The organism is Vibrio sp. DNB22_10_4 (assembly GCF_052879755.1).
The window spans coordinates 173,015-267,566 of the sequence record NZ_JBNNXW010000004.1 but is presented as its reverse complement, the minus strand read 5'-3'; the positions used below and the strand labels follow the sequence as shown (position 1 = coordinate 267,566).

The window sequence follows — 94,552 nt, the reverse complement described above, 5'->3', positions numbered from 1 at the left end:
GGGACGGATTCGAACCATCGAAGGCAGTGCCGGCAGATTTACAGTCTGCTCCCTTTGGCCACTCGGGAACCCCCCCAGGGGTTTTATACTTGGTCGATGTTTTCCCAACGCGTCGATTCAAGTTGGTTAGCTGACATCATCAACTAACAAAATGTGGTGGGGGGGGACGGATTCGAACCATCGAAGGCAGTGCCGGCAGATTTACAGTCTGCTCCCTTTGGCCACTCGGGAACCCCCCCAGGGTTTTATACTTGTTTGATGTTTTCCCAACACATCCCTCAAGTTCGGAGCGCATCATAACAAACTGCGTATGGCTGTAAACTCTTTTTTGCTGATTTTGAACTGAATGGTGCCTTTTTGGGCAGAGACGGCTAAAAAGCGTGTTTTTAGTCATTATTATTTAAACAGCAGGGAGTTATAGTGGTTATACGTGATGATAAGAAGGAGAGATTACGCTTAAATGTAAATGAACTCCTATGGATAGATTTACACTTCTTGACGTTACGCGGCGTATAACTCGTTAAAATAACCTAAGTTTTTACACGATAAGACATCTACAATGAAAAATAAAACCATAACGGGCTTGCTCGCACTGTCTATTCTATGTGCCTCTCCAGCAAGTTTTGCCAAAAGGAGTTTTGGCGCTAAGGCAGTGTCGGTGGTTACCGAACCTGTTGCTATCCACCAAGTCTCGCAATCGCTTTCACTAGTCGGCAAGCTTGAAGCTGACGAATCTGTCATTATTGCGTCTGAGGTGAACGGCATTGTTGATAGCATTCAAGTGACAGCCAATCAAACCGTAGAAAAGGGTCAGTTGCTGGTTCAGCTTAACGATGACAAAGCATTAGCCGCTGTCGCAGAAGCTAAAGCTTATGTTCGTGACCAAAAGCGTATTCTTGCCGAATTTGAACGCTTAGTGGACCGCAACGCGATAACGAAAACCGAGATTGATGCCCAAAAAACGGTGGTTGAGATTGGTAACGCCCGTTTAGATGCAGCGAATGCCAATCTAAATGACCTATATATAGAAGCGCCATTTTCTGGCACCGTTGGTTTGATTGATTTCAGCCGAGGCAAACTGGTGAATGTAGGTACTGAACTTCTCACGCTCGATGATCTGTCTGTGATGCAGTTAGATTTACAAGTTCCAGAAAGCTACTTGCCAATGCTTGAAAAGGGCATGGCTGTCACAGCGCGCACTTCTGCGTGGGGAACTCGCGTATTTACCGGCAAAGTGATCGCTATTGATACTCGAGTCAATCAAGAAACGCTTAACCTGCGCGTTCGTATCCATTTCGACAACGAAGAAGCGCGCCTCAAACCAGGTATGCTAGCTCAAGCGCGCATGGAATTCCCACCTATTGAAGCGCCAATCATTCCTGTTCAAGCGTTGGAGTACTCAGGCACTAAGCGTTATGTCTACGTGGTTGATGAAAATAACAAAGCGCACCGCACAGAAGTGTTCCTAGGTGCCCGTGTTGGTAACCAGGTAGTCATCGAAGAAGGTTTAGAAATCGGTAAGCGTATCGTTGTTCAAGGTATTGTGAACATGCGTGATGGCGTGTCCGTTTCGGAAGTAGACGCAAGCGGCAGACCCGTCGGCGGTAAAGGCGGCAAACCTGAAGGCGCGACTAAGCCAGCAGAGAAGGAAACCAACTAATGTTGTTATCTGATGTTTCTGTAAAACGTCCGGTAGCCGCGATCGTACTAAGCTTATTGCTTTGCGTATTTGGTCTGGTTTCTTTTAGCAAACTAGCCGTACGTGAAATGCCGGACATCGAAAACCCTGTGGTGTCGATCTCTACTCGCTACGACGGTGCATCCGCGACCATTATTGAAAGCCAAATTACTTCGGTGATTGAAGACCAATTATCGGGTATTAGTGGCATCGATGAGATTGAATCGACCACGCGCAACGGCAGCTCTCGTATCACTGTCACCTTTGAGCTTGGTTATGATTTGAATTCTGGCGTAAGTGACGTTCGTGATGCGGTAGCAAGAGCCCAGCGCGCATTACCAGATGAAGCAGACGACCCACTGGTATTTAAAAATAACGGCAGCGGACAAGCTTCTCTCTATATTAACCTAAGCTCCTCTGAAATGGATCGAACTCAGCTTACTGATTACGTAAACCGTGTGTTGGTTGACCGATTTAGTTTGATTTCCGGTGTGAGCTCGGTGGATGTTTCTGGTGGTTTGTATCAGGTCATGTACGTCAAGCTTAAGCCTGCCTATATGGCAGGGCGCGGCGTGACGGCATCGGATATTACGGTAGCGCTGCGAAGTGAAAACTTAGAAAGCCCAGGCGGCGAAGTTCGAAATGATGCAACAGTGATGTCGGTACGTACTGCGCGTGCCTACAACACGCCGATTGATTTTGAGTATCTAGTTGTTAAGCGTGCTAGTGACAACACGCCTATTTACCTAAAAGATGTGGCTGATGTTTACGTAGGCGCAGAGAACGAAAACTCGACGTTTAAAAGCGATGGTGTCGTGAATGTGAGTATGGGTATCGTGCCACAATCAGATGCGAACCCACTCGAAGTGGCGGACTTGGTTCACAAAGAAGTTGAACGTCTGCAGCAGTTCCTTCCTGATGGAACACGGCTGGCGATCGACTACGACTCTACCGTGTTCATCGACCGCTCGATTTCAGAGGTGTACAACACCCTGTTTATCACCGGTGGCCTAGTAATCTTAGTGTTGTACATCTTTATTGGACAGGCGAGAGCGACGCTCATTCCAGCCGTAACGGTACCTGTATCACTAATTTCATCGTTTATCGCGGCGTATTTCTTTGGTTTTTCTATCAACCTCATCACGCTAATGGCACTGATCTTATCGATTGGTCTGGTGGTGGACGATGCTATCGTTGTGGTTGAGAATATTTTCCACCATATTGAGCGTGGTGAATCGCCGCTACTCGCGGCGTATAAAGGCGCCCGCGAAGTTGGTTTTGCGGTTGTTGCAACAACACTGGTCCTAGTCATGGTATTTCTGCCGATCTCCTTTATGGATGGCATGATTGGCCTACTGTTTACTGAGTTCTCAGTGTTACTGGCGATGTCGGTGATCTTCTCCTCGCTAATAGCACTCACGCTGACCCCAGTACTTGGTAGCACCATCTTGCGTGCGAACGTTAAGCCGAATCGATTTACTCAGTTCATTGACCGTGGATTTAAGAGGCTAGAGGGTGGCTATAAGTCACTGCTTGCGAAAGCGCTAAAATGGCGTTGGCTTGCGCCGGTCGTGATTACGGCGTGTGTCGGCGGAAGCTTCCAGTTGATGCAGCAAGTGCCTGCGCAGCTAACTCCTTCAGAAGACCGTGGTGTGATCTTTGCCTTTGTTCGTGGCGCGGATGCGACCAGCTATAACCGTATGGCAGCGAACATGGACTTGGTAGAAGAGCGATTGATGCCATTGCTTGGTCAAGGTTTCTTGAAATCGTTTAGCATCCAGTCGCCAGCGTTTGGTGGTCAGGCGGGTGACCAAACCGGTTTTGTCATTATGATCCTTGAAGACTGGAATGATCGAAATGTCACGGCTCAGGAAGCGCTAGGTGAAGCAAGAAAAGCACTTGCTGGTATTGCCGATGTGCGTGTGTTCCCGTTTATGCCAGGCTTTAGAGGCGGTTCGAGCGAACCTGTGCAGTTTGTTATTGGTGGCTCCGACTATTCAGAGCTGCAAACATGGGCAGATAAACTAGAGCAAGCCGCAGAGCAATCACCTTATATGGAAGGCGCAAGCACCAACTACTCAGAAAAAACGCCTGAGCTAGTGGTAAGCATCGACCGTGAACGTGCTGCAGAGCTTGGGATCAGCGTTTCGGATATTTCAGATACGCTGGAAATCATGCTTGGCGGTAAAACTGAGACTACGTATGTCGATCGCGGTGAAGAGTATGACGTTTACTTACGCGGCGATGAAAACAGCTTTAATAACGCCAATGACTTAAGTCAAATCTACATGCGTACTAAGTCTGGTGAGCTGGTTACCCTTGATGCGGTAACCAAGATTGAAGAGGTGGCATCATCAATTCGTTTGTCTCACTACAACAAGCAAAAAGCTATTACGATTACCGCTAACCTTACTGATGGTTACACTTTGGGCGAAGCGCTGGAGTTTATGGACAGTCAAGCTATCGAGATGTTGCCGGGTGATATTTCGGTGAGCTACGCGGGTGAGTCAAAAGACTTCAAAGAGAACCAGTCGAGTATCCTTGTGGTGTTTGGTTTGGCGCTCTTGGTGGCTTACTTAGTATTGGCGGCGCAGTTTGAGAGCTTTGTGAACCCATTAGTGGTGATGTTTACCGTACCTATGGGCGTATTTGGTGGCTTCTTGGGGATGGTTATCATGCAGCAAGGTCTAAACATCTACAGTCAGATCGGCATGATCATGCTTATCGGTATGGTCACCAAAAACGGCATCTTGATTGTTGAGTTTGCAAACCAGCTTCGCGACAAAGGCATCGAGTTTGAAAAAGCCATCATCGACGCTTCGGCAAGACGTTTACGCCCAATCATGATGACGGCCTTTACCACGCTAGCAGGTGCCATCCCGCTTATCCTGTCAACAGGGGCGGGCTATGAGAGCCGCGTAGCGGTAGGTACGGTCATCTTCTTCGGTATGGCGTTTGCGACCTTGGTTACCTTGTTCGTTATCCCAGCGATGTACCGCTTGATATCGGCGCGCACTCAATCGCCAGGTCACGTTGAGGCCGAGCTAAATAAAGCGCTTAGCCACGATGTGAAAGCGCGAACCAGTCATGGTGAGTTAAACGACGTATAGGTCATAAATGCCCAGTTTCGACTGGGCATTTTTTTGTTTGTTGGTTAGGATGGAGGAAGAAAAACCAACAATAAAAGGAAAGTAGAGTGGCTGATTTCAAATATAAAGATCTACCTCAAGAGCAACAAGATAAGCTCGACGCTGCGGTATTTCGTCGCCTTCTAGAGCACCTAGACAGCAATAAAGATGTGCAAAACATCGACCTTATGATTTTGGCAGGGTTTTGCCGTAACTGTTTTAGCAAGTGGTATAAAGCCGAAGCAGAAACCGCTGGATTGGACTTAGACATTGATGACGCTCGCGAACGTGTCTACGGTATGACTTACGATGAATGGAAAACCAACCATCAACCAAAGGCAACGCCAGAACAGCTAGCAGCGTTTGAAGCAAGACAAGCAAAGAAATAGTCTTGGATTCATCAAGATACTAAAAAGGCTTGGTCAGTGACCAAGCCTTTTTACGTTACGTCATTCCTGCGTAGGCAGGAATCTACTCAAAGCGAATGACTACAGCACCATCGCCGCAATCCAACCAAATACAATCAGTGGGATGTTGTAGTGGACAAAGGTCGGTACCACGGTTTCCCAAATGTGTTCGTGCTGACCATCTGCGTTTAGGCCAGATGTTGGACCTAAGGTTGAGTCAGAAGCTGGTGAACCGGCGTCACCGAGTGCAGCTGCAGTACCAACAAGGGCTACTGTTGCCATTGGCGAGAAGCCAAATGCAAGTGCTAGAGGCACGTAAATCGTTGCAATGATTGGAATCGTCGAGAACGAAGAACCGATACCCATAGTGACCAGAAGACCAACAATAAGCATTAGCAGTGCTGCAAGTGGCTTGTTGTCACCGATGCTTGTTGATAGTGCCTCAACCAGCGTTTCAACGCCGCCAGTTTGTTTCATTACTGCAGCAAAGCCTGCTGCTGAAATCATGATAAAGCCGATCATCGCCATCATGTGTACACCTTTAGTGAACACATCTTGCGTCTCTTTCCATGCGATCACGCCGCCGAAAGTGAACACCATGAAACCAGCCAGTGCACCAATGATCATTGAGCCAGAGGTTAGCTGAACAGCGAGAGCCGCAACGATACCTGCAATGGCAATAACAATGTTCTTTTTGTTGATGTGCGAAGGCTCTTCATCAATTTGTGTTAGCTCGGTTTCTGCGTATTCGCGAGGCTTACGGTAGCTAACTAACACAGCCACTAGAAGACCGGTGATCATGCCGGCAGCTGGCAACAACATCGCCATTGGTACTTGTGACGCTGTTATTGACTCAAGGCCATTGTCGTGCAGGTTTTTAAGCAGAATGTTGTTTAGGAAGATACCACCAAAGCCAATAGGCAATACCATATAAGGCGTCACTAGACCAAAGGTCAGCACACACGCTACTAGACGACGGTCCAGCTTAAGTTTTGCAAATACGCCTAACAAAGGTGGGATCAAAATTGGGATAAAGGCGATATGAACTGGAATAATGTTCTGAGACGACATAGTCACTAAGATAAGCGCAACAAGAACCGCATATTTAAGACCCGTTGTGCCTGCTGAACTCTCTTTGCCATGGATGCGTTTAATAACGCTCTGTGCAAGTAGATCAGTAATACCAGATTTCGAAATTGCGACAGCAAAGGTACCTAGCATCGCATAGCTAAGTGCGATAGTGGCACCACCGCCGAGGCCGCCTTCAAAGGCACTAACAGCGTCAGTCAAAGACATACCAGATACGACACCACCAACAATGGCACTGAATGTTAACGCAACGACAACGTTAACGCGCATCAGTGCGAGCAGCAGCATGATGCAAACGGAAATAACGACAGGATTCATAATAATCTCTAAAAAATGTGTGTTTGTTTATTCTTGGTTGTCGTCAACAATCGGCCAGCCACCAAGAGCCTTCCATTTGTTGACGATTCGGCAAAACAGCTCAGCCGTCTTTTGAGTGTCGTAAAGAGCCGAGTGGGCTTCCTTGTTATCGAACTCCATTCCTGCGACTTTACAAGCTTTTGCCAATACCGTTTGACCAAAGGCGAGACCGCTCAAAGTGGCAGTATCAAAGGTAGCAAACGGATGGAACGGAACGCGCTTAAGTTTGGCACGTTCATTCGCCGCACTCACAAAACTGTGATCGAAGTTCGCATTGTGCGCCACCATGATGGCGCGATTGCAATCGTGTTGCTTTTGCTCTTTTCGAATCACTTTGTAGATCTCTTTTAACGCTTCTTGCTCCGACACCGCACCACGAAGTGGGCTGAATGGGTCGCGAATACCGTTAAATTCCAGCGCTTCCTTTTCTAAGTTCGCGCCTTCGAATGGTTCAATGTGATAGTGCATCACAGTGGCAGGTTCAAGGTTACCTTCTTCGTCCATCTTTAAAGTGATGGCACAAATTTCCAGTAACGCATCAGTGCTAGCATTAAAACCTGCTGTTTCCACGTCGACAACAACGGGAAAGTAACCACGGAATCGCTTTTTTAGGGTAAGTGCTTCGTTTTCTACAGACATGTTTGAGTTTTCAAGTGTGACGAAGCGGGCATTATTGCAGATTATGTCAGCATAAAAAACTAAACCGGGCATTTAATTTGCCTTCTATACGGCTATTGATAGCAAGTACTCATGGCTTTGGTTCAATAACTAAGGTTCGTCTAAGATATTGGTTGAACAAAGTCGGTACAAAAAGTAGTCAGAGTCTATCTTGTCTGAGATGCGCAATCACGAAACGAGCGCTTTGTTTTTTATAAGCGCTATGTTGGCGGGGAAATTGCAATAACCTATACGGAGATCCATCTAAATGCTTTGGCGGCAAGGACATGCCGCTAATGCAAATGCTATCGAGTTATCTATCTGTATGAAATTAAAAGCTTTACTTACAACATTACTCCTGCCAACGCTGGCAATCCCAATGGCGGATGCGGCAATGGAAAAGCGCTATGTGGCAACGCCCACTCAGTCGCAGTGGGAAATGGTAAGTAACACACCGCTTGAGTGCCGCCTTGTACATCCGATCCCAAACTTTGGCGATGCGGAATTCGTCGCTCGCGCTAGCAAAAAGAAGAACCTCGATTTTGAACTTAAAATGCGCCGCTCGATGGGGGAAACGCGCAATGTAAGTTTAGTGTCGATGCCACCACCATGGCGTCCAGGCGACAGCGCTGACCGCATCACCAACTTGCAGTTCTTTAAACAGTTCGACGGTTACGTAGGTGGGCAAGCCGCTTGGAGCATCCTGAGTGAGCTTGAAAAAGGTCGCTATCCAACGTTTAGCTACCAAGATTGGCAAAGCCGAGACGAGCGCATCGAAGTGTCGTTATCTTCTGTGCTGTTTCAAGTCAAATACAATGTGTTTAGTGATTGTGTCGCTAACTTGCTTCCGTACAGCTTTGAAGATATTTCTTTCACTATCTTGCACTATGACCGCAATAGTGAGCAGCTCAATAAGACCTCGCAACATCGTTTACAGCAGATTGCTGAGTACGTGCGCTACAACCAAGACATCGATTTAGTCTTAGTGTCGACCTTTACTGATTCTTCAGAATCGAAGAGTGAAAGCCAGCAGTTATCGGAAAAACGTGCGACGATTTTACAGGACTACTTCCACTCTTTAGGGTTGCCGAAAGACCGCATTCAGGTGCAGGGTTATGGTAAGCGCAGGCCTATCGCGAGTAATGCATCGCCAGTGGGTAAAGCGAAGAACCAAAGGGTGGTAATTTCGTTTGGGCGGACTGAGGTTTAGGGGGTGTTTGACGTTGGAGTTTTGGAAACCAGTAGTTGTGAGGCTGCTGGTTTTTTTGTTTTTTGGAGTGGTGTTAAGAGGTGACCTGCTCGCTGCCTTGAGCTTGGGGCTCGATGGTCTCGACAATGCAGGTTTCAAATTTGTCGTCATTCCGCACTTGATGCGGAATCTACCTAACGCGCGTGCTGAAAGTCAAAAGGTGCGCTGTTAGTTACTTATTTAGGTTTAAATTACTTTTGGACAGAAGTTATTTAGAGTTGGAGTCCACTACCATCTCTGAATTTTATGATTATGGCTGGGTGCCATCAGTGAAGAGATCGAAAATCGATTTGCCTATTTCGACTATTGCCAGATTGCGCTGATCCATTGAAGCATCAGTCTGACTAACATAAATGCTAACAATGAGCGGAGATTGTTTGTCTCGCCAAACTACAGCAGTAATACTCCTTGCACCGAAACCGCCAGCACCTGAACGGTCTCCAATTTCCCAGCCAGAAGGTAATGCAGAACGCAGTAAGTTGCCTGTCACTTCATTTCTCTTCATCCAATCGACTAATTGCACACGACTGTCTTGAGAAAGTACCGTCCCGAATAGCAGCTCACTTAAGGTTTTTGTCATAGATATAGGTGTTGTCGTATCCCTTAGGTCGCCTGGTAATGCTTCGTTCAGTTCGGGTTCAACACGATCTAAACGAGTATTCATATCGCCGATATCTCGTAAAAAACTTGTAATACTTTCTGTACCGCCGACTGACTCAATAACAATATTTGCTGCTGTGTTGTCACTTGTTAGCATCGTGGCTTGGCAAGAATCACCTAGTGTAATCTCCTTTTCGACGTATGCTTCTAATATTGGAGAATAAGTAACAAGGTCATCGCTGATAACCTCAACAGTATTGCTTAGTTCATTTCTTTTGTGATCAACATCATAGAGTAATTTTGCACAGGCAATAGATTTAAACGTGCTAGTCAATGGAAAGCGTTCGTCACCTCTAAAACTATATAGTGCTCCGTTTTCAACATTCAAAACAGCAACACCAATACGAGCGGAGAGGGTTTCTTCTTGCATCTTTATCGCCTTTTCGGCTGAAGCAAAATCTATGGTGGCAGCAAACGAAATAGAAGGAACGAGAAGATAGAGCGCTAAAAGCAGGATTATTGATTTTTCCATTTTTGGTCATTCATTAGAACTATTGCGGGCGATTCTAGTTGAAGCAATGTCGGATCGCTACACCTCCCGAATAGTTATTAGATAATCTATCTAAAAACCGTGGATAGTGGTTGATGATGGTTGCTTTCACCAACACAGAATGGGGCAATAGTGAGTTAGCGCAAAGTAGATATCAGAGTCTAAAGATACAAAAATTACTCGAGCATAGACGACCAATACCCCCTCTAACTCCCCCTATGTTGAGTTTCTCAGCATGGCAATGGGCTATGGTGTTCAGGGGGAGAACGTTCTTTGGTGCTGGAAGTATTTGCGGCGTCTAATGGTCAGAGAGTTTGGATAGCGGACATAAAAAAGCCAGTGGTCATTCCCACTGGCTTTGTTGTTTCAGCTTGATGATATTATCACTTAACCTTCAAGGCCCGCACTAGCTTGCTTGTTCTGAATCAATTCGATCATGTAGCCGTCTGGGTCTTTGACGAAGGCAATTTGAGTGCTACCGCCTTTAACAGGACCTGGTTCACGGGTAACATTGCCACCTGCAGCTTTGATGGCGTCGCATGTAGTGTAGATGTCGTCTACGCCGATAGCGATGTGACCATATGCGCTACCTAGGTCGTATTCGGTGACGCCCCAGTTGTACGTTAACTCAATGACTGCACCTTCAGACTCATCGCCAAAGCCTAAGAAAGCTAGGGTGTATTTGTATTCGGTGTTTTCATTTTTGCGCAGCAAGTTCATACCAATGACGTCGGTGTAGAACGAGATAGATTTATCTAGGTCACCTACACGTAGCATAGTGTGAAGGATACGGCCGTTAGACATAACATTGCTCCTTAATATTAATTGTCTGGATAGACTTTTTCTTTGAATTCGCAGAGATCTTCAATAATGCAGCTGCCGCAGCGCGGTTTGCGGGCGACACAGGTGTAGCGTCCGTGAAGGATCAACCAGTGATGCACATCAAGCTTAAATTCTTTTGGAACGACTTTGAGTAATTTCTCTTCCACATCGTCGACGGTTTTGCCCATCGCGAATTTAGTGCGGTTTGAGACGCGGTAGATATGGGTGTCTACGGCGATGGTTGGCCAACCAAAGGCGGTGTTGAGTACCACGTTGGCGGTTTTACGTCCCACACCAGGTAGCGCTTCCAATGCTTCACGGTTTTCTGGGACTTCGCTGCCGTGTTTTTCGATAAGGATCTTACAGGTCTTGATGACGTTCTCGGCTTTGGAGTTAAACAGACCAATAGTCTTGATGTACTCTTTCACGCCATCAACACCAAGCGCTAGCATGGCTTCTGGTGTATTCGCAACCGGATAGAGTTTATCAGTGGCTTTGTTCACACTGACATCGGTTGCTTGCGCCGAGAGTAGAACCGCGATCAGCAGTTCGAATGGCGAGCTCCAGTTGAGCTCAGTCTCTGGTTTGGGGTTGTTTTCGCGAAGCCGCTCTAGAATCTCTTTTCTTTTGGTGTTGTTCATTTGCTGACTAATTCTTCCGCTGATTGCTTGTACTCAGTGTCTGAGTATCCAGTGTGTTTTTATTATAAAAATGCCCGAAAATCTCGGGCATGAAAAGCTTTAGTTGGTAACGCGAGCGCGTTCAATCTCTGGTTTTTCTTGTTTTGGTTGGCGCTGTTCGATTTGCTTATCGATGACGTTCTTGAGAGCAATCAGGAAGCCAACGCCGATAAACGCCCCTGGTGGCAACAATGCCAACAAGAACTGGCTATCAAACTGGAACACTTCAATACGAAGGGCTGCCGCCCAGTCACCTAGTAGCAGGTCGGCACCATCAAACAGGGTACCGTTACCAATTAACTCTCGCATCGCACCAAGCACAACCAGCGCAGAGGTCATACCCATGCCCATCCAAAAACCATCGAGAGCAGCAGGACCAACCGCGTTTTTAGAGGCGAACGCTTCTGCACGGCCGATGATGATACAGTTGGTCACGATAAGCGGGATAAAAATACCCAATGATAAGTAAAGGCCATAGGCGTATGCGTTCATCAATAGCTGAACACAGGTTACTAACGCTGCAATGATCATTACGAACACCGGAATACGCACCTCTTTTGGCACGTAGTCACGAACTAAAGAGACTGTCACGTTGGAGCCAACCAATACCAATAGTGTTGCGAGTCCTAAGCCTAAGGCGTTGGTTACGGTGGATGAAACCGCAAGCAGAGGACACAGACCAAGCAACTGTACTAAAGCTGGATTGTTATCCCACATGCCATTTTTAAGAAGTTCTTTTGAGGTTGTCATTACTCACCTCCACAGTTACGTGGCTGGTTTAAAATGGAGTCGCGATTGTTGTTCACGTATTCCACGGTATTTTTGACCGCATTGACCACCGCTCTTGGCGTGATAGTTGCGCCAGTGAACGAGTCGAACTGGCCGCCGTCTTTGCGGACTGCCCACTCATTCATGTTGTCTTCGGTCACTTGCTTGCCCGAGAAACCCAAGATCCAATCGGTGATTCGAAGGTCGATTTTATCGCCCAGTCCTGGCGTTTCTTGGTGTGCCAATACACGTGTACCCAAGATAGTTCCGTCAACATCAACGCCAATGATGAGCTTGATTGCGCCGCTGTAACCATCCGGTGCGATGGTTTCAATGGCAAGAGCTTTTGGCTCATTGTTGATGGTCGCAATGTAAGTAGGCTGCGCTGCCGTGGTGCCAAGTGCCGGATCGCTGACCAAGGTGCAAGCGGCGTATAGTTCGTTGTCATGCAGTTCATGAGGGATGACCTCATTCAGCGTTGCTTGCAGCTGTGCGCGTTCTTGGCGCAAGATCTGATCTTTGGTCAGATATTGGGTGACGGCAACGACACCGGTTGATGCACAAGCAAAGATAGCCAGTGTTAAGCCGTTTTTTCTAATTGCGTTCAACATAATATCAGTGCCCGTAAGTTCTTGGTTTGGTGTAGTAATCGATAAGCGGTACGCACATATTGGCAAGCAGGACGCCAAAGGCGACGCCATCTGGGAAACCGCCCCAAGTACGGATGATGAAAACCATCAAGCCAACGAAGGCACCAAAAATCAAACGACCTTTTACTGTGGTCGATGCAGAAACCGGATCGGTCGCAATAAAGAACGCACCAAGCATAGTCGCACCCGACAACAGGTGCAGCAAAGGTGAGCCTGTTTCGCCAGGCCATATCATGGCGAAGAAGCCGCTGACTACAGTCAGAGACACTAACATCGCCACCGGTATGTGCCATTGGATAATGCGTAACTTGAGAAGTGCCAAACCGCCGAGCAGATAGGCTAGGTTTACCCATTCCCAACCAATGCCAGCGAGGCTGCCAAAGATGGGCTGGCTTAGAACTTCACCCATGGTGTTGCCATTACTGATGCCTGTTTTGAATGCATCAAGCGGCGTTGCCATTGTAATGCCATCAATGCCAGTACGGATCTGCTGTAGTGAGTAGCCATCCATATCAAAGCCACCGAAAATCAGCGAGAAAGCGTCAGCAAAACCAACGGGTTCGTTTGAGATAGAGATTGGCGTGATCCAGCTTGTCATCTCTACAGGGAAAGAGATAAGTAACACAACATAGGCCACCATTGCTGGGTTAAATGGATTCTGACCCAGACCACCATAAAGGTGTTTCGCGATGACGATAGCGAATAGTAGACCAATGACTACTACCCACCATGGAGACAATGGTGGGATGGCAATAGCAAGAAGCCAAGCGGTAACCAAAGCACTGTAATCACGAAGCGCTAGAGCAGGGGAGCGTTTGCGAAGCAGCATGACCGCAGCTTCAAGTCCCAGCCCAACAACAATCGCCAGCGCGAGTTGGATAATCGTGCCCCAACCAAAGAAATAGGTCTGAGCGACAAGGCCTGGCAGCGCACACAGCGCCACACCTTTCATCAGATCCGGCGTACGTTTACGACTATGAGCATGTGGAGAGCTAGCAATAAAGAACGACACTAGTTGTTCTCCTTATTTTGTTCTTGTTGGCGTTTTCTAGCTTTTGCGCGAGCAATCGCGGCAGCGACTGCGGCTTTTTTCGGATCGTCTGATTCCGACGTTGTCGTCTCAGTAGCCACTTCTTTAGGTTGTTCAGCTTGTGCTGATTCTACTTTTTCAGGTTCAGTTTGAGCCGCTTGCTTGCGAGCTTTAGCGCGTGCAACCGCCGCAGCAACAGCAGCTTTCTTCGGATCTTCCGCTTCAGAAGATGGCGTTTCGCTTGCCATTTCTTCAGTTTCAGCTTGAGCGGCTTGTTTACGGGCTTTAGCGCGCGCAATAGCAGCAGCTACTGCGGCTTTCTTCGGATCATCTGTTTCAGAAGCTGGCGTTTCGCTTTTCGCTTCTTCCGGCTCAACCTGAGCAGCTTGTTTACGAGCTTTAGCGCGCGCAATAGCAGCAGCTACTGCGGCTTTCTTCGGATCATCTGTTTCAGACGCTGGCGTTTCGCTTTTCGCTTCTTCCGGCTCAACCTGAGCAGCTTGTTTACGAGCTTTAGCGCGCGCGATAGCGGCAGCAACTGCAGCTTTCTTAGGAGCGTCTGCCTCAGACGCTGGCGCTTCGTCTTTCGCTTCTTCTGACTCAGCTTTACCGGCTTGTTTGCGAGCTTTGGCACGAGCAATTGCAGCAGCGACTGCTGCCTTTTTTGAATCGTCTGACTCAGAAGTTGGTGTTTCGCTTTCTGATTCTGACGGATCAGTTTGAGTTGCTTGTTTGCGTGCTTTCGCACGGGCAATCGCGGCGGCCACTGCCTCTTTTTTCGCTTCTTGGCTGCCTGAATCAGAAGGCGCATCTTGCTGCTGCGCAGCTTTCTTGGCTTTCGCACGAGCTAGGGCTGCAGCAATCGCAGCTTTCTTCGGATCGACATCTGCGCTGGTTTCTGCAGTCGCGTTTTCTGGCGCTGACGCTTTGTCAGCTTTACGCTCTCTGGCTTGACGCTTACGCTCTTCGCGCAGTTTAGCCATTTCTGAATTGTCTGGCTCTGCTTGACCTTGTTTAGCGGCTTCCGCCTGCTTAGCTTTAGCGCGGGCAATCGCTGCAGCGACCGCTGGTTTCACTTCACTAGTGGTTTCAGTTTTGGCTTTCTGCGCTTTAACGCGCTCAATGGCAGCAGCGATAGCGTCGTCGCCATCAGATTTACTCATCTGTTTGCGGCGATCATCGGCGGCTTTCTTGAATCGATTTTCACGTTCTGCTTTGTCACGCTCCATGCGTGCTTTTTTCTCTTCAAAACGGACTTTCGCGCGTTCAGCTGCATCGGCATCTTGTTTACGAATGCGGATTTCGGCTTTGGCCTGGCGATAGTATTGAACCAGCGGGATTTCGCTTGGGCAAACAAACGCACACGCACCGCATTCGATACAGTCTTTAAGGTTCAGCTCTTCACATTTGTCGTATTCTTGCGATTTTGCGTACCACTGTAATTGCTGTGGAAGCAAAGATGCGGGGCAGGCTTCGGCGCACTGACTACAACGAATACAGGCGATCTCGTGAGAGCGAGGATCAATCTCGCGAAACATTGGGGCTAAAATACAGTTCGCCGTTTTAGTGATAGGGACACTGGCATGCGGCAGGGTAAAGCCCATCATTGGACCACCCATAATAAGACGTTGTGATTTCTTATCTGCTTTGTAACCAAACTCATCAAGCAGCGCTTGAACTGGCGTACCAATGCGCGTCCAAACATTACGTGGTTGTTTGAAGGTTTTACCTGTGAGGGTAACGACACGTTCAATGAGTGGCTCACCTTGGCAAACGGCTCGTTTGATTGCGAACGCAGAACCGATGTTTTGTACCATAAGGCCAATATCGGCAGGAATGCCACCCACTGGCACTTCAAGATTGGTTAAGATCTTGATGAGCTGTTTTTCACCACCAGAAGGGTATTTGGTTGGGATCACACGGATCACAATGTCTTCGTTCTCAGCGGCTTTCTCTAATGCTTTTATTGCTTCAGGCTTGTTATCTTCAATACCGATGATGGTCAGCTTTGGCTTAAGCATGTGCTTGAGGATATTGATACCTTCAATTACTTCATCGGCGCAGTCTTGCATTAAGCGGTCATCTGCCGTGATGTAAGGCTCACACTCAGCGGCGTTGAGGATCAAGATTTCAGTGCGCTGTAAACCCGATTGAATTTTCTTCGCTGTTGGGAAGCCTGCGCCGCCCATACCTGAGATACCGGCAAGACGAATGGTCTCGATGAGCGCGTCTGGCTCAAGTGCGCGGTAGTCTTCGACAGGAGAAAGCTCAGTCCAGGTGTCTTCGCCATCCGCTTCAATCACAATGCATAGATCATTCAAACCCGATGGGTGAGCAATAGTGCGAGGTTCAATCGCTTTGATGGTGCCGGACGTTGGCGCATGAACAGGCAACATGAAGGCCGCGTTGACTTGGCTTAGCGGCTGACCTTTAAGTACTTTATCGCCAACGTTAACCAATAGGTCGCCTGGCTTACCAATGTGCTGTTTTAGAGGAATGACGAGTTCGCTCGGTACAGCAGCACGCACTATCTCATTGCGGTTAGACTGTGTCTTATTTTCTTGCGGGTGCACACCGCCAGGGAAGTCCCAAAGGGAGCCTGATTTAATTTGTTCGATGAGTGATAACATAATGCTCCCTACTTACCGCTTAGTTCTGTCGTTGGTTCGGTAATGTTGACGACAGGGATAGCATCCATTTGCCATTTCCATGTATCCGCGGTGGTTTCTACCGGGATCATTTCAATACAATCAGTTGGACACGGCGCAACGCAAAGGTCACAGCCGGTACACTCATCCTTGATAACCGTGTGCAGTGCTTTAGTGCCACCGACAATGGCGTCTACCGGGCACGCTTGAATACATTTTGTGCAGCCAATGCACATGTCTTCGTGGATAAAAGCGACTTTTTTAATCGATTTTTCGGCATCGTGCGCAGAGTCTTCGACTTCGACACCCATTAAGTCTGCAAGCTTTTCAATCGTCGGTTGACCACCCGGAGGGCACTTGTTGATCGCATCGCCATTAGCAATCGCTTCAGCGTAAGGGCGACAACCAGGGTAACCACACTGACCGCACTGAGTTTGCGGCAGAATGCTGTCGATTTGATCGACAATAGGGTCAGCTTCAACTTTGAATTTAATAGAGGCAAAGCCTAGAACGGCGCCAAACAGACCCGCTAGGATAACAACAGCAACGATGGCAATAAGGATGGTACTCATTATAGTTTCACCAACCCTGTAAAGCCCATGAACGCAAGAGACATGAGTCCTGCGGTAATCATTGCGATAGAGGCACCTTTGAATGGCGCTGGTACATCGGCGGCGGCAATACGCTCACGCATTGAAGCAAACAGGATCAGTACCAAAGAGAAACCAACGGCTGCGCCGAATCCATAGATGATAGATTCTATGAAGTTGTGGTTTTCATTGATGTTGAGCAGCGCGACACCCAGCACAGCACAGTTGGTCGTGATCAGCGGCAAGAAGATACCGAGTAGCCTGTATAGGGTAGGGCTGGTTTTGTGAACCACCATCTCAGTGAACTGCACCACCACGGCGATAACGAGAATAAAACTCATCGTTCGCAGGTATTGGATACCCAGAGGCACAAGAACATAGGTTTCAACAAGGTAGGCGCATACCGAGGCTAAAGTCAGTACGAATGTTGTCGCAAGACCCATGCCGATGGCCGTCTCAAGTTTTTTAGATACGCCCATAAATGGACATAATCCAAGGAATTTAACCAGTACGAAATTGTTGACGAGTACTGTGCCCACCAACAACAAAAGATATTCGGTCATAATAAAAAGTGTAAAGAGCTCCGATCCCGATATTATCCAGTTTTGAGCGGTGAATAACAACCTGTGAAATCTATGGTTTTGCTCGTTTGTACGAAAAGTATAGGCATTCGGGCTAAAAACAAAAAAAGACGTACAGAATTGGGGGAGTGGGAGCAGACAAAAAGGCTGTTATTTGGAAGGAGTTTGTGAGACTCAGATACGAAAAAGCCGCGTCTTACGACACGGCTTAATCTAAATTTGGCTCCCCCTGCGGGACTGGAACGTGGTCGACCGGATTCGGGCGGCGAGCTCTGCGGCATAGAATCCTGTAGGGATTTCTGTCGCTTAGAAACGAATAAGCCGCGTCTTACGACACGGCTTATTCTAAATTTGGCTCCCCCTGCGGGACTCGTACGCGGGCGGCGAGCTCTGCGGCATAAAATCCTGTAGGGATTTCTGTCGCTTAGAAACGAAAAAGCCGCGTCTTACGACACGGCTTATTCTAAATTTGGCTCCCCCTGCGGGACTCGAACCTGCGACATACGGATTAACAGTCCGCCGTTCTACCAACTGAACTAAGGGGGAATTGCTTAAAGCGGGGCGAATCTTAGCTACCCTGGATGTATGAGTCAATGGTTTTTATGAAAAATCACTGCAAAAAAAACTTCAAAAAAAACTTTACTTTCCTGAGAGCCTTATTGCTCATAAGGTTGTTTTACTTATCCACCAAAATTGTGGATAAATGTGTTAATTGCGCTGTAGAGAATGTTGAATTGAGTAATTACTCATTTGATGGGGTGTGAATAACTGAATAAATTGTCAATTATGTGATTGAAATATAATGACTTTTAAAAGCTGGGGTTTGGAGTATCAAAAATGAGAATATTATTATTAACAGCTAAGCTAGGATTGATTGGGGAAAAACCGTGGATGGTTTGAAACGCTGGGTGTAGACGTGGGTTTTGCTTGGGTGCACACAATAGCAAATTGCACGTATAAAGGCGAGCTTTAGGTTGCAAATTGATAGCGCTAGCGCTCAAATAGTAGGGTTGCAGATAAGGGATACAAATAGATGGCAAAACACTTCGAATTGGTTTCTGATTACAAACCTTCAGGAGATCAACCTACCGCGATTACGCAGTTAGTCGATGGCTTGGATTCAGGTCTCGCCCACCAAACTTTGCTAGGGGTAACCGGATCCGGTAAAACCTTCACGTTAGCGAACGTCATTGCCCAAGCGCAAAGACCCGCTATTTTGTTGGCACCAAACAAAACCCTCGCCGCACAGCTTTATGGTGAGATGAAAGCCTTCTTCCCGAACAATGCGGTTGAGTACTTCGTTTCTTACTATGATTATTACCAGCCAGAGGCGTATGTACCGACCACAGATACGTTTATTGAAAAAGACGCGTCAGTGAACGCTCACATCGAGCAAATGCGTTTGTCGGCGACCAAAGCTCTGCTTGAGCGCAAAGATGCGATTATTGTCGCTTCAGTATCTGCCATTTATGGCCTAGGCGATCCCGATTCGTATTTAAAAATGATGCTTCACGTGACTCGCGGTGCGGTGATCGACCAACGTGATATCTTACTTCGACTCGCAGAGCTGCAATATTCCCGTAACGACGTTGCGTTTGAACGTGGCCAATTTCGCGTACGTGGCGAAGTTATCGATATCTTTCCTGCTGAATCGGATCAAGAAGCGGTACGCCTTGAAATGTTCGATGATGAAATTGATTGCATCAGTCTTTTCGACCCGTTAACGGGTGTGATTACCCAACGCGATATCGCGCGTTACACCATCTATCCGAAAACCCACTATGTAACGCCGCGAGAACGTATTCTAGATGCGATAGAAGAGATCAAAAAAGAACTTACCAGCCGTGCAACTTATCTAAAAGAAAACAATAAGCTACTTGAAGAGCAGCGTATTTCTCAGCGTACCCAATTTGATATTGAGATGATGAACGAACTTGGCTTTTGTTCAGGCATCGAGAACTACTCTCGTTACTTGAGTGGTCGCAAAGAGGGTGAGCCGCCTCCGACACTATTCGATTATTTGCCAGCAGACGGGTTGCTCATTATTGATGAGTCACACGTGACCGTGCCACAAATTGGCGCAATGTATAAAGGTGACCGCTCTCGAAAAGAAACGCTAGTGGAGTTTGGTTTTCGTTTGCCTTCGGCGTTGGACAATCGTCCAATGAAGTTTGAAGAATTTGAGATGATTTCGCCGCAAACCATTTTTGTCTCTGCAACACCAAGTGTTTATGAGCTAGAGAAATCTAACGGTGACGTAGCCGATCAGGTGGTGCGTCCGACGGGTCTCTTGGATCCAGAAATTGAAGTACGTCCTGTTGCGACTCAGGTAGATGATTTGCTCTCCGAAGCGAGAGCTCGCGCTGCGATCGATGAGCGTGTGTTGGTGACGACTCTTACCAAACGCATGGCAGAGGATTTGACTGAATACCTCAGTGAGCACGGCGTTAAGGTTCGTTACTTGCACTCAGATATCGATACTGTTGAACGTACCGAGATCATTCGCGATTTACGTTTGGGTGAATTTGATGTGCTGGTGGGGATCAACTTGCTTCGAGAGGGTTTGGATATGCCAGAGGTGTCGCTGGTGGCGATCCTTGATGCTGACAAGGAAGGTTTCCTGCGCTCAGAACGCTCTTTGATTCAGACCATAGGCCGCGCCGCGCGTAATATCAAAGGCAAAGCGATTTTGTATGGCGACCGTATCACCAAGTCGATGCAAAAAGCCATCGATGAGACTTCGCGCCGCCGTGAAAAGCAGCATGCTTACAATGAAAAAATGGGGCTGGTACCCACTGCGCTTAAGCGCAACATCAAAGACATTATGGAAATTGGTGGTGCAGTCAAAGGTGGTAAGCCGAAGAAAGGCAAACAGGTACCACTTTCTAAGGTCGCAGAGCCTTCTCAAGCGTATGTGGCGCTATCCTCACAAGATCTCGAAAAACAAATTCTCAAGCTCGAAGGAGAAATGTATCAACACGCTCAGAACTTAGAATTTGAACTAGCTGCAGAAAAACGTGATGAAATAGAAAAACTTAGACAACACTTCATCGCTAACAGTTAACAAGCTTTGAGCAGTCTGGTAGGCTGCTCAAGCTTTAAGCAGTAAAATAAAAATGGTTTTTCTTAATCAATAATTGCAAAATGCGAATATGCTTATAGAGTAACCAGATAAAGCAAACATAATAAAACAACAGTTAGCTAGGATTTATGCAACCTTTATTCGACGAGCCGAAGTCTCGCTACTTACTGATGGTAGAAGATACGGCCTCCGTTGCAGCTTTATATCGCTCGTATCTTTCTCCATTGGGGATTGATATCAATATCGTAGGCAATGGCCGCGATGCGATTCAAAGCTTACAGCATCGGACACCCGATCTGATACTTCTTGATCTGCGTCTTCCCGATATGACGGGGATGGATGTTTTGGACGCAGTGAAACAATCTCATCCAGACGTGCCTATCATCTTTATGACGGCGCACGGTTCTATTGATATCGCCGTCGATGCGATGCAGCACGGTGCCCAAGACTTTTTGATTAAGCCTTGTGAAGCTGACCGTCTGCGCGTAACAGTAACCAATGCGATTCGCAAAGCGTCTAAACTGCGCGATGAAATCAACGATACGGGTAGCCCAAGCTATCAAGGTTTTATCGGCAGTAGCCAGCCGATGCAAGCCGTATATCGCACTATCGATTCCGCCGCATCCAGTAAAGCCAGTATTTTTATTACGGGTGAGAGTGGTACCGGTAAAGAGGTATGTGCCGAAGCCATTCACGCTGCGAGTAAACGCGGTGATAAACCATTTATCGCAATTAATTGTGCGGCTATCCCGAAAGATCTGATTGAAAGTGAGTTGTTTGGTCACGTCAAAGGCGCCTTTACTGGCGCAGCGGTTGATAGACAAGGTGCGGCTGAGCTTGCTGATGGCGGTACATTGTTTCTTGATGAGCTGTGCGAGATGGATCTCGAACTGCAAACCAAACTGCTGCGCTTTATCCAAACCGGTACTTTCCAAAAAGTGGGCTCTTCGCGCATGAAGAAAGTGGACGTGCGCTTTGTGTGTGCGACCAACCGCGACCCTTGGAAAGAGGTACAAGAAGGGCGGTTTAGGGAAGACTTGTACTACCGTTTGTACGTGATCCCATTGCACCTGCCACCGCTTCGTGATCGTGAAGAAGACGTCATTGAAATTGCCTACTCGTTATTGGGTTTCATGTCGCATGAGGAAGGGAAGAGCTTTGTGCGCTTTTCTCAAGATGTGATTGAACGCTTCATCCACTACGAGTGGCCAGGTAACGTGCGTCAATTGCAAAATGTGTTGCGCAATGTCGTGGTACTTAACCACGGTAAAGAAATCACGTTAGATATGCTGCCGCCACCGTTGAATGAGCCTTTGATCGTCATGAAACCAACCGCATCATCGATCACGGTCTCGTCATTTGGTCCACAAGATATTGTGCCGCTGTGGCAAACTGAGCGACGTACCATTGAACAGGCCATTGAGGCTTGTGATGGCAACATCCCACAGGCGGCAAAGTACCTGGACGTAAGTCCATCGACCATTTATAGAAAAATCCAAGCATGGAATGCGAGTGAGACCAAAGCATGACGTTTATGAATCAAGACCGAGTTGAGCAGCTTACTAACGAAATTGGCGTGAGTAATATTCCTATTTTACTTGGAATATTCACTGGTGAGTTGGTGACGTATCAAAGTCAGCTTAGTGAAGGCGTACTTAGCGACAAAATGGAGTTGCTGGCGGAAATATGCCACGCACTCAAGAGCAGCGCTGCCAGTTTTGGTGCTGAGCCTTTATGCCAACTTGCGATCCAAATAGATGCGAAATCGAAGCAAAACGAACTGGTGGAAGATCAAGCTCTGATTGACCAAGTGCTTGCGCTGCTTGCTAACACACATACCACTTATATTAGCTACCTCGAGACGATAGAAGCCTAGCGCATCAAAGGTACCAAACGTAAAATGCAGCCTTAGAGGCTGCATTTTTTATGTTAGCTCGTTAAAGCAGCGCTCTATAGATACAATTTTCTAAGTTCTTTTTTATCAACTTTACCAACGCTGGTCTTAGCAATGGTATCGACAAACTTAATCTTCATTAGTAGCGCTTCGCGGGCGAGGATACCTTTGGTGATAAAGCCCTTTGCAAATCCTAAAAGCTCTTTTTCCGTCACCGTTTGTTCAGGTTTTAGCGTGATCAGAGCCAGAGGAACTTCGCCCCATTTATTGTGCGGCATGCCAATCACAGCGGCTTCAGACACGGCTTTGTGTTGATGGAGAATGTCCTCAAGTTCAAGGGAGCTGACCCATTCACCTGAGATTTTAATCATATCTTTCACGCGGTCAGTAATTTTGATGAACCCTTCTTGGTCGATAGTTGCCACATCGCCAGTATGTAAGTAACCACCTCGCCACAACGCCTTCGAGTTCTTATTGTCTTTGTAGTAGCTCGGTGTAAGCCACGGGGCTCGAACGACAATTTCGCCTGTGGTTTCGCCATCGTGTGCGAGTGGCTCCATTTGTTCATCGACGATCTCAACTTCGACCATCGCGACTTTTTTACCGGTTTTCGCCCGGTACTCCGCTTGAGTATCCATATCCTCTTCAAGATGTTCAGGTGTGAGTTGCACTATCGACAGGATTGGACCGGTCTCACTCATGCCATATCCGGCAAAGACATCAATATTGCGTGCTAATGCAGCCTGACAAAGTGCTTTTGGCAATGCGGCGCCGCCAATGACGACTTTCCATCCCGATAAATCCATTGAGGAAGATTTGGGTGAGTTGAGTAGCAAGTGCAAGATGGTGGGTACGCAGTGTGAGAAGGTCACTTTTTCTTGTTCAATAAGGCCAAGCAACACATCTGGAACATATTTACCCGGATAGACCTGTTTGATGCCAAGCATGGTCGCCATATAAGGTAGACCCCAAGCGTGAACATGAAACATTGGCGTAATAGGCATGTAGATGTCGCCTTGATGCAGCCGGCCTTGAACCGCATTGGTACCGAGAGAGCTTAGAATCCCTAGGGTATGCAGCACCAATTGACGGTGAGTAAAGAACACCCCCTTTGGCATCCCTGTCGTACCTGTAGTGTAAAAGGTGGTAGCGACTGTGTTTTCATCAAAGTCAGGAAAGTCAAATTCGTTAGGTTGCGCCGCCAATCGCTGCTCATATTCACAATCTCCTTCATCACGGAGTATCACGTAATCGTTGATGGTGTCGATACGTCCTTTGATTTGATCCAAGATTGGTAAAAATTCTTCATGGATGAGCAGGACATCGTCTTCTGCGTGGTCGATGGTATAGAGAATTTGCTCTGGAGAGAGGCGCACGTTAATCATATGCAGCTTGGCGCCAATCATAGGAATAGCGAAGTAGCACTCCAAGTAACGGTGAGAATCATAGTCCATTACTGCCACTGTATCGCCTTTTTTTACGCCCATTTGGGTTAGGGCGTTAGCAAGTTGCCTCACGCGATCATGAAAGGTCTGATAACTGTGGCGACGGTAATTGGCGTAGATGATTTCTTGGTCTGGATCAAAAGCAACGGGGGAGAAAAGGAGGTTCTTGATCAGCAGTTGATAATTGGATGGGTCATTCACGTACTGGTTCATGTCGGCACTTCGCTATTTTGATTGTTGTGATGCTAGAGTGATGCATTCATGGCAACGCAACAATTTGCTTGGTTAGCAATTGTTAACTAAGTAGGGTTTTTATCAGAATAGCAGTGAGGAACTGTGAGTGAATACTTACCTCGTATACAAAAAGCCCCAACTAGCTCTAAGTGACTGAGTATGAGGCTTTTATTGGAAAGTCCAAGTGAATCACATTGAGCTTATTGCAGCAGCGACTCAATTGCTTGTTTGAGTTTATTCCTATCATGGCGCCAATCACGATTGGGTGAGGCCAGAGGTTGAGTCATACAGTTCCAGCGTGAGCAAATATCTGGGTGAGCCTGCTCACCTAAAATAACATCGAGTTTTCTGCCATGCAGAGCTCGCTCACACCATTGCAGTTTTTGCTCCAGCGTCATTCGTCCAGCCGGGCCATACTCGGGTGATAAGTTCTCAACAAACACCACTTTGGCTTTGGTATTACTGTTAATGGCTTGGCTGAGATCAGCAAGCAAAAGCGGCGGCATAATACTGGTCAGAAAACTACCAGGGCCAAGCACAATACAGTCCGCTTGGAGAATCGCATCGACCGCTTCTTTAGTCGCAGGAACGACAGGTTCTAAATCAAGACGCTGTAGGTCTTGCTCCATTTCATCCACGGAGGTTTCACCCGTAACCCATTTCCCTTCTACTGAAAGTGCTTTGAGATCAGAAGGGTGCTCAGACATTGGGATGATATTAACATCGACTTTAAGCAAGTCTCTTATCAGCTCAATTGCGTCGAGAGGGCGGACGGATAAGTTATCCAGTGCGGTAAGCATAAGGTTGCCAAGGTTGTGACCATTCAGGTCGCCCGTGCCTTTGAAACGGTACTCAAACATCATTGAACCGATAGACGGATCGGTAATGAGCTGATTGATACAGTTGCGAGTGTCGCCCCAAGCAATGCCACCTTGGCACTCTCGAATACGGCCGGTGGAGCCGCCATTGTCAGTTGTTGCGACAATACCAGTGGCATTAGAGCCGAAGTCTTTCAGCGCAGCCAACATGCGCCCTAAGCCGTGACCGCCACCGATCGCCACGATTTTTTTTGATGAATAGTTGCTCATCTTATTCTACTTTTGTGTTACTTAGTTTTCGTAACATAGGGTAAATTGTTCATTTGCGATACTCAACTATAATAAAAATGACGAATAGATAAGGTTTTTTGATTGCAAAGCTGGAAAACCCTGTCGTTATTGAGTATTTTACTCACACGCTGTTAGCGACTCATATCGCTAATTGCCATAACTCCGAGCTCACGACGCTAAGTCTTCTGATGTAATATCAATCAAGATAAGCGTGTTGAGCCAGTGACATTTGGTCACAAGGGCTTGATTGGAAATGATCACGCCTCCCGTGTTTGGAAAGGTGTTCCGTGGCGCAACAATTCGAAGATAAATTCCATCGCAAGTTCTATTACTTGCGCTTGTCGGTTACAGATGTCTGTAATTTCCGATGTACATATTGCCTCCCTGATGGCTACAAACCGCCTGGTCAAAAAAGACCAGCCTTTTTAACGCTGCCTGAAATAAAGCGTGTTGTCACTGCGTTCGCAGATTGTGGCACGTCAAAGGTGCGCATTACTGGTGGTGAGCCTAGTCTTAGGAAGGATTTCCCTCAGATCATTGAAACGGTCGCGAATACGCCTGGCATCAGCAAAGTTGCTACGACAACTAACGGTTATCGTATGGCAAAGCAAGTTGATACATGGCAGCGAGCGGGTTTGACTCATATTAACGTCAGCGTTGATAGTCTTGATCCTCGTATGTTCCACCAAATTACAGGTGAGAATAAATTTACCGAGGTGATGGCGGGTATCGATCGCGCGTTTGAGATCGGCTACGAGCAGGTCAAAGTCAATGTGGTGTTGATGAAAGATCTCAACGCCAAAGAGCTGCCGTCGTTTCTTAACTGGATCAAAGATCGTCCTATCCAACTTAGGTTTATCGAGCTGATGCAAACCGGAGAAATGGACGAGCTGTTTCAAAATCATCATGTCTCAGGTGTGGACATACGCAATCAACTCATCGCTAACGGTTGGATACTTAAAGCGCGTCAAAACAACGACGGCCCGGCTCAAGTATTCGTGCATGCCGATTATAAAGGCGAGATTGGTTTGATCATGCCATACGAGAAAAACTTCTGCGAAAGTTGTAACCGCTTGCGTGTCTCTGCAATGGGTAAGCTGCACTTATGCTTGTTTGGCGAGCATGGTGTAGAGCTGCGAGACTTACTGCAAGAAGACGCGCAGGAGCAGGCGCTAATCGAGCGCATTCAAGCACAATTACAGACCAAGTCGGTCAGTCACTTCCTACATGATGGCAATTCAGGAATGACGCCTCACTTGGCATCCATCGGCGGCTAATTCGCGTCGCCGATTTTAATGTTTACAGTTTTTATAGGGTGAAAATCATGGGTCACGCAGAGAGCAAATTTGTGCCTGCGAATATCGCAGTGCTAACCGTTTCAGACACACGTACAGAAGAGAACGACACATCAGGTCGCTACCTAGCTGAAAACCTTCAAGAAGCGGGTCATACGCTGGCGGACAAAAAAATCGTTATCGATGACATCTACCAAATCCGCGCTGTGGTTTCACAGTGGGTTGCTGACGAAAGCGTTCAAGCAGTGATGATCACTGGCGGTACAGGTTTCACCTCTCGTGATAGCACTCCAGAAGCGTTGGTTCCTCTTTTCGATAAGCAAGTAGAAGGCTTCGGTGAGCTATTCCGCGCGGTATCTTACGAAGAGATTGGTACGTCGACTATTCAGTCACGTGCGATTGCTGGTTTTGCTAATCACACGGTTATCTTCGCAATGCCTGGCTCAACAGGTGCGTGTCGCACGGGTTGGACGAAAATCATTAAGCAGCAACTCGATGCAAGTCATCGCCCTTGTAACTTCATGCCTCACCTAACTAAGTAACTGTCGGGGTTAGCCATGTCGGAATTTACACATATTAATGCATCGGGCGAGGCCAACATGGTCGATGTTTCAGCTAAGGCTGAGACGGTTCGCGAAGCACGTGCAGAAGCGTTTGTGCATATGGCACCGGAAACGCTGAAAATGATTACCTCTGGCAACCATCACAAAGGAGATGTGTTTGCTACCGCACGTATTGCGGGTATTCAAGCGGCGAAGAAAACCTGGGATTTGATCCCACTGTGTCATCCGCTACTGCTTTCTAAAGTGGAAGTGCAGCTAGAAGCGCTGGAAAGTGAAAACAAAGTACGCATCGAATCCGTGTGTAAGCTAGCGGGTAAAACGGGCGTAGAAATGGAAGCTCTGACTGCAGCCTCCGTCGCGGCATTGACGATTTATGACATGTGCAAAGCGGTACAGAAAGACATGGTGATCGACAGCGTTCGATTGCTAGAAAAAACCGGCGGTAAGTCAGGTCACTTTAAGGTGGAATCATGATCAAAGTACTGTTTTTTGCTCAAACTCGCGAACTGGTTGGTGTCGACGAGCTTGAACTTGATGCCGGCTTTGACACGGTCGAAGCCATCCGTGCTCACTTAGCGAAGCAAGAGGGCAAGTGGGACTTGGCGCTTGATTCTGGCAAGTTATTGGCTGCGGTAAACCAAGACATTGTCCCGCTGACGACAGCCGTCAGTGATGGTGATGAAGTTGCCTTTTTCCCTCCGGTAACTGGTGGCTGATATGACGATTCGCGTATCGGTACAGCAACAAGATTTCTCAGTAGGTGCTGAGTATGAGGCACTGGCAGAGGGCAGTGCATCGGGTGCAATAGTGACGTTCACGGGCAAAGTACGTGATATGAACTTGGGCGACGATGTGAAAGGCATGTCGCTTGAGCACTATCCGGGAATGACGGAACGCGCATTAGAAAAAATCTGCAATGAAGCGGAAACGAGATGGATGCTTAATGGTATTCGAGTTATTCACCGCGTAGGCGATCTCGATGCGGGTGACCAAATCGTATTTGTTGGTGTTTCCAGTGCTCACCGAGGTACAGCATTTGAAGCGTGCGAATTCATTATGGATTACTTGAAGACCAAGGCGCCATTTTGGAAGAAAGAGCGTACGACAGAGTCAACTCGATGGGTTGAGTCTCGTGAGTCCGACGCACAGGCCGCTGAGCGCTGGCAAAAATAACAAGAGCATGCCTGGGCATGCTCTTTTTTTACCATGCTCTTTGTTTACACAGTGAACCGGTTTGTCTGGCTTCTATTTGGCGATAGAAAGCTCAGCATCAAGAAAGGCATTGACCGCTTTAATCACACCATCTTCTGTGTTGCTCGGTGCAGAGAAACGGGCAAGCTCTTTGACGCCTGGATGGGCATTTTCCATCGCGTAAGAGTAGTAACTCTCCTTCAACATCTCCACATCGTTAAAGTAGTCACCAAAACTCATAGTCTGCTCAAAAGTAAAGTTCATGGTTTGCTGTAGGTGGCGAATGGCCGCGCCTTTTGATGCGACTTTGTTCATGACATCGAGCCAAATCTTAGCGCTAACCACGACTTGAAAATCTTCACCAAATGCTGGGCGGATCACCGGATCGATGTGAGCCTCAGAGCCATTAAAGTGAAGCAGAGCAACTTTAATAAATTCGTCTTCCACACTCAGCAAATCGTCGACATATTGACAGCGGTGGTAATATTTACTGATTTCTGCCAGCGCCTTTGGATCTTGTGTTTCGATATAGGCACCTTTCTTACCACACAGCACAATAAACGCGTCAGAGATAGCACGGGCTTGGCAAATGATGTCAGGCACAGAGGCTGAATCGAGCGTGCAGCTATACAGCTCTTTGTCTTGATGCATAACCATGGTGCCATTTTCAGCGATAAACAGCATCTCGTCTTGGTAGTCCGCAAAGGTATCACGCAAGCTATAATATTGACGTCCGGACGCCGCAGCAAACAGAATGCCTTGAGACTTTAGCCTTTGAAATAACGCAGGAAACTGCGTAGGAAGCTGGCCTTGTTCGTCTAACAGGGTTCCATCCATGTCGGTTGCGATGAATTTGATTTTTGAAGCTGTCATAGTTGCAGGCTATTTTTTGTGAGTGAGGCTAGAGTTTAGCGCTCAAGATGTGGTAAAGGAAGTACATTACTGTTGGTTACCTACAATTCGTGCAATAGGCGCCCAGTATTTGTGCGTTTCCCCAAAACAGTGCATTACACAATCCTAGTTTTCACGTAACTAACTGATAAATAACATTATCAAGATTGGAACCATTCTTGCTCTCTCTTTTATCAAAGGCCGTGTCTTGTTGAAAAGATAAGACAGATGACCGTGAACAATAACTAACTCGTCAATGGCAAAGGCGCCTCTTCTTGAAATAAGAAGAGGCGCCTTTTTTTATCGATGTCGCCGGGCTCAAGGAGAAGCTATGAAGCCGAGAAGTGTCAAAACAACCTGTCCTTATTGTGGTGTCGGCTGCGGCTTAGTGGCCAAGTGTGTCAGCACCCCGAATCAAGCATCAACGTGTGGCGACCTTTCGCACCCTGCAAACATGGGAGCGCTATGCGTTAAAGGCTCATCTTTAGACCAAAGCCATACTGGGCCTGCGAGGTTGTTGTACCCTAAAATCAACGGTAAACAGGCATCATGGCAAGAAGCGATTGATACCATCGCAGAGCGGTTTTATGACATCAAACAGCAGCACGGCAGTGACGCGCTATCTATGTATGTTTCAGGCCAACTGCTGACAGAAGATTACTATGTAGCCAACAAGCTTATGAAAGGCTTTATTGGCAGCGCTAACATCGATACCAACTCACGACTTTGTATGTCGTCTGCGGTTGCGTCTTACGTTCGTGCATTTGGTGAAGATGTCGTGCCCGTGAATTATCAAGACCTTGAGCTGGCGGAGATGATTGTGTTAGTGGGCTCCAATATGGCCTGGACACACCCGATCGTCTTTCGACGAATTCAACAAGCGAGAGAATCAAATCCAAATTTAAAGCTGGTGGTGATCGACCCTCGTAAAACCATGACCGCAGAACAAGCGGATTTACACCTGCCTCTTGTAAGCGACAGCGATGTGGCACTGTTTATGGGGTTGGCGCGGTATTGCGATGACACCAAGCAATTAGATACAGAGTATATCGACGAGCACACGCAAGGCGCGGATGCGCTGATGAAAGCGCTAAAACAACCCTCTTGTTCTCTTGATGCTGTTGCCGAGCAAACTCAAGTTGATAAAACTAGCCTTAAACAGTTTTATCATTGGTTCGCGACCAAGCAGCGCGTGATTACGCTTTATTGCCAAGGCGTGAATCAGGCTGAGAATGGGACTGATAAAGGCAATGCCATTATTAATGCCCACTTACTAACGGGCAAAATCGGTCGTCAAGGGTGCGGCCCTTTCTCGATTACTGGTCAGCCCAACGCGATGGGGGGACGAGAGGTCGGTGGATTGGCGAATCAACTGGCTGCCCATCGGGGTTTTGATGCTGAGTCGATAGAGCAAGTTAAGGCGATTTGGCAGGCCCCAGACATGGCAACCAAACCCGGCTTGAAAGCGGTGGAACTATTTGATGCGATAGAACGCGGTGAAGTGAAAGCGGTTTGGATTATGGCAACCAATCCAGTCGTATCACTGCCACAAAGTCAGAAGATCAAACGAGCGCTCAAGCGCTGTGAGTTGGTAATAGTGTCGGATATCTGTGCTGATTCTGATATCGCCCATTACGCGGACATTTTGCTACCCGCCGCAGGATGGGGTGAAAAGCAGGGTATGGTAACTAACTCTGAGCGCATGATGTCTCGCCAGCGAGCATTCTTGCCTATGCGCGGTGAAAGCAGGCCAGATTGGTGGGCGATTTCCAAGGTAGGCCAGGCTTTGTGTCGCTTAATGGATGTTAGCGATGGGTTTGGGTATCACAGTGAGTATGAGATTTTCAAAGAACACATCAAGTTATCGGGCATCAACAAACATGCGCCTCAGCTATTCGATTTAAGCAAGTTAAGTACACTGACTGAAAGCGACTATCAACAATGGCAACCTATGCAATGGCCGCTTGGCGATGAGAGACCATTCGCCGACGGCTCCTTTGCGACACCTTCCGGGCGTGCCAATTTGATTGTTCCCGAGACTATTGAGCTTGAAACGCCTCGCGGACATCAAGAATTCATTCTCAATACGGGACGTGACCGCGACCAGTGGCATACCATGACGCGCACAGGCTACGTTCCTTCGCTTACCCAAAAGGAGGTCGAGCCTACGCTCTACTTAAACCCAATCTCCATTGAAAGAGCAGAGCTTAAAACGGAGCAACTTGCCGAGGTAACACTGCCAGATGGCAGCGGCAGTGTGATCGCCCGTATCAGAGCAGACGAAGGTTTGAGTATGCACAGTGTGTATTTATCGATGCACTGGGCAGGCGAATTTGGTGCCGGCAGTGGTGTTAACCAAGTGACAGAATCCGTGGTTGACCCTATTTCGGGTCAGCCAGCGTTTAAATCGACGCTAGTTCGCGTCGCTCCATTTGGCATTGGCAGCTATATGGTTGCCATAGGCGAGGGCTGTGACAAGTTGCGTAGCCTCGCGGACTTTGCATCTATGCAAGTGACTGACATTGGTGGCGCTGGCGGGCGTTTATGGCGCTATGCGACGCAAGTACCCTTAGAGAAGCACACTTGGAATCAGGCAACAGGCGCCGCCCTTAACGGCAAGCTTTTGGTGATGGATACCGAGCAGGGCTGGGTGACGCTAAGCTGTGCTGATGACGCCGCGCTGACGGTAAAAAGTATTATTCAAGTAGAGAATAAGACCTTTGATGCTGATGTCGAGCCGCTTTCACAGCTGTTGGGGCAGCCTTTTTCACTGTCAAAACTTCTCAAGGCGACCCAAACGGGTGCGACAAGCAAGCTGGTTTGCAGTTGTTTTAGAGTGACTGAAAAACAGATCATTGATGCGATTCAAACTCATAGCCATACCAGTGTCGCCCAGCTTCAAAGTCAGCTCAAATGCGGCAGTAATTGCGGGTCTTGTCTACCAGAGGTGGAAAAGCTCGCCAATCAGCACTTTCAGCACGCTCAGCATATCGACGTGATAGTTAAATAATGGTTCAGTTAACCAAGGAGTTGTAGGATGAATACTCAAAGGAATGAGCATACATACCGTTTGCACCAACAGCAAGATGTCGGCTTTATTGATGAGCTGCCTTATCGATCTGAAAATGGGTTTGTCTCCATTGTCGGGGCGGGGCCTGGCGATCCGGACTTGCTAACCATGGCTGCCCATAAGCGGATATCTCAGGCGGATATTGTGGTCTATGATCGCCTAGTCAGTCAGCCGATCTTGGATTTGATTCCCAGCAGCACGTTACGATTTTATGTAGGTAAACGCTGTGGTATGCCAAGCCTGAATCAAGACTCGATTAACGAAATCCTTAAAGATTGTGGCCGAAAAGGGTATCGCGCAGTAAGGTTAAAAGGTGGTGACCCTTTTGTATTCGGGCGTGGTGGAGAAGAAGCACTGGCGCTAAAAGCTGCGAACATTGAATTTGAAGTGATTCCGGGCATTACCGCTGCGCTAGGCTGTTCTTCAAGCGCGCTTATCCCGTTAACCCATCGCAAAGTGGCACGCAGTGTCACCTTTGTCACCGGTAATGTCGTGTCTGGCGCACTGCCAGCGTGGTCATCGCTGATCGCTCAAGGGCAAACGTTAGTTTGTTATATGGGGCTTGAGAAAAGCCTCGAGATTCAAAGTGGCTTAGTGCAAGCAGGACTGAAGGCTTCCACGCCCGTAGCTATTATCGGTAAAGGTTGTAGCGCAGAAGAAGAAGTATATACTTTCGAGCTATCGCAACTGAATCAAATCGCGGAGCAACTTCGCGGCTTGAGCCCGGCGTTGATGATCATTGGTGAAGTGGTGTCAATTCGCCAGCAGCTTGTTGATATAGCGAAAGAATATACTCAAGATGAACTGTTGGTGTCGGCGCCTTGATGTCACCGAGATTAGGTGTCTAGGCTGGGAAAGTCACATTAAGTAGGAGAAGATGTGTCGTTAATTCAAGAATGTATTCGCACGGTAGGCCGTGGTTCACGAGGTAGAGGTCCGCTTACGCAAACTCAGGCGTGCGAGGTCATGGCTGCGTTTATGGATGGTGAGGTCGGTGATGACCAAATGGCGATGCTGATGATGCTAATTCGCGTGAGAGATGAGACGCCGGAGGAAATCGCTGGCTTTGTACAGGCGCTTAAATCTTCATCAGAGAGCTTTGCTGATCTTGATTGGCCTTTGTATGCAGGAAAACGCACCGGCCAAACGTCAGGTTTACCTTGGCATTTGGTCGCAGCCAAGATATTGGCGGACAGTGGTGTGAGAATCTTGCTTCATGGCGATTTGGATAAAATGCATAACCGCTTGCACGCAAGAGACTTTTTAAACCAGCTTAATATCACCACTGCAAACAGTCTTGCGGATGCGCAGCAACGACTTGAGCAGTTCAACATCACTTATTTACCCCTTGAGAATTTTCTTCCGCAAGTTAAGACCATGCTTGATTGGAAGCATCGATATGGACTAAGAACGCCCGTCAACACCGTTGCTCGCGCTTTAAACCCAGCCAATGCGCCGTTTGCACTGCGCGGCAGTTTCCACCCTGGCTTTCAAGAGTTACACGCCAAAGTGGAATCGCTAGTACACCTACCCACGGCGCAAACTCAGCGAACCGTTTCTTTTAAAGGACAGTCGGGTGAGACCGAATATAACCCCAAGGTAAGTCAAACCATTTGGTGGGCAGAAAACGGCAAAGTGAACTCGAGTTACATTGAAGAGTGCATGACTCAGCAACGCGAGATTCCTTGTCCGTTGGGCACACCTGAAGATGAGCAAGAAATGATGGCCAACTCCGTTATTAGTACGATGACGGTGGCGCTTTTTACCTTGTCGGCAGATTGGAACAAGGCTCAAACCAAAGCCCAGCGACTTTGGCATACATATTGCGATGGACTAACGAGTGAAGGAACACTATGTTAGGGAAATCGTATGCCAAAAACACCAGTCTTAGTTTGTTGCGATTCAATCGCCGAGCAGGCGCATATAAGCGCTAGACTTGCCAGAGACTTTGATAAAATCATGGGCTGCCAGCTATCTCAGCTGGAGTCCATGCTCGAAAAAGAGCCCTCAGCCACCCTTGTCATTTCTTGGCAGCAGCCTTGTGCAGAACTGTCGCTGATCATTGAGGTTGCCAAGCAACTACAGCGTCCACTTCTTGTAATCCTAAAGCAGCTTAATAACAATGATATCAACCGCTTACCAGTAAGTAATGACTATGTTTTGCTACCTCATGATTCTCAATTCGAGCTCAACGCCTGGGTGATTCACGCCAGACAAGTGCGAGATAAATCGATTCAAGATGATCAAAAAATCGCAGCCTTAAACCTAAAACTCGAAGAGCGTAAAGTCATCGAGAAGGCCAAAGGTCTGCTGATGAAGCACCACCACCTTGATGAACAGACAGCATTTGCTGCGCTTCGAAAGTCAGCCATGCAGTCGAGTCTGTCGCTGGCTCAAGTCGCAAAGAACCTGATCAACACGTTGGAATCCATCCATCTTTAACTACCACTTTGGGGTTAATGATAATTCATTCAATTGGTGCAGGGTGCACACTGGAGAAGCAAAAGAAAGTCAGGATGGAGTCTGTATTTCATTAAGATTATGATTTTAAAGGATAATTTAAATATGGCACGCATATTGAATTACTAATATTAACTACAATACCCCCGCCCTTAAGTGGGCAGCTCCTGAACTCATCAACGGCGGTGAATGGAAGGTTGGCGACGGCGTTACTGCTTACACATAGGCTCTATTGCTTATAGATGGCAGTAGCGCCTTTTTTTTTGGAAAAATTTTTAAGCATCACACGGAGATAGTGTTATGAAGACATGGACGCAACGAGCAAACAAAGTGGGTAAGACGTTTCATCGCGTCAGTACCGCGACTATTGCAACGGCAACGCTACTGGTTGGTACGTCGGCTTGGGCTGAGTTAGGAGAGCCGGAAATTGAGGAGCTCAAATTTGGCTTTATCAAACTGACAGACATGGCACCGCTGGCAGTCGCTTACGAAAAGGGCTTTTTTGAAGATGAAGGTCTCTACGTCACATTGGAAGCGCAGGCTAACTGGAAAGTCCTGCTAGACCGCGTCATCGATGGTGAGCTGGACGGCGCTCATATGCTAGCTGGTCAGCCGCTGGGCGCGACGATTGGTATCGGTACTCAGGCGGAGGTCATTACTGCATTTAGTATGGATCTCAATGGTAATGCCATCACCGTTTCCAATAACACTTGGGATGCGATGAAGCCGCACATTCCTAAGCAGGCCGATGGCAAACCTGTTCACCCAATTAAGGCGGACGCGCTAAAGCCTGTGGTTGAGGGTTACCTTGATGAAGGTAAGCCGTTCAACATGGGTATGGTTTTCCCCGTTTCAACGCACAACTATGAGCTGCGCTACTGGTTGGCAGCAGGGGGAATTCACCCAGGTTACTACTCACCAAAATCAGGTGATAACAGCGGCCAAGTAGACGCAGATGTTCTACTTAGCGTGACACCGCCGCCTCAAATGCCAGCCACAATGGAAGCGGGTACGATTGAAGGCTATTGCGTAGGCGAACCGTGGAACCAGCAAGCGGTATTTAAGGGCATTGGCGTTCCTGTGGTGACAGACTACGAGATTTGGAAAAACAACCCTGAGAAAGTGTTTGGTGTATCGAAGTCTTGGGCTAAGGAAAACCCAAATACTCATATCCGCGTTGTGAAAGCGCTTATCCGTGCTGCACATTGGTTGGATGAAAACAACAATGCCAACCGTCAAGAAGCAGTGAAAATGCTCTCGAAAAGTGCCTATGTTGGTGCTGATGCTGAAGTTATCGCCAACAGCATGACGGGCACGTTTGAGTATGAGAAAGGTGATAAGCGTGATGTGCCTGACTTTAACGTGTTCTTCCGTCATAACGCCACGTACCCATACTACAGTGATGCGATTTGGTACCTCACTCAGATGCGTCGTTGGGGACAGATTGCAGACTCGCAAGATGACCAATGGTACATGGATATCGCTAAAGAAGTTTACCGTCCAGATATCTATCAACAAGCGGCTGAGGCCTTAGTCGAAGATGGCGTGCTAACGTCGAAAGACTTCCCTGATTTCAAAAATGAAGATGGTTTCCGCGCCCCACAAACTCACTTTATCGACAACATCGTGTATGACGGTAGTAAGCCGAATGAGTACCTGAAAAAATTCTCTATCGGTCTGAAAGGTAACGATAAAGTTTAGACGCGAACGTCTATCACGAACGTTAAAGCGAGTAAGCCGAGAAAGCTAAGGAGTATAGGCGATGGCAACGAACGTAATTTCACTTAAGCCAAGCCGCGACATGGTGGTGAACCGCAGCCGAGTGCTGCTGTTCCCCCTCATTGGGATTTTGTGTTTCCTGATGATGTGGCATTTGGCAGCAAAACAAGTAGAGACGTCTTTAGGTACCTTACCGGGACCCGTTCAGACGTTTGAACAGTTCAAAAATTTAGCCGCAGAACACGTTGAGGAGCGTGATAAAGCGGTGGCGTTTGTTGAGCGTCAAGAAAAGCGCAACGCAGCCAAGCTGGCGAAAAATCCGGACGCGAAAGTGAAGATCCGCCCTTATACGGGGAAACCGACTTTCTTTGACCAGATTGGGACCTCACTTATCACTGTAGCAGGTGGGTTTATCTTAGCGTCAGTGATTGCGATTCCCCTTGGGATTGTGTTGGGTCTGAATCAAGGCGTGTATCAGGCATTTAACCCAATCATTCAGCTTTTAAAGCCGGTGTCACCTTTGGCCTGGCTGCCTATCGTGACCATGGTCGTCAGTGCGACTTACGTGAGTGACGATCCTTTGTTTGCGAAATCTTTTGTTAACTCATTGATTACCGTTGCCTTGTGTAGCTTGTGGCCGACACTCATTAACACCGCTGTTGGTGTTACTAGCGTAGATAAAGATCTGCTCAACGTGAGTAAGGTGCTCAAGCTTTCTTGGTGGCAGCATATTCGCACCATCGTATTGCCTTCAGCGATTCCAATGATTTTTACAGGTCTTCGACTGTCACTCGGTATTGCTTGGATGGTGTTGATTGCGGCAGAGATGCTGGCGCAAAACCCAGGGCTTGGCAAGTTCGTGTGGGATGAGTTCCAAAATGGTAGCTCAGCGTCACTAGGTCGCATCATGGTCGCGGTGATCACCATCGGCTTTATCGGTTTATTGCTTGATCGTGGCATGTTGCTGCTGCAAAAGCATTTTTCTTGGAACAAACAACAATCGCTCCGCTAACTAGGCTCTGTTGTCATTCTGTTCTCATTGAGAAGAAATGGCGCCTTGATTATCGAATAAGGAAGTTAACGATGTCGAAACCTTTACTTGACCTAACCCAGCTAGGAATGCGGTTCCCTACGCCACAAGGGGAGTTTGTGGCACTAAAGAACGTCAATTTACAAATCCAAAAAGGGGAGTTTATCTCGCTAATTGGTCACTCAGGCTGCGGTAAGTCTACGGTACTGAACTTGGTCGCGGGTCTGCATTTCCCCACCGATGGTGGCGTGATTGTCGATGGCCGAGAAGTGGATGGCCCAGGCCCCGAACGAGCGGTGGTGTTCCAAAATCACTCATTACTGCCTTGGCTTTCCGTATATGAAAACATTGAACTTGCAGTAAAGCAGGTCGCGAAGGGCAAAGATAAAGCTTGGGTGAAAGAGCAGGTTCATCATTATCTCGACCTGGTTGAAATGGCTCACGCGGCCGACAAGAGGCCAGATGAAATTTCCGGCGGTATGAAGCAGCGCGTTGGTATTGCCCGCGCTCTAGCATTAAAACCAAAAGTCTTATTGATGGATGAACCGTTTGGCGCACTCGATGCGTTGACTCGTGCCAAGTTGCAAGATGCGCTAATGGCGATTCAGGCGGAGCTCAATAATACCGTCATCATGATTACTCACGATGTGGACGAAGCCGTGCTTCTCTCCGATAAGATAGTGATGATGACCAATGGACCCGCAGCGACGATTGGTGAAGTTTTAGATATCGAACTGGAACGTCCTAGAAATCGTGTAGCGATGGCCGACAACCCGCAATATCAAAAGTACCGCCAAGCCGTGCTGACCTTCCTATATGAGAAGCAAGCCAAAAACGAATTGTCAGCAACGGCAGAAATCAGCAAGCAGCAAGACGCGAAGAAAAGCGCATAGGGAGACGAGATATGGAACATATCGTTGTAGTCGGTAATGGCATGGTTGGGCATCATTTCATCGCTCATCTCATTAGCCTGCAAGGACATTTAAATTATCGAATTACGGTTATTGGCGAGGAGCGTTATGCTGCCTATGACCGTGTTCAGCTTTCATCGCTGTTTTCTGGTAACTCGCATGACTCTCTGATGCTAGGAGACGAAGAGTGGTACAAAAAATATGGCGTTGAGCTAGTACTTGGCAGCCGTGTTACCAGCGTTGATAAACAAAGTAAGCGTATCACTCTAGATGACGAGGACATTCTTGGTTATGACCACTTGGTCTTAGCGACGGGCTCTTATCCGTTTGTGCCGCCAATTGAAGGCAAAGATCGCGACAACGTATTCGTATATAGAACCTTGGATGACCTCTCTGCGATTCGTAAAGCGTGTGAGGGAGCGAAAACGGGTGCGGTTATCGGCGGTGGTTTGCTGGGTCTTGAGGCGGCCAATGCCTTGAAGCTTCTTGGGCTTGAAACTCACGTTGTAGAGTTTGCGCCTAGATTAATGCCAGTGCAGCTTGATGATGGTGCCGGCGGTCTCTTGAAGAGCAAAATTGAAGATCTCGGGCTCAAGGTACACACTTCAACCGGTACCGATAAGATCTGTGATGGTGAAACCGCTTATCACCGTATGGTGTTTAAAGATGCTGAGCCATTGGATGTGGATGTAGTGGTGTTTTCCGCCGGTATTCGTCCCCAAGATGCACTCGCAAGAGAGGCGAGTTTAGATATTGGTGAGCGTGGTGGCATTGTGATTAACGATCATTGCCAAACCAGTGATGAGGCTATTTACGCAATCGGTGAATGTGCCCTTTGGCAAAATCGTATCTTTGGACTAGTGGCACCAGGTTATGCCATGGCGCGCGCAGTCGCAGACCAGCTTATGGGTAAAGTGGCGACGTTTGAAGGTGCGGACATGAGCACCAAGCTTAAACTACTAGGGGTTGATGTCGCATCAATTGGTGACGCGCAAATGCAAACTCCTGGGGCAAAAGAGATGGTGCTGCAAGACGCCGCTCAAGGCACTTATAAAAAGCTCATCGTTGATGAAAGCAGTAGCCGTTTGCTAGGCGCAATTCTAGTTGGGGATACCACCGACTACGATTTGCTCTTACAAGCGTATCTCAATGAGAAAACCCTACCTGATCATCCAGCGGAGCTGCTGTTTGATACCAGTTCATTGTCTGGCGGTGCAAATGCCTCAACCATGATCTGTTCTTGTCACAATGTAACCCGTGGGGACTTGGTCGAAGCAATTCATGCTGGCGCTCATGATCTCGCGACGTTAAAAGATGAAACTAAGGCTGGAACTGGCTGTGGTGGCTGCGCCAACATGGTTAAGAGCGTTCTTGATGAAGAGCTGGTGGCGATGGGACAAGAGGTCAATAACCATCTTTGTGAGCACTTTGAATTTTCAAGACAAGAGCTGTTCCACATCTGCCAAGTGGATTCCATTAAGAGCTTTGATGAACTGATTGAAAAGCATGGTAAAGGTAAAGGCTGTGACATTTGTAAACCTACAGCGGCTTCTGTGTTTGCCTCACTGTGGAATGAACATGTTTTGGAAGGCTCACATCGTGGGTTGCAAGACTCAAACGATCTGTTTCTCGCGAATTTACAAAAAGATGGCTCTTATTCAGTCGTTCCACGCGTCCCCGGTGGTGAAATTACCCCTGAAAAATTGATCGTACTGGGTGAGGTGGCGCAGAAGTTCGATCTCTACACCAAAATTACCGGTGGTCAGCGAGTGGACTTGTTTGGTGCTCAGGTCGAGCAACTTCCGCAAATTTGGGACACATTGATCTCTGCAGGCTTTGAAACCGGCCACGCTTACGGTAAGTCCCTGCGCACTGTGAAATCGTGTGTGGGCTCGACGTGGTGTCGTTATGGCGTCGACGATTCAGTGGGTCTCGCTATCGATCTTGAAAATCGCTACAAGGGTCTTCGAGCTCCGCATAAGATCAAGTTTGCGGTGTCAGGTTGTACACGTGAATGTGCCGAGGCACAAAGCAAAGATATTGGTGTGATCGCCACCGAAAATGGTTGGAACTTGTATGTTTGTGGCAATGGCGGGATGCGTCCACGCCATGCAGATTTACTTGCGTCTGATCTAACGACAGAACAGTTGGTCACTTTGATCGACAGGGTGTTGATGTTCTACGTTAAGACCGGCGAACGCTTGCAGCGTACTTCGGTTTGGATGGAAAGCCTAGAAGGTGGTCTCGAGTATCTCAAACAAGTGGTGATTGAAGACTCACTTGGTATCAATGCTCAGCTTGAAAAGCAGATGCAACACATTGTGGACACATACCAGTGTGAATGGAAAACAGCGATTGAATCTGAAGAGAAGCGTGCCAAGTTTATGCCATTTATCAACAGTGACCAACAAAGTACCGACCTTGGCTATCAGCGTGTTCGAGGCCAGAGGATCCCTGTTACCATCGTTGACCCGCAGTTGGAGGATTAATTATGTGGAATAAGATTTGTGATGTTGCTGATTTGACGCCATACCAAGGGCGCGGCGCATTGGTCGGGGAAACTCAACTTGCTCTGTTTTATTTACCGGAAACGGAACAGGCGGTGTATGCCATTGATAATTGGGATCCTTTGGGTGAGGCATTTGTGCTAAGTCGTGGGATTGTGGGAGACATAGGTGGCAGAGATTGCGTTGCTTCCCCATTGTACAAGCAGCATTTCGATTTAACCTCTGGTGAGTGTGTCGAAGACCCTAATATCTCGGTGAAAACGTGGCCTGTCGAAATACGTGGTGAGGAAGTCTGGGTGATGTCAGCGTAACTTACGCTTTGCTTATAATGAGGGTGAGATTATTTCACTCTCATAAGCTGGTGAGTGGTTTCACCGAGCTCAACAACGAGTACTTGCGAACGCTTCATTGTCTCGACCTTGTCGAGCATAGTTTTCGGGTAGCCGCGGCTTTTCATCCAAGATAACGGGCTTGAAAACTGATCCTCATTGACCACAAAGGATTGGTCTTTAAGAAACGATTCTGAGATGTGAACCACCCAAATACGTGAGCGAAATTCAACAGCATCGGATAAAGATTGAAGCAGCTTTTTGAACATGATGGCGCCAGTAACGGAAAATCTAATTCACGGGATTGTTACAAAATTCTTATCGATAAGATAGGCAAAATCGAAAAAACCGTCTTACGCTTAAAAATATCAATGCAGTGGAATCAAGGAGTTTCCGCTGTAATAGGAATTCACTATCGATAGTATCGATAAGTCCCATTTCTACCTTGTGACGGATTGCACCAAAATGAACGTACAAGGTTTGATTATCGGGAAGTAAGGAGAGTGCTATGGAGTCGCTAAAAGTAAAAGATTATATGACGCAAAGAACGGTCACGTTCACGGAAGACATGTCGCTCAGTGCAGCACTCGACAAAGTGATGCAATCGACCCATTTAGGCGGGCCTGTTATTGATGAAAGAGAGCAGGTGATTGGTTTTATTTCTGAGCAAGACTTGCTCGAGAAGTTAGTAAAAGTGAGTTATCACTGTCAGGACACGCACACGGTAGGGGACTGTATGTACCGTGAGGTATTGTCTGTCGCTCCGGATACCTCCATTATCGAACTGGCTGATATGATGAAAGTGGGTAAGCCGAAAATGTATCCTGTTATCGATAACGGTCGTTTGGTCGGTGTGATTACCCGTCGTGATGTGCTTCGTGCTATTGGTAAAACCATTGAAGCATGCTTCAAACATCCAGTATAAACTAGCTATTATTCGAAACGGGCGCTGCGGCGCCCTTTGTTGTTTGTAGAGCGTCTGTAGACAGAAAGGGAATTCAATGGCTGAACAATCTGCCAAGTTTGTTGAAGGATCAACGATGCGCCACATTTTGGTGATGTCTGGAACATCGACTGTGGGCATCATGGCGATTTTCATTGTCGACTTACTCGACATGCTGTTTATCAGTATGCTCGGACAAGCAGAACTCGCCGCCGCGGTGGGCTTTGCGGGCACTCTCACTTTCTTTGCTACGTCGGTCAGTATCGGTACATCCATTGCAATGGGTGCATTGATGTCCAAGGCCATTGGCGCTAAGAACATCAGCTATGCGCGAGAAATTGGCAGTAGTGTCTTAGTGATTTCCTTCGTTATTAGTGCCTTGGTGACCGCGCTGATGTGCGCGTACATACCGGAGCTTCTCACTGCCATTGGGGCGGAAGGTCGAGCGCATGAGCGTGCAGAAGCCTACTTGTGGATTTTGCTTCCTAGTACTCCACTCATTGCCCTTGGGATGGCGAGTGGCGCTGGGCTTCGTGCCGCTGGTGATGCAAAGCGTTCGATGTGGGCAACGCTCGCGGGTGGTATTGTTAATGCCATACTCGACCCGTTGTTTATCTTCGGCTTCAACTGGAATGTAGAGGGAGCCGCGGCGGCTTCTGTAGTGGCTCGATTTGCTGTGTTCTATTTCTCATTTATGCCGCTCATCAAAGTACACCAGCTGCTTTCTAGACCAACCTTTGATTCCGTGAAGCGCGATACTAAGGTCATGCTAGCCATTGCTCTACCTGCGATTGTCACTAATACCGCGACGCCAATTGGTAATGCTATTGTTACCACGGCGATCGCTCAATATGGTGAAGATTATGTGGCTGGTTTTGCGGTTATTGGCCGTATTATTCCAGTGTGTTTTGCGTTTATTTTTGCGTTGTCTGGGGCGGTTGGCCCTATTGTCGGTCAAAACTTTGGTGCTGCACGAATTGATAGGGTTGAAGAGACATTAAAGAACTCGTTAATTGTCACTACGTTCTACACGCTGGTGGTTTGCTTGTTGCTCTATTTAGTTCAAGACCCGTTAATAGCGGTGTTTTCATTGACCGGCGATGCGGCGCATGTTGTTGCGGCGTTTGCTACCTATGTGGCGATCACCTTCGTGTTTAATGGCGTGCTGTTTGTTGCCAATACATCATTTAATAATCTTGGGAAGCCGCTTTACTCGACAGCGCTCAATTTGGGAAAAGCGACCGCCGGTACCTTGCCATTTGTCTACTTTGGCTCACTGTGGTTTGGCGCCTTGGGGGTTTTGTATGGTCAAGCCGTAGGCAACATTGTGTTTGGTGTTCTTGGTTACATTGTGCTGCGTTTCCATATTGCCGAGCTTCATAAAACTGGAGAGTGCACACAAACCAAAGACCCAAGTATCGTTAGTGTCAACTCACAGCCTTTCTGCTCCCATGATCCTGTGATGATCGAAGAAGTATCAAAAATCGACAAGCAGCTCGAATCACCAACACTTTCTGGTTAATTTGTTCTTGACCTTGGAGCTAGCTCCAAGGTTTACACTTGGGATCAAGGATATGAAAAGGAGAGTCCCATGTGTAACAAACATAAAGCGTGCAGTACGCAAAAAATCAATGCTATTCGTCCTGTAAGTGACGCTTGTGATGCAGCCAAAATCACCCAAGTTTCCACTATCGCTGCGAGTCCGGATGAAGGCTGCCAGTCTGGCGACAGTTGCTGCAGCGCGGAACCTGAAGAGCCTGCTGCCTCCAGTGGCCAACCCTCAACCGAATCCACTGGACTGCTAAAGTCCTGGAAAGTCGCCGGCATGGATTGCCCCGCTTGTGCGCGAAAAGTGGAAACTGCAACCAGTCGAATCCAAGGCGTTGTTAATTCAAAAGTGATGTTTGCTACCGAAAAATTGGTGGTGAGAGTCAATGATGCCGCGCTATTTTCACAAGTCGAAGCCGCTGTTGCCGATGCCGGATTTACCCTCAATGCATTAGATGGCAGCACGGTTAATAACAACGGTGACGCTGAGCTGACAGGCTGGAAAAAGACTTTTAAAGACAACGCACATATCCTTGCGATATCCACAGGTATGGTTATCGCCGCTGCCTTTAAAGGGACTTATCCTGTTATCAGTGAGTGGCTTTTTATTCTGACTTGTATCCTTGGTCTTATGCCTATTGGCGCCAAAGCTATTAAGCTTGCTAAATCGGGTACGCCTTTTGCCATTGAAACTCTGATGAGTGTGGCGGCGATTGGTGCACTTTATCTCGGTGAAACGGTTGAAGCGGCGATGGTGCTGTTGCTGTTTTTGATTGGCGAGCGCCTTGAAGCGTTCGCTGCTTCACGAGCAAGAAGCGGCGTTCAAGCGCTAATGTCGCTAGTACCAGAAGAAGCCACGGTCATTGTTGATAACACTCGTCAAAAGAAAAGTGCCGCTTTGCTCGAGCCTGGCGATATTATTGAAGTCGCGCCGGGCGATAGAATGCCCGCTGATGGTGAACTTCTCAGTGCCAATGCAAGCTTTGATGAAAGTGCACTTACCGGTGAATCTGTTCCCGTTGAACGTATGGTTGGTGACACGGTCATGGCAGGTGCAGTGTTGGCTGATAAAGTCGTGCGCCTAAAAGTGACATCAAAGCAAGGTGAGAACGCGATTGATCGCATCTTACACCTTATTGAAGAAGCCGAGTCACGCCGAGCGCCGATCGAGCGTTTTCTCGATAAATTTAGCCGCTGGTATACCCCGCTTATGATGTTAGTGTCTTTGCTGGTTATTATTACGCCGCCACTTCTGTTTGCTCAGCCTTGGGAAACCTGGGTCTATCGAGGCCTTGCGCTGTTATTGATTGCTTGTCCTTGTGCTCTCGTTATTTCTACACCAGCCGCGATTACTTCTGGGCTAGCTGCGGCGACAAGACGTGGTGCACTCATTAAAGGCGGGGCGGCGCTTGAGCAGCTTGGCAACATTGAATCCGTTGCGTTTGATAAAACGGGCACCCTAACGCTAGGCAAACCGCAAGTGACGGATGTGATTGTCAGTGGTTCATTGTCTGAAGACGAGCTACTATCAGCCGCAGCGTCTATTGAGCAGGGTTCTAACCATCCACTCGCAACCTCGTTAGTGCGCTATGTAGAAAGTAAAGGTGTGTCGATTTTGCCTGCCTCAGAGCAAAAAGCGCTGGTTGGTGTGGGTGTTGAAGGCATGTTAGAAGATGTGAAGTGGATACTTTCTGCCCCCTCCAAGCTTGAGGTGTCAATTTCTAGCGAAGCTCTAGAGCGAATTGCAGCACTTGAGGATCAAGGTAAAACCGTCGTGGTAGCACTTTGTGAAACCGAGCAGGGGATGGCGCTGCAGGGTCTGATTGCGTGGCAAGATGAAATTAGGCCAGATACTGCTGAGGCAGTGGCAAAACTGTCCAAACTTGGTATCCGAACTATCATGCTGACCGGGGATAATGAACGCAGCGCCGCATCCATCGCTTCTCCTCTTGGGATGGATTATAAAGCGCGATTGTTGCCTGCGGACAAAGTGAGTTATGTGAATGAACTGGCAAGCCAGCATCGAGTGGCGATGGTGGGAGATGGTATTAATGACGCTCCGGCAATGAAAGCGGCCAATATTGGGGTTGCGATGGGAGGCGGTACTGATGTCGCGCTTGAAACCGCCGATGCAGCTCTGACCCACAACCGTTTAACTGAGCTACCAGCGATGATCGAACTCTCACGTGCAACGCTCAACAACATCAAACAGAACGTCGCCCTTGCGCTTGGTCTCAAAGGGGTGTTTCTTGTCACGAGCTTGCTGGGTATTACTGGGCTTTGGGTCGCCGTACTAGCCGATAGTGGCGCGACGGCGATTGTGACCTTGAATGCGCTAAGACTGCTTCGTCATAAATCCTCGTTGGATTAGTCTCGACTAGTATGGCGATAGCCGCTCAGGGACTTAACGTTTATGAGCGGCTTTTTTGTGAGCTGAAAAACTGAATTTGTGCAATATCAGAGCAAATTCGACAATAAAGTGTGATGCAAACCGATTTAATGTGAAATGTTGTGTCTGTTGCATTAAATAAGTGTGATCTGTGTACGTTTATTGGTGGCGCTATCTTATAAGCTTAAACCCATACCCAAGAGACAAAAGGAGTCCCCCATGTCCCAAGCTGTTTTCCATCTCGGAGTAAATAAAGAAGATCTACAAGGCGCAACACTTGCCATTATTCCAGGTGACCCAGCTCGAGTTCAGAAGATCGCTGAGTTGATGGACGAGCCAGAGTTTTTGGCAAGCCAACGTGAATACACTGTGTACCGTGCAAAATTAGACGGCAAGCCAGTGGTGGTTTGTTCGACTGGTATCGGTGGTCCGTCAACCTCTATCGCTGTAGAAGAGCTAGCGCAACTTGGCGTGCGTACCTTCTTGCGTGTTGGTACCACAGGTGCGATTCAATCACATGTGAATGTGGGCGATATGATTGTGACCACAGGCTCTGTTCGCCTTGATGGTGCAAGCCTACACTTCGCGCCAATGGAGTTCCCAGCGGTTGCGGATTTCGATGTAGCAACGGCAATGAAAGAAGCTGCGATTGAAGCAGGTGCAACAGTGCACACTGGTGTGACAGCATCGAGCGATACTTTCTATCCAGGACAGGAGCGCTACGATACGTTCTCTGGTCGTGTGGTACGTCGTTTCCAAGGTTCTATGGAAGAGTGGCAACAAATGGGTGTGCTTAACTTTGAAATGGAATCAGCCACGCTACTAACAATGTGTGCAAGTTCAGGTCTACGAGCTGGCTGTGTTGCGGGCGTTATCATCAACCGTACACAGAAAGAGACACCGGATCACGATACGTTGAAACAAGCAGAGACGCGTTCTATTCGCGTTGTTGTGGAAGCGGCGCGCAAGCTACTTGATTAACGGTTATCGCGGTTAGAAAGTGAGATTATAGAAAAGCGGAGCAGGAAACTGCTCCGCTTTTTTGTTACTTGTCTATTGGTGACATTATCTGGGCAACAGATACGAAAAAGCCTCTCAATTGAGAGGCTTTTGTCCGTCCAGAAGACTTAAGAATTAAGCTTTACGCTGCTTCTCAAGTTCTGCTTTTGCTTTTTTGAAACGCTCAGGAAGGATTTGCGTAGCAAATACGTCTTCAACCGTTTCAGCGCGCTTGATTAGTTCAGCTTCACCGTCTTTAACTAGTACAGTTGCAGGACGTGGTAGAGAGTTGAACTGGCTCGCTTGAGATTCTGCGTAGTGACCTACATCCATGATAGCTAGAACGTCTTTTGGCTCTAGAGCTGGCATGCGTGCACCGCTTTCCCAGATAGATGGGATACAGATTGGACCCGCTACTTCAGTCGTCTTCTCTTGAAGAGGCTGAGTCATCTTGTTAGCCGGTAGAACTGGGTTCTTAGACTCTTGAGACTCAACTAGCGTTGCTAGGTAAGTAGATGCGTCAACCATTGTGTAGGTGTAGTCCATCTCTTGGTCATCTTTCACTACGTATACAGATGTTAGTAGTGTACCGATGTTACCCGCGATGTAACGACCAGGTTCTAGCCATAGTTGTGGGATCTCGAAGCCTTCTTTGTTGAATTCTTCTAGCATGCCTTTACATACGATAGCAGCGTAGTCTTCGATTGTGTTGCGGTTCATCATGTGTTCAACGCTACGACACTCTGGCTCACGCTCACGTGGCCAACCGCCGCCAAGGTCGATTTGGAATGGCTGAACGCCACACTCACGAGAGATCTCGATAACGTTGCGTGCGTACTCACGGTATAGCGCATCCCAACCTTCAGGCTGCTTAGAGAAACGACCTAGGTGAGTGTGGAAACCGTAGAATTCGAATGCATCGATTTCTTTAACGCGGTTAACGATTTTCTTCGCTTCTTCTTTTAGCAGACCGAACTTGATCCACTTCATCGCGCCGATGAAGTTAGGGAATGGGTATGCATCTGGTTCGAAGTCGTTGAAGAAATCTTCTGGGATAACTTTCAGACGTACAGCAATGCGTACTTTTTCTTTTGGCTTAACTTCTGCCGCAATACGCTCTACGATTTCAATTTCTTCGTAAGAGTCTAGGTGGATTGCGTAGCCGTACTCAATTGCTTTACGGATAGCTAGCTCAGGCTTAACGGTACCGTTTAGTGCGATAGTTTTTGGATCCGCACCTGCGATGTGAGTTGCTTCAACTTCACCAGGACCGAAACAGTCGCCACCAACGCCTTCTTCGTTACAGATAGCGCGAACAGCGTAGTTAGTGTTTGATTTGATTGCGAACATTACGTTCACAGGCTTAGGCCAGTTTGAACCGAATGCATTCTTAACGCGACGTAGGTTGCCACGTAGAGTGTCTTCGCTCAGTACGAATAGCGGGCTGCCGTATTGTTCAATTAGATCAGTTGCTTTGCAGCCACCGATGTATAGGTCATCACCTTTAGTGCTTAGTTCATCTGTTGGAGTAAGCAGGTTTTGTAGGCGTTCAGCGTAGTTTTGGCTCGCTTTGTGCTCAGCAAGAAGTTGCTTTTGCTCTTCAAGTACAGTGTTTAGGTTATTTACACTTTCTTCTAGGCGATTTTGGATTGTCATCGTCGACCCTTACTTAATAGTAGTCAATGGTGTATCTACTTTGTGATTCAGAAACTTAAACTTCTCAATCACGTTGATTAGCTGAGGCAAGTATAGGGTATGGTCATGAATCGGGGCACTTCACTCAGCGTCAAAAAAACTTACTCTAGCGTTACTGCTACACTTTACAAATGTGCCATTAACATTCATTCGCTGAATGAGTGGTTTGAGCATAGGCAACTCGATGGCCTTTAATCGTAAATAGCGAATAGATAATTGCTGTGAATTTATCGCTGATATTCGCAGTGTTACTCAACTTTATATAGGTAACTTACCTAGTATAAAGGGTGTGTTACCTAAGCTCTGCCTTGTTACGTTTTGCCTTTCTCTTGTCAAATTGACAGCCAAATCTAAGCAAATTTGTGATCACGATCTGCTCCCATAGCTACTGGTGATATGAATGCTTATGAATCATTCATGGTCAAATAGTTGTTACCGTAAATCGGTCAAAAAAACTGACACTGAGTGACGTTAATTCCGATAATACCTACGATAAATTCAACCCATCCTTTCACGAGGGTCCAACAAAATAATTCGCTTCTATTGCTCCACAATGACGAATTGTTTTTAGAGATAAGTGTTTATCGATAATAGAAAGAGGGCGAGTGGCTCTCTTCTTAAATAAAAGGTATCGCCCCTATGTACAATAAAGACTTCTTTATTCAGCAAGCTAAAAAGTTCGGTAAGAAGCAACGCATGGTTGTTGCAGCGGCGCACGATGATGCAACGCTAGACGCAGCAAACAACGCATTCCAAGAAGGAATGGCTGACGTGATTCTTGTTGGTGAGCGTGCGCTAATCAACGAAGCAGCAGCAAAAGCGAACGTTGATCTAGCGAACTTCGACATTATCGAAGCTGATGGTCTAGAAGCAATCGCTACTGCAGCGGTATCTGCAATCGCAGAAGGTAAAGGCGACCTACTAATGAAGGGTCTAATCGACACTTCAGTTCTACTAAAAGAAGTGCTTAAGAAAGAGCACGGTCTACGTACTGGTAACGTTCTTAGCCACGCAGGCGTTCTATTTAAAGAAGGCGGCGACAGCTTCCACGTATTCACTGACGCAGCAATGAACATCATGCCAACGCTTGAGCAAAAAGCGGGCATCATCAAGAACGCAGTGAGCCTTGCACACTCTGTAGGCATCCAAGAGCCTAAAGTAGCTAACCTGTGTGCGAAAGAGAAGCCATACGACAAAATGCCAGCGACTATGGACGCGGCAGAGCTTCAAAAAATGAACCAAAACGGTGAAATCGAAGGTTGTATCGTTTCTGGTCCTATCTCTCTAGATATCGCGGTATCTCAGTACGCTGCAAACCTTAAAGGTTACGAGTCTCCAGTAGCGGGCAACGCAGATATCCTAATGGTTCCAAACATCGAAGTAGGCAACGTATTTGCTAAAGCACTTCAGTACATGGCTGGTTTCAGCATGGCGGGTGTTCTACTTGGTGCACGTATTCCTGTTGTTCTAGTTTCTCGCGCTGACGGCGAAGCTGAGAAGACAGTATCTATCGCGCTTGCATGTTCTGTCGCGGCGATGAGCCAGCAGAAAGAAGCAGCAGACGCGTCTGCTTAATTATAACTAGCAATAACTTAAATTAGGTTTATAAGTGATGAAAATTCTAGCTATCAACCCAGGCTCTACGTCTACAAAAATCGGTCTTTTCGAAGGTACAACTGAACTGTTCGAAAAAACTCTACGTCACAGCGCTGAAGAGCTAGCGCCATTCGGTGCAGTTGTTGCAAACCAAAAAGAATTCCGTAAAGAAGCAATTCTAGCGGCTCTAGAAGAAGCGGGCGTTAAAGCTTCTGAGCTAAACGCTGTTGCTTGTCGCGGTGGTGTTCTTAAGCCAATCGCTGGCGGTACTTACAAAGTTGACGATGCAGTAATCGCAGACCTTCTAGAAGCGCAAATCCAGCACCCAGCTAGCCTTGCAGGCATCATTGGTAAAGAGATCGCTGATGAGAACGGCATCGAAGCATTCTTCACTGACGCTCCAGTAACTTACGAGCTATCTGAGCTGGCGTCTTTCTCTGGTCACAAAGCTATCAAGCGTAAGGGTCGTTTCCACGCTCTTAACCAAAAAGCTATCGCGCGTAAATTCGCTGAAGACCAAGGTAAGAAGTACGAAGACGTTAACGTTATCGTTTGTCACATGGGTGGCGGTATCACTGTAGGTGCTCACATGGGCGGCCAAACTGTTGACGTAAACGACGCAGTATCTGAAGGTCCATTCACTCCAGAGCGTTCTGGTGACCTACCAACTCGCGAGCTAATCGACATCTGCTTCAGCGGTGAGTACACGCACGCTGAGATGAAAGCATTCATCCAAGGTAAAGGCGGCGCATTCAGCTACACAGGTAGCATCGACATGCGTGAAATCGAAGAGAAAGCGGAAGCTGGCGACGCTGAGTTCAAACTAGTGACTGACGCTATGGCTTACCAAGTTTCTAAGCAGATCGCTGCTATGGGCGCGGTATTCGGCGGTGAAAAGGTTGACGGTATCCTACTAACTGGTGGTATCGCATACAGCAAGTACATCACAGCTGAAATCACTAAGCGTGTAGAGTTCATCGCTCCTGTAACTAAGTTCCCAGGTGAAGTTGAGCTAGAAGCACTAGTACTAGGTACGCTACGCGTAGTGAACGGCGAAGAAGCTGCTCAAACTTACGCTTAATTAATAGCGACGCTTAATTGAATAAAGATTAGGAGCAGGTTTAATCCTGCTCTTTAAAAGTGGCTTGCCACTGAATACTTTACAGAAGGTAATTATAATGTCATTCGATATCAACAACGCACAAGGCGTTTTCGAAACTGTTGAAGCTGCAATCGAAGCAACTCATAAAGCACAAGTAGAATACTACGCAAACTCTACTAAAGAAGGCCGTGAAGCTATCCTTACTGCTATCCGTGGTGCAGTTCTAGCTAAAGCTGAAGACTTCGCGAAAATGGTTCGTGAAGAAACGAAACTAGGTCGCGTTGAAGACAAGATCGCTAAGCACCAGCTAACGGCTGCTAAAACTCCTGGTACTGAAGTTCTAGAAACTAAAGTATGGTCTGGCGACAACGGTATCTCTCTAGAAGAGCGCGCACCTTACGGTGTTATCGGTGCTGTTACTCCTGTAACTAACCCAACTGAAACTATCGTTAACAACGCTATCTCTATGCTAGCGTCTGGTAACGCGGTAACGTTCAACGTTCACCCATCTTCTAAAGTGGTTTCTGCGATGATGATCGACATGATCAACAAAACTGTCGTTGAAGCAGGCGGCCCAGCTAACCTAGTTACTATGGTTAAAGAGCCTACTCTAGAAACTCTTAACCAAATCGCTAAGTCGCCACTAGTTAACATGCTAGTAGGTACTGGTGGTCCTGGTCTAGTGAAAGCAATCCTACAATCTGGTAAGAAAGGTGTAGGCGCTGGCGCTGGTAACCCACCTGTCATCGTTGACGCATCTGCTAACCTAGACCTAGCTGCGGCTGGCGTTTACGGCGGTGCATCTTTCGATAACAACCTACTATGTATCGGTGAGAAAGAAGTTTTCGTTGAAGATGCAGTCGCTGACGAGTTCCTAGCTAAGCTAGAAGCAACGGGCGCTTACGTTCTTTCTGCAGAAGAAGCTGAGAAGCTAACTGCACAAATCCTAACTATGGACGAAATCGACGGTGCTAAGCCATGTACTGCGCAAGAAATTGCTCGCGTATGGCACCCAGTTAAGCAACACGTTGGTCAAGACGCAGGTGAAATCCTTAAGTCTATCGGTGTTGAATCAGAGACTCGTCTAGCGGTTATGGTTGTTGAGAACGATCACCCACTAGTACACGTAGAGCAAATGATGCCAGTACTTCCAGTTGTTCGTTGTGCGAACATCGACGAAGCTATCGAGCGCGCAGTAGCTGCTGAACGTGGTAACAAGCACTCTGCATGTATCTACTCTGGTAACATCGAGAACGTAACTAAGTTCGGTCGTGCTATCAACACAACTATCTTCGCTCACAACGGTCCAACACTATCTGGTGTAGGTTACAACGCTGAAGGTACTTCAACGTTCACAATCGCAGGTCCAACTGGCGAAGGTATCACAAACGCGTACTCGTTCACTCGCGCACGTCGTTTCGCAATCGCTCAAGGCGGTCTGCGTATCGTTTAATCGGTTGTTTGACTGATTGACGTGAAAAAGCCGAAGCTGTTGCTTCGGCTTTTTGTTTTTTTAAGAGCTCCCCCTTATAAAGGGGGAGAACCACTGCTCGTTACTCGCGTAACATTGCACTAATTATAAGGCGATGCGTAGCGAGCTTATGGTTCCTCCCCTTAATAAGGGGAGGCTAGGAGGGGTAAATATGCAGAATCCAAAGAAACCACAACCCCTAAAACAAATCGTAAATCCCTTCCTCAATTCCATCGATCAGCGCCTGACGCGTCTCAACCGTATGGTCATTCGGTCTAGACATCTCGCCAAAGCTCTCGTAGTACATTCCATTTGGGTGCTTGAGTACCACAAGATGCTCCTTGCGTAGTTCTTGTTTGACTAAACTCTCAGGAATAATGCCCCAGCCGAGGTTATCAACCACGGCCTCTAGTACTTCTTGATAGTTAGAAAAGCTCATCGTACTACTAGAAATCGGGCGGAAATCTTGGTGAATTTCGTCGAAAAGGTGAGAGAGTACAATTTGACGATAGGCGGTGATGTCTGTGCTGGTCACATTAGATAGCTTAGCCAAATCATGTTGTGGTGAGCAGACGGCCATCATACGAATACGGTGTAGAGCGCGAACTTTGATCGCTGGGTCGTCACCTGAACTAAACACAAGCCCGTAGCCAAGATCAACGTGGTTTTCTTTAACGAGCGTTGGAATATCTGCACTGGATGATTTTATTGCAGTGAGCGATATGTGAGGAAACTCATCAGACAGTGCCACTAACTGACGACGCCAAAACGTCGATGGAAGTGTGTCATCGTAGGCAATACGGATTTTGTCGCTGTCGCCTTGGCGGAACTGTTCTGCTTTTGAGTACAAGCTCTCAGCCATATTGAGAATATTCCGACAGTCTGGCAGTAAGGCTGCACCTGCATCATTCAGAACTAGGCGATTACGAGTTCGTTCAAACAGTTCTACGCCAAGCTCATCCTCTAAGCTCGAGAGAGCCATACTCAAAGATGTGCGGGTTTTGCCCATAATATTGGCAACTTTGGTTAGCGAGCCATGTTCGGCAGTCAGTGCAAACACTCGCAATTTTGTAAGGTTCATAGGGGGAGCTCCCACCAAAAGAATTAGCGTGTGAATGAGTCGCTAATGAGTTTATTGTTATGATGCGTAGAGTATAGCATTTGTGACGCTCAGTGAAGCGTTATGTTGACAGTGGGGGAGGTAGCACTATTACTGGCTAATGGAGACCTTGCTATGATTGCGGCCTTTAAATGCCTGCCACAATGAGCGCGCTAGAGTAACAGATAAGCACACAAAACGTGTACTAGTATGTTACTTATTATCGTTGATTATGGAGGCTATGATGAAAGTGGGTAAAAGAAGGATTCTTTTTGCCGTACTGTTCCTTTATTCCTACAACCCTATGGATATTTTCCTAAAGAGGTCTGCAACATGTTGAAAAAGCTTGGCTTAGAAGGCTGGTTCTCAGCGCACTTTGCTTACGGTATCGTACAAATCGTTTTTATTCCTATGATGGTGCCATCGTTCATCCTTGCTCGCACTGGCAGCGCAACGGACGCTGGCTTGGCAATGGGTCTATTTGGTCTGGCTGGCCTTTTTGCTCCAGTTATTGGCATGCTAGCAGACAAATATAAGGCACACCGTCTTGCTCAGCTTTTCGGTATGGTGTCTTACTTACTGGCTGGCGCATGTTTCCTTACTGCGGGTAGCAACTTTTCTATGATGGCGGTAGGCTCGGTCTTCTTTGGTACAGGCTCTGCGATTCTTCTTATGCTAAACCCAGTGTTTATCACTTTTGCTGGCTACGATGCAAAGACCGAAGCGTCTAAGCTTGGTCGCATGGCTCAGGTTCTTATTATCGGTTCGTTGCTATCTGGCATTGCACTCGCGTACGTGACAGATCTTGGCTGGTCATACGAAATGCGCTTTATAGCAATGATGGCGATCGTTGCAGTGCTCGCGGTTATCACTATGCTAACAAATAAGAAGCCAGCGCAGCGTATTCTTGATAACGCGGAAGCTATGGCAGCTGCCGCTGCAGAAGATGATGCACCAAAAGTTGGCTTTGTTAAGGTTATCTTCTCTAACTTTGGTCTATTCTTGTTGGCGGTTGGCCTACTGTGTGCGGGTCAAGGTGCATTCCAAGCACAATATCCGAACTTACTAGAGAATGGCTATGGTGTGTCTCAGTCTCTGTCTGCTGCAAACCTTTCGGTAGCATCAATTCTTGGCTTAGTGATTCTGGTTGCCGCGGAAAAATTCGTTGCGCGCTTTGGTAACCTAAGCCTATTTAAGCTATCTGCAGTTGCATCAATCGTGGTGATTGCTATTGCTTATGTGATTGCAGAAGCGGGTATGTCTCTGCACTACATCATTCCTCTAGCGCTATTCCTTGTTTACTTGCAAGGTATTACGGTAACGGACATGATTTCTCCAGCGATTGCTGCACGTCTGACGTTTGTTGGCGGCGGTTTGACTCAAGGTCTGATGATGTTCTTTATCTCGCTTGGCTTTGGTTTTGGTAGTGTGATCAGTGGTATTGCCGTTGATGGTTACGGCTGGGCAGCACTACCATTTGCTATCCTTGGTCTAACGATTGCCGCATACGTGTGTGTGGTTATCGTTGGCATGAAGCATAAAGCTGCAGTAAAGCGTGAACAAATCAAATCTGCTTAATTCAGATTTAGATAGCAAAAAGGCTTGGCGCTGTGCCAAGCCTTTTTTGTATGAGCTAGTTGGAAATTAGCTCAGACGCGCACGCTCATCAATACCGCCAGCGCCTTGGAACCAGATAGTGAGGTGGTGTTTGAGATCTTTGAGTTCATCAGGGCCGATAAGTGCCAGTCCCAGATCTTCTGCGCGAGTAATGTCGTTGTGACGAAGGGGTCTAAAGCTTACTAGCATCGCTCGTGCCTGCAGGCCACCTAGGAGGTCGCGCAGTGACTCTAACTTGTAGAGCGTGTCGTCACCGTCATCCCGCATGCCTTTGGTTTTACACTCGATAATGTGCAGCTTGTTGTTCACCACAGAAGCGACATCCAACTCGTTACGCACTTCACGCTCTCCGAGCTGACGATACACCTGTACATTGAGCGAGTGATCTTGAATGGTCGGCAAGTCATCACGGATTTGCTTCACTGTGCTATGAACTAAGTTCTCTAGCCATTCACCGTTTGAGAAACGTCGAGCGTCTTCACTGATAAACGTCAGTACCCCGTTGTCGTAGTTGGCGATTTGAGATTCGACTAGGTCGCTGATTAGCATGTTCAGTTCGCGGTAGCCTTGCTGCTTCTCAGACAAGGCGACATCAAGTTTCTGCTCTTTACGGCATGTAGTCGCAAGGTAGTTTAACGTCGCAAGGCCAGGGCCAAGCTCTAGGGCGTTACTTGCCCATTTCTCGCCAAGTTGGTACAGCTTCTTATCTAACTGTGGTGGTAGGTCGTAGTCCGTGAACTCGCCTCTCGCGCCAAAGATGGTTAGATAGTCGCCAATAGTAATGTGGTCTTGCACCTGGGCATCCTGTGCGCCTTCTGGGTACAACCAGCACATCTTGTCACTGTTTGGCTCAACTACAAAAATAGGCCAGTGGAAGGTGCGGAACACTTCATAGACGGACAGCAGTCTGTGCCTTAAACCACAACTTGCATTGAGCTTGACCTCAAGGTTTTTCTCTTTGAGTGTATTGGCGAGCGTTAGAATGGATTGCTTGATGGCTGAAGTGTTGACGATATTGGGAATTTCAAAAAACTCAGAGGTGATTTCTCGCTCACCAAGTACGGCACTCAGGCGCTCATACATATCAAACTGGGATTCGTCACCGATAAAAATGATATGACGACTGACGGTGCGGTCATCGAGTAATGGAGTGACCAGGCGAATCGGGTCTTGGTCAATGATGCCTACATGAACGGCCATAGTGTTTCCTTCAACATTTGGCTTACCGAAGAAAATGGAAGACGACGCAACGCAGCCCTGCGCTAGGTCTTTAAAAAGTAAAGCAAGCCATACTCAAGATATAATGGCGTTAGGTTTAAAAAACAAGAGCGAGACTCTAGGAATCTCGCTCTTGATGAATTATTTACGCTTTATTGACGAAGTTAAAGCTTAAATCGATGTACCAGTTCGCCTTGTTGGTTAGCAAGGCTAGTTAAGCTTTGGCTGGTCGCGGCAATTTGCGACATGGCTTGGTAACTGTCATCTGCGATGTGATTGATTTCTTCAATGTTTTTTGCGATGTCAGCGGTTGTCTCACTCTGCTCTGCAGCGGCTTGAGAGATGTGAGTACTCATTTGGCTGATTTCAATAATGAGCGCCTGAATCTCTTCCATCGCGCCATTAGCACTTGAAGCTTGCTCAACGGACAGCTCCATATCTTTCATGCAGCTTTCAATCACTGAGCCAGCACTCTTTGAGCTAGACTGTAAGTTACTGATCATGGTTTCAATTTCTGTGGTTGATTCCGTGGTCTTTTGTGCCAACACTCGAACTTCGTCCGCAACGACTGCGAAGCCTCGACCTTGATCACCTGCACGTGCCGCTTCAATCGCTGCGTTGAGGGCGAGCAGGTTGGTTTGTTCTGCAATATTGCGGATTACATCAAGAATACTACCAATTTGACTACTCATGCGTTGCAGCTCACCCACCGCTTCAACCGATTCATTGAGACGAGTCTCAAGCTGGTTGATCGTGCTGATGTTGGTGCTCATGATCTGACGACCAGATTCAGATGCAGACTCTACGGCATGCACTTTCTCTAGAGAGCTTTGCGCGCTGTTCGCCACTTCCTGTACCGAATGGGACATTTCCGTCATTGCCGTAGCAACGTTAGCCGTTTGCTCACGTTGAGCGCTCAACTGTTGCTGGGCACTGGCTGATGTCGATTGGTTGCTGCTTGCGGTATCCGTTAGGTTGTCCGAAGCATCGTTAAGCTTGACCAGAACGTTGTGTAAGCTGTCCGCGAGGGTATTGATGTGATTCCCTAGGCGGCGGAACTCGTTGTTGTATTTCACTTCGATACGCTGAGTCATGTCGCCTTCAGTTAGGCTCTCCAGCGTCTTAAGCGTGCTGTTGAGTGGTTGGCGGACACTTTGTGCAATGTGATAGCCAATACCAACCGCAATCAATGTTACAACAAAACCGATACCGACGGCTTTGATGACGCCTTCGTTGTAAATGTCACCGGCATGAGCCAATGATGAATTGAGGTTACTGGTAGCAATGTCATTGAAGCCATTAAGTGTTCCCATGGCATCGTCAACCACGACGGCTAGACTTTCAATGTTCTGGTATAAGGCATCTTTAGCAATAAGGTAGTTGTTGTGTTGGTCAAGTACCCCACCTTTGCGGCCGACATCCTGCGTAAATTGAGCTACCGACTCAGAAAAAGCGTCTTTTAGCTCTGGCATCTGAGTGACTAGGCCATTGAACGCGTAGTTTAAGTGGCTTACTGCCTTACGGTTTTTGTTTACGGCTTGCTGTACAAATTCTGTATCACTGCTAGCAAGCGCATCGGATGTAATGATTTCAGCATCCTTAAGTTTAATGAAGTAGCTCTTCGCCATCACTTTCACCGAGATGCTCGATGAATCATCCACATAATCTTTCATACCAACGGATAAGTCAGCGTGAAGTTTTTGGAAGCGACGAGTCGATTGCTGAACTTGCTCTTGCGCGGCAAACATGGACTGGTAGTTGTCCATTGCTGTTTGCGCTTCCTGGTCATAACGCGTTTGCACGTCACGCAATTCGGTAATAGCCGTTTCAAGCTCTGGGATACCTTGGCTGACTTCAGAAAGCTGAGTAAGCGCCTCGCCAAATTTCTGCATCGATACCGTAAACTCTTCACGGCGAATGGTCATGCGCTCTTCATTTTGCGTAGTGAGAAAGTCTTTGAATGACTTGTCAGCGGATAGCAACTGCACACTGGTTTGGTTAGACATGGACACCAGGGGTAACGATGTGTTCGATACCGAACCAAAGTTTTGGTGAATTTGATTCATGCCGTTAAGCATGATGGCAATAGTGATGACGAATAGTACGACGATCAGCGTAAAGCCGGCATACATTCTTCTGATGACAGAACCCTGCATTTATCTCTCCCTATAAAGTGCAGCAATACAAAAACGATACAAAAATACTCTGGACGCTTGCCACCAACCTGTCGCACAATCTGCGTGCAAACAAAAACATAAGCTGGTGCTATGTCTCTCTATCGTTAGAAATAGCAAAAACTGAAATATATCTAATAAACAGTGCTACGTTTTATGACGCACTCATCAAAAACACAACAAAAGTGATAGTTTTGTGAAGAAGTGTTAGCTCAGTCTTCGAGAGAAAGAGTCGACACGTTGAAGATTTGAACAATAATAAAAACAAGTAGCTAGTTGGGTTTGCTTTCAATTGTGATCCCTAAGCCCATGGTGCATACTTTCTTTTATTATTAAGTGTATTCACTCACACACGTATCCTATCTGGTAATTGGAGACCTTCATGGCTGAAGAAACCATTTTTAGCAAAATTATTCGTAAAGAAATCCCAGCTGATGTTTTGTATCAAGATGACTTAGTGACGGCGTTTCGCGATATTAATCCTCGTGCGCCAAGCCATATCCTTATCATTCCAAACAAATTGATCCCAACAGTGAATGATGTTGAGGCTGATGACGAAGCAATGATGGGTCGTATGTTTACTGTCGCGAAAAAGCTTGCAAAAGAAGAAGGCATTGCTGATGACGGGTACCGTCTGATCATGAACTGCAACGCTTATGGTGGACAAGAGGTTTATCATATTCATATGCACCTTGTGGGCGGTCGTCCACTTGGGCCACTATTAGTCGGCTAAAACGTCATAGGTAGCAAGTTAACCAAGTTGTTATCCTAACTGTTGCGTACGAATGAAGCTGTGGCCAATATCGGCCGAGTTGCAACCATATTGGCGTTTAGCGGTCATAGTTTCACAAACAAATGAGTCATGTTATTCAAAATTTATGTTAAGACGTTGCGTTAAACATACGGCAACGGTCGCGCTTACAGCGACCTTGACCGCTTGTGCCGGGCTTTCCGCCGGCAATCTATTTAGTCACTATACTCAGCAAAATACGATTGTTTACCAGTCGGTAAAAACAGGTCAGTACGATAAGGCCTTGTCGGCATTGCCAGCTGAGCCTGTAGCGGGCGGAATTTTGGATAACTTTGAACGCGGTAGAGTGGAATTTTTGAACCGCGACTACCCGCAAAGTAAGTCCGCGCTGGAATTAAGTGATAAAGCGGTGCGTGTGCAGCAGGATAAAGCGTTGATCTCGATTACTGACACAGCAACCAGTGTCGGTGCGTTGGCGATCAACGACAACATTACCGAGTATACCCCGCCTGACTATGAGCTGGGCTTTCTACACTTGTACCTTGGACTTAACTACGTTGAAAGCAATGATCTTGAAGGCGCGTTGGTCGAAGTAAGACGCGCAAATCGAGTTCAAGAGCGTGCTCGTCAAGCAAGAGAAAAAGATCTCCAATCGGCGGAGCAGCAGCTCAAGCAGCAAGGTCTATCACCAAACTTGGGATCAGTACTGTCACGCTACCCTGATGCAGGTAACAAGCTCAAGGCAGTTCAAAACGGCTATCTACTGTACCTATCGGGTCTTCTGTATGAAGCGTCGAATGACTTAAATGGTGCTTATATTGATTACACGCGTGCTTTAGCCGTTGCACCTGAAAATGAAGCGGTTATTGAATCCGCGATTCGCGTGGCGAAACGCTCTAGCCGTAATCAAGATTTGGCTAAACTGAAAAAACAATATGGCGATCGCTCTGGGCCAAAACAAGGTCAGGGTAGGGTGATTGTGCTGGAAGAACAAGGGGTTGTCTCGGCGATGCAGGCTTGGAACCTGACTTTGCCTATCTATGACAGTCGTGGCAATACCGCTCTGTATACTGTCGCCTTGCCTTATTATGTACCCAATGTTCCGCCAAAACTGTCGCCTCTGGTGTTAGACAGTAAATCGATGAAGAGCGATGAGCTGGTTGATGTAAACTTGATGGCGCAGCAGCAGCTTTCTGAGAACATGCCTTCAATTTTGTTAAGACAAGCGCTGCGTGTGTATGCAAAAGATCAGATTCGTAAAAGCTCGACGGGTGATGAAGACAACGTGGGTAATTTGCTGTTCAACGTGTGGAATACTTTGACTGAACAACCGGATACCCGCAGTTGGCAAACATTACCGGGGCGAGTAAACGCGGCGAGTAGCATAGTGAATGCGGGTGAGCATACACTCACAGTGGATGGTCAGGACTATACTTTTGAAGTAAGAGATCGCCAAACAGCCTTGGTTTGGATTTCGAGGCAAGGTGGTAATGCCACTATTTGGCACAAGCAACTAGGAAGATTGTAATGAAAAAGTGGTTAGTAGTAATTGGGGTGTTGCTCTCAATTGTTGGCTGTAGCTCAAGCAAAACAGCCGGTATTAAAATTGAGGGACAGACTCAGACGGTGCTTTATGGAGATGAAAAAATGGGAGATAAGTTCTCCATTGACGACATCTCTACTGTTGACACAAATGGTCACCCTAGAGCGGTGGTTAAGCTATCGAATAAGACCTCTGTCGATCAAACGGTTCAATATCGTTTTTATTGGTATGACGAGCAAGGCCTAGAGGTCAATACAAAACAGGCGCCGTGGCGTAGAGCCATTTTACGCGGTGATGAAACCATTACCCTCTCTGAGGTGTCTGTTAATCCAAATGGTAAAGAATTCCGTGTGCAGTTGCGCGGAGCTGATGATTAATTTCCACGAGTTGGAAATGTAAGCAAGACTAAGGAAACAAAATGAAAAAGAGTATTATTGCTTTGTTGGGTTTAGCTGTCATTCTTGGCGGTTGTTCAAATAAAGTCAGCTATGGCGATGCACAGGCAACTGAAACAACGACCATCGATTTCGGTTCGACTGATCTGCAAAAAATTGCAGGGGATATGGTTGATAGCATGTTGATGTCGGGCTCTGTAGCGGCAATCACTCGCGACAGCCGTCCAATCGTGTTTGTTGAGCGCATTAAGAATAAAACCACAGAGCACATTGATACTGAGTCGATTACTGACACAATCAGTACCAAGATGCTTAACTCAGGCAAATTCCGTTTCGTGGATATGGATCGCGTAGAGTCTGTGCGTGAGCAGCTCAACTTCCAAAATAACGACGAGCTTGTGAACCAAAGCACTGCGATTCAATTTGGTCAAATGGTGGGCGCACAGTACATGCTTTACGGCAACTTGAGCAGCATCGTTAAAGAGGCGGGCAGTGACAAAGACGTCTACTACAAAATGACGATGCGTCTTATGGATCTAGAAACTGGCCTGATTGAGTGGGCTGACGAGACCGAGATTCGTAAACAAGAGTCTCGCTCGGTATTGGGTCTGTAATGCCGATATTACAGAGTTAATGATGCAGCCATGGAAGCAAGCGCTGCAATCAGCGCCCAATCTTGCGGCCATCCCCTCTCTGATTAATGAAGTGCCCCTCGGGGCACTTCCTCTTTCTGGAGGGCTAACCAATCGTTGTTGGCGCGTTCTTACATCGAATTATGGTTGGTTAGTCTGGCGAGCGGGTAGTGAGCATTGCCAAGTATTCGATATTGATCGCCGCAATGAAGCCAATGCGTTATTGAGCGTTGAAGGGTATCTTTCAGTCAATCGTGTTGTGGCGCAGGGTGAGCAGGGGCTGTTGGTCACTTGGTGCGAAGGGAAACCTATTTCGGCAGATCATCCGGCCGATGCTTTATTGAGTGAGTTAGCCAAGATCCACGAGATCAAACCGTCCTTATCAATACGTAATTTTGATCTCACCGCCAAACTCGACCATTACTGGGCGCATATTCACGATAATGTCTTAAAACGGCGTTATAAGTCACTGTATGAGAAATACCGCCAGTTACCCAAGCTTCATTGCAAAGACAACGTGCTTTGCCATTTCGATTTTGGTCACCACAACATACTAAGCGCCAAAGATCAGCTTGTGGTGATAGATTGGGAATATGCGGCGATGGCTTCCCCTACGCTCGATTTAGTCCTGACGTTGGATATGTTGGGGCTAGATTACCAGACGGGACTTAATCTTTATCAGCAATATCGTTATATCGACAATGCCGCTGAGTGGCTAGATGATATGCGCAGTTGGCAGCCTCACTCTGAAATTATGGCCATGCTTTGGTATGTACTCGCCGCAGAGCAATGGGAAAATCCAGAGTTTTTAGTTGCTGCTGAGCAAATTTATCAGCGAAATTGTTGAATGGATCACTGTTTATCAGTTCCATCATCGTAAAACGCGTTTAACCCCTTTGAAGTTATGGCTTTCATGTTAGATTTAAGGAAAGCGTACCATTACAGGAATGATCGAGAGGTACTATGATTATCTATCTTCACGGCTTTGACTCAACAAGCCCAGGCAACCATGAAAAGGTGCTTCAGTTGCAATTCATCGACGAAGACGTGCGCTTCGTTAACTACAGCACACTCCATCCCAAACATGACATGCAGTTTCTTCTCAAAGAGGTCAACAAGTTAGTTCAGGAGTCTTCTGATACTAATCCATTGATTTGTGGTGTTGGACTCGGTGGCTATTGGTCTGAGCGAATCGGTTTTTTGTGTGGCATTAAACAGGTAGTTTTTAACCCAAACCTTCATCCAGAGATCAACATGCAAGGACGTATCGACCGTCCTGAAGAGTACGAAGACATCGCCACCAAGTGTGTCGAGAAGTTCCGTACTAAGAATGCGAAGCAATGTATGGTTGTTCTATCTCGTGAAGATGAGATCCGTGACAATCACGAAACGGCTGATGCATTAAGTGATTATTATGACGTGACATGGGATGAGACTCAGACTCATAAGTTCAAGAAGATTTCTCAGCATTTACAGGCGATGAAAGCTTTTAAAAATGCATGATATCTAAAGAATTCTCCAGGTTTTAGCCTGTAAACGGTCCTCTAAGTAGGGCCGTTTTTTTGTTGTGCCGGTAATTGCTGCTTTAATCACCATTTAATTTACCAAGCAAAAATAATCCCACGGAATAGTTGCGGACATTGATTTGCTCTATATAATAAAACCATTCTACAAATTTTGATAAATATCAAAAAAAATTGAGAGCAAGAAGAAAACTTGCCCAAAGGTCGCAAAATTAGACGATTTTGTGCCGATATGTGAAGTGAAACCGGATTTGTAACGCGTTAGGGGCACTCTGTACTCATGCAAGTTAACGCAGAATGACAAGAATTTTTGTGCTTGGACTTTGTCGGGGCACGTTCAATTTTTAAATTTTCACTTTTTAGGAGAGCCATTGTGACTAATATTGTCGTAGTAGGTGGTGGCGCAGGCGGATTAGAGCTTGCAACCAAATTAGGCCGTACACTGGGACGTAAAGGGCGCGCCAATATTACCCTAGTTGATCGTAAAGCCAGCCATTTATGGAAGCCGTTGCTGCATGAAGTAGCGACAGGTTCGCTGGATGAAGGTGTGGATGCATTGAGCTATCGTGCGCATGCAAAAAACCACCATTTCGATTTCCAAATGGGCAGCCTCCAAGAGATTGACCGTGAAAGCAAGCACATCACGCTCAGTGAGCTGAAGGATGAGCAGGGTGAACTGCTAATGCCTAGCCGTAATATCGACTATGATATTCTTGTTTTGGCTATTGGCTCTACGTCTAATGACTTCAATACTCCAGGCGTTCGTGATAACTGTATCTTCCTGGATAGCCCAGAGCAGGCACACCGTTTCCGTACTGAGATGAACAATGAGTTCTTGAAGTTACATGCGAAAAACGGTCAGGGTACGGTAGATATTGCTATCGTAGGTGCGGGCGCGACGGGTGTTGAGCTCTCTGCTGAACTGCACAATGCGGTTAAAGAACTTCGTACATACGGGTTTGGTGATCTGGACTCGAGCAAGCTTAACGTGAACTTGGTAGAAGCCGGTGAGCGTATTTTGCCAGCACTTCCGCCACGTATCTCAAGCGCAGCACACTCTGAGCTTACAAAACTTGGCGTGACAGTTCGTACAGCGACTATGGTGACGCAAGCGGATGCAACCGGTCTAACTACGAAAGATGGCGAGCATATCCCAGCACAAATCATGGTATGGGCTGCGGGCATTAAAGCGCCGGACTTCATGAAAGACATTGCTGGTCTTGAGACGAACCGTATCAATCAGCTCGTAGTAAAAGACACGCTGCAAACCACTCGTGATGACGATATTTTCGTCATTGGTGACCTTGCACAGTGTACTCAAGCGGATGGTAAATTTGTGCCGCCACGCGCTCAAGCAGCTCATCAAATGTCGAGCCGCGCTTTTGGAAACATCGTAGCTAAGCTAAACGACCGTGAGCTAAAACCTTATGTTTACAACGACCATGGCTCTTTGGTGTCTCTAAGCCGCTTCTCAACGGTCGGCAGTCTAATGGGTAACCTTACTAAGGGCTCGATGATGGTTGAAGGTAGAATCGCACGTGTGGTGTATATTTCATTGTATCGCATGCACCAAATGGCACTTCATGGCGTGTTAAAGACCGGCTTGATGATGTTGGTCGGTCGCATCAACCGTGTGCTGCGTCCAAACCTTAAGCTTCATTAATCCTGATAGCGAATGAATACAAAGGCCCCAATCAAGATAACTTGGTTGGGGCTTTTTAATATTGGTCGCTCACCATTTTAATTACATGGCGAGACTTGGAGAGTAGTCACCACTTTTAATGGCTTTGGTGACGTCGTCAGCTTGTTTTTGCAATCGCTTGTAAGTGCTATCACTTAAGTTGAACATTAATCGAAGTTCATTCTCCGATGCGATAGGGATATCAAACTGAGTTGCAACCATCGCCCACAGGTAAGACTGCTCTGGCTGGTCAAGACTCTGCGTGACGCTGGCTAGCGCTTGGATCACATCATTGTTTACTGAACTAACCCCTTCAGACAACAACAAAGAACGATTGAGCAGTTGATAAGTTTTGGTCTTATCACGGGAAATGTAGTACGTCGCCAAGGCGTACTGGAGCTGTGGTGTGTCTAGCTGAGGCGACCCTTCCATTGCGAGAAAGCGCCTTCTTGCTGCGTGGTCTCCCGTTTCACTCCACAAGAAGTATAAAGTGTCAGGTGAAGTGGTTGCACTCAGTGACTGCGTCACACGCTCTTGTTCGTTGATCGTAAACATAAGCGCATTGAATCGACGCGCTTTAAGATCAGCTTGCTCGATAGGCTGTATCTGTGAAGCAAGTTCCAAGCACTTACGATACTCCTTGAGCAGATAATAATCTTGGACAGTATTTGCTTCAGTTGGTGCACTTAGCATATCGTAGCGATGCCAAATTAGGTTGGTTCTTGGGATCCGACATTGGCCATCTGACGTATTCATTACTGCACAATTCAATGCGGGTTCTTGTTCGCACAATTGATCTGTATTCTTGCGTGTTTCAAAACAGCCGCTTAAAAGAGACGCACTTAAAAGAACGAGCAAAGAGTGGGGTAAATTCATGTTACTACTTGTGATCGAATACACTGATTTATCTAGCTTAACTTGACTCAGTGTACCATCAGGTTATGGTTCGAGTAATGAATTAACCTCTCAGAACCGCAAAATTGCGGGGCTGTTATCTTTAGAACAAGAAGGTTTATTATGGATGTAGAGCAATTATTAGCTGCAATGACACCAGATGTATACGAAAGGCTACTTTACGCCACAGAAACAGGCCGCTGGCCAGAGGGCAGTCGTCTTTCTGATGAACAACGCTCTTCTTGTATGCAGGCCGTTATGCTGTATCAGTCAAAGCATAATGTTGATCCGCAACACATGTCGGTGGCTGCTGGTGGAGACATTACTTTCAAAAGTAAAGCTGACCTTAAAAACCAGTTCGCTGACAATTCCAATGAAATAGCGCGAGTGAAAGTCGCCCAATAAGATTGAGCGCTAGTACTTGCAAACTATAGTTGGTAGAGCACCAGATAGTTGGCAAATGATAGATAGCAAAAAGGGGTGTCGCCACCCCTTTTCATCGTGCCTGCTGATTAACCAGCAAGTACATCTGTTGCAACTTTATAGCTTGGATCTTCTTTCACGTTGATCTCCACTAAGCTACCTGCTTTATCGAGTAGCTTGCGGCAATCTGGGCTGAGGTGACGCAGGTGTAGGGTTTTGCCTACAGCTGAATAGCGCTCAGCCACCGTCTCAATCGCTTCAATGGCAGAGTGGTCAGTTACTCGTGAGTTAGCAAAGTCTACAATAACATCCTGAGGATCGTTTGGTGCATCAAACAGCTCTAGGAAGTTAGCGGCAGAGCCAAAGAAAATCGGACCATTCACCATATACTCTTTTGAGCCTTCGTCATTAATGCGGCTGCTCGCATAAATGTGTTTAGCGTGTTCCCAAGCAAACATAAGTGCCGATACTACAACACCCACAGCAACAGCGACAGCAAGGTCAGTCAATACAGTAACTACAGTTACTAGAACAATAACAAAGAAGTCTTTCTTAGGTACGCGACGTGCAAGTTTGAATGTAGCCCATTCAAAGGTGCCAATTACCACCATGAACATTACACCAACAAGCGCAGCAAGCGGGATCATTTCAATCAGTGCTGCGGCGAACAGAATGAACATCAGTAGCGCAACGGCAGCGACGATGCCTGATAGACGACCACGACCACCTGAGTTTACGTTAATCATCGACTGACCAATCATCGCACAGCCACCCATTGCACCGAATACGGAACACGTTACGTTTGCTAGACCTTGACCTACACATTCACGGTTTGATTGACCGCGAGTGTTCGTCATTTCATCCAAAACGGTAAGCGTCAGTAGCGACTCAATAAGACCGATAGCCGCAAGGATGATTGCGTAAGGAAGAATAATTTGCAGCGTTTCCCACGTTAGTGGTACCGCTGGGATTGAGAATGATGGTAGCGAGCCTGCAAGCGTCGCAGCTTCATCACCAGACATTGAGCGTAGGAAATCTACAACCGTGCGCGTATCAAGACCTAAACCTTGAACCAGCAGAGTGACAGTCACAATCGCAACTAGAGAAGAAGGTACCGCTGTCGTGATCTTTGGTAGGAAGTGGATGATACCCATAGTCAGTGCGACTAAGCCTAGCATTAGCATCATTTGGTCTTGTGGTAGCCAAGTGAGTGCACCGGATAGGTCAGGCGCTTTAAACTGACCAAGCTGAGCAAGGAAGATGACAATGGCGAGACCGTTTACGAAGCCAATCATCACTGGATGAGGCACCATGCGGATAAACTTACCGAGCTTGAAAAGGCCTGCACTAATTTGCAGCAAACCAGCAAGCATGATGGCTGCAAAGAGGTATTGGACGCCGTGAGTCGCTACCAAGCTAACCATGACCACAGCCATCGCGCCGGTTGCACCGGAAATCATACCCGGGCGGCCGCCAAAGATAGAGGTGACCAAACCAACGATAAACGCAGCGTAAAGGCCAACCATAGGGTCAACACCAGCTACGAAGGCAAATGCCACCGCTTCTGGTACCAGTGCTAGAGCCACTGTAAGACCTGACAAAACGTCATTCTTTACAGAGTGTTTAGAAAACTGTGGGAATTCAAACATGAAATTAATCGTACTTATGTTGTTGGGTTAACATCCATTTCATCCAGCACACATTCGACATTTAAACTGTTTCAACTGTATTAACAGCGAGCAAAAAAGAGTAAGTGAGCGTCATGAGCTATGAGTGTTAACTCATAGGTGAGGTGCATTGCTAATGAAATAATCAAAGTCGGGCATGCTACCTAATTGTCTCCAGAAGTTCAATATTGAAACAAATTGTTATGCATAAATAGTGTCGAGATTAGGAAGCACCGAATAATACACTGGTTGGAATGAAGAATAAAAAAAGGGCTACCAGTTGGTAGCCCTTTCGTTGTTGTCAATTTCTAACCGCAAAGGGTTAGTAATTTGGTTTGGTCATCACCGCTGAAGCAGCGTTAGACGCAGCTTGACTGCCAGCGCCTTTTGGCTGGTAACGCTCTGCTTTAGCAGGCGCTGCGTTGATGATGATTTCACCAAGCTCTTGCTTGCCTTCCGCTTTAGCCATTGGTGCACTTGCGTGACCTTTAACCGTTGTTTTCGCAGGAGCCGCTTGCTTAGGCTTTGCAGCTTCAACCGGCGCTTCTGCAGCAGGAGCTACCGCTTCGATTGCAGGCTCTGCAGAAACTTCAGTTTCAGCGACGGGTGCTGGAGTGCTTTCTGGAGCAGCTTCAATAGCTTTCGGAGCTTCTACAACGACAGCTTCAGCAACAGCAGGTGCTTCAGTTGTTACCGCTTCAACGACTGCAGTTTCTACTGGCTCTGGCGCAACGACGGGCTCTGGCTTACGCATAACGATGACTTTACCCATCGCCATTTCTGGCATTGCCATACCTGTTACAGCTAGTACTGGTGTTTCAGCTACTTCTTCTTGAGGTTTCGCTTTCGGTTTTGGTTTCACAATACCGTAGCTTGGCATCACTTTACCCATTGCCATCTCTGGTGATGCAACACCACCTTTGCGCAGGCGGAATGGGTTAGGGCGACGATCACGACCGCGACGACGACGCTGACCACTTGCACGTAAGTGACGTGGTGAACGACGGTTACGACGTTGCTTGCCTTCCTCTTTAGCACCTGCTTCGTTTGACGCTTCTGGAGCTTGCGGTTTTTCTACCGGAGCTTGGGCGACAACAGCGGCTTCTTGTTGCGTTTCGAGTTCTTTTTGCTTCGCGTTTTGATCTTTCACACGAACTTGCTTAGTGAGTTTACGACGCTGACGACGTTCTTTCACTTTCGCTGTTTTCTCTTCCGCACGAGGTGCTTTCTTCTCAGCTTGAACATCAGCAGCGATTTGCTTGCCTTGCTCCTCTACCTTCGAGTTGTTAGCTGCTTCGTCACGCTTCTTGTTGCGACGGTCTTGCTGCTTGTTACGACGGTTTTGAGGTTTGCGCGGCTCTTGTTCGTTACTTTGCGTTTCTTTTTCTTCATCGCGGTCACGGTTAGGCTTGTTACGACGATTCTTGTTGCGATCGTTGTCACGAGTCTCTTTGTTGTTGCGACGACGCTGGTCGTTGTTGCGGTTACGGCGTGAACGATTGTTGCGATTCTTGTTGTTGTCTTCTTTCTTCTCTGGCTCTTTCTTTTCAGGTTCTGGAGACGCGAATAGTGAGCTAATTGCAGAAAGAATACGTGAGAACAGACCAGGTTTCTCAACCTTTGGCTCAACCACTGGTTTCTTCTCTGGCGTCTTAGGCGCTGGAGTTGAAGATGTAGATGGAGATGGAGCACTTTGCGTTGGTGTCGCGAAGCCTTGCAGTGCTGGTTGTTCTATTTTACGTGGCTTAACCTCTGACTCGCCGGCTTCTTTTGCTTCTGCTTCACGCAGTGCTTCAAGCTTCTTAGGCAGTAGGTAAGACAATAGATCTTGCTCTTCGCCTTCACGAACACGGATCACCTCAAAGTGTGGTGTTTCCATGTCTGAATCAGGGACGATAGTGATCTTCACTTCTTGAACACGCTCGATGTGGTTAATTGAGCGGCGCTTCTCATTGAGTAGGTAAGAGGCGATAGGCACAGGAACAATCGCTAAAGCCTGCGATGTGTTGTCCTTAAGCGCTTCTTCTTCAATCAGACGCAATACAGAAAGTGCAAGTGATTCGTTGTCACGAACCACACCAGTACCGCTACAACGCGGACAGATGTGGTGGCTAGCTTCAGCCAACGATGGGCTTAGACGCTGGCGCGACATCTCTAGTAGACCAAAGCGAGAGATACGACCGATTTGAACACGGGCGCGGTCAATACGAACCGCTTCGCGTAGACGGTTTTCTACTTCACGTTGGTGACGAACTGGCGTCATATCAATGAAGTCGATAACCACTAGACCGCCTAGGTCACGAAGACGCAATTGACGTGCAATTTCATCTGCTGCTTCTAGGTTGGTATTCAGTGCCGTCTCTTCGATATCGCTGCCTTTGGTTGCGCGCGCTGAGTTGATATCGATAGAGGTAAGTGCCTCTGTTGGGTCGATAACAATTGAACCACCTGAAGGTAGGCGCACTTCGCGTTGGAATGCAGATTCAATTTGGCTTTCAATTTGGTAGTGGCTGAACAATGGTATTTCGCTGTCGTACTTTTTAACACGATTAACGAAGTCTGGGCGTACCAATTGGATATGCTGGCGAGCACGCTCATAGATAGTGTTGCTATCAATAAGGATTTCACCGATATCGCGACGTAGATAGTCACGCAGAGCGCGCACAATCACGTTACTTTCTTGGTGGATCAAAAATGGTGCAGGGTTTTGGTCTGCAGCACCTTTGATGTTTTCCCAGTTGTTCAGTAGGAAACGTAAGTCCCACTCAAGTTCCTCTGCACTCTTACCAACGCCTGCAGTACGGACAATAAGACCCATACCTTGTGGCAGTTCAAGAGTACTCAGTGCAGCTTTTAGTTCAGTACGCTCTTCACCTTCGATGCGACGAGAAATACCGCCGGCGCGAGGGTTGTTTGGCATTAGAACTAAGTAGCTACCTGCTAGAGAGATGTACGTTGTCAGAGCAGCGCCTTTGCTGCCACGCTCTTCTTTTTCAACTTGCACGATCACTTCTTGGCCTTCGCTCAATACATCTTTGATGCTTGGGCGACCTTGATAGGTATAACCTTCTGGGAAGTATTCTTTTGCAATTTCTTTAAGAGGGAGGAAACCGTGGCGTTCGGCACCGTAGTCAACGAAAGCGGCCTCTAGGCTAGGCTCAACTCGAGTGATACGTCCTTTGTAGATATTTGCTTTTTTTGACTCATGACCAGGACTTTCGATATCAAGATCGAAAAGCTTTTGGCCGTCAACCAAAGCAACACGCAACTCTTCTTTTTGAGTTGCGTTAATTAACATTCTTTTCATTACAGAAATTCTCGTTGTATTTTCTTTGTTTTCATCATTGCTCTTGTCACAGGTTTCGTAACTCGCGGTGCCTGATCCCATGGCTTTATTTAATGCAACCTCCCGGCTGGAAGGGATGCTCGTGGGCACTACAGTCATCACACAAGGCTGAGGCTGTGTGATCCGCGTATCTAGCGGTATTACTCAAACACGAGTACGTGAGTAGGTGACAAGGAAGACTTAGCTTTCAACGTCTTATGCCAGTTGCTGCGTTTCAATACTAAGCGATCTACTCAAGATATAATTGCTCAAGGATAATAGCGATAAATGGTAAATCGATTCTAATTACCCTGTGCAGCTGTGAACTATAGCAGCGCAACGAATTATCAGCAATCAGCTTTATTGTAAACCACAGAAAAAAACCAAGCTTTTGCGCGGTCTGTACGGTTAATGTACTGATTTTAATCGTCAAAATTAGAGGGTTGTGAAAATGGCTCCAATCGTGGTTAAAATTTATCCACAACTTGTCCAGCCAGTACCACTTGACCTGTTTTGGCACAGTTCACAAGTTTCCGAATTGGATACGGAAAATAGAAAGCGTTCTTTTCTTGATACTTTGAGTGTTATAATAGCGAAATGAGTGAAATTAGAACAAAAGTCCAATTCGTCGACATCGATGACGATATGGCTGGTCAACGCATCGATAACTTTTTGCGTAACCAACTTAAAAACATCCCAAAAAGTGTTGTGTATCGAATCGTGCGCAAGGGCGAAGTGCGAGTCAACAAAAAGCGCGTTAAGGCCGAATACAAGCTGCAAGCGGGTGACTTGGTGCGCATTCCGCCGGTAACTCTGGAAGAAAAAGAGCAAGAAGCGCCGCTCAATACCAACCTAAATCGTGTCGCTGAGCTGGAATCGAAGATCATCTATGAAGATGACCACATGCTCATCCTTAATAAACCTTCGGGTCTGGCCGTACACGGTGGCAGCGGCCTTAAGTTTGGTGCTATTGAAGCGTTACGCGCTTTGAGACCACAAGCGCGCTTTCTTGAGCTTGTGCACCGCATCGACCGTGATACGTCCGGTATTTTGTTGGTAGCGAAAAAGCGCTCAGCGCTGCGCCACTTGCAAGCTCAGTTCCGAGAGAAAACCGTTCAGAAATATTATTATGCTTTGGTAATGGGCAAGTGGAAGCCGAGCTGCAAGGTCGTCAAAGCACCACTTCTTAAAAACGAAGTGAACAGTATTGTCAGAGTGAACCCTAACGGCAAGCCATCAGAAACACGTTTCAAAGTGCTGACGTCTTTTGAGCAAGCGACGTTAATTCAGGCAAGTCCGATTACCGGGCGTACTCACCAGATACGAGTGCACACTCAATATACCGGTCATCCTATTGCGTGGGACGACCGTTACGGTGATCGCCGCTTTGATGCTTACACGGCCAAAGCAGGATTGGATCGTTTATTCCTACATGCTGCAAACATTATTTTCACCCACCCGGGTAAAGAAGAGCGAATGGAAATCCACGCCGAAATGGAGCCTAAGCTTCAAAAAGCATTGGACAAGCTTAAGACGATGTCTTGAGGTTAGTTTGTTCTATTGATGAGCGAAGCCGAGTTGGCTTCGCTTTTTTGATCTCTTAGAAAGAATAGCGCTGAAACTAGCCTAAAGGTGAGAGCCCGTGTTTATCGAGCATAGTTACTAGATCGATTAAAGGCAGACCCACTAATGTGTTTGGATCTTTTCCTTCCAATGCACTAAATAGGCTAATGCCAAGTCCTTCACTTTTGAAACTGCCGGCACAGTAATAGGGCTGCTCGAGATCAACGTAGCGCTCAATCTGCGCTTGGTTTAGCGTTCTAAAGGTAACATCGAAGGTATCGACGGTGACGTCACACTCCTTTGTGTTGGTGTTGACGACAGCGAGGCCTGTATAGAATCGAATGGTTTTGCCACTCTGCTGGCTAAGCTGAGCAATAGCTGTTTCGCGATCAAGAGGCTTACCAATAATTTGGCCGTTGATAACACAAACTTGGTCACTGCCAATAACAAGCGCGTCGGGCTCATTTTGCAGTGCACGTGCTTTTTGTTCTGCTAGTCGTTGAACCAGCTGCGTAGCTGACTCATCAGAATGGACGGTTTCATCAACTTGTGGGGCGATGGCCTCAAAGGGTAGACCTAACTTCGCCAATAGCTCGGCACGATAAGGAGAAGTTGAGGCTAAAATGAGTCTTATGGATTTCATTTTCGGTTCAGTTTTTCTATTATAATTGCAGTTTCTAGACATATTGATAGATTCTTAATCTGTAGGCAAAAAAAGTACAACTTTTTCGCCTTTTTCTTTGACTAAATCCGTTTTGGAAGATAATATTCGCGCCCTATGCAAAAGGTAAAAATACCGCGAAGTGTTGACCCGGGTAAGACGGCACAAAAAAGACTCGACTACGATGGCATCATCCAAGTCAGCCTTTTTAAGCGTTTGCACGAGTCAGTTAGTAGCGTAAAACGCGATGCTGAAGTGACATTGTCCTTTGGGCATGATGAACAGCGACTTGTTGTTATCTCTGGTAAAGCTAACATCGAAGTTGATTTGGAATGTCAGCGTTGTAATGAGATTTTCACACACTTGTGTGAAGTCCAATTCACTTATACTCCTTATTATAGTGAGAAGAGTGAAGAGGAAGCTCCGGAAGATTATGATTTGGTAGATCTTAATGAGTACGGTGAGGTTGATCTCATACAACTAGTTGAAGACGAGTTCATCTTAAACCTGCCTCAAGTCGCAATGCACGATATAGCAGACTGTAGCGTTGACTCAAACAACATGGTGTTTGGAGATATTCCGGAAGAGATTCCAGAAGAAAAGCCAAATCCATTTGATGTTTTAAAGAGCTTAAAGCGTGAGTAACTAAAGTTACTGACGTTTAAATTACTAACATAGGAGTAGGGTCCATGGCCGTACAAAAAAGCAAGAAGTCACGTTCTATGCGTGGCATGCGTCGTTCACATGATGCGCTAACTTCAGCTGCACTATCTGTAGACGCAACTTCAGGTGAAACTCACCTACGTCACAATGTGACTGCTGACGGTTACTACCGTGGCAAAAAGGTTATCAACAAGTAAGGTTGACCTTTGCATAATATAACCGTTGCACTTGATGCAATGGGCGGGGACTTCGGTCCTTCCGTAACAGTGCCTGCCGCCGTGCAGGCACTGTCGCATTTCCCAGAGCTAAAAGTGGTGCTTGTTGGCGACACGCCGTCAATAAACACGCAACTCAAACATTTAGGTTACCAACGCAGCCCTCGCCTTGAGGTGATGCATAGTGACCGAGTCATTTCGAATTCCGAAAAGCCTTCCTTCGCCTTAAGAAACAGTCACGATACGTCGATGCGTATTGCCTTGGATTTAGTTGAATCTGAGCACGCTGACGCATGTGTTAGTGGCGGAAATACTGGCGCATTGATGGCGTTGTCACGATATCGTCTCAAACTTCTCCCAGGCATTGATAGACCCGCTTTAGTTACGGCACTGCCAACCCAATCCGGTGCAAAAACCTGGATGCTCGACTTGGGCGCAAACGCGTCGGTTGATGCAGACTCTCTATTTCAGTTCGCTGTCATGGGTAGTGCACTTGCACAGCAACATTTGGGACGCAGCCCTCGCGTTGCCATTCTCAATATTGGTGCCGAAGAAATTAAGGGTAATGATTTGGTCAAACGTTGCTCAGAAATGCTGACACAATGCCCATCCATTAACTATATTGGATTCGTTGAGGGTAATGAGTTATTGAGTGACTGTGCTGATGTTATCGTTTGCGATGGATTTGTTGGTAATACCACATTGAAAGCGTGCGAAGGAACTGCGCAGTTTGTTTTGGACAAACTTAAAGCGAAGTTGGCTACGTCAACCATCAAAGGATGGTTAGCCAGATTACTGTTTTCTGACATGTTAAGTGAAGTAAAAGCACTGAACCCCGACCAGTATAACGGAGCAAGTTTGTTAGGATTGCGCGGCATTGTCATAAAAAGCCACGGAAGCGCTGATATTTCGGCGCTTGTTAATGCAATAGGCGAAGCGGTTCACGAGGTTAAGCGCCAAGTGCCAAACCAAATAAGCGATCGTCTAGAAGCAGTGTTACTCGAGAGGCAGTATTAGTCTTCATGTATAGCAAAATTTTAGGTACGGGCAGCTACCTGCCATCTCAGATCCGCACCAATGCCGATCTAGAGAAAATGGTAGACACGACAGATGAATGGATTGTCACTCGCACAGGCATTAAAGAGCGTCGCATTGCCGCCGAAGACGAAACCGTCGCGGATATGGGCTATGAAGCGTCGCTAAAAGCGATTGAAATGGCAGGTATCGATAAAAACGATATCGATCTGATCATTGTTGCAACGACAAGTAGCAGCCACGCGTTTCCGTCGTCTGCATGTCAAGTTCAAGCAAAACTTGGTATTCAAGGTTGTCCTGCATTCGATATGGCGGCAGCATGTACTGGTTTTGTTTATGCGTTATCAGTTGCCGATCAGCATATCCGCTCAGGTATGTGTAAAAACGTATTGGTGATCGGTTCAGATTGTCTATCAAAAACTGTTGAAGAGATTGATCGCTCTACTATTATTTTGTTTGGCGATGCTGCAGGCGCCGTGGTTCTTGGTGCAAGCGAAGAACCAGGAATTATCTCGACACATCTTTATGCAGATGGCCGTTTTGGCGATTTGCTTAGCCTTGAAATGCCAGTTCGTGGTGGTGAGCTAGATAAATGGCTCAACATGTCAGGCAACGAAGTCTTTAAGGTAGCGGTAACCCAGCTATCTAAATTGGTGAAAGACACACTAGCAGCCAATGGGATGAGTAAAGAAGATCTCGATTGGCTAGTGCCTCATCAAGCGAACTATCGCATTATTGCCGCGACAGCGAAGAAACTTGGTATGTCGATGGATCAAGTCGTATTGACACTTGATCGTCACGGTAATACGTCAGCCGCTACGGTACCGACTGCACTCGATGAAGCAGTGCGTGATGGCCGAATTAAGCGTGGACAAAACCTGTTATTAGAAGCGTTTGGTGGTGGGTTTACTTGGGGTTCGGCGCTCGTTCGCTTCTAACTCTGCCCAAACCAAACGGTATAAAAGTCATAGATTGCGTTGTTTAAGGAAATAACGATGAGTAATTTTGCAATCGTGTTCCCAGGTCAGGGTTCACAAACAGTTGGCATGCTTGCAGAGCTTGGCGAGCAACATGAGATCGTGAAAGCGACATTTGCAGAAGCATCAGATGCACTAGGTTACGACCTTTGGGCATTGGTTCAAAATGGACCTGCTGAAGATCTTAATCAGACACATCGTACACAGCCAGCTTTGCTAGCTTCCTCTGTCGCTATCTGGCGTGTATGGCAAGAGCAAGGCCTTGCTCAGCCAGTGCTCGTCGCAGGCCACAGCTTAGGTGAATACTCTGCACTAGTTTGTGCAGGTGTGATTGACTTCAAAGAAGCCATTAAGCTTGTTCAGCTGCGCGGTCAGCTAATGCAAGAAGCCGTACCAGCTGGTGTTGGCGCTATGTACGCGATCATCGGTCTAGATGATGAATCTATTGCTAAAGCGTGTGAAGAAGCAGCGCAAGGTGAAGTGGTTTCTCCAGTAAACTTCAATTCACCTGGTCAAGTCGTGATTGCCGGTAACAAAGCGGCAGTTGAGCGTGCTGGTGTATTGTGTAAAGAAGCGGGTGCGAAACGTGCACTTCCTCTTCCTGTGTCGGTACCTTCTCACTGTGCGCTGATGAAGCCAGCAGCAGAGAAGCTAGCCGTTGCTCTAGAGGCGATTGAATTCAACGCACCATTTGTTCCAGTAATCAATAACGTTGATGTGGCAGCAGAGACTGATCCTGCAAAAATTAAAGACGCACTTGTGCGTCAGCTACACAGCCCAGTTCGCTGGACTGAAGGTGTAGAGAAGATGAGCGAGCAAGGTGTAGAGAAACTGCTAGAATTTGGCCCAGGTAAGGTTCTAACGGGTCTAACTAAGCGTATCGTTAAGACATTAAGTGCTGCAGCAGTAAACGACGCTGCGTCACTTGAAGCTGCAAAATAAAAGGAATCCAATAATGATGAACCTTGAAGGCAAAATTGCCCTAGTAACAGGTGCAAGCCGTGGTATTGGTCGCTCAATCGCTGAGCTACTTGTAGAGCGCGGTGCAAAGGTAATTGGTACAGCTACGTCAGAGAACGGCGCAGCAGCAATCAGTGAATATCTAGGTGATAACGGTAAGGGTCTAGCTCTTAACGTGACAGATACCGACTCAATCGAAGCTGTTCTAAAGCAAATTAACGAAGAATTCGGTGCTATCGACATTCTGGTAAACAATGCAGGCATCACTCGTGACAACCTTCTAATGCGTATGAAGGACGATGAGTGGACGGATATCATGGACACGAACCTTACGTCTATCTTCCGCCTATCTAAAGCGGTACTGCGTGGCATGATGAAGAAACGTCAAGGCCGTATTATCAACGTAGGCTCTGTTGTGGGCACTATGGGTAACGCAGGTCAAACAAACTACGCAGCAGCAAAAGCAGGCGTTATCGGCTTTACCAAGTCTATGGCACGTGAAGTAGCTTCACGTGGTGTAACAGTCAACACAGTGGCTCCTGGTTTTATTGAAACAGACATGACAAAAGCACTGAATGATGAGCAACGAGCTGCTACACTAGCGAACGTGCCTGCTGGCCGTTTAGGTGACCCTCGTGAAATCGCTTCGGCTGTTGCATTTCTTGCATCGCCAGAAGCGGCATACATCACAGGTGAGACTCTTCACGTAAATGGTGGCATGTACATGGTTTGATCTGTGCAACATTTGTGCATGATTTAAGTCAAAAATGTGCTGAATTTCGGTTAAATTCGCTAAAATTGTGGTTTGACCAGCAAGGACCCCCTTGCAACTTTCAACAGTTCGAATAAACTACGGAAACATCGCATAGAGCGAAATCTGTAAAGGAAAATTAAAATGAGCAACATCGAAGAACGCGTAAAGAAAATCATTGTTGAACAGCTAGGTGTAGACGAAGCAGAAGTTAAAAACGAAGCTTCTTTCGTTGACGATCTAGGTGCTGACTCTCTAGACACAGTTGAGCTAGTAATGGCTCTAGAAGAGGAATTCGACACTGAGATTCCTGATGAAGAAGCTGAGAAGATCACTACTGTTCAAGCTGCTATCGACTACGTAAACAGCGCTCAGTAATATCTCTTTCTAGGCGGCCACCATGGCCGCCTGTGTTTTTTTTAAACGTCTTCTATCCTTTCAAATAGAATCACAAATATCCCGGAGAAAAAATCGTGTCCAAGCGTCGTGTTGTTGTCACTGGCATGGGTATGTTGTCACCGGTAGGCAACACCGTAGAATCTTCATGGAAAGCCCTTCTTGAGGGCAAGAGTGGTATCGTAAATATTGAACATTTCGATACAACCGATTTCTCAACTCGTTTCGCAGGCTTAGTTAAAGACTTTGACGGCAGTGAGTACGTGTCTAAAAAAGATGCCAAGAAAATGGATTTGTTTATCCAATACGGCATTGTGGCAGGTATGCACGCTCTTAAAGATTCTGGTCTAGACGTCACGCCAGATAACCAACACCGTATCGGTGTTGCGATCGGTTCTGGTATTGGCGGTCTTGATCTCATCGAAGCGGGTCATCAAGCGTTGGTATCGAAAGGCCCTCGTCGCGTAAGTCCTTTCTTTGTCCCTTCGACTATTGTAAACATGGTTGCTGGTCAACTTTCTATTCTCGCTGGGTTACGTGGTCCTAACATTGCCATCTCAACAGCTTGTACTACTGGCTTACACAACATTGGTCATGCGGCTCGTATGATCGCATACGGTGACGCTGAAGCTATGGTTGCAGGCGGTTCTGAGAAAGCGTCTACACCACTTGGTATGGCAGGTTTTGGTGCTGCGAAAGCTCTGTCAACTCGTAATGACGAACCTCAGAAAGCATCTCGTCCTTGGGATGTGGATCGTGACGGCTTTGTACTTGGTGATGGTGCCGGAGTGATCGTACTTGAAGAGTACGAACACGCTAAAGCGCGCGGTGCTAAGATCTATGCTGAGCTTGTTGGTTTCGGTATGAGCGGTGACGCTTATCACATGACATCTCCAAGCGAAGATGGTTCTGGTGGCGCACTAGCAATGGAAGCGGCACTTCGTGATGCAGGCCTTACTGGCGCGCAAATCGGTTATGTAAACGCACACGGTACGTCAACACCTGCGGGTGACGTAGCTGAAATCAAAGGCATTAAACGTGCACTTGGTGAAGAAGGCTCGAAGAAAGTATTGGTATCGTCTACAAAATCGATGACAGGTCACCTTCTTGGTGCTGCAGGCTCAGCTGAAGCAATTATCACAATCATGTCTTTGGTTGACCAAATCGTGCCACCAACGATTAACCTCGATAATCCAGACCCAGAGTGCGATGTGGATCTAGTACCACATACAGCACGTAAAGTGGAAATGGAATACGCATTGTGTAACTCGTTCGGTTTTGGCGGGACAAACGGCTCACTAATCTTCAAAAAGATGTAATATCTACTCGTTGAGATAAGAGACTTGTATTTAAACGGCTTGATGCTTAGCATTGAGCCGTTTTGTTATTTTAAGGGAACAGTATGCATTGGCGTGATGGTCAGCCTATCGAAAGGATTTCGGTAAGTGACAGAAGTTTTCAATACGGTGACGGCTGCTTTACAACGATCTTGACGCGAGATGGCAAACTTCAACTGTGGGCGCAGCACGTGAAGCGTATGGAACAGGCGCTCGAAGCATTGCGTATTGAACCCGTGGATTGGCACGCTTTGCGTGACGATATTGAAAGCCTAGCTCTGCCCGATGCCCAAGCAGGCATCAAGCTACACGTAAGTCGAGGAGAAGGCGGTCGAGGCTACAGTGCCAAGGTCAACCATGGCCCTTTCGTAACGGTAAGCTGCTTTGAATATCCGGAAAAATATAACGAACTTCGACAAAATGGCATCGAAATGACGGTTTCAGACGTTGTGTTGGGGCACAGTCCATTATTGGCCGGTTTGAAACACAATAACCGACTCGAACAAATTCTAGCGAAATCCAATGTAGAAGATGCGGGCTATCTAGATGGCATCGTCCTCGATTTGGAGGCCAATGTCATAGAAACCACAATGGCGAATCTGTTTTGGGTTAAGTCTCAGCAACTGTTTACTGCTGATCTTTCGCTTGCGGGTGTTTCCGGCGTTATGCGTGAACAAGTGCTTGAAGCGATGAGCTCACTTGGCTACTCAGTGACCGTGGGTCAGTTTCGTCTCGAGACGGTTCTAGATGCCGATGAGGTTTTCGTTACCAATTGTATTTTAGGGGTTGCGCCCGTCATAAAAATTAGGGAAGTTGAGTTTGTCAAAGGCTCACTAACAAAACAGATCCAGGAGAAGTTAAGTCTGTGCTAAAGAAGTTTGTATTACTCGTCATCGTGCTATGTGCGATAGCCGCTGGCGGCTTTGTATATGTGAAGAACAGTGTTGAAACATTTATCACTCAACCGCTCAATATAGAACAGCCTGAGTTGGTGACTGTTCAGCGTGGGAATAGTCTCAATACGATAATAGGTAAATTCGTCACCAACCAATGGATAAAACCAACAGATTTTGAGCCATTGATCCGTCGTTTTCACCCTGAGCTTACCAAGATTAAAGTTGGAACATTTGAGCTTAGACCGGGCATGAGTTTCGAACAGGCGATAAGCGAAATCATCCATGGTCAAGAGTATCAACTCGCTATTACCTTTATCGAGGGCTCAACGTTTAAAGAATGGCGCCAGCAATTTACAACTGCTGAGCATTTAAAGCATGCGACAGAGGAAATGACAGAGGCTGAAATTGCCAAGGCTCTGGGTATTGAACATGAAAAGCTTGAAGGCTTGTTCCTTGCAGAAACCTATCATTATTCGGTTGGTGATAGCGATCTAGATATCTTAAAACGTGCTAACAGTAAGCTAGAAAAAATACTCAACGCGAGCTGGGAGCAGAAACAAGAGAAACTGCCGTTAAATAATCAGTACGAAGCCTTAATTTTAGCCTCAATCATTGAAAAAGAGACCTCTGTTCCGTCTGAACGTGAACGTGTCGCATCAGTGTTTGTGAACCGTTTGAACAAAGGTATGCGCCTTCAAACTGACCCAACTGTAATTTACGGCATGGGCGATAGATATGATGGTAATATTCGTAAGAAAGATCTTCGTGAGCGCACGCCTTACAATACCTATGTTATCAATGGGCTGCCACCAACGCCGATTGCAATGCCAGGCAAAGCATCTATCATGGCGGCAGTGAATCCAGAAGACAGCAACTATCTCTATTTTGTTGCTAGTGGCACTGGCGGCCATGTGTTTTCTAAGAACTTACGCGACCACAATCGTGCGGTCCAACAGTATTTAAAACAGTTAAGAAGTCGAAAATGAACCAAGGTAAATTCATTCCTCAAGGCAAATTCATAGTTATTGAGGGCCTGGAAGGCGCAGGTAAAAGCTCTGCGATTAATGTTCTTCGTGAAGAACTCGACGCTGCCGGTATTGAACACGTAGAGAACACGCGTGAGCCTGGCGGTACTTTGTTGGCAGAGAAAATGCGTGCCTTGGTTAAAGAAGAACAGCCAGGTGAAGCGCTGCAAGATCGCTCAGAGCTTCTATTGATGTATGCCGCTCGTATTCAGCTTGTAGAAACCGTGATTAAGCCAGCGCTGCAAAAGGGCGCTTGGGTGATAGGGGATCGTCATGATCTTTCATCGCAGGCGTATCAGGGCGGCGGTCGTCAAATTGATGCCGATACTATGTCGTCGTTAAAGCAGATCGCGCTTGGTAGCTTTAAGCCAGACTTTACTTTGTATTTAGACATTGAGCCACGTCTCGGTCTTGAGCGTGCTCGTGGCCGTGGTGAATTGGATCGCATTGAAAAAATGGACATTAGCTTTTTTGAGCGCACTCGCGAACGATACTTGAATTTAGCGAGTGAGGATTCGAGCATTGTGACTATTGATGCCAGCCAAGATATCGATTCGGTTCAAACGGATATTCGCCAAGCGGTTAAAGCTTGGTTAGCACAGCAATAGGGAAGGTTATGTACGCGTATCCTTGGCACACGACCACTTGGCAGCAACTTAAGTCCAACTTAGAACGAGCTCACATCCCGGGGGCGATGCTATTGCAGGCTAAACCGGGTCTTGCACCTCAAGCATTGATTGATCGCTATGTTAGTGGGCTGATGTGCGAGAATGATGCGTCTGAGCCGTGTGGATTTTGTCATGCCTGTAGCTTAATCCGTTCAGAATCACATCCTGACGTGCATATGGTGCTGCCTGAGAAGGATAAAAAGACGCTTTCTGTTGAACAAATTCGCCAAGCTAATAAGTGGGCACTAGAGTCCTCCCAATTTGGGGGCTACCGAGTGATTGTGATTCCACAAGCAGAGCGTATGAATGCCTCTGCAGCTAATGCTTTGTTAAAAACGCTCGAAGAGCCATCAAGCTCCTGTGTGTTTATTCTGTCAACGGACAACGCACAACGTTTGCTGCCGACGATAAGAAGTCGTTGTGAGGCTTGGCCAATTGCTGCTCCGACACAGCAAGCTGCTTGTGAGTGGGTGAGTCAGCAACTTAATAAAGACGTATCACCTCAGGTTGCCTACCTCTGTCAGAGCGAGCCTTTAGTGATGAAGGCTTTTATAGAGCAAGGTCATGAGAACGTCTTTAATGGTCTGCTTGACTCCTTTATCCAAGTCGTGATTAGTGGTCAAACGGACGTGTCGTCATTGATGACGAGCTTAGTAAAGAGCGATGTGGCTGTCGACGTTCAGCTTTCTTGGCTTTGGCTCGTGTTGGTGAGTGCGCAAAAACAGGCGCTTGGTGTAACCGATGACACGACAATATCAGAGGCGAAGCGGTTAGCGGCACATTTCGACTATCAAACCTTGTTTCAACAGGCGGAGGCTCTCGCTGAGCTAAAGCAGCAGCTGTCGATCTCTAGTGGCCTCAATACTGAACTCTTGATGACGAACTGGTTATACCGTTTTTAGTTGCTTAATTTTCGTCTCGTTCTAACCTTAAACACGGTCTTGGTCTACCCTATGGGTTAGGCCAAACCGATTGTCTAACTCCATACCAGCTCCGTATTCCTCAAATTTTTCATAGTTAATTAAGTAAATTATTATGTTTGTAGATTCACATTGTCATCTTGATAAGCTCAACTACGACGAGCTACACGATGGTATTCAAGACGTACTGAATAAAGCCAAAGCAGCGAACGTCGAACAGCTCTTATCCGTAGGTGTTACGTTAGATTCTTTTCCAGCGATGATGGAGCTTATCAAGCCATACCCGCAAATTATGGCATCTTGTGGCGTTCATCCTCTGGACGTAGAAAGTAATTTTTCGCTAGAACAATTTAAACGTTATGTGGCTCACGAACGTGTTGTGGCTGTTGGTGAAACTGGGCTGGACTATCACTACCAACCAGACACAGCAGAGCTTCAGAAACGTCGCTTTGAGCAGCAAGTTGACGTTGCGGTTGACGTGAATAAACCGCTCATCATTCATACTCGCAACGCACGTCAAGACACTCTTGATATACTAAAAAATGGTCATGCAGAGCGTTGTGGTGGCGTGATCCATTGCTTTACTGAGGACTTGCCTTTCGCGAAAGCGGCTATGGAGCTGGGCTTTTATATCTCGATTTCAGGTATTGTTACCTTCAGACAAGCAAAAGAACTCAAAGAAGTCGTGAAACAATTACCGTTAGAACGCCTGCTTATTGAGACGGACTCTCCGTATCTTGCGCCTATTCCGCACCGCGGAAAAGAGAACCAACCAGCGTATGTTGTCGAAGTTGCAGCCTATATCGCGCAGCTCAAAGGGGTGTCATTGTCTGAGGTCGCTGAAAAAACCAGCAAAAATTACCGTGATCTTTTTTTGAGCTAGGAAATAACAACTTTGACACATGTGGTTACTAAGGGCGCAATTTGCGCCTTTTTTGTCGAAAAAAATTGAAAAGTTCAAATAAATTTAATGTTAACGATTTCTGTTGAGAAAAAAGAGGTGATTCTGCACAAACTGTAATTATGTTACGTAAAATAACTTAGAGGCCTATTTTATTCACTCAGTGAAATTAATTGATATAATTATAATTCCTCCGCATTTCAATAAGTTAAGGTGACTGAAAACCATTACACAAGGTGATTCGAAACGTGATCCATGCGTAGTTTTGAAACTAAATTTCGTAAGTGTGTAGAAACCTTGAGTGCCATCAAGATATATTTAGAGGCAGAAAATATAATTCGAATCGTGGTTACATTTTCTATGGGTGCTAACATTTAGGCTACGGGGGTGTGCCGTTAGAGCCCATAAATACTAATAACTTTATCAGGAGCATAAACATGTTTAAGAACCTTTTTGCTAACCTGCAAAAAGTTGGTAAGTCTCTGATGCTGCCAGTATCGGTACTACCAGTTGCAGGTATTCTTCTTGGGGTAGGTGCTGCCAACCTTGGCTTCATTCCAGAAGTAGTTTCTAACCTTATGGAACAAGCTGGTGGCTCAGTATTCGGCCAAATGGCATTGCTATTCGCTGTAGGTGTAGCACTTGGCTTTACTAACAACGACGGTGTTGCAGGTCTAGCTGCTATCGTTGGTTACGGCATCATGACTGCAACGCTAAGCGTTATGGCTGGTGTTATGGGCGTTGAGAAAATCGATACAGGTGTACTAGGTGGTATCCTTGTCGGTGGTGTGGCTGCTTGGGCATTCAACCGTTTCTTCAAAATCCAACTTCCAGAGTACCTTGGCTTCTTCGCTGGTAAGCGTGCTGTGCCAATCATCACTGGTTTCACTGCGATTGCACTAGGTATCGTCCTATCTATCGTATGGCCACCAATCGGTGCTGCTATCGGTGCATTCTCTCACTGGGCTGCAGAGCAAAACCCACAACTAGCATTCGGTATCTACGGTGTTGTTGAGCGTTCTCTAATCCCATTCGGTCTACACCACGTTTGGAACGTACCGTTCTTCTTCGAAGCAGGTACTTGTGTTAACGCTGCAGGCGAAACTCAAAACGGCGTACTAACTTGTTACCTAGTTGCAGACGAAGCGTCTCGTGCTGCTGGTAATGGCTTCGGTCAGCTAGCGGGTGGTTACATGTTCAAGATGTTCGGTCTACCAGCTGCTGCAATCGCTATTGCACACTGTGCTAAGCCTGAGAACCGCGCTAAAGTTATGGGTATCATGGCTTCTGCTGCTCTAACATCGTTCCTAACAGGTATCACTGAGCCAATCGAATTCTCGTTCCTATTCGTAGCTCCATTACTATACGGAATCCACGCTCTACTAGCTGGTTCTGCATACGTTGTTGCAAACACTCTAGGTTTTGTACACGGTACTTCATTCTCACACGGTCTAATTGACTTCCTAGTTCTGTCTGGTAACTCTCAGAAACTTGGTCTAATGATTGGTGTTGGTCTAGTATACGCAGCAATCTACTACTTCGTATTCCGCACAGTAATCACTGCAATGGACCTTAAGACTCCAGGCCGTGAAGACGAAACTGAAGAAGCTGGTGTAGCGGTTTCTGGTAACGAAATGGCTGGTGAACTAGTTGCAGCGTTCGGCGGTAAAGCGAACATCACAGGTCTAGATGCATGTATCACACGTCTACGTGTTGCTGTAGCAGACACTGAAATCGTTGACCAAGACAAGCTTAAGCAACTTGGTGCTGCAGGTGTAGTTGTAGTATCTGGTGGTGTTCAAGCTATCTTCGGTACCAAGTCTGACAACCTGAAAACAGACATGGATGAGTGGATTCGCAACCACGGCTAATCAGCTCAATCCAAAATGAACGAAAAAAGGAAGCGTAAGCTTCCTTTTTTTTTGTTTCGAATCTGACCCGTTAGATAAGATGCTAATTGAAGTTGGCTCTATACCCTGCGCGTGTTTGGTGTAATCGAGTAGACCATTCCTGCTTTCGGCTTGCCGTTAAAGATGTAGCGATTCTGCGCGACACATTCGAAGGTTGCCCCCAAACGCTCTGCAAGATGGTGACTAGGCGAGTTGTCCGGGTCACAGACAATCTCTAAGCGCGTTAGGAGTAGGTGAGCAAAGGCAAATTCAATAATCGCATCCATCGCCTCCAGGGCGTAGCCTTGGTGCTGCGCCGAATCCTTAAGCCAGTAGCCTAGGCTTCCCATGTTGAAGGTATGATAAAACTCATTGAATGCGGCCATACCGAGAAACTCGTCACTATCGCGACTAAACAGTGCAAAGCCAAATGCCGATGCTTTTACCCAATTGAGCCGCGTGGCACTAATAAACTCCAATGCTTCTTCTTCGGTGTAATTGGAGTGGCACCAATCAATCCACTGATGAAGTGACGGTGAGGTTTGGATCGCGTTTGCAAACTGCGGTACATGGTCTGGTGTTAGCAGACGTAAGCATAAGCGCTTGGTGTATATGGTGTAATTGACGTTCATAGCCAAAGTATAAACGTTTATGCGAGTGAGTTCACAGCTCTATTGGCTTTTTGAGAGTTGGGGAAATGAAATAAAAAAAGACTCGCAATGCGAGTCTTTAGAAGAGGGTGTATCTAGAAGACTGTGTATCGACTAGTTTTGAACACGTCGTACTTGAATGATCATTCCCATTAATGGGTGATCGAGATAGTGAGTTTCACTACTGCGCATACGACGTTTCTGATCCAGGCGATAGTCTTTCAAGAAGGTCAATGTTTCACGTTGTGGCTCAATGGCTTCGAGATTACCAGCGATAACATTACTGTCTGGCTGCGCGGCATCGGTGGTTGTTTCTGTGTTTGTAATTTCTATTGGAGCTTCGCTTAATGGTGCTTCAACAACTACTTGTTTGGTACTTGGTGATTTAAGGTCAAGTTGCGCCTCTGCATAGAGGTAGTGCTGAACATAAATCTGCAGTTTTCCATCAAGCTCATACAGTGGTTTATCGATGGCTTGCTCAGTTACGCCTTCAACGGGTGATGATGTGTTGCTTAGACTGCCTTTTTCAGAGCCGTCAGAGTAAAACTCAGTGGAGTAGTCTTTACCTGCTCGAAGATGGAAGATAGGTGCAGAGCCTTTACCATTGTCGCCTTGGCGCCAGGCTTTATGAAGCAATACAGTGTAACCCGCATGATTCTTAAGCTTATTGGCTTCTTCATTTAACTGAAAAGAGGCTGTCGGCAACACGGTGACATTTTTTGACGCGCGATAACTCGCATCGTTAAGAGAGCCGGCGCGACTAAAGTCAATGTCTGCCACATCGTTTGGCCATGACTCATTCACTTTTTCAGGATTGATGGCGCGCTTAAAAACGATCACTTCTATGTCAAATTGTCTCTGTGCCAAGCTTGGCATAGAGACCAATAGGAGTAGCAGTGGGATCAGTTTTTTCATTGTTTCTCCATTGATGGCCACTGTCGGTGAGTGGGATCCAGTATATCAATTAATACAAAGTGTTGCCGAAACAATTTGTGCCATTCATCAGCTTTATGTTTCGGCAAGGCTCTACTTGTGTCGTTTAGGCCGGTAGTCGATTGGCTTCAAACTCATCAAGCATGCTGTTTAAATAGTTCAAGCGCTTACGGCGATCGGTCAATGACTCCATAAACTTAAACTTGGTTGGCCCTTCCATCGCAAACTTGGTCGGTTGAGCTTGCAGTAGTTTAACTAAGAAGGCTGGGTTAATGTCAGCGTCTGGATAAAACTCAATATAGCCGCCTTTCTCATGCGCTTCTACTTTCTTCACTTTCAGCGACCCGCCACGAAGCTTCATTTTGGCTACTTCCAGTAGGTGTTTCGCTGCATCAGGAAGTAGACCAAAGCGGTCGATAAGCTCGACCTTAAGTTCGTTAAGTTGATCTTCATTGCCCACACTCGCAATGCGTTTATACATCGACAAGCGGGTGTTAATGTCTGGAATGTAATCATCTGGGAGTAGCGCAGGGATCCGCAGCTCAACTTCGGTTTGCTCACGCAGCAGATCGTCTAGCGAAGGTTCTCGACCTTCTTTAAGCGCTTCAACTGCCTGTTCAAGCATTTCCATATACAGTGAGAAGCCAACAGACTGAATTTGGCCACTTTGTTCATCACCCAGTAATTCACCCGCACCACGTATTTCTAAATCGTGTGTGGCAAGCGTGAAACCAGCGCCCAAGTCTTCGAGTGAAGCGATAGCATCTAAACGCTTGATAGCATCCTTGGTCATGGCTTTAGGATGCGGAGTGAGCATATATGCATAAGCTTGGTGGTGCGAACGACCCACACGGCCACGAAGTTGGTGCAGCTGCGCAAGACCCAAGTTATCGGCTCTATCCATAATGATGGTGTTAGCCGTTGGAACATCGATGCCAGTTTCTATAATGGTGGTACACACTAGCAAATTGAACCGCTGATGATAAAAGTCGTTCATCACGCGCTCTAGTTCGCGTTCCCGCATTTGACCGTGAGCGACCGTGACGCGGGCTTCTGGAACCAGTTTTTCAAGATCAGCGGCCACTTTCTCGATGGTTTCTACTTGGTTGTGTAGGAAGTAGACTTGACCACCACGCATGATCTCACGAAGAATCGCTTCCCTAACCACGCTATCTTCGCTTTGACGTACAAACGTTTTAATCGCAAGTCGTCTGGCTGGTGGTGTAGCGATGATAGACAAGTCTCGCATACCACTCATGGCCATATTCAACGTTCTTGGAATAGGGGTTGCAGTCAGCGTCAGAATATCGACATCCGCTCGCATCGCTTTTACTTTCTCTTTCTGACGAACACCAAAGCGGTGTTCTTCGTCTACGATCAGCAGACCCAAATCTTTGAATCGAATATCACTGGACAGCAGCTTGTGGGTACCCACCACGATATCGACTTTGCCATCTGCGACATCTTGTAGAATCGCTTTTTGCTCTTTGGCCGACTTAAAGCGCGAGAGTACTTCCACTCGGATTGGCAGGTTGGCAAAGCGATCGCGGAAGTTCTCAAAGTGTTGCTGAGCGAGTAGGGTAGTCGGGACTAAAACCGCAACCTGTTTGCCATTGTCCGTGGAGACAAAGGCTGCTCGCATGGCGACTTCTGTTTTACCAAAACCTACGTCACCACAAACTAGGCGATCCATCGCTTTTGGTTGGCACATGTCCGACATGACCGCATTTATCGCCTGAGCTTGATCGTCCGTTTCTTCGAATGGGAAACCAGCTTTAAAGGTAGCGTATTGGTCACGGTCTAGCTTGAATTTGTAGCCAGGCTTGAGTTCACGTTTGGCATAGACATCAAGCAGTTCTGCGGCTACGTCACGGACTTTTTCTGCCGCTTTACGGCGCGCTTTCGCCCAAGCCTCGCCACCAAGTTTGTGCAGCGGTGCGGACTCTTCTGCGCCGCCAGAATAGCGACCAATAAGGTTAAGTGACGCAACAGGTACGTAGAGCTTGGCGTCGTTTTGATACTCAAGCGTTACGTATTCTGTGGTCATGCCACCGGCTTCAAGCGTCTGTAAACCGACATAGCGGCCAATACCGTGGTCGATGTGTACCACAGGTTGTCCTGGTTTTAGCTCGGCGAGGTTTCGAATTACCGTGTCGCTGTTTATGGAGCGTTTTTCTTTCTTGCGGCGTTGGATAACACGGTCACCCAACATGTCACTTTCACAGATAAGTGCAAAGCTGTCTTGGTAGCGAAATCCATGCTCGCATTGGCCGATGATCAGAGTGAAGCGTTCATTACTGGCAAGGGCTTCAGACAGATTGCTCTGCTCAACTGGGCGAAGCTTAATGCGATGCAGTAGCTCAAGTAGTGCTTCTCGGCGACCTTCAGATTCGACCGAAAAGACAATATTGCCGCTAAACTGCTCGGTGAATTGACGGATCTGCGCCATCGGCTCTTTAAGCTGATGCTGCACTGTAATGTCTGGTAGCGCCTCAACAGGGGCGTTGTTGCGTCCTGCTTTCTCTTCGATCGCATCCGTATGGTATTGCAGCTGTGGATACTGCTTAAGGCGGCTAAAGAACTCATCTTTTTCTAGCCATAGCTCTGTGGGTGCTAACAATGGTCGAAGTGGGTCGACTTTACGCTGCTCGTAACGGCTATCGACATCGGCAAGGAAATTATCGACGGCGGTTTCTACTTCTCCCACCATGATGACCTGTGCGTCATCACTGACATAATCAAATAAGGTTTCCGTGTGATCAAAAAATAGCGGTTGCCAATATTCGATACCCGCAGGCCAAGTCCCTTTCGTGACTTGCATGTAGATGGATTCAGGTTCTCGTCTGGCATCAAACTGCTGACGCCAACGAGTTCGAAACTCTTCGATGGCCTCTTTGGTGGTCGGAAATTCGTGCGCTGGGAGTAGGCGGATCTCTGAAATGTCCTCAATTGAGCGCTGATTTTCAGGATCAAAGGTGCGAATAGTGTCGATTTCATCATCGAAAAAATCGATGCGATACGGTGCAGAGCTGCCCATTGGGTAGAGATCTAAAATCGATCCGCGGCTAGCGTATTCACCTGGTCCAAACACTTGGTCAACATGACGATAGCCTGAGTTTTCTAGCTGTACTCTGAGCTTATCGAGAGAGAACAGATCGCCCGTTTTCACCATCAAGGTGTGCTGCATCAGATAGTCGCGTGGGCTTTGGCGCTGTAGCAAGGTGCTCACGGGCACTATGGTGATGCCGTTGGCTTGTTGCGGCAGGGCGTACAGTCTGGCGATACGATCGGAGATGATATCTTGATGTGGCGAGAAATTGTCATAAGGCAGTGTTTCCCAATCCGGGAAAAGAGCAACATCACCCGAGTAGAACTGCTCTAACTCACCTTGAAGTTTCAGCGCCAACTGCGGATCCGGCACTACCAGTAAGGTGTGCTGGTTATGGGCTAACGCGTGTTCACCGATAGATAGCGCAAGTGCGCCACCAATCAGATTTCCGAGATGTTTTTTATCACCTTTGCCTTGCGGGGCATTCAGTGGAAGTAGTGGAGAATGACTCATAATGGATTAATTGTTTTCTCTATCTAATGAGCGCTGACGAAGCAGTTTTTGTTGCTGATGTAAGGCTGCCTTAATAAGAAGGTCTTGATGCTCTTCCAAAATACGAACAAAGGAAAGCGTGATGAGGAAACCGTCGTCTTGCGGCTCTACTTGAGTAACTTCAGCATAACAATAGACGCCAGAAGGCGGATGATCTAAAAACAGTTTCAGTTTGGCGTATTGTCCAACCTGCAAGGCGTCGCTATTAACGTAGCTTAACTGGCTGGCGCCAAAGCTTTTGGTGATATAACGGAGCTCCGGCTCGTCTTGCTGTGCGATCATGTAGTTGAGCAGCAAATTGAGCTTGCTATTTTGTTGTTCAAGCAGCTCTGCGACATGTTTCAGATTGTGCTGGTTAAGCTCATGCTGAGCGGCATCCGTTTTTTGATCAAGCTGGCTGAACTCGCTTGACGCGACGAATGAAGGCGGGATCTCCGCGATATAGTCCGTTAATTCAGGAAGCTGTGAGCCAATAGCGAGTGGTTCAATGTTTGCTTTCAGCGGTCCGTTTACGGTAAAGAAGTCGTTGTGCTGCATAGTTTTTCCCTAAATCAACATCTGTTAATTATCTCTGTGTATCCGTGAGTTATCAAGAAAACGGCCGATGAATTCGGCAAAAGTCGGTAATTTAAAAGGAAAATGACATCCAGGGCTACAACCCTGACAGTTTTCTGGTTACATTAGCTAGTAGTTATCTTTCTATGGCGAACACTATGTTTCACCCCTTGCCAATTTTTATTGGGTTGCGTTATCTCAGAGGCCGTTCCGGCGACCGATTCAGTCGATTTGTCTCTTACATGTCTACCGCAGGTATCACGATTGGTGTGTTATCTCTGGTAACGGTGTTGTCGGTGATGAATGGCTTTGAAGCCCAGCTTAAAGGCCGGATTTTGGGCGTCTTGCCACAGGCGGTCATCAGTCACGACTCTGGCCGAATTTCTATCGATGAAGAGCCCGTTGAATTGCTCTCTCAATACGGCAGCAGTCAATCTGCTGTCCCTATTGTTCGAAGTGAAGCGGTATTACAAAGTCACCAAGGACTTGCTGCAGCAATGATGATCGGTATTGAGCCTGACAGTGATGACCCGATTCGCTCTCGCATAGTCAGTGGCAGTTTAGAAAGGCTAAGCGCAGGCAAGTATCAAGTTTTGCTTGGTCATAGCTTAGCGCGTGAGCTAGACGTTCGTGTGGGTGATAAAGTTCGTTTAATGGTTACGAGCGCCAGCCAGTACACACCATTAGGCCGGATCCCAAGTCAGCGTATGTTTACTGTTGCTGGACTCTATAGTACGGGCTCTGATGTAGATAGCCAACTCGTGGTTACCCATATTGCCGACGCCGGCAAGCTCATGCGTTACAAAGCAGGTCAGGCCAGTGGCTGGCGACTGTTCTTTGACGACCCGTTTATTGTTTCGGAGCTGAGTAGTCAGCCGCTTCCAGAGGACTGGCGTTGGAGTGATTGGCGTGAGCAAAGAGGCGAGTTGTTCCAAGCTGTGCGCATGGAAAAGAACATGATGGGGCTAATGCTTGGACTCATTATTGGTGTCGCTGCATTCAATATTATCTCTGCGCTTATTATGGTGGTGATGGAGAAGCAGTCTGAGGTGGCTATCCTGAAAACGCAAGGGATGAGTGACCGACAGGTGCTGGCTATCTTTATGGTTCAAGGCGCGAGCAGTGGCGTCGTGGGAGCCGTCGTTGGTGGCCTACTGGGCGTGTTACTTGCCACGAATCTTAATAGCCTCTTAGATGCGATGGGCGTCGCCCTGTTTAGTTTTGGTGGTCAATTGCCAGTGGTGATTAACCCATATCAAATTATTGTTGTTGTGGTTGGCGCAGTGTTGCTCAGCTTAGTCGCAACCTTATTTCCTTCTTATCGAGCATCGTCAGTAAAACCCGCAGAGGCCCTTAGATATGAGTAATCCATTAATCGCGTGTCGTAATATTCGTAAAACTTACCACGACGGCGCAGTTGATACGGAAGTGCTAAAAGGGGTGAGCTTCGACATTGAAAAAGGTGAGTTGGTGTCGATTATTGGTTCGTCTGGCTCGGGTAAATCGACCCTATTGCATGTGTTAGGTGCGCTCGATGAAGCAAGCGAAGGAAGTGTAGAGTTTCTCGGTCAGTCTTTGCTTGATATGGGGGGGAACCAACAAGCCAAATTACGTAACCAACACTTGGGTTTTGTGTATCAATTCCATCATCTGTTGAGTGACTTTACTGCTGTCGAAAATGTGGCGATGCCGCTATTGATTGGTGGTGTTAAGGTGAGTCAGGCACATCAAGAGGCGAGCGATCTTTTGGAGCGTGTGGGGCTTGGACATCGATTAAAACATCGTCCTTCTGAGCTATCTGGTGGTGAGCGTCAACGTGTTGCTATTGCCAGGGCTTTGGTGAACAAGCCAGACTTGGTGCTGGCTGATGAGCCGACGGGTAACTTAGACTATGCAACAGCGCTGTCGATTTATGACCTGATGCGCACCTTGAATCGAGAGTATGGTACGGCATTTTTGGTGGTCACCCATGATAATGAACTGGCCGCTAAAATGGACAAACAGCTGCACATGCAAGACGGCCTTCTGGTCGACGCAGTAACAAATGCTGCGACAGT

The 94,552-nt window shown here is 47.1% G+C and carries 81 protein-coding genes, 2 tRNA genes and 1 riboswitch (1 of these 84 only partly in view); of the genes, 54 read left to right on the top strand and 29 right to left on the bottom strand.

The features are described from left to right. Window positions 1-154 precede the first annotated feature (154 nt). Window positions 155-239: transfer RNA gene (locus tag ACVA6Q_RS13940), tRNA-Tyr, on the bottom strand. 320 nt (window positions 240-559) lie between these two features. Here ACVA6Q_RS13940 and ACVA6Q_RS13935 point away from each other — a divergent pair. From ACVA6Q_RS13935 to ACVA6Q_RS13925, 3 genes are all read left to right on the top strand, one after another. Continuing rightward, window positions 560-1,660, top strand: a complete 1,101-nt coding sequence (locus ACVA6Q_RS13935; RefSeq protein WP_446647897.1) for an efflux RND transporter periplasmic adaptor subunit — start codon at window positions 560-562, stop codon at window positions 1,658-1,660. Beyond that, window positions 1,660-4,788: a vibriobactin export RND transporter permease subunit VexH gene (gene vexH, locus ACVA6Q_RS13930; RefSeq protein WP_446647896.1), complete on the top strand. Its 3,129-nt coding sequence runs from the start codon at window positions 1,660-1,662 to the stop codon at window positions 4,786-4,788. The genes ACVA6Q_RS13935 and vexH overlap by 1 nt, the downstream gene beginning before the upstream one ends. Before the next feature lie 86 nt (window positions 4,789-4,874). Beyond that, entirely contained in the window at window positions 4,875-5,195 is a 321-nt protein-coding gene (locus ACVA6Q_RS13925) for a DUF1244 domain-containing protein (RefSeq protein ID WP_042502329.1), read from the top strand. A 99-nt stretch (window positions 5,196-5,294) separates the two neighbouring features. On the opposite strand, the gene ACVA6Q_RS13920 is transcribed toward ACVA6Q_RS13925, so the two are convergent. Both ACVA6Q_RS13920 and rnt read right to left on the bottom strand, forming a co-directional pair. After that, window positions 5,295-6,620, bottom strand: a complete 1,326-nt coding sequence (locus ACVA6Q_RS13920) for a Na+/H+ antiporter family protein (RefSeq protein WP_353496685.1) — start codon at window positions 6,618-6,620, stop codon at window positions 5,295-5,297. A 27-nt stretch (window positions 6,621-6,647) separates the two neighbouring features. Further along, window positions 6,648-7,298: a ribonuclease T gene (rnt, locus tag ACVA6Q_RS13915; RefSeq protein WP_446647904.1), complete on the bottom strand. Its 651-nt coding sequence runs from the start codon at window positions 7,296-7,298 to the stop codon at window positions 6,648-6,650. 397 nt (window positions 7,299-7,695) lie between these two features. On the opposite strand from rnt, the gene motY reads away from it, so the two are divergent. Beyond that, the gene (gene motY, locus ACVA6Q_RS13910) at window positions 7,696-8,526 is read left to right on the top strand and encodes a flagellar protein MotY (RefSeq protein ID WP_446647903.1); all 831 of its coding nucleotides are present in this window, start codon (window positions 7,696-7,698) and stop codon (window positions 8,524-8,526) included. A 289-nt stretch (window positions 8,527-8,815) separates the two neighbouring features. On the opposite strand, the gene bla is transcribed toward motY, so the two are convergent. The 10 genes from bla to ACVA6Q_RS13860 all read right to left on the bottom strand — a co-directional run bounded on the left by bla (window position 8,816) and on the right by ACVA6Q_RS13860 (window position 18,030). After that, window positions 8,816-9,685 (bottom strand): class A beta-lactamase, encoded by an 870-nt coding sequence (bla, locus tag ACVA6Q_RS13905; protein ID WP_268681265.1) that lies wholly within the window; start codon window positions 9,683-9,685, stop codon window positions 8,816-8,818. Window positions 9,686-10,102: 417 nt separating this feature from the next. Next, window positions 10,103-10,519 carry a lactoylglutathione lyase gene (gene gloA, locus ACVA6Q_RS13900; protein ID WP_446647895.1) on the bottom strand — a complete coding sequence of 139 codons (417 nt, stop codon included), beginning with the start codon at window positions 10,517-10,519 and terminating at the stop codon, window positions 10,103-10,105. A 17-nt stretch (window positions 10,520-10,536) separates the two neighbouring features. Next, entirely contained in the window at window positions 10,537-11,178 is a 642-nt protein-coding gene (gene nth / locus ACVA6Q_RS13895) for an endonuclease III (RefSeq protein ID WP_112480531.1), read from the bottom strand. A 99-nt stretch (window positions 11,179-11,277) separates the two neighbouring features. Further along, the gene (locus tag ACVA6Q_RS13890) at window positions 11,278-11,967 is read right to left on the bottom strand and encodes an electron transport complex subunit E (RefSeq protein WP_112480530.1); all 690 of its coding nucleotides are present in this window, start codon (window positions 11,965-11,967) and stop codon (window positions 11,278-11,280) included. Further along, window positions 11,967-12,596 (bottom strand): electron transport complex subunit RsxG, encoded by a 630-nt coding sequence (gene rsxG, locus ACVA6Q_RS13885; protein WP_446647894.1) that lies wholly within the window; start codon window positions 12,594-12,596, stop codon window positions 11,967-11,969. Before rsxG ends, ACVA6Q_RS13890 begins: the two co-directional genes overlap by 1 nt. A 4-nt stretch (window positions 12,597-12,600) precedes the next feature. Next, window positions 12,601-13,647, bottom strand: a complete 1,047-nt coding sequence (gene rsxD / locus ACVA6Q_RS13880) for an electron transport complex subunit RsxD (protein WP_446647893.1) — start codon at window positions 13,645-13,647, stop codon at window positions 12,601-12,603. Further along, on the bottom strand, window positions 13,647-16,295 hold the full coding sequence (gene rsxC, locus ACVA6Q_RS13875; RefSeq protein ID WP_446647892.1) for an electron transport complex subunit RsxC: 2,649 nt from the start codon (window positions 16,293-16,295) through the stop codon (window positions 13,647-13,649). The genes rsxD and rsxC overlap by 1 nt, the downstream gene beginning before the upstream one ends. 8 nt (window positions 16,296-16,303) lie before the next feature. Then, window positions 16,304-16,885 carry an electron transport complex subunit RsxB gene (gene rsxB, locus ACVA6Q_RS13870; RefSeq protein ID WP_446647891.1) on the bottom strand — a complete coding sequence of 194 codons (582 nt, stop codon included), beginning with the start codon at window positions 16,883-16,885 and terminating at the stop codon, window positions 16,304-16,306. Next, window positions 16,885-17,466 carry an electron transport complex subunit RsxA gene (gene rsxA, locus ACVA6Q_RS13865; RefSeq protein WP_042476631.1) on the bottom strand — a complete coding sequence of 194 codons (582 nt, stop codon included), beginning with the start codon at window positions 17,464-17,466 and terminating at the stop codon, window positions 16,885-16,887. The genes rsxB and rsxA overlap by 1 nt, the downstream gene beginning before the upstream one ends. Window positions 17,467-17,954: 488 nt before the next feature. Beyond that, window positions 17,955-18,030, bottom strand: a tRNA-Asn gene (locus ACVA6Q_RS13860). A 487-nt stretch (window positions 18,031-18,517) separates the two neighbouring features. On the opposite strand from ACVA6Q_RS13860, the gene uvrB reads away from it, so the two are divergent. The 3 genes from uvrB (at window position 18,518) to ACVA6Q_RS13845 (ending at window position 22,442) form a co-directional block, all read left to right on the top strand. Further along, window positions 18,518-20,548 carry an excinuclease ABC subunit UvrB gene (gene uvrB / locus ACVA6Q_RS13855; RefSeq protein ID WP_446647890.1) on the top strand — a complete coding sequence of 677 codons (2,031 nt, stop codon included), beginning with the start codon at window positions 18,518-18,520 and terminating at the stop codon, window positions 20,546-20,548. 146 nt (window positions 20,549-20,694) lie between these two features. Continuing rightward, window positions 20,695-22,095, top strand: coding sequence for a quorum-sensing sigma-54 dependent transcriptional regulator LuxO (gene luxO / locus ACVA6Q_RS13850; RefSeq protein ID WP_446647889.1), 1,401 nt, complete (start codon window positions 20,695-20,697; stop codon window positions 22,093-22,095). Beyond that, window positions 22,092-22,442, top strand: a complete 351-nt coding sequence (locus tag ACVA6Q_RS13845) for an Hpt domain-containing protein (RefSeq protein WP_353496676.1) — start codon at window positions 22,092-22,094, stop codon at window positions 22,440-22,442. The genes luxO and ACVA6Q_RS13845 overlap by 4 nt, the downstream gene beginning before the upstream one ends. 74 nt (window positions 22,443-22,516) lie before the next feature. Here ACVA6Q_RS13845 and ACVA6Q_RS13840 read toward each other — a convergent pair whose 3' ends face one another. Together ACVA6Q_RS13840 and ACVA6Q_RS13835 are read right to left on the bottom strand one after the other, a co-directional pair. After that, entirely contained in the window at window positions 22,517-24,118 is a 1,602-nt protein-coding gene (locus ACVA6Q_RS13840) for a long-chain fatty acid--CoA ligase (RefSeq protein ID WP_446647888.1), read from the bottom strand. A gap of 221 nt (window positions 24,119-24,339) precedes the next feature. Then, window positions 24,340-25,227 carry a YvcK family protein gene (locus tag ACVA6Q_RS13835; RefSeq protein WP_418642055.1) on the bottom strand — a complete coding sequence of 296 codons (888 nt, stop codon included), beginning with the start codon at window positions 25,225-25,227 and terminating at the stop codon, window positions 24,340-24,342. Window positions 25,228-25,396: 169 nt separating this feature from the next. Then, window positions 25,397-25,547: riboswitch (molybdenum cofactor riboswitch) on the top strand. Between ACVA6Q_RS13835 and moaA the strand changes: the two genes are divergently transcribed. From moaA to moaE, 5 genes are all read left to right on the top strand, one after another. Next, complete coding sequence (gene moaA, locus ACVA6Q_RS13830) at window positions 25,536-26,525, top strand: GTP 3',8-cyclase MoaA (protein WP_338164914.1); 990 nt, start codon at window positions 25,536-25,538, stop codon at window positions 26,523-26,525. It overlaps the preceding riboswitch by 12 nt. A gap of 47 nt (window positions 26,526-26,572) precedes the next feature. After that, window positions 26,573-27,085, top strand: a complete 513-nt coding sequence (moaB, locus tag ACVA6Q_RS13825) for a molybdenum cofactor biosynthesis protein B (protein ID WP_446647887.1) — start codon at window positions 26,573-26,575, stop codon at window positions 27,083-27,085. A gap of 15 nt (window positions 27,086-27,100) precedes the next feature. Then, complete coding sequence (gene moaC / locus ACVA6Q_RS13820) at window positions 27,101-27,580, top strand: cyclic pyranopterin monophosphate synthase MoaC (protein ID WP_042502300.1); 480 nt, start codon at window positions 27,101-27,103, stop codon at window positions 27,578-27,580. Beyond that, window positions 27,577-27,822 carry a molybdopterin synthase sulfur carrier subunit gene (gene moaD, locus ACVA6Q_RS13815; protein WP_446647886.1) on the top strand — a complete coding sequence of 82 codons (246 nt, stop codon included), beginning with the start codon at window positions 27,577-27,579 and terminating at the stop codon, window positions 27,820-27,822. Before moaC ends, moaD begins: the two co-directional genes overlap by 4 nt. A gap of 1 nt (window position 27,823) precedes the next feature. Continuing rightward, window positions 27,824-28,279, top strand: coding sequence for a molybdopterin synthase catalytic subunit MoaE (gene moaE / locus ACVA6Q_RS13810; RefSeq protein WP_446647885.1), 456 nt, complete (start codon window positions 27,824-27,826; stop codon window positions 28,277-28,279). A 72-nt stretch (window positions 28,280-28,351) separates the two neighbouring features. Here moaE and ACVA6Q_RS13805 read toward each other — a convergent pair whose 3' ends face one another. Continuing rightward, window positions 28,352-29,170, bottom strand: a complete 819-nt coding sequence (locus ACVA6Q_RS13805) for a Cof-type HAD-IIB family hydrolase (protein WP_446647884.1) — start codon at window positions 29,168-29,170, stop codon at window positions 28,352-28,354. Between the two features lie 349 nt (window positions 29,171-29,519). On the opposite strand from ACVA6Q_RS13805, the gene ACVA6Q_RS13800 reads away from it, so the two are divergent. The 9 genes from ACVA6Q_RS13800 to nirD all read left to right on the top strand — a co-directional run bounded on the left by ACVA6Q_RS13800 (window position 29,520) and on the right by nirD (window position 41,196). Next, window positions 29,520-32,198: a nitrate reductase gene (locus tag ACVA6Q_RS13800; protein ID WP_446647883.1), complete on the top strand. Its 2,679-nt coding sequence runs from the start codon at window positions 29,520-29,522 to the stop codon at window positions 32,196-32,198. A gap of 27 nt (window positions 32,199-32,225) precedes the next feature. After that, on the top strand, window positions 32,226-33,083 hold the full coding sequence (gene cobA, locus ACVA6Q_RS13795) for a uroporphyrinogen-III C-methyltransferase (protein ID WP_446647882.1): 858 nt from the start codon (window positions 32,226-32,228) through the stop codon (window positions 33,081-33,083). Window positions 33,084-33,137: 54 nt separating this feature from the next. Then, window positions 33,138-34,118, top strand: a complete 981-nt coding sequence (locus ACVA6Q_RS13790; RefSeq protein WP_446647881.1) for a glycosyl transferase family protein — start codon at window positions 33,138-33,140, stop codon at window positions 34,116-34,118. 9 nt (window positions 34,119-34,127) lie between these two features. Next, the gene (locus tag ACVA6Q_RS13785; protein ID WP_446647880.1) at window positions 34,128-34,700 is read left to right on the top strand and encodes an ANTAR domain-containing response regulator; all 573 of its coding nucleotides are present in this window, start codon (window positions 34,128-34,130) and stop codon (window positions 34,698-34,700) included. Window positions 34,701-35,018: 318 nt separating this feature from the next. Beyond that, window positions 35,019-36,419, top strand: coding sequence for a CmpA/NrtA family ABC transporter substrate-binding protein (locus ACVA6Q_RS13780; RefSeq protein ID WP_446647879.1), 1,401 nt, complete (start codon window positions 35,019-35,021; stop codon window positions 36,417-36,419). A gap of 61 nt (window positions 36,420-36,480) precedes the next feature. Beyond that, window positions 36,481-37,449 carry an ABC transporter permease gene (locus ACVA6Q_RS13775; RefSeq protein WP_353496664.1) on the top strand — a complete coding sequence of 323 codons (969 nt, stop codon included), beginning with the start codon at window positions 36,481-36,483 and terminating at the stop codon, window positions 37,447-37,449. A gap of 71 nt (window positions 37,450-37,520) precedes the next feature. Next, window positions 37,521-38,360, top strand: coding sequence for an ABC transporter ATP-binding protein (locus tag ACVA6Q_RS13770; protein ID WP_353496663.1), 840 nt, complete (start codon window positions 37,521-37,523; stop codon window positions 38,358-38,360). An 11-nt stretch (window positions 38,361-38,371) separates the two neighbouring features. Beyond that, window positions 38,372-40,867 carry a nitrite reductase large subunit NirB gene (gene nirB / locus ACVA6Q_RS13765; RefSeq protein WP_446647878.1) on the top strand — a complete coding sequence of 832 codons (2,496 nt, stop codon included), beginning with the start codon at window positions 38,372-38,374 and terminating at the stop codon, window positions 40,865-40,867. A 2-nt stretch (window positions 40,868-40,869) separates the two neighbouring features. Continuing rightward, on the top strand, window positions 40,870-41,196 hold the full coding sequence (gene nirD / locus ACVA6Q_RS13760; RefSeq protein ID WP_353496661.1) for a nitrite reductase small subunit NirD: 327 nt from the start codon (window positions 40,870-40,872) through the stop codon (window positions 41,194-41,196). 29 nt (window positions 41,197-41,225) lie between these two features. Here nirD and ACVA6Q_RS13755 read toward each other — a convergent pair whose 3' ends face one another. After that, complete coding sequence (locus ACVA6Q_RS13755; RefSeq protein WP_353496660.1) at window positions 41,226-41,483, bottom strand: hypothetical protein; 258 nt, start codon at window positions 41,481-41,483, stop codon at window positions 41,226-41,228. A gap of 239 nt (window positions 41,484-41,722) precedes the next feature. Between ACVA6Q_RS13755 and ACVA6Q_RS13750 the strand changes: the two genes are divergently transcribed. The 4 genes from ACVA6Q_RS13750 to udp all read left to right on the top strand — a co-directional run bounded on the left by ACVA6Q_RS13750 (window position 41,723) and on the right by udp (window position 47,075). Next, window positions 41,723-42,139 carry a CBS domain-containing protein gene (locus tag ACVA6Q_RS13750; RefSeq protein WP_353496659.1) on the top strand — a complete coding sequence of 139 codons (417 nt, stop codon included), beginning with the start codon at window positions 41,723-41,725 and terminating at the stop codon, window positions 42,137-42,139. A 76-nt stretch (window positions 42,140-42,215) separates the two neighbouring features. Then, window positions 42,216-43,679, top strand: a complete 1,464-nt coding sequence (locus ACVA6Q_RS13745) for an MATE family efflux transporter (protein WP_353496658.1) — start codon at window positions 42,216-42,218, stop codon at window positions 43,677-43,679. A gap of 69 nt (window positions 43,680-43,748) precedes the next feature. Next, on the top strand, window positions 43,749-46,076 hold the full coding sequence (locus ACVA6Q_RS13740; RefSeq protein ID WP_446647877.1) for a zinc/cadmium/mercury/lead-transporting ATPase: 2,328 nt from the start codon (window positions 43,749-43,751) through the stop codon (window positions 46,074-46,076). A gap of 237 nt (window positions 46,077-46,313) precedes the next feature. Then, the gene (udp, locus tag ACVA6Q_RS13735) at window positions 46,314-47,075 is read left to right on the top strand and encodes a uridine phosphorylase (protein WP_446647876.1); all 762 of its coding nucleotides are present in this window, start codon (window positions 46,314-46,316) and stop codon (window positions 47,073-47,075) included. 153 nt (window positions 47,076-47,228) lie between these two features. Here udp and ACVA6Q_RS13730 read toward each other — a convergent pair whose 3' ends face one another. Then, complete coding sequence (locus tag ACVA6Q_RS13730; protein WP_353496655.1) at window positions 47,229-48,749, bottom strand: diaminopimelate decarboxylase family protein; 1,521 nt, start codon at window positions 48,747-48,749, stop codon at window positions 47,229-47,231. A gap of 678 nt (window positions 48,750-49,427) precedes the next feature. Between ACVA6Q_RS13730 and ACVA6Q_RS13725 the strand changes: the two genes are divergently transcribed. The 3 genes from ACVA6Q_RS13725 to ACVA6Q_RS13715 all read left to right on the top strand — a co-directional run bounded on the left by ACVA6Q_RS13725 (window position 49,428) and on the right by ACVA6Q_RS13715 (window position 52,939). Beyond that, a complete protein-coding gene (locus ACVA6Q_RS13725) occupies window positions 49,428-50,363 on the top strand; it encodes a bifunctional enoyl-CoA hydratase/phosphate acetyltransferase (RefSeq protein ID WP_353496654.1) in 936 nt (311 codons plus the stop codon). A gap of 37 nt (window positions 50,364-50,400) precedes the next feature. Continuing rightward, entirely contained in the window at window positions 50,401-51,465 is a 1,065-nt protein-coding gene (gene buk / locus ACVA6Q_RS13720; RefSeq protein WP_446647902.1) for a butyrate kinase, read from the top strand. Window positions 51,466-51,562: 97 nt separating this feature from the next. After that, a complete protein-coding gene (locus tag ACVA6Q_RS13715) occupies window positions 51,563-52,939 on the top strand; it encodes an aldehyde dehydrogenase (protein ID WP_446647875.1) in 1,377 nt (458 codons plus the stop codon). Window positions 52,940-53,156: 217 nt separating this feature from the next. Here the strand turns inward: ACVA6Q_RS13715 and ACVA6Q_RS13710 are convergent, their stop codons facing one another. After that, window positions 53,157-54,038: a LysR family transcriptional regulator gene (locus ACVA6Q_RS13710; RefSeq protein ID WP_446647874.1), complete on the bottom strand. Its 882-nt coding sequence runs from the start codon at window positions 54,036-54,038 to the stop codon at window positions 53,157-53,159. Window positions 54,039-54,389: 351 nt separating this feature from the next. Here ACVA6Q_RS13710 and ACVA6Q_RS13705 point away from each other — a divergent pair, with 351 nt between their 5' ends. Further along, window positions 54,390-55,634 (top strand): MFS transporter, encoded by a 1,245-nt coding sequence (locus ACVA6Q_RS13705; protein WP_446647873.1) that lies wholly within the window; start codon window positions 54,390-54,392, stop codon window positions 55,632-55,634. Window positions 55,635-55,700: 66 nt separating this feature from the next. Here the strand turns inward: ACVA6Q_RS13705 and ACVA6Q_RS13700 are convergent, their stop codons facing one another. Then, window positions 55,701-56,873, bottom strand: coding sequence for a DUF1887 family protein (locus ACVA6Q_RS13700; RefSeq protein ID WP_353496649.1), 1,173 nt, complete (start codon window positions 56,871-56,873; stop codon window positions 55,701-55,703). Between the two features lie 182 nt (window positions 56,874-57,055). Continuing rightward, window positions 57,056-59,047 (bottom strand): methyl-accepting chemotaxis protein, encoded by a 1,992-nt coding sequence (locus tag ACVA6Q_RS13695; RefSeq protein ID WP_353496648.1) that lies wholly within the window; start codon window positions 59,045-59,047, stop codon window positions 57,056-57,058. 400 nt (window positions 59,048-59,447) lie between these two features. On the opposite strand from ACVA6Q_RS13695, the gene hinT reads away from it, so the two are divergent. From hinT to ACVA6Q_RS13660, 7 genes are all read left to right on the top strand, one after another. After that, the gene (gene hinT / locus ACVA6Q_RS13690) at window positions 59,448-59,798 is read left to right on the top strand and encodes a purine nucleoside phosphoramidase (RefSeq protein ID WP_353496647.1); all 351 of its coding nucleotides are present in this window, start codon (window positions 59,448-59,450) and stop codon (window positions 59,796-59,798) included. Between the two features lie 145 nt (window positions 59,799-59,943). Beyond that, the gene (locus ACVA6Q_RS13685) at window positions 59,944-61,344 is read left to right on the top strand and encodes a COG3014 family protein (protein WP_353496646.1); all 1,401 of its coding nucleotides are present in this window, start codon (window positions 59,944-59,946) and stop codon (window positions 61,342-61,344) included. Next, complete coding sequence (locus ACVA6Q_RS13680) at window positions 61,344-61,736, top strand: YcfL family protein (protein ID WP_446647872.1); 393 nt, start codon at window positions 61,344-61,346, stop codon at window positions 61,734-61,736. Before ACVA6Q_RS13685 ends, ACVA6Q_RS13680 begins: the two co-directional genes overlap by 1 nt. 41 nt (window positions 61,737-61,777) lie before the next feature. Then, window positions 61,778-62,368 carry a penicillin-binding protein activator LpoB gene (gene lpoB, locus ACVA6Q_RS13675; RefSeq protein ID WP_042476725.1) on the top strand — a complete coding sequence of 197 codons (591 nt, stop codon included), beginning with the start codon at window positions 61,778-61,780 and terminating at the stop codon, window positions 62,366-62,368. A 22-nt stretch (window positions 62,369-62,390) separates the two neighbouring features. Then, window positions 62,391-63,233, top strand: coding sequence for a phosphotransferase (locus ACVA6Q_RS13670; RefSeq protein WP_446647871.1), 843 nt, complete (start codon window positions 62,391-62,393; stop codon window positions 63,231-63,233). Window positions 63,234-63,349: 116 nt separating this feature from the next. After that, a complete protein-coding gene (gene ycfP / locus ACVA6Q_RS13665) occupies window positions 63,350-63,889 on the top strand; it encodes an alpha/beta hydrolase YcfP (protein ID WP_353496643.1) in 540 nt (179 codons plus the stop codon). 393 nt (window positions 63,890-64,282) lie between these two features. Further along, entirely contained in the window at window positions 64,283-65,572 is a 1,290-nt protein-coding gene (locus ACVA6Q_RS13660) for an NAD(P)/FAD-dependent oxidoreductase (RefSeq protein ID WP_353496642.1), read from the top strand. 81 nt (window positions 65,573-65,653) lie between these two features. Here ACVA6Q_RS13660 and ACVA6Q_RS13655 read toward each other — a convergent pair whose 3' ends face one another. Then, window positions 65,654-66,466, bottom strand: a complete 813-nt coding sequence (locus ACVA6Q_RS13655) for a DUF2989 domain-containing protein (RefSeq protein ID WP_446647870.1) — start codon at window positions 66,464-66,466, stop codon at window positions 65,654-65,656. Between the two features lie 141 nt (window positions 66,467-66,607). Here ACVA6Q_RS13655 and ACVA6Q_RS13650 point away from each other — a divergent pair, with 141 nt between their 5' ends. Beyond that, window positions 66,608-66,889, top strand: coding sequence for a YeaC family protein (locus ACVA6Q_RS13650; RefSeq protein ID WP_353496640.1), 282 nt, complete (start codon window positions 66,608-66,610; stop codon window positions 66,887-66,889). 107 nt (window positions 66,890-66,996) lie between these two features. On the opposite strand, the gene ACVA6Q_RS13645 is transcribed toward ACVA6Q_RS13650, so the two are convergent. Both ACVA6Q_RS13645 and rne read right to left on the bottom strand, forming a co-directional pair. After that, window positions 66,997-68,556 carry a SulP family inorganic anion transporter gene (locus ACVA6Q_RS13645; protein WP_446647869.1) on the bottom strand — a complete coding sequence of 520 codons (1,560 nt, stop codon included), beginning with the start codon at window positions 68,554-68,556 and terminating at the stop codon, window positions 66,997-66,999. Between the two features lie 340 nt (window positions 68,557-68,896). Then, on the bottom strand, window positions 68,897-71,881 hold the full coding sequence (rne, locus tag ACVA6Q_RS13640; protein WP_446647868.1) for a ribonuclease E: 2,985 nt from the start codon (window positions 71,879-71,881) through the stop codon (window positions 68,897-68,899). Window positions 71,882-72,496: 615 nt separating this feature from the next. On the opposite strand from rne, the gene rluC reads away from it, so the two are divergent. Then, window positions 72,497-73,444, top strand: a complete 948-nt coding sequence (gene rluC / locus ACVA6Q_RS13635) for a 23S rRNA pseudouridine(955/2504/2580) synthase RluC (RefSeq protein WP_446647867.1) — start codon at window positions 72,497-72,499, stop codon at window positions 73,442-73,444. A 76-nt stretch (window positions 73,445-73,520) separates the two neighbouring features. Here the strand turns inward: rluC and ACVA6Q_RS13630 are convergent, their stop codons facing one another. Next, window positions 73,521-74,105 carry a Maf family protein gene (locus tag ACVA6Q_RS13630; RefSeq protein ID WP_446647866.1) on the bottom strand — a complete coding sequence of 195 codons (585 nt, stop codon included), beginning with the start codon at window positions 74,103-74,105 and terminating at the stop codon, window positions 73,521-73,523. A gap of 135 nt (window positions 74,106-74,240) precedes the next feature. Between ACVA6Q_RS13630 and yceD the strand changes: the two genes are divergently transcribed. From yceD to ptsG, 14 genes are all read left to right on the top strand, one after another. Continuing rightward, the gene (gene yceD, locus ACVA6Q_RS13625) at window positions 74,241-74,768 is read left to right on the top strand and encodes a 23S rRNA accumulation protein YceD (RefSeq protein WP_353496635.1); all 528 of its coding nucleotides are present in this window, start codon (window positions 74,241-74,243) and stop codon (window positions 74,766-74,768) included. Window positions 74,769-74,812: 44 nt separating this feature from the next. Continuing rightward, window positions 74,813-74,983: a 50S ribosomal protein L32 gene (gene rpmF / locus ACVA6Q_RS13620; RefSeq protein WP_031493499.1), complete on the top strand. Its 171-nt coding sequence runs from the start codon at window positions 74,813-74,815 to the stop codon at window positions 74,981-74,983. Window positions 74,984-74,992: 9 nt separating this feature from the next. After that, window positions 74,993-76,018, top strand: coding sequence for a phosphate acyltransferase PlsX (plsX, locus tag ACVA6Q_RS13615; protein WP_446647865.1), 1,026 nt, complete (start codon window positions 74,993-74,995; stop codon window positions 76,016-76,018). A 5-nt stretch (window positions 76,019-76,023) separates the two neighbouring features. Further along, window positions 76,024-76,974 carry a beta-ketoacyl-ACP synthase III gene (locus ACVA6Q_RS13610; RefSeq protein WP_112478343.1) on the top strand — a complete coding sequence of 317 codons (951 nt, stop codon included), beginning with the start codon at window positions 76,024-76,026 and terminating at the stop codon, window positions 76,972-76,974. Window positions 76,975-77,031: 57 nt separating this feature from the next. Next, window positions 77,032-77,955: an ACP S-malonyltransferase gene (gene fabD / locus ACVA6Q_RS13605; RefSeq protein ID WP_446647864.1), complete on the top strand. Its 924-nt coding sequence runs from the start codon at window positions 77,032-77,034 to the stop codon at window positions 77,953-77,955. Between the two features lie 16 nt (window positions 77,956-77,971). Next, a complete protein-coding gene (gene fabG / locus ACVA6Q_RS13600; protein ID WP_353498714.1) occupies window positions 77,972-78,706 on the top strand; it encodes a 3-oxoacyl-ACP reductase FabG in 735 nt (244 codons plus the stop codon). A 162-nt stretch (window positions 78,707-78,868) separates the two neighbouring features. Continuing rightward, on the top strand, window positions 78,869-79,102 hold the full coding sequence (gene acpP / locus ACVA6Q_RS13595) for an acyl carrier protein (protein WP_004406112.1): 234 nt from the start codon (window positions 78,869-78,871) through the stop codon (window positions 79,100-79,102). 95 nt (window positions 79,103-79,197) lie between these two features. Further along, window positions 79,198-80,439: a beta-ketoacyl-ACP synthase II gene (gene fabF, locus ACVA6Q_RS13590; protein ID WP_353496632.1), complete on the top strand. Its 1,242-nt coding sequence runs from the start codon at window positions 79,198-79,200 to the stop codon at window positions 80,437-80,439. Between the two features lie 83 nt (window positions 80,440-80,522). Beyond that, complete coding sequence (gene pabC, locus ACVA6Q_RS13585) at window positions 80,523-81,329, top strand: aminodeoxychorismate lyase (protein WP_446647863.1); 807 nt, start codon at window positions 80,523-80,525, stop codon at window positions 81,327-81,329. Next, window positions 81,323-82,339, top strand: coding sequence for an endolytic transglycosylase MltG (gene mltG, locus ACVA6Q_RS13580; RefSeq protein WP_353496630.1), 1,017 nt, complete (start codon window positions 81,323-81,325; stop codon window positions 82,337-82,339). Before pabC ends, mltG begins: the two co-directional genes overlap by 7 nt. Beyond that, window positions 82,336-82,986, top strand: a complete 651-nt coding sequence (tmk, locus tag ACVA6Q_RS13575; protein ID WP_446647862.1) for a dTMP kinase — start codon at window positions 82,336-82,338, stop codon at window positions 82,984-82,986. Before mltG ends, tmk begins: the two co-directional genes overlap by 4 nt. An 8-nt stretch (window positions 82,987-82,994) precedes the next feature. Then, window positions 82,995-83,948, top strand: coding sequence for a DNA polymerase III subunit delta' (gene holB / locus ACVA6Q_RS13570; RefSeq protein ID WP_446647861.1), 954 nt, complete (start codon window positions 82,995-82,997; stop codon window positions 83,946-83,948). Window positions 83,949-84,081: 133 nt separating this feature from the next. Further along, a complete protein-coding gene (locus ACVA6Q_RS13565) occupies window positions 84,082-84,849 on the top strand; it encodes a TatD family hydrolase (protein WP_446647860.1) in 768 nt (255 codons plus the stop codon). Between the two features lie 455 nt (window positions 84,850-85,304). Beyond that, complete coding sequence (gene ptsG / locus ACVA6Q_RS13560; protein WP_446647859.1) at window positions 85,305-86,738, top strand: PTS glucose transporter subunit IIBC; 1,434 nt, start codon at window positions 85,305-85,307, stop codon at window positions 86,736-86,738. Window positions 86,739-86,836: 98 nt separating this feature from the next. On the opposite strand, the gene ACVA6Q_RS13555 is transcribed toward ptsG, so the two are convergent. From ACVA6Q_RS13555 to ACVA6Q_RS13540, 4 genes are all read right to left on the bottom strand, one after another. Further along, window positions 86,837-87,388 (bottom strand): GNAT family N-acetyltransferase, encoded by a 552-nt coding sequence (locus tag ACVA6Q_RS13555; protein ID WP_353498713.1) that lies wholly within the window; start codon window positions 87,386-87,388, stop codon window positions 86,837-86,839. Between the two features lie 132 nt (window positions 87,389-87,520). Then, window positions 87,521-88,321 (bottom strand): peptidoglycan binding protein CsiV, encoded by an 801-nt coding sequence (locus tag ACVA6Q_RS13550; RefSeq protein ID WP_418642062.1) that lies wholly within the window; start codon window positions 88,319-88,321, stop codon window positions 87,521-87,523. A 124-nt stretch (window positions 88,322-88,445) separates the two neighbouring features. Further along, on the bottom strand, window positions 88,446-91,901 hold the full coding sequence (gene mfd, locus ACVA6Q_RS13545; protein WP_446647858.1) for a transcription-repair coupling factor: 3,456 nt from the start codon (window positions 91,899-91,901) through the stop codon (window positions 88,446-88,448). 6 nt (window positions 91,902-91,907) lie between these two features. After that, complete coding sequence (locus ACVA6Q_RS13540) at window positions 91,908-92,477, bottom strand: PilZ domain-containing protein (RefSeq protein WP_418642063.1); 570 nt, start codon at window positions 92,475-92,477, stop codon at window positions 91,908-91,910. Between the two features lie 176 nt (window positions 92,478-92,653). On the opposite strand from ACVA6Q_RS13540, the gene lolC reads away from it, so the two are divergent. Both lolC and lolD read left to right on the top strand, forming a co-directional pair. Continuing rightward, the gene (gene lolC, locus ACVA6Q_RS13535; protein ID WP_418642064.1) at window positions 92,654-93,862 is read left to right on the top strand and encodes a lipoprotein-releasing ABC transporter permease subunit LolC; all 1,209 of its coding nucleotides are present in this window, start codon (window positions 92,654-92,656) and stop codon (window positions 93,860-93,862) included. Continuing rightward, window positions 93,855-94,552: the 5' portion of a lipoprotein-releasing ABC transporter ATP-binding protein LolD gene (lolD, locus tag ACVA6Q_RS13530; protein WP_353496621.1), read on the top strand. Its footprint extends 10 nt past the window's final position; only the first 698 of its 708 coding nucleotides appear in the window; its start codon is at window positions 93,855-93,857; the stop codon falls past the right edge of the window. Before lolC ends, lolD begins: the two co-directional genes overlap by 8 nt.

Excerpts from the sequence above, each read along its gene's own strand:
- rnt (WP_446647904.1), bottom strand. The coding sequence starts at position 7,298 with ATGTCTGTAGAAAACGAAGCACTTACCCTAAAAAAGCGATTCCGTGGT.
- nirD (WP_353496661.1), top strand. The coding sequence starts at position 40,870 with ATGTGGAATAAGATTTGTGATGTTGCTGATTTGACGCCATACCAAGGG.
- ACVA6Q_RS13800 (WP_446647883.1), top strand. The coding sequence starts at position 29,520 with ATGAAGCCGAGAAGTGTCAAAACAACCTGTCCTTATTGTGGTGTCGGC.
- ACVA6Q_RS13655 (WP_446647870.1), bottom strand. The coding sequence starts at position 66,466 with ATGAATTTACCCCACTCTTTGCTCGTTCTTTTAAGTGCGTCTCTTTTA.
- ACVA6Q_RS13745 (WP_353496658.1), top strand. The coding sequence starts at position 42,216 with ATGGCTGAACAATCTGCCAAGTTTGTTGAAGGATCAACGATGCGCCAC.
- ACVA6Q_RS13780 (WP_446647879.1), top strand. The coding sequence starts at position 35,019 with ATGAAGACATGGACGCAACGAGCAAACAAAGTGGGTAAGACGTTTCAT.
- ACVA6Q_RS13685 (WP_353496646.1), top strand. The coding sequence starts at position 59,944 with ATGTTAAGACGTTGCGTTAAACATACGGCAACGGTCGCGCTTACAGCG.
- ACVA6Q_RS13890 (WP_112480530.1), bottom strand. The coding sequence starts at position 11,967 with ATGACAACCTCAAAAGAACTTCTTAAAAATGGCATGTGGGATAACAAT.
- rne (WP_446647868.1), bottom strand. The coding sequence starts at position 71,881 with ATGAAAAGAATGTTAATTAACGCAACTCAAAAAGAAGAGTTGCGTGTT.
- nth (WP_112480531.1), bottom strand. The coding sequence starts at position 11,178 with ATGAACAACACCAAAAGAAAAGAGATTCTAGAGCGGCTTCGCGAAAAC.
- ACVA6Q_RS13755 (WP_353496660.1), bottom strand. The coding sequence starts at position 41,483 with ATGTTCAAAAAGCTGCTTCAATCTTTATCCGATGCTGTTGAATTTCGC.
- ACVA6Q_RS13650 (WP_353496640.1), top strand. The coding sequence starts at position 66,608 with ATGGATGTAGAGCAATTATTAGCTGCAATGACACCAGATGTATACGAA.
- moaC (WP_042502300.1), top strand. The coding sequence starts at position 27,101 with ATGTCGGAATTTACACATATTAATGCATCGGGCGAGGCCAACATGGTC.
- ACVA6Q_RS13645 (WP_446647869.1), bottom strand. The coding sequence starts at position 68,556 with ATGTTTGAATTCCCACAGTTTTCTAAACACTCTGTAAAGAATGACGTT.
- ptsG (WP_446647859.1), top strand. The coding sequence starts at position 85,305 with ATGTTTAAGAACCTTTTTGCTAACCTGCAAAAAGTTGGTAAGTCTCTG.
- ACVA6Q_RS13725 (WP_353496654.1), top strand. The coding sequence starts at position 49,428 with ATGTACAATAAAGACTTCTTTATTCAGCAAGCTAAAAAGTTCGGTAAG.
- acpP (WP_004406112.1), top strand. The coding sequence starts at position 78,869 with ATGAGCAACATCGAAGAACGCGTAAAGAAAATCATTGTTGAACAGCTA.
- fabD (WP_446647864.1), top strand. The coding sequence starts at position 77,032 with ATGAGTAATTTTGCAATCGTGTTCCCAGGTCAGGGTTCACAAACAGTT.
- ACVA6Q_RS13630 (WP_446647866.1), bottom strand. The coding sequence starts at position 74,105 with ATGAAATCCATAAGACTCATTTTAGCCTCAACTTCTCCTTATCGTGCC.
- ACVA6Q_RS13750 (WP_353496659.1), top strand. The coding sequence starts at position 41,723 with ATGGAGTCGCTAAAAGTAAAAGATTATATGACGCAAAGAACGGTCACG.
- ACVA6Q_RS13565 (WP_446647860.1), top strand. The coding sequence starts at position 84,082 with ATGTTTGTAGATTCACATTGTCATCTTGATAAGCTCAACTACGACGAG.
- ACVA6Q_RS13555 (WP_353498713.1), bottom strand. The coding sequence starts at position 87,388 with ATGAACGTCAATTACACCATATACACCAAGCGCTTATGCTTACGTCTG.
- ACVA6Q_RS13695 (WP_353496648.1), bottom strand. The coding sequence starts at position 59,047 with ATGCAGGGTTCTGTCATCAGAAGAATGTATGCCGGCTTTACGCTGATC.
- ACVA6Q_RS13740 (WP_446647877.1), top strand. The coding sequence starts at position 43,749 with ATGTGTAACAAACATAAAGCGTGCAGTACGCAAAAAATCAATGCTATT.
- ACVA6Q_RS13920 (WP_353496685.1), bottom strand. The coding sequence starts at position 6,620 with ATGAATCCTGTCGTTATTTCCGTTTGCATCATGCTGCTGCTCGCACTG.
- rsxC (WP_446647892.1), bottom strand. The coding sequence starts at position 16,295 with ATGTTATCACTCATCGAACAAATTAAATCAGGCTCCCTTTGGGACTTC.
- hinT (WP_353496647.1), top strand. The coding sequence starts at position 59,448 with ATGGCTGAAGAAACCATTTTTAGCAAAATTATTCGTAAAGAAATCCCA.
- buk (WP_446647902.1), top strand. The coding sequence starts at position 50,401 with ATGAAAATTCTAGCTATCAACCCAGGCTCTACGTCTACAAAAATCGGT.
- ACVA6Q_RS13770 (WP_353496663.1), top strand. The coding sequence starts at position 37,521 with ATGTCGAAACCTTTACTTGACCTAACCCAGCTAGGAATGCGGTTCCCT.
- ACVA6Q_RS13700 (WP_353496649.1), bottom strand. The coding sequence starts at position 56,873 with ATGGCCGTTCATGTAGGCATCATTGACCAAGACCCGATTCGCCTGGTC.
- holB (WP_446647861.1), top strand. The coding sequence starts at position 82,995 with ATGTACGCGTATCCTTGGCACACGACCACTTGGCAGCAACTTAAGTCC.
- yceD (WP_353496635.1), top strand. The coding sequence starts at position 74,241 with ATGCAAAAGGTAAAAATACCGCGAAGTGTTGACCCGGGTAAGACGGCA.
- ACVA6Q_RS13935 (WP_446647897.1), top strand. The coding sequence starts at position 560 with ATGAAAAATAAAACCATAACGGGCTTGCTCGCACTGTCTATTCTATGT.
- rsxB (WP_446647891.1), bottom strand. The coding sequence starts at position 16,885 with ATGAGTACCATCCTTATTGCCATCGTTGCTGTTGTTATCCTAGCGGGT.
- ACVA6Q_RS13785 (WP_446647880.1), top strand. The coding sequence starts at position 34,128 with ATGCCAAAAACACCAGTCTTAGTTTGTTGCGATTCAATCGCCGAGCAG.
- gloA (WP_446647895.1), bottom strand. The coding sequence starts at position 10,519 with ATGTCTAACGGCCGTATCCTTCACACTATGCTACGTGTAGGTGACCTA.
- vexH (WP_446647896.1), top strand. The coding sequence starts at position 1,660 with ATGTTGTTATCTGATGTTTCTGTAAAACGTCCGGTAGCCGCGATCGTA.
- luxO (WP_446647889.1), top strand. The coding sequence starts at position 20,695 with ATGCAACCTTTATTCGACGAGCCGAAGTCTCGCTACTTACTGATGGTA.
- pabC (WP_446647863.1), top strand. The coding sequence starts at position 80,523 with ATGCATTGGCGTGATGGTCAGCCTATCGAAAGGATTTCGGTAAGTGAC.
- rluC (WP_446647867.1), top strand. The coding sequence starts at position 72,497 with ATGAGTGAAATTAGAACAAAAGTCCAATTCGTCGACATCGATGACGAT.
- udp (WP_446647876.1), top strand. The coding sequence starts at position 46,314 with ATGTCCCAAGCTGTTTTCCATCTCGGAGTAAATAAAGAAGATCTACAA.
- ACVA6Q_RS13680 (WP_446647872.1), top strand. The coding sequence starts at position 61,344 with ATGAAAAAGTGGTTAGTAGTAATTGGGGTGTTGCTCTCAATTGTTGGC.
- ACVA6Q_RS13840 (WP_446647888.1), bottom strand. The coding sequence starts at position 24,118 with ATGAACCAGTACGTGAATGACCCATCCAATTATCAACTGCTGATCAAG.
- ACVA6Q_RS13845 (WP_353496676.1), top strand. The coding sequence starts at position 22,092 with ATGACGTTTATGAATCAAGACCGAGTTGAGCAGCTTACTAACGAAATT.
- lpoB (WP_042476725.1), top strand. The coding sequence starts at position 61,778 with ATGAAAAAGAGTATTATTGCTTTGTTGGGTTTAGCTGTCATTCTTGGC.
- nirB (WP_446647878.1), top strand. The coding sequence starts at position 38,372 with ATGGAACATATCGTTGTAGTCGGTAATGGCATGGTTGGGCATCATTTC.
- rsxG (WP_446647894.1), bottom strand. The coding sequence starts at position 12,596 with ATGTTGAACGCAATTAGAAAAAACGGCTTAACACTGGCTATCTTTGCT.
- ycfP (WP_353496643.1), top strand. The coding sequence starts at position 63,350 with ATGATTATCTATCTTCACGGCTTTGACTCAACAAGCCCAGGCAACCAT.
- mfd (WP_446647858.1), bottom strand. The coding sequence starts at position 91,901 with ATGAGTCATTCTCCACTACTTCCACTGAATGCCCCGCAAGGCAAAGGT.
- motY (WP_446647903.1), top strand. The coding sequence starts at position 7,696 with ATGGCGGATGCGGCAATGGAAAAGCGCTATGTGGCAACGCCCACTCAG.
- rsxA (WP_042476631.1), bottom strand. The coding sequence starts at position 17,466 with ATGACCGAATATCTTTTGTTGTTGGTGGGCACAGTACTCGTCAACAAT.
- uvrB (WP_446647890.1), top strand. The coding sequence starts at position 18,518 with ATGGCAAAACACTTCGAATTGGTTTCTGATTACAAACCTTCAGGAGAT.
- moaD (WP_446647886.1), top strand. The coding sequence starts at position 27,577 with ATGATCAAAGTACTGTTTTTTGCTCAAACTCGCGAACTGGTTGGTGTC.
- ACVA6Q_RS13610 (WP_112478343.1), top strand. The coding sequence starts at position 76,024 with ATGTATAGCAAAATTTTAGGTACGGGCAGCTACCTGCCATCTCAGATC.
- ACVA6Q_RS13670 (WP_446647871.1), top strand. The coding sequence starts at position 62,391 with ATGCAGCCATGGAAGCAAGCGCTGCAATCAGCGCCCAATCTTGCGGCC.
- tmk (WP_446647862.1), top strand. The coding sequence starts at position 82,336 with ATGAACCAAGGTAAATTCATTCCTCAAGGCAAATTCATAGTTATTGAG.
- ACVA6Q_RS13805 (WP_446647884.1), bottom strand. The coding sequence starts at position 29,170 with ATGACAGCTTCAAAAATCAAATTCATCGCAACCGACATGGATGGAACC.
- ACVA6Q_RS13715 (WP_446647875.1), top strand. The coding sequence starts at position 51,563 with ATGTCATTCGATATCAACAACGCACAAGGCGTTTTCGAAACTGTTGAA.
- lolC (WP_418642064.1), top strand. The coding sequence starts at position 92,654 with ATGTTTCACCCCTTGCCAATTTTTATTGGGTTGCGTTATCTCAGAGGC.
- ACVA6Q_RS13835 (WP_418642055.1), bottom strand. The coding sequence starts at position 25,227 with ATGAGCAACTATTCATCAAAAAAAATCGTGGCGATCGGTGGCGGTCAC.
- ACVA6Q_RS13730 (WP_353496655.1), bottom strand. The coding sequence starts at position 48,749 with ATGACAATCCAAAATCGCCTAGAAGAAAGTGTAAATAACCTAAACACT.
- ACVA6Q_RS13705 (WP_446647873.1), top strand. The coding sequence starts at position 54,390 with ATGTTGAAAAAGCTTGGCTTAGAAGGCTGGTTCTCAGCGCACTTTGCT.
- ACVA6Q_RS13550 (WP_418642062.1), bottom strand. The coding sequence starts at position 88,321 with ATGAAAAAACTGATCCCACTGCTACTCCTATTGGTCTCTATGCCAAGC.
- ACVA6Q_RS13540 (WP_418642063.1), bottom strand. The coding sequence starts at position 92,477 with ATGCAGCACAACGACTTCTTTACCGTAAACGGACCGCTGAAAGCAAAC.
- rpmF (WP_031493499.1), top strand. The coding sequence starts at position 74,813 with ATGGCCGTACAAAAAAGCAAGAAGTCACGTTCTATGCGTGGCATGCGT.
- moaB (WP_446647887.1), top strand. The coding sequence starts at position 26,573 with ATGGGTCACGCAGAGAGCAAATTTGTGCCTGCGAATATCGCAGTGCTA.
- fabG (WP_353498714.1), top strand. The coding sequence starts at position 77,972 with ATGAACCTTGAAGGCAAAATTGCCCTAGTAACAGGTGCAAGCCGTGGT.
- ACVA6Q_RS13710 (WP_446647874.1), bottom strand. The coding sequence starts at position 54,038 with ATGAACCTTACAAAATTGCGAGTGTTTGCACTGACTGCCGAACATGGC.
- cobA (WP_446647882.1), top strand. The coding sequence starts at position 32,226 with ATGAATACTCAAAGGAATGAGCATACATACCGTTTGCACCAACAGCAA.
- moaE (WP_446647885.1), top strand. The coding sequence starts at position 27,824 with ATGACGATTCGCGTATCGGTACAGCAACAAGATTTCTCAGTAGGTGCT.
- ACVA6Q_RS13775 (WP_353496664.1), top strand. The coding sequence starts at position 36,481 with ATGGCAACGAACGTAATTTCACTTAAGCCAAGCCGCGACATGGTGGTG.